The sequence below is a fragment of the Sphingobium sp. L-44 genome (assembly GCF_056859495.1).
The window spans coordinates 1-115,343 of the sequence record NZ_JBSXOQ010000089.1 but is presented as its reverse complement, the minus strand read 5'-3'; the positions used below and the strand labels follow the sequence as shown (position 1 = coordinate 115,343).

Sequence of the window (115,343 nt, the reverse complement as noted above, 5' to 3'; positions counted from 1 at the left end):
GACCGGATCGTGTCGGTGACCACGTCGGCGCGGTTGTAGAGCGGGATGACGACGGAGAAGAAGGGGATGTTGGTCATGCGCCATGGACCTTTCGATATTCTTCATAATGGATGCCGGTGAGGCCGGCGATCTTGCCCGCGGCGCGATAGAGCTTGCCGAGGCGCTCCACCCGCTTGCCGCGGTCCAATGTGGTGAGGGGGCCGACCGCGCCGACCAGGAAGCCGACCGCTATGCGGGGGCTTTCGCTGAGCGCCGCACGAAGGGCGCCGCCATGGGTGCGGGCGACGATCATGTCGGTCATGCCGACACGATAACCGCGCATCAGCAGCCATTTGGCGGTAACCCGGCTGGCCGGGATGAGTTCGGTGACCAGCGCTTCCTCCGACCAGGCGAAGCGGAAACCGGCGCGCTGCATCCGGGTGAAGAGCTGCTTGTCCGACCCGCCGGTGAGCGCCATGCGCTCGTCAAACGGACGGGCGCCGATGCGGCGCAATGCGTTGGCGGACATCAGCACATTGGCGGTGCTGTCGACCAGCGAGACCGGGCCGGACTTGTCGCGCCGCTTGGGCTGGAGCAGCGGATGACGCGAGGCCCAGGCGGGCAGCGGGCTGTCCATCTCGCGCAGCACCGCGCCGCCGACGACATCGGCGTCCCAGCGATCGGCGGCCGTCACCAGCGCGTCGATCCAGCCGGGGCATGCCGCCTCGTCATCGTCCATCATCGCCACATGGGTGACGCCGGGCCGGGCGAGAGCCGCCTCGACCAGCGCATTACGGACCAGGGGAATACCGCGCTCCCGCACCAGCAGCGCCTCGATCGGCCAGCGATAGCCCGATGTCGCTAGCGCCTCCACCACGGCCAGCCCCTGTTGCTCCCTGGCGTCATTGTCGGCGACCAGCACATCGATCCGGTGGCGGGTTTCGAGTGCCGCGAGCGAGGCAAGCGTGCGCCGCAGCCCCTGGGGGCGATTGCAGGTCGCGATGCAGATGACGATATTAGCCATGGGAAGCCTCCGGGCGGGCGAGAAAGCGTCGGCGCCACTGCGGAAGCGGGCGCGCCTTGTAGGTGGCGTGGGCGGCGGCGATGGCCGCCAGGAAGATCACCCAGACCTGCCGATCCTTGTCGAAGAACGAGGTTTCCAGCAGATTCTGGTAAAGGACGAAGACCCAGATCGCGAAGCAGGGCACCATGATCGGCCGGTTCTGCGGCGTCGCCCCGGTCAGGAACCAGATGGCGGGCAGCGCCAGGAAGGTCAGCAGCAGCATGATGAGGCCCAGCGGTCCGGTGGTCACCAGGATTTCCAGATAGCCATTGTGCGAATGGGCGGTCAGCGTCTGGAATGCCTGGTTGAGATAATCGAGCGAGGGGCTGCGATCGCCGACCTGCCAGAAGCCGCCGAAACCCGCGCCCAGGAACGGATGGTCCTTGAGATAGGCGAGGTCGACTTCCCAGATCGACACGCGGCCGGTGAAGGAGGTGGGATCGGCGAAGATCCGCTCCACCACGGGCTGGAAAGCGACATAGAGCCACAGCACCCCGACCATGCCGAGCGCGACCATGATCAGCAGCACTGCCCGTTTCTGGGTGGAATCGCTCAGTGCCCGATAGACGGCGCAGACGCCCAGGATGGCGAAGGATAAGGCGAGCGAGGTCTTGCTCTTGGTCCCGATCACGAAGACGAAGGCCATCACCGAGAAGAGGGCATAATACCATTTCTTGGTATCGACCCAGGCATTGGCCGCAACCATGAAGGTGAGCGCCATGACCGCGCCGGCAATATTCTTGTGGAAGAAGAAGCCGCGCCAGGCGCCGATCAGTGCCTTGTCGCTCTCGGTTGGCGGATGGACCGCCGCCGAGGTCAAGGGCAGCGAGACCCAGCAGATGACGAGGGACAGGATCAGGGCGTAGCGCAGTGCCTGGAGCAGCCTTTCGGGGCCGATCAGGCTGAGCGCGCTGAAAGTGATGTAGATCACGATCAGCTGCTGCATCGCCCGCTTGAACGATACGAACGGATCGACGCCCCAACTGCAGGTGATGAAGAACCAGGCAAGCATGATGGCCAACGGCCAGAGCGTGAAGCGATAGCGTGGCGGATAGCGGCGGATCAGCTGCACACCTGTCAGTAGCATCGCAAAGCCGATGAACAGCGCCTGCTTGAACAGGTCCGACCCGTTATTTTCCTGCGCCATGGCCACCAGTTCATCCTGAGTGCGCGAGGCGAAAGGCTGCTGGCCGATGAAGACCAGCATCAGGAAGGTGAAATAGAAGATCTGGGCGACCAGGATCAGCCGTGCGCTTTCGGTCTTCTTGATGGCGGCGACGCCCGGCCGGGTCAGGACCGGCGCGGGAACGTCACGATGCCAGGGCGTGCTTGCCATCGCTCAACCCTCCGCCTGGTTGCGGCGCCAGCTGCGGTCGAGCTGCCAGATGCCGAGCATCATGACGAGCTGAGACAGCACGACGCCGGCGATCGAGAAGACGGGCGCGACCAGCAGGGTCAGCAGCGTAACGGCGGCAATGCCGACGCCGCAGCTGCGCAGGCTCTGGGCGGCGAGCGGACGGAACGCCTTGCGGGCCTGGGTCATGACGCTCATCGGCGTCTGCACGCACTGGACCAGCGAGAGCAGCGCGCAGAGCGCCACGGCAGTGATCACCAGCTGATGGTCGAGCGTGGGCTTCAAGATCAGGCTGGGGAAGAAATAGAGCGCGCCGGCCGCGACGACGCAGGTGCCGAGCCACAGGAAGACAAGGGCGCCCATGAAGATGCGTTCCGACTGGATCGCCGCCTGGTGATCGCCGCGCGCGACGGCACGGGTCATGCGCGGGCGTTCCAGCTGGGTGAGGGCGGTGATGCAGACATTGACCGGGCGGAAGAACAGCATGCCGACGGCGATCGGCGCGAAGGCGGTCGGCCCCGCGAGCAGGGTCACGGCATAGCTGTGGGCGTTCGACGTCGCCTCGGTCGACAGCACGCCGACCAGCGTCCAGGCCGACTGTTCCTTCCACACCGGGCGATAGGCGCGCAGGGCGGCCAGCGGCGACATGGCGACATGGCGGCGCAGATAGGGACTGCCGAAGGGCAGCAGGCCAGCGAGGCTGGCGGCGACCAGCATGGTGCCGATGCCGGTCAGGTCCGCGCCGGTGCGCATCGCGACCAGCAGGCCGATGAGGATGGTCGCGGCATAGGCGATGTCGGATCGGGCCGCCTGCATCGGCGCATGATGGGCATAGGCGTTGGAACGGCCGAACCAGCGGACCAGCGACAATGTGCCCGCCAGGCCGAAGACCAGCGCGGCCTGTGGCGAGGCGGTGGTCCAGGCGATGGCGGCGCAGATCATCCCCTGGCTGAGTGACAGCAGCAGGTTGACCGGGAAGAAGAAGCCATGCGCCGCGCGATCGACATCCTCGCCCTGATTGACGGCGATCGTATAGGGCGTCGACACCAGCGCGTTGGACAGGCTGTAGCCGAACTGGATGATGACCAGCAGGAAGGCGAGCACGCCGATGCCGGTGGTTGCAAGGTGATGGATCGAGAAAAGCTGGACCAGCAGATGGCTGACCGAGACGATCGCCGAGGAGAAGCTGGCGAGGCCGAAGCGGCCGAAGATGGTGCCCAGGCGCTGGGTACGGCCGGAAGCCGCCTGCGCCTCAGCCATGGCGGTGCTTCCAGATCAGCCACAAGGCATGGGGATTGGTGGTGATATAGCGCCAGGCCAGTTCCTTGGGCCGGGTGCCCATGCGGTGCAGCCATTCCAGGCCATTGCGCTGCATCCACATCGGCGCGCGTGGATAGTCGCCGGTGATATAGTTGAACAGGCCGCCGCAGGTGACGATCCAGCCGGCCTTGATCCGATCGCGATTGCGCACGCAAAAGGCCTGCTCGCGCGGCTTGCCGGTGCCGACCCACAGGACGTCGGGCGCGGCCGCGTTGATCGCGTCGATCACCGCATCCTCTTCCTCCGGCTTCCAGAAGCCGTTGCGGCGCCCCGCGACGGTGAGGCCCGGTGCCATTTCGACGATCCGATCGGCGCAGGCGGCGTTCACCTTTTCCTCGCCGCCGAGCAGATAGTAGCTGACCCCCGCCTTGGCTGCGGGCACCAGGCTGTCGATGAACATGTCGGTGGTGCTGGATCGATCGGCGATCGGCGGCTGGCCGACCCAGCGCGAGGCGGCGACGACGATCTGGCCATCGGCATGGATCAGGTCCGCCTGGGCCAGATTGTCGCGAAACCCCTTGTCGGTGGCGTTCATAGACAGGCCCTGGCCGTTGCAGTCGAAGATCAGCAGCGGGCGCTGGTCGAGCGCGCGGCGCAGCGGCGCCTCGCCCAGCATCCGGTCGATCAGCGCGTCGAGTGACAGGGTCGACACCGGAATGCCGCCGACCAGGGCGATTTCCTCCGGCGTGGATACCGGCTGTTGCAGCGGCTGACGGGGAATAGCCTGCTCCAGGCTCATGCGATCACGCTCCCTGCGATGCTGATATTATGACGGTCCAGATCGTCGATCACGCGGCGCATGTCGGCGATCGCGGTCTCGCCACGCCGGGCGACGATGGTGACGGCATCAAAGCCCGCGAGGATGGAGCCGAATGGTGTCTGCTCGCCGCGCCGCTGGGCGAGGTAGAAGAGCATCGACGTGTCGTGCAGGCCCCAGCCGGCGGCGGTGTCCGCCAGCGGCCCCTTGGTCACCAGGCTGGATGCGCTGCCCGATGCCCGGCCGGCGGTCATCAGCCACAGGCCATCGACCGCCGTGCGTGCGGCAGGCAGCAGCGCGGCGCTGCCCAGCAATTGTTCGGCCAGACCCGCCTTGTTGGCGACGCGGAACAGCCGGTCGAGCGAGGGACGGTCGATATCGACATCGACCAGCATCGTCTGCCCGTCCATCTGCGCCATCACGACGGCGAGATTGGCGGCAAGGATCGCGGCCTCGTCGCCCGCGTCGATCGACAGGATGGCAAGGCGCAGGGCTGCGCCGTCGCTGTCCTTTGCCGCCGCGCGCATCTTAGCGCGGATGGTGCGGACCTTGGCGGCATAGGCATCCGCGGGGTCGAAGGCGCTGACCACCAGCGGATCGACCCGCTGGTCGCCGGCCGCCAGCAGCGGGAAGCCGCCCTGCATTGCCAGAATGATGCCCGCCGTTTCAGGATCGAGCAGGCCAAGGTCGATCGCCGCCTGCTGGAAGGGCTGGCCGGCGGCATGACCATGGGCTTCGATCCGGCCGATGTCGGTTTCGGCAAGGAAGCCATGTTCGACCGCGAGTTGCGCGAAATCCTTGGTATCGCGGGCGCGGGGCTTGAGGCCGGTCGTGGCGCCGGCGGTCAGATGGGGATGGGCACTAGCCGTGGAACGCAGTCTCATGCGGCCTCCTGTCGCTTGGGGAGCCAGCCGCCCCGCGCGGGGGCAGGCAGCAATTCGGTGATGACTTCGACTTCGGTCGCGCGGGCCACGCCGGCGGCGGAGCGGACGCGGGGCTGGGCGATTTCGATCAGGACGACCGCCGCAATGCCGCCGACCAGGCCAAGGGCGATGCCGCCCACCAGCCAGAGCAGCAGGTTGGGCTTGGCGGGCAGCAGCGGCACGGTCGCCTCGTCGAGCAGGCTGGCATTGGGCTGCGAGATCTGGCTCTTGAGCGCCGCTTCGTTGAAGCGCTGGCGGACCGTGTCATAGGTCTGGCGCGCCGCATCGACGTCGCGCTGCATGACCATCAGCTGGTCCTGCACGTCGGACATGCGGATCATGCGGTCTTCCTGCGAGGCCATGTTCGACTTGAGATCGCCCTCGCGGCGGCTGGCGGCGACGCTGTTGGCGCTGACCGCACCGGCCTGGCTGGCGCGGGCGGCGCCAAGCTTGGTCTGGAGTTCGGACAATTGCGCCGAAGCGGCCGCCATGGTCGGATGGTTCGGACCAAGCGTCTTGCCCAGTTCCTGCACCTTGGCCGACTGGGCCGCGACCTGTTCCTGCAAATTCTGGACGATCAGCGATCCTTCGATGTCGGACACCGAACCGGCGCCGGCCTTGCCGCGCGCGGCGGCGGCTTCGGCCTGGGCCTGGGTGAGCTGATAGGACATGTTCTTCAGCTTCTCGGCCTCAAGATCCATGCGGTTGATGCCGATGATGTCATGGGCGCGCTGGAAGTCGGACAGGCGCTTCTGCGCATCCTCATAGCGGCGGCGCACGTCGGCGGTCTGTTCGTTGAACCATTTGGCCGAGGTGCGCGCCGGCGAGGCGCGCAGTTCCACCTGCTCGCGCATGTAGATCTGCGCGGCGAGGTTGGCGACGCGGGCGGCGACCTGCGGATCGGGATCGAGATACTGGATCTGCAGCACATTGCTCTGGCGGCCGGTGGTCACCAGCAGCCCGGCGCGCACGCGCGCGGCGGCCTGTTGCAGGCGGGCATCGGCCGGCATGTCCGCGGGCAGCGCGTCGATGAAGCCCGCTTCCTTGGCGACCGCATTGATCACCTTGGCACTGCGGATGATGTCGGTCTGGGTGCCCAGGATCGAGTCCACCTCGACCCGGCCCTGATTCTGGGTCGTGTCGGTCGGATCGGTCTGCGACAGGTCCAGCATCAGCGAGGTCGTCGCCATATATTGGCGCGACTGCATGAAGGCCGCGACGGCGATCAGCAGGAACAGGGCGCCGCCGATCATCGCGGCGACCCGCCAGCGCGCCTTGACGGCGGCGGCAAGGTCCAGGGGGTTCATCGTCATAGTCCGTCCACTCCTCGGAGCATGGCGCGCATTTCCTCGGCCGGCGTCGGCGCGACGGTGCGCGGCGCAGGCTGCTTGGCCATCAGCAGCAGGAATTGCGGCGCCAGCGTATCTTCAAACATCCACAATTCGCCGCCCGGCGTGGGCGTTAGCGCAGGCTCCAACCGGGCCAGCGCATCGCTGGCATCGGCTTCCATGCCCGGATATTCGCCCAATATGTCGCTGCCGACGCGCAGCAGCCGCTCCAGCGAAATTGCCGACATCTGCGATGCGACGATGCCGGCCAGCGCGATCATCCGGCGCCCGGATGCGCTGTCACGCAGGGCGCGGGTGAACAGGCCATGGCTGGCGCTGCTCATTTCCGCCCAGTCGTCCAGCGCGCTGGCCAGCCCCTGTTCGACATCGCTGGCGGTCACCTGCTCACGGCCGCCGGCCTCGGTCACAAGCGCCGCCTGCATGCCGAACAGCCGGGCATGATAAGGCGACCCCATTGCCGCGCCGGCCAGCGCCTCCACGGCTTCGGGCGTGATCGACAGCCCGGCCTTCTCGCCGCAGCTTGCCAGCAGCAACTCCAGCTCGGGGCGGGCGATCGGGCTGACCCGCTGGGGCGCGATATGGCGGCGAAGCGAGGGATGGGCGGCGATCAGGCCATCGACATCCCCGGCTATGCCGACCAGCACGACCTGCACCGGCGAATGGATATCCGTCAGCAGCTTGAGCAGCGTCGCCACATCCTGCTTGGCGGTGTCGGAGCGGACCCGGTCATATTCGTCGAGGATCAGGATGGAGCGCTGGCGCACCTCCTCGACCAGCAGGGTCGCAAGGCCATTCACGTCCAGCGGACCGGTGGCGAGCTTGCGGGCCCGTTCCTGGCCCGCGCCGCTCATCGGCAGTTCCGTCAGGAAGGGACGGAACAGCGAGTCGAAATCGGCCTCGCCGCTCGCGGACCCGTAAAGGGCGACGCAACCGGCCTCGTCCGCCAGATCGCCGAAGACCCGCGCAAGCGACGTCTTGCCCGATCCGCGCGTGCCGAAGATGATCGCATGCTTGCGCTGGACCACGATCGCTTCGACCAGCTTTTCCAACTCGTTGTTGCGGCCGGCCAGGCCATGGCGGTCGGTCACCGGCATGGCGGTGTTGAAGGCGCTGTAGATCGAATCCCGGCGCAGGCTGATGGGCTTGAGCGGCGTTGCCATCGCGCCCATCGAAAGCGGTCGTGGAGTGTCGTCGGGCGCCGGTTCGGGCTCGGCCGTCCGGTGGAAGCTCGGTGCGACCGGTTCCTCCAGCAGCAACGGGGCCTGATCGGGGATGACACGGGCGGAGGGGCTGGAGCTACCGGCCAGTCGGCGCGGCAGGGACCAGAGCCAGTCGAGCGTGCCCGCCGAGCGGGCGCCGAAATCATGTTCCATCGCGGTCAAAACAGCTTCTCCCGGATGATGAGGACGTCTTCGGGCTTGACCGGGTCATCCAGCTTGGCCTGGACCTCCTGGCCGCCGCGCTTCACCTTGATGCTGCGGGTCGAACCGGCGAGGGTTGGGCCGCCGGCCAGGGCAAGCGCCTGGCGGAAGGTCTGGCCTGCGACATAGGAGAAGGCGCCGGGCTGCTGGACCTGGCCATAGACATAGACCTTCTCGGCCGGCGGCACGAACAGGATGTCGCCGGCCTGGAGCGGTCGGCCGGCGCCCGCGCTCATGTCGGTGAGCGAGATGCGCACCGCGCCGCTGCCATCGGCAGGGGTCAGGATGACGGCATTGGCGCCGGCCGTGGTCGCGCCGCCGGCCTTGGCCAGCATCGACGCCACGGTATAGTTGCGGTCGAGCGGATAATTGCCGGCCTGGGGCACATTGCCCAGCACCGTGACCGAGCGGCTGACATAGTCGCTCACCTCGACGCTGACCGAGGGTTTGGTCAGATAGCCGCCACCGGCATAGCTCGCCGCGATGTCGGACGCGAGCTGGGACGTGGTCTTGCCCTTCGCGTCCACCGGCCCGACCAGCGCGAGCAGCACCGTGCCATCGGCCTTGATCCGGGTTTCGGTCGACAGGTCTGGCTGGCCGAAGATCGAGATCTTCAGCTGATCGTCCGGACCGAGCAGATAGCCGGCGGGGGCAGACGCCGCCGGCCGCGCGGGCGTGGCGGCAACCGCCGCGGCTGCGGCGGCACCGGCAGGCGCCTGTGCCGTTTGGGTTTGGGCCGACAATGCGGTCGGCACCGCCAGCAGGGGGAGGGCGGCAAGGATATGGAAGCGTGTCGCTATTCTCATGGGTCAGGCTCCCTTCGGGTCAAAAGCGCAGCAGGGCTGAGAGCGTCACCTGCGTGCCGCTATAGTTGGAGACATCGGTGTCGGTCCGACGGCGGTAATGCTGGGCGTCGAGGCTGAGGTCGAAGCGATCGGTCAGTTTGCGCTTGAGCGTCGCGCCGAACTGGCGATTGCGGTCCGCCTCGATCGAGAAGGGGCGCAGCGCCGCATCCTGGCGGAACTTGCGCCTCTGCCAGTCGGCATAGAGGCCGGCCGAGGTCAGCTCGCTGATCGCGAACTCCCCCTCGATCCGATAGCTGGACCGGATCGCGAAGCCGCTGGCGATCAGGCTGTCGTTCATGATGTCGCGGGCGGTGGAGGCGGTCAGCTTGACGCGCGGGATGATGCTGGTCGACAGCCGCACATCCCAGCCCATGCCATTATAGTTGCCGACGGCGGCGGAATCGCTGCTGACATCCAGCCATTGCAGGTCAGCATCGATCTGGGTGATCGGCGTTACCGACCGCTGGAAGCGCAGGCCATAGGCGTTGATGCGGTTCTTGATGCCCAGCGTGCGCCGGTCGCTGACCGTCCGCTCATAATAAGTGGTGAGCGTGCCGAAACTGGGCTTGTTATAGCCCAGGCCGACCTTGAAGCTGTCGCTGTCCTGGTCGGCATAGTCGAAATCATCGGCGTTGCGGGTCGTGTCATGCTGGTAGCCGGCGACGGGAAAGAAGCCCGGCCGTTCGCACGACAGGTCGGCCCCCAGCGTCGAGAAGCGCTGGAGATTTTCGGTTGCGGCGTTGATGTCGCCATAATCGGCCCGCTGCTGACGATAGCTGGCGTGTGGCGTGATGCCGCAGGTCGCTCCGAATCGAATCGTCGCCCTGGCCTCCGCATCGAGTCGCAGCTTGCTGCGCTGGGTCTCCGACACGAACTGGTCATAGCCGGCCTTGGCCCGGATCTGGATGTCGTGCCGCCCGATCGGATGGGCATAGGTCGCCTCGATCGAGGGTGTAACGATCAGGTCGCCGGTGGGGTCTTCGACCCGGTCGTCGACGCGATAGACATTGTCATCATAGAGAAGATCGAGCCCGGCCGTCAGGTGCAGGCCGAGCGTATCTATGCGCTTGTCATCATCCTGGGCCTGCGCCGTGGAGGGCAGGCCGGCGAACAGCATTGCGCCGCCAAGAGCGGCCATGGCGGCCGCATGCGGCCATGCAAAATCATTTGCTGCGGGCGCACAGGCGCGCGCCCGCAAACACGGGTTATGGGCATTATCCAAACGCATGAATCCTTATTGCATTGCAGCAACAAGGGGCATGCTAATCGTATTTTTACGTAATGCACACGGGTCCGGACGCGACTTGTCGCGCCAAAACAACGGCTCGTTTCATCGACGAAAGGAGCCGTTAACAGCCGATCCCGGCTGTTAATCTGAGGGCAAGGAAACTGGCCCCGATCAGAAGATCAGATAAGCGATCGCGCCGATTGCCGCGCAGAAGGCGAGGATGCCCGCCCAGCGCGAAACAAACTGAATCGGTCCTTCGGCGCGGTCGGCGATCGACAGCGCATGGCCGTTATCGGGGAGATCGCGGACGGCGATGCCCGCATCGGAAAAGGAGGTTTTCGTTGCGGCAACTGCCGCCAATTCATCAGCCACGACCGTCATCCTGGGAACTTTATGAACGGTCGTTAATATAGGATTTTAGGGTTCACAAATAGTTTACATCGGCATGAAAGCCGGCTCAGCTCATCGCAAAAGCCGGCTTCTGATGCGGAAAATCCTCAATCCTGGTCAAAGCCCCTGTAAACATTGGGGCTTCACCAGCAGGCGGGATCAATAGGCGTTGCGGTGAACCAACACGCGGGCCGTGCCGACCAGGATGCCGATGTCGCGCATCAGGCTCCAGCCGTGCAGATATTCCAGATCCGCCTCGACCCGGTTCAGAATGTCGCGCCGGGTTTCGGTCGCGCCGCGGAAGCCGCGGATCTGGGCCAGGCCGGTGATGCCGGGCTTGAGCGCATGGCGATGCCAATATTGACGGTCGACCTGCCAGAACAGCTGGTCTTCGGCGGTCGAGCCCAGCGCATGGGGGCGCGGGCCGACCAGGCTCATCTCGCCAAGCAGCACGTTGAGCAGCTGGGGCAGCTCGTCGATGCTGGTGCTGCGGATGAAGCGGCCGACGCGGGTGATGCGGTTATCGTCGCGCTGGGTCGAGGTGGCGCCGGCGGTGTCGCACTGTTCCACCCGCATGCTGCGGAACTTGAGGATGTGGAACAGGCGGTTGCCGCGGCCGATCCGTTCCTGGCGGAAGAAGACCGGGCCCGGCGAGTCCAGCCGGATGGCGACGGCCACCGCGATCATCAGCGGCGCCAGCGCGATCAGCACCGGCACGGTCAGGATGATGTCGAGCAGCCGCTTCTTGGCGCGATTGGCAAGGTTGAGCGGACCGCGGGCGACCACCAGCGTCGACACGCCGCGATGGCTCTGCACCGCGAGCGGCGCCATCGGGTCGAGTTCCGGCACGATGATCTCGCCCAGAATATTGCCACCCTTGAGCATCTGCGCCCAGTCGGCCTTGCGCTCCAGCGGGCAGGAAATGACCACCCGATCGAAATCGCGCAGCAGCATGCCAAGGCGATGCAGCATATAGGGATCGTCGAGATCGGCGCGCAGACCGAGCGTCGGTGCGTCCACGATCGTCATGCCGTTGACATCGTCGGGGATCAGGCCGTCGTCGATGATCAGCAACTGGGCGAACAGTCCTTCGGCGAAATGGCGACGAACGGCGCGGACGACCAGCACCCGCTGCATCACGATCAGCGCGCCGCTGAAGAACAGGCCGGTGCTGATGCCCAGGCGCGAGAAATTGTCCGTGACCTTCAGTGAGAAGACGACCAGCAGGAAGATCAGCAGGGTTCCGGCGAAGGCCATTACTGCACTGCGGCATGAAGCCGTCATGCTGGTCAGGCAACGCGGGTTATAGGCCTGGTTGTGAAAGGCGATGGTGCCGTAGACCAATATCCCGCCGGCAAGTGGTTGCCAGACCTCCATCGACAGGATCGGAATACCCGCCACGCGCAGGCCGATGACGAACCCTGCGGCCAGGGCCATCATGTCTGCAAGCAGCAAAACCAGGCTCAGCCACAGGCGCGCGTTCCGCTGGAAAGCGGCGGTGGCGGGCTGGCGACTGGGGGTTCCTGCAATCGCCAGATCTATTTTGGACATCGGCAACCCTTTAAATGCGTCGTGACGTCATGGTCCGCCCGCCCGTCGTCAGACGGTGGCGATCTTTCCCCAGGACATCCGCTGCCTTTGATTTATGTTGCGTAGCAGCAGGACATAGTTGCTCGGTTGTTACAATTGGGGGAGGGATATTCGGACGCACATTTCCGACGATCCGTTGAGCGCGCATTTTTCATCCTGCCGCCCCTTCGTTCTGTCGCAGGGAAAATCGATCAGGCGCGGTGAGAGGCCTTGCCGGCCTGATGGAAACGACGTCGAATCAAATCGCTCAGCGAAACAGCCACCAGCCGATCAGAAACAGCGCGCCGACGAGGGCCACGGGGCCGGCCCAGCGTGACAGGAACTGCACGCCGGATTCGGCCAGATGGTGGGGGAAAGGCCAGATTTCGGGGCGATCCGCATCCTCGCCATGCTGCGGGACGGGATCATGCCGTGGCGCCGACCGGGCGCTGTCATGTCCGGCGTTGCGATCCTGTGGTGGCGGAAACAGATCGACCATCATCATTCCCGATGCGATGCGAGAATAGCGACCGCAGATCACGATAACCTGCGGCCGGGCAAAGATAAACCATTATCCCCACCCGGCCACGTTCGGTTCAATAGCGGAAACGCGCCGATGCATAGACGGTGCGTCCCGGTTCGGGAAAACCATCCGTCAGCGTGTAATAGTCATCGAACAGATTGCGCCCACCAATGCTGAGGTCGATCTGGTCGGTCAGCGCCAGATCAACGCGCAGGCTGGCATTCACATAGGCGCCGGTGCGGTAATAGCGGGCGGGCTGTGAGGCCGGGGTTGCGGTGAACAATGTCCAGCGGTTCGACGCCAGATCGACGCTGGGGACGATGTGCAGCCGTTCGACCGGCGCCCAGTCGAGATAGGCAAAGCCCTTGTGCGTGGGAACGCCGGTGGGACGGAAGCGCGCGTTTGACGGGTCGGTCAGGTCGCGCTTGATGCCGGTATAGTTGATGCCCGCGTCCAGCCCCGGCAGCAGGGTCGCCGACGCCGACAGTTCGATGCCATAATATTCACCCTTGCCGACATTGCGGCTCTGGCTGAGGTTGGTGAGGGCGCAGCCCGTGGTCGGCACGGCGGGCGGTGTGGTCGATGCGGTGCAGGGATAGGCCGGCGTCGGTACGCTGAAGATCGCGTCCCGCACCCAACTGTAGAAGAGCGCGCCTTCCAGGCGGATGGATCCCTGGCTCCAGCTTCCGCCGATTTCCGCATTGGTCGCCCGTTCCGCCTTCAGGTCGGGGTTGGGAATGGCGGTGTTGAAGCGCTGGCTGAACCGTTCAAAGATGGTCGGGAAGCGGGCACGCGATGACAGGCTGGCGTGGAGCGACAGCGCATCGCTGGCCTGCCAGTCGAACCGGCCTTGCGCATTCCAGGTGTCGGCGTCCCTGCGCGGATAATTGTAGATGACCGATGGCGTGCCCGACGTGCCGAGCGGGGCGCCATATTCCTCGGCCCGTTCCAGGTTGCGCCAGTCATAGCTGCCACCCAGGGTGAAACGGAGCGTGGGGCTCAGCGCCAGCTCATTTTCCAGCGCGATGGAATAGGTGGCCTCGCTCTGGGTCTGTTTCGGCTCCGTGGTGGCGACGCCGGCCGTCGAAAAGCTGGTCTGGAACTCGACATGCTCATCATGGCGATAATGGAAGGCGAGGCGGAGTGTGTCCGCATCGGTCGCGGTGAAATCGAGCTGGGCCGATCCGCCCCACGCCTTGTCCTCATAGGGGCTGTCAAAGGCGTAGGGGCGACTCTGCGTGGTCTGCGTCCGGTCGTTGAAGGAACGGAGCATCGAATCGAACTGGTTATAATAGGCGCGGGTCTTGAGCGTCGCGCGGTCGCCCAGCGCCGTGGTCGACAGGAAATAGACGCTGGTGATGTCCCAGGACGGCCAGTCCCAGAAACGGGCCGTGGTGACCGTGTCGCTGATATGCAGCGGCGCGCCCTTCGATCCTTCCTGATGGGTATAGCTCAGCGCATATTCGTCGGTGGCATTGGGAGTGAAGCCGACCTTAGCATTGACCCGCCAGTCCTCCGCCCGCGAAAAGTCCCGCGCGCCGCCATCTTCCAGCGTGGGCACGCGCGGCGTGAAACCATTGGGCAGATCCCAATGATCGGTAAAGCTGCGGGCATAGCTGGCCTGTGCATACCAGAGGTCGTGCCGGGTGCCGACCTTGGCCGATGTGGTATAGCCGGCATAGTCCATGTCATTGTCGAAGCTGACCTGCCCGCGCAGGTCGATGTCGAGCGCCTTGGTCGGCTTGCTGGTCACCAGGTTGATCGCGCCGCCCATGGCGCCGGGTCCGTCCAGCACGGAGGCATAGCCCTTGGCCACCTGGACCTCGGCAATGTCGGTGGTCAGGAAGCGGCCATAATCGAGCCGGTTGTCGGCGGGCAGATAGACACGGATGCCATCGATCGAGAGTGGCACCTGGAACCGGTCGAAGCCACGCACGAAAACCAGTCGCTCGTTGCGGGTGCCGCCGCTGTTCCCGGCGGACACGCCGGGCATGAGGTTGACCGCATCGTCGAGCGAGGTGCGGTTGAAGCTGTAGATGGCGTCGGAGGACAGGGTGCTGCCGTCAATCTCGATCCCGCTGGTGCGGGGGGCGGTGACGATGATCTGGCCGAGCGAGAAGCGATCGCTGTCGCCGGTCGCGTCGGGCGCGCCCTGCGCCGCTGCCGTCGCGGTCCAGCAGCAGGCGCTGGCCAGCAAAATGCGCATCATGGTCTGTCGCATGAAAATCCCCCTATTCTTGGTCGTTCGACTCGCTATATCCCGCGGTATATAGTTTTGCCTTCGGGAGGGAAGCCCGTGCGTCAGCCCCTGTTCCTGCTGTTTCCGGCCCTGTGCGCGGCTTTGGTGCCGGCATCGGCCTTCGCGCAAATGTCGGGCATGCCGGCCTGCGCTGCCCCGGCCGATCCGCCGGCGGAGATGGCATCGTGGCGCGCGCCGCAGCCGATGCAGGCGGCGGCGGATGCCAAGGGAGCCAGCAAGGTCAAGCTGAAAGCCGGGCAGGCCGTGGCGCTGACCCTGCTGCCGACGTCCAGGATCAGCTATCCGCTTCGCCCGGCCAAGCCGGGCGGCAGTGTCAGCTTCGGTGGCATCGTCCATTTCACCGTCGATCAGCCCGGCACCTGGCGAGTGGCGCTGAGCAGTGGCGCCTGGGTCGATGTGGTGAAGGACGGCACCGCCGCGACCTCGACCGCGCATGGCCATGGCCCCGATTGCACCGGCATCCGCAAGATGGTCGATTACAGCCTGGAACCAGGCGACTATATCCTGCAACTCGCGGCCAATGGCGATCCGCAGATGACGGTGCTGGTGACCCGCCTGCCGTGAAGCCGGCGCGCTGGTTGCTATTGCTCGCGACGCTGCTGCTGATCGGGGCAGGGCGGCCATGGCATTGGAACTTGCCCTTGGGCGAAGCACCGCCCCCAAGCCCGGTCGGTAACGCAATGAGTGCGGCGAAGGTCGAGCTTGGCCGCCGTCTTTTCTATGACGCCGACCTGTCGGCCAATGGCACGTTGAGCTGTGCCGGGTGCCATGAACAGCATCGCGGCTTTGCCGACGGCAATCGCACGCGGCCTGGCGTCCATGGCGATCCGGGGCTGCGCAATGTGCCGGGCCTGGCCAATGTCGCCTGGTTGCCGCGCCTCACCATGGCCGATCCGGCGATCACCAGCCTGGAGGCGCAGGTCGCCGTGCCGCTACTTGGCGAGCATCCCGTCGAAATGGGGATGAAGGGGCTGGAGGCGGAACTCCCGCGTCGGCTGGGCGCCGATGCCTGCTATCGCCGGATGTTCGCGCGCGCTTTCCCGGACCGTCGCGGCCGGATAGACATCGCGACGGTGTCGGCGGCGCTGGCGGCGTTCGAACGCACGCTGATTTCGCGTGACAGCCCTTATGATCGCGATCGACGGGGGCAGGCTGATGCCCTGTCGATGTCGGCCCGGCAGGGCGCACATCTGTTCGCGGACAAGGGCTGCGCGTCATGCCATGCGGGGCGGGATTTCAGTGACGGCGCCTATCATCGGCTGGAACCGGCGACGGCCACCGATCCGGGGCTGGCCGAAAAGACGGGGCTGACCAGTGATGCCGGGCGTTTTCGCACGCCCCCGCTCCGCAATGTCGCGGTGACCGGCCCCTGGTGGCATGATGGGTCCGCGCAAACGCTGGATGCGGCGATCCTGCGCCATGGCCAGCAACTGACCGACGCCGAACGGATAGCGATCACGGCTTTCCTCGACAGCCTGACCGATCAGGCGCTCCTCACCGATCCACGCTTCGCCATGCCGGACGAAGCCTGCGGCAAGAAATTATGAAAGAGGGACGGGCAGGGGGATCGACCGCAGCAGGGCGTCAAGCTGGCCCGGCGCCTGTCCGCCGGTCGCGGTGAGCGCTGCCTGCTCCAGCGCACGATAGGCGGCGAGCACGGCCTGCCCTGCCTCCGTCACCCGCGCGCCGCGGTCACGGCCGCCGCCAGCGACCGTCTCGACCAGCCGGTCGTTCCAGCAGCGGTTCATCGTGTCGACCAGCAGCCAGCTGCGCCGATAGCTCATGCCCAGCGCCCGCCCGGCCGCCGATATCGAGCCGTGCAGCGCGATCGCATCGAGCAGATCGGCCTTGCCCGGTCCCATGGCGATCTCGTCCCCGCAAAGGATCTGGATCTTGAGCTTAAGCGTTCCGGTCTGCATGGCCCTGCCTGATTGCGTGCGATTTTCCCCTCTTAGCCCGTTGTCGCAGGTTCAGCGAGGGGGTGGCATGGCCCGCATTTGCTGCCGCCTTGGAATCGCCGAATTCCTGTGGGACAGGCGCAATGGTCGCCGAAAAACATAGATAGCCGGATAGAGAGACATGCCCCAGCCTTCCGCCCCGATCCAGATCGCGCGCCTGCGCCAGCCGATCGGCCTGTTGATCGGAACGGCATTGGGGGCTGCATTGCTGACGCCGGGCCTTGCGGCCGAGCCTGCGCCGTTCGAGCTGACCGGGCCGGACCTAAAGGTCAGCGTGACCCGCGGCACGACCAGCTTGCCGATCAGCCAAGTGCCGAGCCTGCGGGCCGGCGACAAGCTGCTGATCGAGCCGAACTTGCCCAAGGAACAGGGCGCCAATTTCGTGCTGATGTCGGCCTTTCTGCGGGGCGCGACCAATCCGCCGCCCAAGGACTGGATCGACAGCGCGGAGACATGGAAGAAGAAGGACAAGGATCGCCGCCTCGCCTTGACAGTACCGGACGGCGCGCGTCAGATGGTGCTGTTCCTGGTGCCCGAGACCGGCGGTGGGGAGGGCACGGTCAGCGATGCGGTGCGGGGAAAACCCGGCGAGTTCGTGCGGGCTACGCAGGAACTCAACCAGGCGTCGCTGGATCGCTCGCGACTGGATGCCTTCATGACGGCGATCCGGACACAGGAAAACAGCCATCCCGAATTCCTGCGCAGCGTCGCGCCGGCGCTGGCCCGCAGCCTGTCGATGAAGCTCAATGAGGATTGCCTGTCCAAGGTGATCGAGCTTCAGGCGGCCTGCCTGCTGGAGAATAAGGATCAGCTGGTCCTCGCCGATGTTCACAGCAGTTCGATTGCCGAGACGCTGAGCGGCACGCCGACCGACCTGGCCCTGCAACTCGCCTCCACGCGTGAGGCGGGCTATGGCTATTACAGCCCCTATATCGGCGTGGTGCGCGATCTGGCCCGGATGTTCGGGGCCTTCAGCAGTCCGAGCTTCGAATATCTGCCGACCGTCAGCCTGCGCCGCGACGACAATATCGGGCTGATGCTGAACAAGGCGCCGTCCTTCGCCAAGCCCAAATCGGTGATGGTGGTCGGCATGCCCTCGATCGAGGCGGACAGCCCGCCGCGCCTGCGCAGCGGTGCGCAGGCACCGATCTGCGCGGCATTGCCCGGCACGGTGCTGCCGGTCGAGGGGGCGCCGCTCATCTATTCGACCAGCTATGCGCGCGGCATGACGGTGCAGTTGAAGGCGGCGTCGGGCCAGACGATCGAATATCCGCTGGAAGCGCGGGCCGATCGGGGCGGCTATGTTATCCGCGCTGATGGTCCCTGGCCGGCCGACTTCAGGGGATCGATCGAGGCTCATGTCTATGGTCAATGGGGCTTCGACCGGTTCGAAGGGCCCGATTACATCCTGCAGCGGCCCGATGATGCGGCCTGGCAGGTGAAGGGCGAGGCGCCGACACTGGTCGTCGGCCGCGACAATGGCCTGACGCTGACGGGCGGTGCGCCTTCTTGCGTCGAAAGTGTCACCCTGCGCCAGGGCAATGCAGCGCCCCAGGCGATCGGCTGGAAGGTGCAGGGCCGCGATGCGCTGGACCTGACCCTGCCGCTTGCTGATCGGCGCGCCGGATCTGTCACTGTCGATGTCAAATATCAGGGCGTCGCCAAGCCATTCTCCATGGCGCTGCGCGCCTATGCCCCGGCGAGCAAGCTGGACTGGCTGACCGTGCATCAGGGCGATGCCTGGGGTGAAATGACGGGGCAACGGCTCGATCAGGTGGCGAGCGTCGACCTTGGCGGGCGTAGCTGGAAACCCGATGGCCTGACCCGCGACGGTTCGGTCGATCGGCTCCGTCTGACGGCCGCGGGCGATGGGACTGTGCCCGCCGAAGGCGCCAGCGCCCGCGTGCAGCTGGAGGATGGGCGCATCGTATCCGTGCCGGTCACGATTGCCCCCGCGCGTCCCCGTGTGACCCTGCTCAACAAGAGCGTCACGCCCGCTGCGACAACAGGGCTGCCGGTGACGCTGGGCGGATCGGACGTGCTGCCCAATAACGGCCGCCTGGTCTTTTCCGTGCAGGCGCAGGACGGCACCAAATTGGCCATGGCCGATGCGATCGAGGTGGCGACGCAGGATGGCGGGGCCAGCGTCCGGCTGACGGCCGGTTCCGGCCTGCAACTGCAAAGTCCGCAGGTGATGGTGGCGACCCTGGATCCCGCGGCGCTCGGCCCCGCCTTTGGTCCGCTGCAATTCCGCATCGTGCGGGGCCGCGAACAGGGGGATTGGCAGCCGCTGATGCCGCTTGCCCGCCTGCCGCGGATCGAGGCGGTGGATTGCGCGGGCAAGGAGCAGAAGGATCAGGGCTGCACCATCAAGGGACGCGACCTGTTCCTGGTCGATGCCGTCGCCGGCAATCCCGCTTTCGATCAGCCCGCCCCGGTGGCGCAGGGCTTCACCGGATCGACCCTGACGGTCCCGGCGCCGACCGACGGCAAGCTCTATGTCCGCCTGCGCGACGCGCAGGGCGCGATGCTGGTGGTGCAGGCGCCATCGCCCGCCGCCTGATCGCCTTCCCGATCAAGGCTGGCCGCGCTAGGCTGGCCGAATAGAATGATTTCGAGGCCCGAATGACCGTCATTGCCGCCTATCTCTATCGCAACGGCCAGCGCGTGCGCGAAGTGTCGATCAATGAACGGATCGATTGCGCCGAGGACAAGTCGGAATTCGTCTGGATCGGCGTCGCCAGCCCGACGGCCGAGGAAATGCGGACGCTGCAGCAGAATTACAATCTCCACCCGCTGGCGGTGGAGGATGCGATCAAGGCGGACCAGCTGCCCAAGGTCGACATCTATGGCGAGCAACTGTTCGTCGTCGCCCGCACCGCCCATGTCGAGGAGAAGACGATCGCCTATGGCGAGACAGCGATCTTCGTCGGCCACAGCCATATCATCAGTGTCCGCCATGGTTCGGCGCGCGGGCATATCGAGCTGCGTCATGCGCTGGAGGCGGTGCCGGACCGACTGGCCCATGGCGTCGATTATGTGCTGCACGCCATCCTCGATTTCATCGTCGACGGCTATCTGCCGATCGTCGAGGGGATCGAGGAGGAAGTGCTGACCATGGAGCAGCACACGGTCGACAATTTCCTCGGTCGCGATGAGATTACCCGGATCTTCAACCTGCGGCGCCAGCTTATCCGTTTCCAGCGCATATTGGGGCCGATGCAGGAGGTCGCGACCAAGTTCGTCAAGATCGACCTGCCCTGCATCGACCCGGAAACCCGACCTTATTTCAGCGATGTGCGCGACCATGTGCGGCGGGTGCAGACGATGGTCGACGATCTGCGCGAGGTGCTCAATTCCGTCTTCGAGTTCAGCAACCTGCTGGAGCAGCAGCGCACCGGCACGATCACCCGTCAGCTTGCCGCCTGGGCCGCGATCCTGGCGGTGCCGACCGCAATCGCCGGCATCTACGGCATGAATTTCGAGCATATGCCCGAGCTCAAGACCCGTTACGGCTATTTCGTCGTGTTGGCGGTGATCCTGCTGATCTGTTCCATCCTCTACCGGCGTTTCCGCAAGCTCAACTGGCTTTGACGGCATCGCCCCGCCGAAATGGAGCGGCGGTCGCTTGACCTATTCGGACAGGCGGTGCCAGCCTGTCCGAATGGGAGGTCCGGCGATGGATGAGCAGCGCGACGCGTTCGAGGCGATCAATGCGCATATGCTGCGGTTCCTGCCGGAGCTGGTGGCGGAACTGGGCGGGGAGGCGCCGGACAGCGGCGATGCGTCGCCCAGCTATCGCCAGGCCATCGCGCTGATCGAGGATGCGGCGCATCGGCTCGCCTGCCCGGATTTCGGCATGCGTCTTGCCCTGCGCCAGCGCGGCGTCGACCTGTTCGGGCCACTGGGCGACGCGATGCGCAACGCGCCGACCTTCGGCGCGGCGATCGATTATGTGTGCAGCCATAATTATGCGCACAGCCTGGCGGCATCGGTCTGGCTCCGCCGCTTTCCCTCGGTCCGCCATGTTTTCGTCGGGCATGACATATTACTCGACGGCGTGCCCAACCGGGCGCAGGCGATGGAGCATATTCTGCTGGTCGGCCATCTTTTCGCGATGGAACTGACCGGTGGGCGGGCACGGGCGCGGCGGGTGCATTTCCGCCACCAGCCGATCTCGCCGGCGCGCATCTATCGACGCTATTTCGGATGCCCGGTGCATTTCGGCCAGAATGAGGACGGGATCAGCTTTTCCGAGCGCGACATGGCAAGCCCGGTGATCGACCGGGATGCTGCGGTCTTTACCGCCGTCACCGCTTATATCGAGCGCGAATTTCCCCATCGCCATCCGCCGCTGCATGCGCAGGTGCGCGGCATCGTCATGCAATGGCTGTGGACCGCCCATTGCTCGAATGACCGGGTCGCGGCCGAACTGGGGCTGCACCCGCGCGCCCTGCACCGCCGGCTGGCGACGGAGGGCACGAGCTTCCAGAAGATCAAGGATGAGGTGCGGCGCGACATATTGCGCTACTATCTGGAGCAGACCGACATCGACTTCGCCCATGTGTCGGAGAAATTGGGATTTTCCGAACAGTCGGTGATGACGCGAAGCTGCAACCACTGGTTCGGCGCGTCGCCGACGCGGTTGCGGGCGCGGTTGCACGCGCCCGCCTGATCCTTCAGCCCGCAATCGAGGTGCGGTGCATCATCCGCCCGGAATCACGAGCATAGGGAACCACCCGGTGCAGCGCGCCGGTGTTGCTCCAGATCACGAAGTCGCCCGCCTGCCACTGATGCTGATAGACGAAATCGGGCTGGGTCGCCCATTCGTTGAGCCGTGCGATATAGGCGCGGCCATAGGCCAGCTCCATGCCGACGATCCGGTCGGCGGTCGACCCAACGATCAGGCTCTTGCGGCCATTCTTGTGGGTCTGGACCAGCGGTCGTTCCTTCTCGACGCCGATCGCCAGCTTGCCCTTTTCCGCCTCGGGAATGGCGTCGGCGATCGAGCGCAGACTGGCGGCGACACTATGGATGATGCGCAGATCCTCGATCTCGGCACGCTGCGCTTCGGGCATCTGCTCATAGGCGGCGAAGGTGTTGGCGAATTCTGTCTGGCCGCCCTTGGGCGCCAGGCGCCGGGCCGACAGCAGCGTCGCGAGCGGCGGCGGCATTTCCATCGGCATGCCGTCCATGTGCCAGAAGAAGGTGCCCAGCACATATTCGGGCGCGCGGTTGATCTTGCGATCGAGCGTCACCTGATAGACGTCCTCGTCCTTGTTGGTCGTCGCCTCGCTGGTGAGGTTGAGCCGCCCGCCGAGCAGGTCGGTGAAGGCCAGTTGCTCCTCATTGGTGAAATGAACCTGCGGCATGACCAGCACGGTCCGTTCCTCCAGCATGTCGCGGCACTGGGCGACCACTTCGGGATCGAACAGCGCCGCCCGATCGGCCTCGACCACCGCGCCGATCAGCGGCTTGACCGGGCGGAAGGTGACGCGGCTCTTGTGAATGACGTTCATGATCCTGCTCCTTCGATCTCAACCTTGTTCGGCGGCCATGCCGGAAAAGCCGATGCAATAGCCGCCATCGACCGGCAGCAAGGTGCCGGTGATGTAGGACGCCTCGTCACTGGCTAGGAATAGCGCCGCATTGGCGATCTCGCTGGCGAGGCCCCACCGGTCCATCGGGATGCCGGGCACGCGGAAGATACCGGGCGGCGGCTCGGGATGGTCCTTGGCCATCGGCACCAGCCCGGTCCAGATCGATCCGGGCAGCACGGCGTTCACGCGGATATTGTGCGCGGCATAATCGAGCGCGGCGCATTTGGTCATCTGGCTGACCCCGCCCTTGGCGGCGGCATAGACGCCATGCCCCTTCCATCCGACCATGCCGGTGGCCGATCCGATATTGACGATCGCGCCGCCGCCGCTTTCCAGCATGGCGATCACACCATATTTCATGCCCAGGAAAACGCCCTTCAGATTGACGGCATGGACCCGGTCCCAATTGTCGCTGCTCTGTTCGTGCAGCGGCATGATGCCGCCGCCGAAACCGGCATTGTTGACGAGGATGTCGACCCGGCCAAAGGTGTCGCCGGCGGCGGCGATCATTGCCCGCACATCCGCTTCCTCGGCCACGTCGACATGCAGGCCGATCGCGCCATTGCCGATGGCGGCGGCGACCTCATCCTGCGCGCCGCTGATGTCGGCGCACAGCACCCGCGCGCCTTCCTGCGCGAAGCGCTGCGCCATCGCCTTGCCCATGCCCGATCCCGCGCCGGTGATGACCGCGCTCTTGCCCGCCAGCCTCATGGCATCGGCTCCGTGTCGACGGTCGGCTGGATCAGGATGCGGCTGACATTGGCGCGGCGCGGCAGGCTGACCGCGAGCAGGATGCCGGCCACGATATCGTCCGGCGCCATCGCCCCGTCCTTGTGGGTGTGCTGCTGGATCATGTCGCGCCATTGCGGGTCGGAAATGGAGCTGGCGATCTCGGTCGCGGTGGCGCCCGGTTCGATGATCGACACGCGGATGCCGGCCTGGCCGCCCTCCTGTCGCAGGCTTTCGGTAAAGCCGGTCAGGCCGAACTTGCTGGTCGAATAGGCAGCGAAGCGCCAGCCCGATCGGCGGCCGGCGGTCGAGGAGATATTGACGATGTCGCCGCTGCCCTGCGCCTTCATCACCGGGAAGGCGGCGCGGCAGGCATGGATGGTGCCCATCAGGTTGATGTCGATCACCCGCTGCCACTGGGCGCTGGTCAGGCTTTCGATGCCGCCCGCCTCGTTGACGCCGGCGGAGTTGACGAGGATGTCGAGCCGGCCGAACCGGGCCACCGTATCGGCGACGGCGGCTGCCGCATCCGCCTCGACCGAGACGTCGCCGGGCAGGGCGAGCGCCGTGCCGCCTGCCGCTTCGATCCGGGCGACCAGCGCGTCGAGCCGGTCGCGGCGCCGTCCGTTGACAGCGATATTGACACCCTCAAGCGCCAGCGCGAGTGCCGCCGCCTCGCCAATGCCCGAGGATGCACCGGTGACCAGCGCGACCTTGTTTTCCAGTGCTGTCATGACCTCTCCTTGCCCCGCTGTCCTGTGCCGGACCGCGATGCTGAACAGTTCATTAGCAGGGGTGGGCGGGGTGATGCGATGGCAGGATCGGCAATAGCGCCGGGGCGATCATTTGGCTTCGAGCTGGTCCAGCATCGCCTCGATCATGGCCAGGGCCTGGTCATGGCCCTCGGTCAGGCCGAGCGCGTTCTCGCTGACCAGCATGCGGGCGAGCGAGGCGGCGATCATTACCAGGCCGCCGGCCTGACCTGCCTGATCGGACGGGAGCAGCGCCGCGACGGCCTGCGCCTGATGCGCGCGGAACGCCTGGGCGGCGGTGACGATCTCGGCCCGCACGGCCTCGCGATGATGGGCGATGGCGCTGAGTTCTGCGGCGAGGGCAGCGGTCGAGGGATCGCGCATCATGTCCCACATGGCGCGCAGGGGGCTAGGCGCGGCGAGGGCCTCGGCGAAGCGGGTCATGCGCCGCTCGTTGATCCGCTGCACCACGGCGCGGAGCAGATCGTCCATGGTGCGGAAATAATAATAGAGAAGCTGGGTCTTCAAGCCCGCCTGCTGCGCCACCTGTCGCGCGGAAATGCCATGTTCGCCGACCTTGGTCAGGATCGTTTCGGCCGCGTCGATGAAGCGGGCGCGGTTCTGCGATCCTTCGGCGCCAAGTCTGCGAGCGGTAGCCATATCGTCCTTTCCGTCCTTCTCCCGATCCGCTTCTGGGCAATTTTGCGAGGCGCGGCAATGGCCGGACGCCTGTCCATTTTGGTCAAGTCGCTGCGCCGGGGCGTCGTTAGCCTTGGCGTCAAACAAGGCATTTACGGAGAGACGATCCATGACCAGCCCGACGCTCGATTGTTCGGATATCGACAATTATCTGGGCAAGCCGATCCAGCCCGCGCGGATGGTCGAGCCGATCAACAATGGCGATATCCGTCGCTGGGTGCAGGCGATGCATTATCCCAACCGGCTCCACTATGACGCGAACTATGCCGCGCAGAGCCGCTGGGGCGGCATGGTCGCGCCACAGAGCTTTGCCGTGACGATGGACTGCGCCCATGGCTCCGCGCCGTCCTGCATCGGCCGCGTGCCCAATTCGCACATGCTGTTCGGCGGCGATGAATGGTGGTTCTATGGCCCGCGCATGGTGGCGGGCGACCGTATCCTTAACGAGCGTATCCCGTTCGACTATACCGTCAAGGACACCAAGTTCGCCGGTCCGACCTGCTTCCAGCGCGGCGACAATTTCTATTATAGCCAGCAGGGTGAACTGATCGCCAAGCAGCGCTCCACCTCGATCCGCTACAGCCAGGAAGCGGGCAAGGACAATGTGCCGACCGAAGGTTTTGACGATCCGGTCTGGAGCGACGACCAACTGGAGGAACTGGAAGCGCGCAAGATGCAGTGGATCCAGATGCTCCACGATCTGGGCCATGACCGGCGCTGGTGGGATGATGCGACGGTCGGCGCGGCGCTGCCCGAGCGGGTGGTCGGGCCGCATTCGATCGTCTCCTTCGCGACCGAATGGCGATCCTATATCTTCACCCAATGGGGCGGCACCCACCGGCGCACGGATCTCGACATGGAGGCGCTGGGTTTCGTCAAGGAAATGGCGGGGCATGAGAATGACCCGGTGATGGAGGCGATCAATCCGGAATTCACCGACGGCGCCTATGTCGGCCCGTCGCGCGGCCATCTCTTCCCGCGCTGGGCCCGCTTCATCGGCATGCCGCGCGGCTATGGCTATGGCGCGTCGATGGGGGCGTGGATCACCGATTATTTCGCTGGTTGGGCGGGGGAATGGGGGATGATCCGCCATTCCGCCTGCAATTATCGCAGCCCGGCGCTGACCGGCGACATCACCATCACCGCCGGTACCATCCTCGACAAGTTCGTCGATGAGGACGGCCGGCACATGGTGCAGGTCGATTGCCGCATGGCCAATCAGGCCGGTGCCGTGCTGGCTACGGCCAAGGCAGAGATCGAACTGCCCAAACGGCCGGCCTGATCCATCTGGTCAAGCGCGCCGCGCTGTGGAATAGCGCGGCGATGGATTTAGACGATCAATTTCGCCATTATTTCGGCACCGACGACCTGGCCAGCGTACCGCCCGAGGGTATGGCGGCCGGGATCGAGCGGATGCAGGTGGCCTTCGGGCTGGAGACCGACCGTCCCCGGCGCTTCGCCCTGTGGACGTTGCTCTACATGCTGGGCGCGGCGCCTGATCTGGATGTCGCCTTCGAGGATGAAGCCGATCGCAATGCCGCGCGCGACGTGATGGACATGCTGGACGAATAGGCCGCAGGGGCGATGGAGAAAGGCATAACCCGCGCCGGCAGGAAGGAACGCGCATCGGCGCGCGGCGCGATATTGGCCGCGACCGAGAGGCTGATGGTCGAGGAGGGCTATGCCGCCGTCACCACCCGGCGCGTGGCGAAGATCGTCGGCGTAACGCCGGCGCTGGTCCATTATCATTTTGCTACGACCGACGACCTGCTGCTGGCGCTGTTCCGCAGCCTGTCGGCCCGGTTCAAGGAAGAATTGGCGAGCCGGCTGGATACGCCCGATCCGCTGCGCGCGCTGTGGCGGCTCAATTCCGATCCGGACGGCAGCGCGATCGTGCTGGAGTTCATGGCGCTGTCCAACCATCGCAAGGCGATCCGGCAGGAAATCGCCGCCTTTGTCGAGGAATTGCGCGATATCCAGACGCGGGCGATCGGCGCGGCCGATGGCGCGGGGCTGTCGCCGGTCGGGCTTTCCGTGCTGGCGGCGGGCATGGCCCGGTCGATCGTGATGGAGCAGAGCCTGGGCGTGACGCTGGGCCATGAAGAGGCGCTGGCCATGGTGGAGGCGCTGATGCGCCACGCCACCGGCAAGGATGCCGATGGGCGAGGCAGCTAACAGGTTAGCCGGCGCGACTATGCGCGCCGGGCAAGTCCTTATTTCTTGGCCGGAATTTTGTTAAGATCTGCCTGCACCTTTGCAAGCGCGGCGTCGGTCAGCGTGTCGGCCGCATATTGCTGCACGCCCTTCAGCGTCATCGAACGCGCCATGTCGATCTGCGGATTGGCGGTGAAGCCGGGCAGATTCTTGTCGAGAACGGCCTTGGTCGCGGGATTGTCGAGCAATGTGCCGATGTCGGTGGTCTCGACGCTATAGGCCGGAGCGGGCGCGGCGGCAGGGGCCTGCGCCATGGCGATGTGCGGCGTGGTCGCAGCGAAGATCAGGCTGGTGGCGATCAGGACAGTTTTCATCGGCATCCTCTCAAGACAACAGGTCTTGTCCCGACGTCCGGTGGCCGTGAGACGATCTGTATCATAAGCGGGGCCGAGCAGGCAGGGAACCGGGGCGCGATCCAACCGCCCCGGCGATGTTTGGCTCAGTAGCTGCCGCCGATCCAGCTGCGCACGACGGCGCCCTGGGCATCCAGTTGCAGCAGGTCGGCGCGCAGGCCGGGCGCGATGCGACCGGTTTCTGCGGCAAGGCCCAGGAAGGCGGCCGGGGCCGCCGATGCCATGGCGATGGCGCGCTCGATCGGGACGTCCAGCATGGCGACGCTGTTGTGGACGGCGGTGATCATGTCGAGATTGGAGCCCGCGAGCGTGCCGGCATCATCGGTGCAGGCGCCGTTGCGGACCAGGATATGGCGACCCTGGAGCATGAACTCGTCCGCGTCGGAGCCGACCGAGGGCATGGCGTCGGTGACCAGCATCAGCTTGTCGCATGGCTTGCAGCGCAGCGCGATCTTGAGCGCGGTGGCGCTGACATGATGGCCATCGACGATGATGCCGCAGGTCACGCTGTCCTGCTCCAGCGCGGCGCCGACGATGCCGGGCTTGCGCGAGCCTAGTGGCGACATGGCATTGTAGAGATGGGTGACGCCGGACAGCCCAGCCTCGACCGCGCCGATCATGTCCTCATAGCGGCCATTGCTGTGGCCTGCCGCGACGATCACGCCGCGCTCCACAAGCTGGCGCACCATGTCGGGCGAGGTCCGTTCGGGCGCCAGCGTGACCAGGGTGCGGCCGCGTTTGAGCGAAGACAGCACTTCCAGCCCCTCGGCATCGAGCGGGCGGATCTTGTCGCCGTTATGAATGCCCTTCCGCTCGATATTGAGATAGGGCCCTTCGATATGGATGCCGAGCACGCCCGGCACCCCGGCCTCGATCGCGGCGTCGACGGCGGCGACTGCCTGGCGGATGACGGCCAGATCGTCGCTGATGAGCGTCGGCAGGAAGCCGGTCGTGCCGAAACGCCGATGGGCGGCGCCGATCGCGGCGATGCCTTCGACCGTCGGGGCATCATTGAACAGCACGCCGCCGCCGCCATTGACCTGCGTATCGATGAAGCCGGGCACCAGCCGGTCGCCGCCCAGGTCGCGCTGCGGGACATCGGCCGGGACATCGGCGTCGGGCAGGATCGCGGCAATGCGATTGCCCTCGATCAGCAGCGCCTTGCCGGCATGGAAGTGGCCGTCGATCAGGATCGACCCGTTGACCAGAGCGTGACGCATCAGAGGGTCTCCGTCACCTTGGCAAGGTGCGGGGGCTGATCCGGGTTGAAGCCGCGCCGGACCGACAGCGCGTTGACCGCGCGGTAGAAGGCCTGGACCTGCAGCATCGGTTCGATCGCCGGATGGGCGGTGGGCACCGGCAGGTGGATGGCGCCATCCACCGGCTCCCCGGCGATCAACACCTGGCCGCCGCGCGCAACGACCTCGCGCACCAGTTCATCGACGCTTTCGGCGGTCTCGTCCGCCTGGCGGAACACCAGCAGCGGAAAATCGGGGCCGACCAGCGCCATCGGGCCATGCTTGACCTCGGCCGCGCTGAACGCTTCGGCGTGGAGACCACTGGTTTCCTTGAATTTGAGCGCGGCTTCCTGCGCGATGCCAAAGCCGATGCCGCGGCCGATGACGTAGAGGCCGCGCGCGGTGGCGAGCTGTTCGACGAGCGGCGTCCAGTCGCAGGCCCAGGCCTGGGCGAGCAGGGCAGGGGCAGTCTCCAGCGCCGCCAGCAATTCCGCATCCTCGCTCCAATGGGCGGCAAGGTTCAGCAGGCTGGCGATCGAGGCGATGTAGGATTTGGTGGCGGCGACGCTGCGTTCCGGCCCGGCATGGAGCGGCAGCAGCGTATCGACCTGGCCGGCAAGCGGTGAGTCGGCGACATTGACCATCGCGACGGTCCTTGCGCCCGCGCTTTTGGCGGCGTCGACCGTGGCCAGGATGTCGGGGCTCTTGCCCGACTGCGAGATGGCGATGGCCAGCATGTCGGCGAGCGCCGGGGCGGTGCCATAGACCGAGGCGATCGAGGGGGCGGCCGACGTGGTCAGCAGGCCCAGGCGGGTTTCGAACAGATATTTGGCGAAGGTCGCCGCATGATCGGAACTGCCGCGGGCACAGGTGACGATGCCGCGCGGCGGATTGGCGCGCAGGCTGGCGGCCAGCGCCTTGACCGTTTCGGCGTTGGCGGCGAACTGGCGGGCGATGACGGCGCCGGCCTCTGCGGCCTCGGCGAACATCAGGGTATCTTGCGGATTGAGCATCGTGTCAGGCATCTTTTCGGTCAGGCGCGCATGTCGAGTTCGGCAACAAAGTCATAGGCATCGCCCCTGTACCAGCTTTGCGTCGCTTCGATGACGCGGCCATCGTCCAAGAAGCCGCGCCGTTCGATATAGAGGCCGGGCGCCCCCGCCTCGATCCCCAGAAGCTTGGCCTGTTCGGCGTTGAACAGCACGGCGCGCAGGCGCTGGAGGGCACGGACCGGGCGGTTGCCGGCAGCTTCCAGGGCGGCATAGAGTGAGGCGCCGACGACATCGACACCGTCGAGGCCGAAGCCGGGAATGGTCGAATATTCGAGCGCCATCGCGACATCGTCGGCATAGCGGATGCGGTTGAAGCGGTAGACGGCCGCGCCGGGGCTGAGGCCCAGCGTCAGCGCGTCGTCGGGCGTGACCGCGCCGACGCTGCGGCCGAGCCACTCGCTGCGCACGGTGCGGCCGCGTGCCGCCATATCCTCGGAAAAGGAGGAGAGCTTGGCGAACTGCTTTTCGACCCGGTTGGCGACGAAGGTGCCGGCGCCCTGCTTGCGGACCAGCAGTCCTTCCTCGACCAGGGAATCCAGCGCCTTGCGCAGGGTGATGCGGGACACCGAGAGTTCCGATGCCAGGTCGCGTTCGGGCGGCAGCGCCTCATTGGGTTTCAGTCGCTGGGTGCGCAGCGCTTCGCGCAGCGCGTCTTCGAGTCGGCGATAGAGCGGGCCGCCGCCCAGCGCGTCGAGCGGTCCAATCTGTTCGGCAAGCAGCGGCATCTCGTCTCCACCAGCATCTGTGTTGTTTGCACACTAAGACCAATTAAATACCATATGCCAGTGAAAAATTTCAAACGCCGTCACAATTTTGAAAATATCCCTCTTGACGGCGATATGACTTCGGCGGATGGTCTGCTTATTGGTATGCAGTTGGTCCGCCCAATTGGTGCCATGCATCAAATATAAATAAGGGGTGAGATATGGGGATTCGGACTTTTCTGGTCGGTACCGCCAGCGCCATTGCGCTGTTTTCGGGTGCCGCGCATGCGCAGGGAAGCGATGCTTCCGCGCCGGACGCCGATGCAAATGCCAGAAATATCGTCGTCACCGGTTATCGCGCCTCGCTCGCCAAGGCGATCGACGTCAAGCGTAACGCCGACGCGATCGTCGACAGCATTTCCGCGGAAGATGTCGGCAAATTCCCCAATACCAATGTCGCCGAAGCGCTGACGCTGGTGCCGGGCGTCACCGTCGACCGCCAGTTCGGCCAGGGCGAAAAGGTATCGATCCTGGGCACCGATCCGGCGCTCAACCGCACCCTGCTGGACGGCCAGACCGTGGCGTCGGCCGACTGGTTCATCCTCGACTCGCCGGGCCGCACCTTCAACTATGCGCTGCTCGCGCCGCAACTGGTCGGCCGGGTCGATGTCTACAAGTCGCCCGAACCCCGCATCGACGAAGGTTCGATCGGCGGCACGGTCAATGTCGTGACCCGCAAGCCGCTGGAGCTGAAGCCCTTCACCATGGCGGGCCAGCTTGGCTATCTCTACAATGATCGCTCGAAGAAGGGCGATATCCAGGGATCGGCGCTGGTCAGCTGGCATAATGAGGAAGGCACGTTCGGCATCCTCGCCTCGTTCCAGCGCGCCAAGGACCGGCTGCGCCGCGACGGCGTCGAAACCTATGGCACGATGAAGGTCGACCAGTGGGCCGGCGGCAATGCCGACAATCCGGTGGACTCGCGCGACAATGGCTGCGTCGGCGAATGTGCCACCACGCTGAGCAACAATCTGGACGCGATCAGCCCCAACGCCTTTGGCACATCCTATTTCGAACAGGGCCGCGAGCGCCTGACCTATTCGGCCACCGCCCAGTGGAAGCCGGTCGACGAGCTGACGCTGGAAGCGAGCTGGCTCAAGATCGACGCCACCTACAACAACCTCAACCAGTCCATGTATGCTTTCCAGGGCAATACCTGGAACAGTCTGGGCGCGCTGACCGGGCTGGAGGTCAATAACGGCATCGTCACCAGCGCGAGCTTCAAGAATGCGCTGTCGGTGCTGGACGTCCAGTATCGCGAGGCGGAGATGAAATCCGACACCTATCGCGGCAAGGCGCGCTGGGACGGCGACACCTGGGATCTGACGGTCGAAGGCGGCCTGTCCGACGCGGACGGCGGCACCAAGCGTCAGGTCTTCCTCGAATTCCTCAACTGGGCGGATTATACCGTGAATATTGGCGGTGCGCCCAAGTCGCCGGGTTCGCTGAGCTATGCCACCGACGTTCAGGGTAACCCCAATGCCTTCGTGACCGATCCGGGCTGGAGCGGCAACACCGTCACCAAGCCGACCAGCGACAAGGAGCGTTACGGCCAGGCTGACCTCGGCTTCGATTTCGACGGTGCTTTGAAGCGCATCCAGATCGGTTATAAATATCGCCATCACGAGACCGGCCAGCAATATGCGGGCATCGCGCTCAATGGTCTGGGCGTAGCCGCGGCGCAGTTCGATCCCAAGACGGTCGCGGGCAATTATCTGCGCGGCTTCAGCGGCGTGAACGACCAGATGACCGACCGCTTCATCATCAGCGGCCCGTCGATGGTCGACTATCTGGAAGGGCAGACGCTGCCGACGCCGTCGATCTTCGCGGCGGCCGAATTTACCGCCGGCAACTGGAACATCCAGGAAGATATCAACGCGGTCTATGCTCAGGCCAATTTCGACACCGGCACGCTGCGCGGCAATTTCGGCGTGCGCTATGTGAATACCAAGACCGACAGCGCCGGCTATGTCTGCAACGCTGGCGCGCCCTGCAACAGCGCAGCCGACTGGACCTGGCAGACGACCAAGCGCAGCTATGACAACTGGCTGCCCAGCGCAAATATTGCATGGACCGCGCAGCAGGATCTGATCCTGCGCTTCTCCGCCGCCAAGGTGATGTCGCGTCCCAACTATGCCGACATGACCAATTATTTCTGGCTGTCGGACACGGTGCTGACCGGCGGTGGCGGCAACCCGAACCTGAAGCCCTATACGTCGGGCAATCTCAACGCCTCGGTCGAATGGTATTTCAAGCAGGGATCGATCCTGTCGGCGGAAGTCTTCTACAAGGATATCAGCAACTATATCCTGCAGAAGACGGCGCCCGAGAGCTATTTCAACCAGTCGCAGGGCCGGGTGACGACCTATCAGATCAGCCGTCCCTATAATGCCGGTTCGGCCGAGGTGAAGGGTTTTGCCGTCGCCTATCAGCAGAACCTGCCCTATGGCTTCGGCATATTGGCCAACTACACCTATTCCGACGGTTCGGGTGAAGGCGGCCAGGCGCTGCCCTATAATTCCAAGCATCAGGCCAGCGTCAGCCCCTTCTTCGAAAGCGGCCCGGTCGCGCTGCGCGCCACTTACACCTGGCGGTCGAAATATTTCACCGGCATCGACCGTGGCGACAATATGTTCGTGCGGGACTCCGACAATCTGGACGTGTCGGCGACCTATAATGTCACGCCGCAGATCGGCATCACCCTGTCGGGCATGAACCTGACCGACGCGGAATATTATGCCTATGCCAACACCACGGCGCTGCCGCGCGGCGTCTATCGCTCGGGCCGCAAGTTCCTGGCGACGGTGAACTTCAACTATTGATTGCCTCGCCTGTCAGAAGGCGCATGACTTGAAGACGGCGGGACGGAACGCAACAGCGTCCGCCCGCCGCACGTCCCTTGTCGCGTCCGCGCGGCGCGGCAGGGGCACGCTATTTTCGGGAGCCTGTTTCGTGATCCGTGCCCGCCGCCTGACGCTGCTTGCGTCGCTGATGCTGTCCGGCATCGCCATCGCCCCGGCCATGGCCGAACTGCCCCGCCTGTTGCCGGTGCCCGCGCAGATGCGCGAAGGGCAGGGCAGTTTCCAGATTACATCCGCCACCCCGATCCGGGTGCCTGTCGATGATGCTGCGGCCCGTAACGCGGCCGAGCGGTTCGCCGATCTGGTCGCGCGCAGCCGGGGTTTTCGTCCCCGGATCGAGACGGGCGCTGACGCCAACAATGCCATATCCTTCCGCCGGGCAACGACCGGCGCGGCAGAATCCTACACTCTCGACGTGACCGGCAAGGGCGCCACGATCGCCGCTGGCGACGATGCTGGCCTGCTCTATGGCGCGGTGACGCTGTGGCAGGCGATGACGCAGGATCAAGCCGCTGGCCCGGTATCGGTCGCGGCGATGCAGATTGCCGACGCGCCGCGCTTCCAGTGGCGCGGGCTGATGCTCGACAGTGCCCGCCATTTCCAGTCGCCCGCCTATGTGCGCCAGTTGATCGAATGGATGGCGGTCAACAAGCTCAACCGGCTACACTGGCATCTGGTCGATGATCAGGGCTGGCGTATCGAGATCCCCAAATATCCGCGCCTCACGGAAGTTTCCGCCTGGCGCGTGCCCGCTGGCGCACCCGGCGCGCCGCCGCTGCCCAAGGTCGGCGGCTTCTACACCCAGGCCGAAATCCGCGAGATCGTCGCCTATGCCGCTGCGCGCGGCGTCATGATCGTGCCGGAGATCGAGATGCCGGGCCATGCGCTGGCGGCGATCCGCGCCTATCCCAAGCTCGGCATGGGCGTGGCGATCCCGCCGGGCACCGAGTCCGACTGGGGCGTTTTCCCCTGGCTCTACAATGCCGATGACGCGACCTTCGGCTTTCTGGAGGACGTGCTGACCGATGTGATGGCGCTGTTCCCGTCGCCCTATATCCATATCGGCGGCGACGAGGCGGTGAAGGACCAGTGGAAATCCTCGCCAGCGATGCAGGCGAAGATGAAGGCGCTGGGCATCGGCAGTGAGGACGCGATGCAGGGCTGGTTCATGCACCGCATCGACGATTTCCTGACGCAACATGGCCGCAAGCCGATTGGCTGGGACGAGATATTGGAAGGCGGCGCCTCGCCCCATGCCACCATCACCTCCTGGCGCGGGATCGAGGGTGCGGTGACGGCCGCCAAGTCGGGCCATGACGCGATATTGAGCCCGGCCCCGATCCTCTATTTCGACAATCGCCAGGGATTTGGGCCGCTGGAACCGCCGGGGCGTGGCCATCTGTCCGACCTGCACAGCGTCTATGACTTCAATCCCGAGCCCGAAGGACTGAGCGCCGCCGAGCAGCAGCATATTTTGGGGCTGCAGGGCAATCTCTTCACCGAACATGTCCGCACCGAGGAACGCGCCCAGTGGCAGCAATTCCCGCGCGGCAGTGCCGTCGCCGAAATCGGCTGGTCGCCGGTCGCTAGCCATGATTTTGCCAGCTTCATGGACCGGCTGGTGCCGCAGATGGCACGCATGGGGACGCTGGGCCTCAAGCCCGCGATCAGCGCGCTGACGGTGACGGCAAAGGCCGACTATGCGCCGGGTGACAAGAACACGCGGGTGACGCTGGAAAGCCAGTCGGGCTTCCCGATCCATTATACGCTGGACGGCAGCGCGGTGACGCCGCGCGCACCGGTTTACAAGGACGGCCTTAGCCTGCCGGTCGGCGCCCGGCTGCGCGCCGGCACCGCCTGGCACGGCGGGATGATGCCGGGCGCGATCGATATCGGCCTCGACGCGCCCTTCCTGCGCCGCCGCACCGACGAGCAACTGGCAAGCTGCGCCAACAAGGTGGTGTTGTCGCTGGAGGATGATGCCCCGGCGCAGGGCGAGCGGGCGCATTTCCTGACGGATATCCTGCAGCCCTGCTGGTTCTATGCCGACGCCCCGGTCGGCGGCGCGTCGAAGATTGCGATCGATGTCGGCCAGCTGCCGTTCAATTTCCAGATCGGCAAGGATCGCGACGCCATCCATTTCCGCCCCCCGGCGACCCCGGCGGGCGAAGTGGAAGTGCGGGCCGGCAGTTGCGAGGGCGAGCGCATCGCCGTGCTGCCGCTGGCGCCGGCGGTTGGGAACCCGGAAGTGACCCGCCTGGTCGCGCCGATTGCGCCGCGCAGCGGCAAGGAGAATTTGTGCATCACCTATACGGCGAAGGATGTTGAGCCCCTATGGGCGATCAAGCAGGTGGAACTGATCCCATGAGCGGGATGATGGCCAGCGTGACGTTGCGCGCGCCCCTGGCGGGCTGGCTGGCGCCGATCGAAAGCGTGCCCGATCCGGTCTTTGCCGAGCGGATGATGGGTGAGGGCTTTGCCATCGACCCGATCGAAGGCGAAGTCCGCGCGCCGGCCGACGCGATCGTGCTGACGGTGGCGCCGACCGGCCATTCGGTCTCGCTGCGTCTTGCCAATGGCGCGGAACTGCTGATCCATGTCGGGCTGGAGACGGTGACGCTTGGCGGCAAGGGTTTCGCGCCGCAGGTGAAGCCGGGCGATGCCGTTGCGGCCGGCGACCTGCTGATCGGTTTCGATCTCGATGCGGTAGCCGAAGGGGCCAAGGCGCTGATCACGCCGGTGGTGTTGGCGGGCGAGGGCTATGCCCTGTCGCTGGAGCCGCTCGATCGGCTGGTCGGCTGGAATGATGGCGTCGCACGGATCACGGCGCTGGCACCTGCAGCGGCCAAGGGTGACAGCGAAGGTGACAGTCATGAGCGGGTCGTGCGCGTCGACGCCCCCCATGGCATTCATGCCCGCCCGGCCGCGCGGATCGCGGCGCTGCTGCGCACCTTCGTCGCGCCCGTGTCGATCGTGCGAAACGGGAAGAGCGTCAATGCGCGCAGCACCGTTGGGCTGCTTGGTCTGGGCGTGCGCTGCGGCGATGAGATCATCATCTGGGGCGAAGGTAGCGATGCCCGTGCGGCGGTCGAGGCGCTGGTGGCGCTGATCGAAGCGGGGCTGGGCGAGGAGGCGAAGGCCGATCATCCTGCGCCGGCGCCGGTCGTGCCGCAGCATGGCCCGGTGACGGCTGCGCCGGGGCTGGCGATCGGACAGGTGGTGCAGCTGCGCGTCGCCGATGTCGATGTGCCGCGCGACGGGCAGGGCGGCGCGGCCGAACATGCCGCGCTCGCGCGGGCGATGGCGACAGTCGATGCCGAATTGTCGGCGGGCCATGGTCTGGCGGCCGAGATTGCGGCGGCGCATCGAGCGCTGCTGGCCGACCCGGAACTGGCCGAGGCGGCCGGGCATCAGATCGATGCCGGGCGCAGCGCAGCCTTTGCCTGGCGGCATGCGACCGCGCAGGCGGCCGAGGCGATCCGCGCGACCGGCGACCCGCTGCTGATGGAACGTGTTGCCGACCTGATCGATATCGAGCGACAACTGATCGCCGCCCTGCTCGGCAGCGAGGCCAGCGCGGCGCCGGCGCTGCCCCCGCAAAGCATATTGATCGCCGAGGATCTGCTCCCCTCGCAGTTCCTGGCGCTCGATAGGGACCGTCTGGCCGGAATCTGCACGGCGGCCGGCGGTCCCACTTCCCATGTCGCCATCCTAGCGGCGTCGGCCGGCATCCCGATGCTGGTCGCCGCCGGCCGGGATGTGCTGGCCATCGCCGACGGGCGCACGGTCATTCTTGACGCGGACGGCGCGCGACTGGACGCCGATCCGGGCGTGAACACATTGTCGGAGGTCAGCGAACGGATTGCCGCCGCGCGGGAGCAGCGCAGCCGTGATCGCGCGCAGGCCCATGCCGATTGCCGCATGGTCGACGGCACCCGGATCGAGATTTTCGCCAATCTGGGATCGCAGGCCGATGCCGCCGCCGCCGTGGCGGCCGGGGCGGAGGGGTGCGGCCTGCTGCGCACCGAATTCCTGTTCCTGGACCGGGAGGAGGCGCCGGACGAGGCCGAGCAAAGAGAAATCTATTCCGGTATCGCAACGACATTGGGCGATCGACCGCTGATCGTCCGCACGCTCGACATTGGCGGCGACAAGCCCGTGCCCTATCTGCCGATGGCGGCCGAGGAAAATCCGGCGCTGGGCCTGCGCGGCGTGCGCCTGAGCCTCGCCCGGCCGGACCTGATGCAGGTGCAGTTGCGCGCGATCCTGCGCGCCGTGCCGGCGGACCAGTGCCGCATCATGCTGCCGATGATCGCCGACCTGTCCGACTATCGCGCGGTCAGGGCGATGCTGGACGCGGAAAAGGCGGCTCTGGGCATCGATGCGCCGGTGCCGCTCGGGGTGATGATCGAAACGCCGGCGGCGGCGATGCTGGCCGACATGCTGGCGGTCGAGGCCGATTTCCTGTCGGTCGGCACCAATGACCTGACCCAATATACGCTCGCAGTCGATCGCGGCAATGCGGCGGTGTCGCACCGGATCGATGCGCTGCATCCCGCCGTGCTGCGCCTGATCCGCGAAGTCGGCCGCGGCGCACAGCGTCATGGCCGCTGGGCCGGCGTCTGTGGCGGCCTTGCCTCCGACCCGCTCGCCGCACCGATCCTGATCGGCCTTGGCATCACCGAATTGTCGGCCACGCCCGCCGCGATCGCCCGGTTGAAGGCAGTGGTGCGCACGCTCGACATGGCCCGCTGCATCGACCTGGCGGAGCGCGCCTGCGCCGCCGAAAGCGCCGCTGCCGTGCGCGACATGGCCCAAGGAGTCCTGGCATGAGCTTCCGTCCCGCCACCCTGCTGGCGCGGCTGCAACCGCTCGGCCGGGCGCTGATGCTGCCGATCGCGGTGTTGCCGATCGCCGCGCTGCTGCTGCGCCTGGGTCAGCCCGACATGCTCGCCATTCCTTTCGTCGCGGCGGCGGGCGACGCGATCTTCTCCAATCTTGGCCTGCTCTTTGCCGCCGGTGTCGCGGTCGGCCTGGCGCGTGAAAATCATGGCGCGGCGAGCCTGGCCGGCGTGATCGCCTATCTGGTGACGACCGAGGGGGCGAAGGTGCTGCTGGTCCTGCCGCCCGACGTGGCGGAGGCGGCGCAGGCGGCCTGGCGCGCCAAGGAAATCGCCAAGGTCTCGGTACCCGCCGGCATCCTGTCGGGCATCGTCGCGGGCCTGCTCTACAACCGTTTTTCCGACATCAAGCTGCCCGACTATCTGGCCTTCTTCGCCGGGCGCCGGTTCGTGCCGATCGTCGCGGGGCTGGCCGGCCTGTTCGGCGCGCTGATGTTCGGCCTTGGCTTCCCCTGGATAGAGGCGGGGATCGATCGCCTGAGCCAATGGGTGGTGGCCGCCGGGCCGCTCGGCCTGTTCGTCTATGGCCTGCTCAACCGGCTGCTGCTGATTACCGGGCTGCACCATATCATCAACAATGTCGCCTGGTTCCTGCTCGGCGACTTCCATGGCGCGACCGGCGATATCAAGCGCTTCTTCGCGGGCGATCCGACCGCCGGTGGTTTCATGTCGGGCTTCTTCCCGGTGATGATGTTCGGCCTGCCGGCCGCCTGCCTTGCCATGTATCGCACCGCTTTGCCGGATCGGCGCAAGCGCGTCGGTGGCCTGCTGCTCAGCCTTGCGCTCACCTCCTTCCTCACCGGCGTGACCGAACCGATCGAGTTCAGCTTCATCTTCCTGGCGCCGATCCTCTATGTCGTTCATGCAGTGCTGACCGGCCTGTCGATGGTCGTCATGGACGCGCTGGGCGTGAAGCTGGGCTTCGGCTTTTCCGCCGGCCTGTTCGACTATCTGATGAACTACGGCCTTGCGACCAAGCCGCTGATGCTGATCCCGGTCGGGCTTGTCTATTTCGCTGTCTATTATGCCACCTTCAGCTGGTGCATCCGCCGCTTCAACCTGAAGACGCCGGGGCGCGAGGATGAGCCCGCCGCTGCGGCCGAGATGCCAAGCGTGGCCGGTGCGCGCGGGCCAGCGATGGTCGCGGCGCTGGGCGGCAAAGCCAATGTCCGCTCGGTCGATGCCTGCACCACCCGGCTGCGGCTGGTGTTGGGCGACAGCGCGACCGTTGACGAGGCGCGGCTGCGGGCGTTGGGCGCGCGGGGCATCGTCCGCTTGCGCGACGGCGGCTTCCAGGTGGTGCTGGGGCCGATCGCCGATCAGGTCGCGGCGGAGATCCGCAGCGCGCTGGCCGGGCATGATCCGGCGCCAATCGCTGGCACGTCCGATCTGGTGGCGCTGCTCAAGAGCGCGCGTGTGCGCGCGGTCGAGACGCGCGGCACGCGTTTGCTGGTGCGCGTCGATCGGCCCGCTGCCGTGGATGCGGCCGCGTTGCAGGGCGCCGGGGTCAAGGCCTGGGTGCTTCCGGTATCGGCCGATGGCTGGCTGCACCTGATCCTGGGCGATCAGGCGGAGCCACTGGCGGATGCGTTGCGGGCTGCCTAGCCGAGTGCGATCCGGCGCGTGATGCCGATCGCGTCGAGGAAGCGCTCGTCATGGCTGACGACCAGCAGGGCGCCGTCATAGCCGCGCAGCCCAGCCTCCACCGCCTCGATTGCTTCGAGGTCGAGATGGTTGGTCGGCTCGTCCAGGATCAGCAGCGGCGGCGGCGCGCTGCCCAGCACACAGGCCAGGCCCGCGCGCAGCATTTGCCCGCCGCTGAGGCTTCCGACGCGCTGTAGCGCGGCATCACCCCGAAAACGGAAATGAGCGAGCAGGGCGCGACGGCCATTTTCGTCCAGTTCGGGATGCAGCCGGGCGAGATTTTCCGCGATCGACAGCGCGGGATCGAGCAGCGCGGCGGTCTGGTCGAGCACGGCATGGCGCACTGGCCGGTCGATCCGTCCGGCCAGCGGGGGCAGCGTGCCGGCCATGGTCGCTAGCAGGCTGGTCTTGCCCGATCCATTGGGGCCGGTGATGGCGATCCGTTCCGGCCCTTCGACGAGCAGGTCGACATGCGCCAGCAAGGGCGTGGCGGGATCATGGCCGACGCTGACATCGGTGAGGCGCAGGACGATCCGATCCGGCGCCAAGCCGGTCGAGGGCAGGGTGATGCGGATCGGCTCCAATATCTCGACCCGGCTGCGTGCGGCCTGCGCCTGATCCTCCGCCTCGGTGCGCAGCCGCTCCGCGACATTACGGCCGGCGGCGGAGGAGGCTTCCGCCTGGTTCTTGCGGGCGCCGATCAGGATGCGAGGCATGTCGCCGCGCGCGCCCTTGCGGGCACCGGCGGCGTCGCGGCGCTGCTGGCGCTCGGTCGCGACCTGGGCCTTGCGCGCGGCCTGCTTCACCTGTCGTTCCGCGATGTCGAGATCATGCTCGGCAGCGGAAAGTTCGACCGCCTTGCGCTCGCGATACTGGGACCAGTTGCCGCCATAGCGCTGGGCGCCAAGGCCGGTGAGTTCGACGATCACGTCGACTCGCTCGAGCAGCTCGCGATCATGGCTGACGAGGATCAGCCCGGCGCGCCAGCCATCGACCAGTTCGGCAACGGCCGTGCGCCCGGCCCGGTCGAGATTGTTGGTCGGTTCGTCGAGCAACAGGAAGTCGGGGGCTTCCAGGATCGCGCTAGCGAGCGCGGCGCGGGTGCGCTGGCCGCCCGACAGGGTGCAGAGCCGGGTATCCGGCCCGGCATCGAGCCCGACCCGCTCCAGCGCGGCGTCGATCCGGCTTTCCAGCGTCCAGTCGGCATCGGCCAGTTGCTCGGCCGTGGCATCGCCACTTTCCGCCAGGCGCAACAGGGCGATGGCATCGGCGACGCCCCACAGATCGGCGATCCGCTCATCCGCGCCGAACTGCACGGCCTGGCGCAGGCGGGCCAGCCGGCCCTGCACGGCGATGCTGCCGCTGCTGGGGGTGAGATCGCCGGCGATCAGGCGCAACAGGGTCGTCTTGCCGACGCCGTTGCGGCCGACAAGGGCAGTACGTTCGCTCTGGAAACGAAGGTCTAGGCCGGAAAGGACGGACTGGCCGTCAGGCGTGGTCCAGCCGAGATTGGAACAGGATATGGCGGGCATGAGCATGAATTTCCCTGGCAGCGTTGCGGATCGGCATTGCGGTCAGGTTGAAATCCACGGCACGGTCTCTTTTCTTGTTAATTGAGGCATCAATCTAGCTGCGATCGATGTCCTGTTCAAGCTCCAGGCCGCACAGGACAAACATCGGCATCGCGATAAACGGCGAAAAAACCGCGCTTTTCTGCGGCCTGGCGGGATGTTCCCGCTTGTCGGTGCGCATACTGTCGTCGGCCATGGACTTGTGCCGTTGGGCGCTGCTCCGCCATGGCAGGGCGGAACAAAGATTTCCTCGGAGGGGAACCATGAGCATAGCCGTCTTCGACTGTTCGGACATCGACCAATATCTCGGCAAACCGATGCAGCCTGCGCGGATGCGCGAGCCGATCCACAATAATGACATTCGCCGTTGGGCGCAGGCGATGCATTATCCCAATCTGCTGCATTATGATGCCGATTATGCCGCCGAAGGGCGCTGGGGGCGGCTGGTCGCGCCGCAGAGCTTTGCCGTGACGATGGATGACGGCCATGGCGCCGGGCCGGCCTGCGTCGGTTCGATTCCCAATTCGCACCTGCTGTTCGGCGGCGACGAATGGTGGTTCTATGGTCCGCGCATCCAGGGCGGTGACCTGGTCCATAATGAGCGCATTCCGTTCGACTATACGGTCAAGGATACCAAGTTCGCCGGGCCGACCTGTTTCCAGCGTGGCGACAATAATTATTACAATCAGAATGGCGAACTGATCGCCAAGCAGCGCTCCACCTCGATCCGCTATCTGGCCGAGGCGGGGCGCGAGAAGACGACCGATGTGGTCGAGGGCACCGAAGATCCGGTGTGGAGCGACGAGGAACTGGCGCAGATCCAGGATCGCAAGTTCGACTGGGTGCAGATGCTGCACGAACTGGGCCATGGCAAACGTTATTGGGACGATATCCAGATCGGCACGGCTCTGCCCGAGCGCGTCATCGGCCCGCACAGCATCGCCAGCTTCACCACCGAATGGCGCGCCTATCTCTTCACCATCTGGGGCGGCACGCACCGGCGCACCGACCTCGACATGGAGGCGCTGGGATTCGTCAAGGAAATGGCGGGGCATGAAAATGACCCGGTGATGGAGCGGATCAATCCGGAACTGACCGATGGCGCCTATTTCGGCCCATCGCGCGGCCATCTCTTCCCCCGCTGGGCCCGCTTCATCGGCATGCCGCGGGCCTATGGCTATGGCGCGTCGATGGGCGCCTGGATCGTCGACTATCTGGCGGGCTGGGCCGGCGAATGGGGCATGGTGACCCATTCGGTCGCTTCCTATCGCGGGCCGGCCTTCACCGGCGACATCACGATCATGACCGGCACGGTGGTCGACAAGTTCGTCGACGATGACGGTCGCGACGTGGTGCAGATCGACTGCCGCATGGTCAATCAACTGGGCACGACCCTGGCGACCGCCAAGGCGGAAGTTGCATTGCCGCGCAAATAAGCGCGGCAATGGCCGCGGCGCGTTTTTGCGGCTCGCGGCGCCAAGATGTTGAAGCAAAAAGGGGATTTTCCTGCGTGCGACGAACGGTGCGTCGCACGCAGCGCCCGCAATGCCGCAACTTCTTCGAATTTCTAAAGATTTTGTTAACCATTTTACTCTAGGTTTTCCTTGGATATCAGGGAGAACAGGGCCATGCGCTCCGACGCAGAAAGCCTTCTGGCCCGGCTGGGGCGCCGGGATTTTCGCTATCGCGAGTTCGCGGACAGTTTCGCGGACATGGAATTGTGGCCGATCTTCGAGGCCCTGCTGACCGACCCGCGCGTGGTCGGACGCCCCCTGTCCAAACTGGAAGCGCGCGAGGCGGAAGCCGTGCTGGCGATCCGCCGCGCGGAGCCGGAACAGCCTGCGCCCGCACCCCGCGCCAATGTGACCAGCATGTTCGACGCCTATCAGGACGCGCCGCCATCCGCTGCGCCGCGCGGCAATCTGCGCGATTTCCTGGGCCATCTGTCGAACGACCCCGACAAGCGAGATTATTGATGCCGCTGATCCTCTGTCATTCGCCCAAGGGCGGCGTCGGCACCAGCTTCATCGCGGCCCAACTGGCGATCCATCTGGCGCAGCGTGGGCATGATGTCAGCGCGCTCGACTTCACCTATCAGGATTCTCTCAAGCTCTATTTCGGCCTGACCCCGGCCCAGGGCCTGCCGGAACTGAACGACGGCAGCGCCGACCAGATCGCGGTGTCGGGCGTCGCGCTCTTTTCCGCCTATGGCCTGCGCCGTGACGCGACCTTCCAGGATCTGCTGGGCAAGCCGGATCATTCGCCGTTCGCCGGCAAGAAGATCTTCATTGCCGATGTGGCGGCGGGGGACCGCGAGACCAAGGACATGCTGCTGCCGCATGCCGCCCTGCATGTCTGCCCCCTGCATCCGCGTCCCGGATCGCTGGCGGCCCTGCCCAAGGTCGAGCCGGGCACGGCGACGATCGATCTTGCCAAGACCGGGTTCGTGCTCAACCATCTGGACGATACCCATCGCCTGTCGCGCCACACCCATATCTTCCTGCGCGAACTGTTCGGTAGCAAGCTGCTCGGGACGATCCGCCGCGACGAGGCGGTGAACGAGGCAAGCGCGATGTTCGAACCGCTGGCCCGCTTCGCGCCCGCCAGCGTGGCGCTTAACGACCTGCGCCGGCTGGTGACGACCGTGGAACAGGCGGCCGGGCTGGTAGAGGCGGCCGAGGAGGCGGCTTCGTGAAGGGCCGGCAGGCGATCCTGAGCAACGGACTGCTGGTGCTGGCCGGGCTGTTCGCCCTGCTGGCGATCACCGTGCCGCTCGATCTGGATGCGCAGTGGATCTTTGCCGGCATCACCATCGTGGGCGCGACCATATTGGGCCGGTTGCGCAGTCGCCGCGCACTGCTGGTGCTGGCGATCCTGTCGATGATCGTATCGACCCGCTACATGTTCTGGCGCACCACCGAGACGCTCGAATTCGGCACATTGGCAGAATTTCTGCTGGGGTCGGGCCTGTATCTGGCGGAAGTCTATGCCTGGCTGATCCTGGTGCTGGGCTTCCTGCAGACTGGCTGGCCGCTCGATCGTGAAGTTGTCGAGATCGAGGGGGAGCCCGATCAGTGGCCCAGCGTCGACGTCTATGTCCCGACCTATAATGAAAGCCTGGAGATCGTCCGCAACACCGTGTTCGCGGCGATGGACATGGATTATCCCGCCGATCGCTTCCGCGTCTTCATCCTGGATGACGGCCGCCGGCCCGAGTTTCAGGCCTTCGCGCGCCAGGCTGGCTGCGGCTATCTGACACGCGGCGACAATCTTCATGCCAAGGCCGGCAACCTCAATGCCGCGATGAAGAAGACCAATGGCGAACTGATCGCCATCTTCGACTGCGACCATGTGCCGACCCGCGCCTTCCTGCAGATGACCGTCGGCTGGTTCCAGCAGGATCCCAAGCTGGCGCTGATGCAGACGCCGCATCATTTCTATTCGCCCGATCCGGCCCAGCGCAACCTGGGCACGGTGCGCGACCTGCCGGGTGAGGGCGACCTGTTCTATGGTGCGGTCCAGTCCGGCAACGACTTGTGGAACGCGACCTTCTTCTGCGGTTCCTGCGCCGTCATCCGCCGCGATGCGCTGGCCCAGACCAACGGCTTTGCCGGCGAGACGGTGACCGAGGACGCGCATACCGCGTTGAAGTTGCAGCGCATGGGCTGGAACACCGCCTATATCGGTGCGCGCCTGTCGGCTGGCCTTGCGACCGAGCGGCTGGTGCTGCACATCGGCCAGCGCATCCGCTGGGCGCGCGGCATGACCCAGATCTTGCGCATCGACAATCCGCTGTTCGGGCGCGGCCTCAATTGGCAGCAGCGGCTTTGTTACCTGAATGCGATGCTGCATTTCCAGTTTCCGCTGCCGCGCATCGTCTTCCTGACCAGCCCGCTTGCCTATCTGATCTTTGGCCAGAACATCATCCATGCCTCGGCCTCGCTGATCTTTGCCTATGCGCTGCCGCATCTGGTCTGTTCGATGACCTCGTCGGCGAATACGCAGGGCGGGGATCGCCGGCCGTTCTGGGGCGAAATCTACGAGACGATCCTGGCCTTTCACCTGGCGCGCCCGACGGTCATGACCTTCTTCCAGCCGCGCAAGGGCAAGTTCAACGTGACGGACAAGGGCAGCCTGCTCGACCGGACCTATTTCGACCTGTCGACGGTGCGCCCGCACCTGATCTGCATCGGCCTCATCATCTTCGGCATCGGTCTGGCGATCGTGAAGCGGGTCTTCTTCCCGCATCTGTTCAACATTCAGACCGATACGCTGGTGCTGAACGTCGTTTGGGCCGTGTTCAGTCTGATCATCCTGATCGCCGCCGTTTCGGTCGCGCGCGAGACGCGGCAGGCGCGCGAATATATCCGCATCGTCACCGAATTGCCGGTCACCCTCTACATGGCCGATGGCTATGTGATCGACGCGACGACGATCGACATTTCGATGGGCGGTGCCGCGATCGCCGTGCCGCCCGACTTCCCGCTGCGCGACCGGCGCGTCGCCTATATGTCGCTGCCGATGGGTGACGAGAAGCTGACGATTCCGGTCGAAATGGTCCGGTTCGATCGGGGCGAGGTCAATCTGCGCTTCCAGGAACTGGACATGATCTCTTCGCGTCACCTTGTCCGCGCGGTGATGGGCCGTGCCGATGCCTGGCAGCCCGCTGCCCCCCGCAAGCCGGTTTCGGCCCTGCACTCTCTCTGGGATATCATCGTGGTCGACTATATGACCCTCAAGCGCCTGTTCCGCCTCAACCGCACGGAGCGCCGCAAGCAGAAGAAGGCCGTTCGCCTGGCCGCCGCGGCGAAAGCCGCCAAGCAGGCCGCGGCCGCATTGCTGGGCCTGGCCGCGATCGGGACGCTGCTGCTCGCAGGCAGCGGGCACGCCTTCGCGCAGGCACCTGCGGCGACGCTGGCACCCGCTACCGCAGCGGGCGTGCAGAAGCAGCGGCTCAGCTTCCGCGACCTGCAGGTCAAGATGCCGATCCGCCTGGCCGGCACGCGCGGCGAAATCGGCATTCCCTTCGGCATGCGCCGCAACGAGGTGGTGACCGACAGCAGCCTGACGCTGAACTTCGCCTGGTCGCCGGCCATGCTCGGCGATCTCAGCCAGCTGGTCGTGTTGTTGAACGGCGAAGTGGTGCGCACCATTCGCCTGACCCCGGCGGAATCCGGTGGTCAGAACATCACCATTCCGGTCAATCCGGCGCTGTTCCTGCCTGGCGACAACCAGCTGAACCTGCGCCTGGTCGGCCATTATGCGCGCGATTGCGAGGATCCGTTCCACAGTTCGCTCTGGGCCAATATCAGCAATGTCCGGTCCTGGTTCGACCTCAGCGTCCAGACGCTGCCGATGGCGCCGGATCTGGGCCGTCTGCCCGGTCCCTTCTTCGACCGGCACGACAATCTGCCGCTGCGCCTGCCCTTCGTCTTCGCCGGCACGCCGCGCGCAGGTGAACTGGAGGCGGCCGCCAGCCTGGCCTCCTGGCTGGGTGCGCAAGCCAGCTATCGCGGCTTTTCGTTCAAGCCGGTCTACAATCAGATCCCGACCGGCAATGCGATCCTGTTCGCGACGCCCGACCGGCCGATCGCCGGGCTGAACCTGTCGATCACCGGGCCGAGCGCGACGGTGATCCGCAATCCGCGCGACACGTTCGGCGAATTGCTGGTGGTGATGGGCCGCAACGCCAGCGAGTTGAAGCTGGCCGCTGCGGCGATCGCCAGCGGCCGCGGTGTGCTGAGCGGCGCGCGGATGAATTTCGATGGGGTCCGCATCCCGACCTATGCGCGCTATGCCGCGCCGCGCTGGCTGCGCACCGACCGCCCGGTTCAGCTGGGCGAGATCATGGATGCCAATGCGCTGCAGGGCATGGGCCTGCCGCCCGGACCGCTGTCGGCGCGCTTCCGGGTCGCGCCCGATCTCTTCTTCTGGCCGCGCCAGGGCGGTCGCCTCGACCTGCGCTATCGCTATCCGGCGGCCAAATGGCTCGATCGTCGCGCCTCGCGCCTCGATGTCTCGATCAACAATCAGTATCTGCGCACGCTGCCGCTCGCCGGGGCTGGCTGGTGGGACAGTCTGTTCGGGGCGCAGGGCGCATCGTCCAACGATTCCAGCGCCTCGATCGTGCTGCCGCGCTACAATCTTTTCGGCCAGAACGAGCTGATCTTCGACTATAATCTGATCATTGCCGACAAGAAGAAATGCGAAGGGACGCTGCCGGAGAATGTCCGGGTCAGCGTGCGTCCGAGCAGCAGCATCGACCTCAGCCGCGCCTATCATGCGCTGCACATGCCCGATCTCGCGACCTTTGCCGGCGCTGGCTATCCCTTCACCATTCGTCCCGACCTGTCGGAAACCACGGTGCTGATGGGCGGTCAGCCATCGGCCGGGGCGGTCGAGGCATTCCTGGTGCTGATGGGCCGCATGGGCGATTCCACCGGTGCGCCAGTGACCGGGGTCGTCGTCGCCAACGCGGTCGATGGCGAGCGGCTGCAGGGCAGGGACATCATCGTTATCGGCGGCAGCAGTGTCGCGGGTTCCGACCAGCTCTTTGCCGGCGCGCCGGTCCGCTATGAAAATGGCAGGCTGCAGGTGACGGAGATGAGCCCGATCCAGCGCATTTTCGCCTTCTTCTCGCCGTTCGATCGATCGGGGGATGGCGAAGCGGACGCGTTCGTCACCTCGTCCAGCGGCTTTGCCGGCATTGTCGGCTTCGAATCCCCGTTCGAGGGTGGTCGCAGCGTCGTGGCCCTGCTGGCGGACGATCCGCGCGCATTGCCCGATCTGGTCGGCGGCATGGCCGATGCCAAGATCAACGCCCAGATCCAGGGCGACCTGGCGGTCACCAGCGGCGACGGGATGAGCAGCTTTGCCGTCGGGCCTGGCTACTGGGTCGGCTATCTGCCCTTCTGGATGAAGGCGGCCTTCTGGCTGAGCCAGCGTCCTTTGCTGATGGCCGCCTGCGGCCTGCTCGCGGCGCTCATCCTCGCCGGACCGCTCTATCTCTATCTCAGCCGGCAGCAGCGCCGTCGCCTGAGCAAGGAGGATGAGGCATGAGCCCCACCCTCCGTCTGCGTATCACCTGCGCCGCCCTGGCGCTGGCCTGCATGGCGCCGATGCCCACGCTGGCCGATGTGCCGGGCGTCGCGCCGCTGATCCAGCAGGGCCGCTATTGGCAGTCCAAGGGGCGACAGGATCTGGCAAACCAGGCCTATCGCCGGGCGCTGGCGCTCGATCCCAATAATGCCGAAGCGCGCAAGGGACTGGCCGGCCCGTCGCCCAAGGCACAGCCGGCACCGAAACCCACGCCCGCGCCAACGCCGGCACGGCGCGCCGAAGCGACGCCACGTCCTACGCCCACGCCGGCTGCAGCTCCCTCGGCGGCAAATCGGACGCAGACCGCGCGTCCGAGCGGCAATGCTGGCGGTGGCGCGTCGCGCGCGAGCGGTTTCAAGGCGCTCGACGCCAATGATCTGGATGGCGCGGAGCGCGCGTTCGAGCGCGCCGTGGCGGCCAATCGCAATGATGCCGACGCGCTGGGCGGCCTTGGACTGGTGCGCCTGCGCCAGGGGCGCTTTGGCGAAGCGCGTGACCTGCTCGATCAGGCGTCGCAGCGCGGTGCGGCGGCCCAATGGGCGCAGGCGCTGGCCTCCGCCCGCTTCTTTGGCGGGCTGGCCGATGCCCGCGCGGCGCTGACGCAGGGCCGGCTTGGCGAAGCGCAGGCAGATGCCGAGGCGCTGGTCCGTTCCGGCTATCCGCAGCGCGGCCCGGCGCTCGAATTGCTGGCCGATATCTATGAGCGGCAGGGGCGCTATGCCGATGCGGCAGATCTCTACCGGCAGGCAAATGAAGGGGCCAAGCAGTCCGATGGTCGGCTGGCGAGCCGGGCCGCGCGCGATCGCGCCCGTGCCGCGGCTGCGCGCGGCGATGATGTCACCGCCGAACAGGAATTTCATTCCGGCCTGTTGCTGGACCAGCAGGATCCGTGGATCCGCTATGAGTTTGCCCGTTATCTGATCCAGCGCCAGCGCCTGCCCGAAGCGGTATCGCTGATCAACTCGCTGGGATCGTCAAGCGACCCGGACTGGCTCTATGCGGCAGCGCTGCTCAACGCCGATCGTGGCCGGGCGTCGGCCGCCGATACGCTGATGGCGCGGATTCCCGAAATGCAGCGCACGGAACAGATGCGCAATTTCGCCGTCGGCCTGAAGGTCGATGGTGCGATCGAGCGGGCCAAGGCGATGGCCGCGCAGGGCCGGCAGGCCGATGCGCTGATGGCGCTGCGCCAACTGGCCGCGACGCCCGGCATCGACCCGACCAAGCAGGCGGCTGTGGCCGATGCGATGTTCGAACTGGGTGACCGGGAAGGGGCGGCGCAACTGGCGCAGCAGGCGCTGACCGCCGGCACTATCACCGACCCGGCCGGTTATGAGCCGATCGTGCGCGTGCTTGCCAAGACCGGGCGCGATGCCTTTGCCACCAGCGCCGTGCAACGCGCCGCGCAACTGGCGGGCAATACGCCCGACGGCCAGCGTGTCGTCGCGCGGATGAACGGCATCATGGCGGCGTCGCAGGCGGATCGGCTGCGGCTGGCAGGCCAGAACGCCCAGGCCTTCGACCTGCTGCAGGGCGCGTGGAACGCTGCGCCGGGCAATCAGGAAGTGCTGGCCGCGCTGGCCCGGCTTTATCAGTCGGGTGGCATGCCGGCCCAGGCGGCGCAGACCTATCAACTGGTCCTGGCCCAGTCTCCCAATGATAAGGGCGCGCTGATGGGCCTGATCGAGACGGCGGGCGCAGCGGGCGACAAGGATCTGGCACGCGCCACGATCGAGCGCGCCTTGCAGCAGTCGCCCAATGATTATCAGATTTACATGGCGGCGGCGCGGATGGAGCAGGCGCGGGGCGACGAGGGCGCCGCATTGCGCTACCTGAAGCGCGCGAAGGAAGTCTATGCCGCGCAGAGCGGCGCAGGCAATGTCACCGCCAGCAATCCCTTCGCCGCGACGATGCAGGGCAACAACCCGTTCCGCAACCAGTCGGCTGCGGCCGCCCCGACGGCGGTCAATCCGTTCGCACTGGGATCGGGCGCGCGGCTGGCCGGACAGGCGCCGTCACCGGCAGGCATGGCGTTCGCGCCGATGCCGCAGGTTGGTGAAACGGGTGGCTTCCCGCCCGCTGTCGTGGCCCAGTCCGCGCCGATGCCGGGCGGCTATCCGGCGGTCGGCGTGCCGGCGTCTGCGCCGGGCGGATCGATGATGACAAGCGGCGATCCGGTGATGGACCGCATCCAGACCGAGATCCGAACCCTTACCCGCGACAGTGGCCCGCGCGCCGAACTGCGCACCGGCTATCGCGAGCGATCGGGTGAAGCGGGCCTGAGCGAACTCAAGGAACTGACCGGATCGGCCGAAGTCTCCACCAGCCTTGGCAACGGCCGGATCAAGGCGAGGGCGGAAGCCGTGGTGCTGGATGCCGGTCGTCCCAGCCGGTCGGGGCTTGCCCGCTTCGGTCGCAATGCGACGCCCGAAGCGCAGGGGATCGTCGATCAGGAGGAGTCCGCACTGGTGGACGCCGATACCCAGCATGCGTCGGGCGTGGCGCTGTCGGCCGGCTACGAGACGCCATTGTTGAAACTGGAGGTCGGCGTCACGCCGCTCGGTTTCGAGGATAGCGACGTCACCTGGCATGCAGCGATCAGCCCGCGCTTCTCGCCCTATGCGACGGCCCGCGCCTGGTTCGAGCGCAAGCCGGTGACCGACAGCGTCCTGTCCTATGCTGGCACACGCGATCCCGTGACCGGGGCGATGTGGGGCCAGGTGATGCGGACCGGCGGCGGCGCATCCTTCTCCTATGATCAGGATGGGGCGGGGGTCTATGGCGACCTGTCCTATTATAAATATGCCGGGCATGATGTCCGCAAGAACCATGGTTTCCAGGCCAATGTCGGTGGCTATCTGCCCTTCTATCGCGGCGATCGCTCGTCGGTCACCGGCGGCGTCAATGTGAACTATCAGGATTTCGACAATAATCAGAACTACTTCACCTACGGCTTTGGCGGCTATTTCAGCCCACAGAGCTTCTTCAGCATCAGCCTGCCGGTGCGTTATGCCTATGCGTCGGAACTGCTGGAGGTGAAGGCCGGCGTGGCGCCTGGTTATCAGAGCTACAGCCAGGATCAGGTCAATGTCTATCCGACCGATCCGGCGGCACAGGCGGTGCTGGATGGCCTCAAGGCCCAGAACAGCGACGTGCGGTCTTATTATGACAGCCTGAGCAAGACCGGCTTTGCCCTTTCGGCGGACGGCTCGATCTATTATCGTGTCAGTCCCAGCACGCGGGTCGGCGGTGAGATGAGCATCAACACCTTCGGCAGCTATGACGAGTTCAAGTCGCTGATTGGGATCAAACAGTCTCTGGGAGGCAATTGATGATCCGGGAAGCCGTGGAATATCAGCCCGCCGAAACCGATCAGTGGACGATGGACGGGCTGTCGCTGCTGACCGCGATGATCGGCAGCGAGGTGTTCGGCACCGCGACCCGTGGTCAGGCCGATGCCTTTTTCGGCGCGGTCGGTCGGCGCATCGCGTCCCTGCTTCAGGTCGCCGACATTTCGGACGGCGATGCGCTGATGGCGCGGATCAACCGGCTGTGGCGGACGTTGGGCTGGGGTGAGGCGCAATTGCGGATGACGGACGATGCAATCATGATCCAGCATGTCGGTGTGCCCGAAACGCTCCAGGGCGATGTCGATGGCCGCTGGGCGGACATGGCGCCGCCGCTGCTGCGTGGCGCCTATGACGCCTGGTTTCGGGCGCTGGGCGGCGGCGCGGACCTGCATACATCCGTGCTGCAATGGCGCGACGGCATCATGGAAATACGCCATGGGCGTTGACCGGCGTGCGTTGCTGGTGGGGATGGGACTGGTTTTCACGGCAGCCTGCGCCAAGGCGCGTCAGCCGCGGGGCAGCAGCGTGACCAATGGCGACTGGGCCCGGTTCAAGGCCGCCTTTCTCGATCCGTCGGGCCGCATCATCGACAATGGCAATGGCGGTGTCAGCCATAGCGAGGGGCAGGGCTATGGCCTGGGCCTGGCATTGTGGAACGATGACCGGGAAGCGTTCGACGCGATCCTGCGCTGGACCGATAGCAATCTGGTCCGGCCCGACATGGCGCTTTACGCCTGGCGCTATGACCCGCGGCAGCCCGATCCGGTGGCCGACACCAATAATGCAACCGATGGCGATCTGTTCATTGCCTGGGCGCTGGCCGAAGCCGCGAAAAGCTGGGGCGAGGGGCACTATGCCAGTCGTTCGGCCGATATCCGTGCTGCCATCCGCCAGCATCTGGTGCTGGAACGCCATGGGCGCAAATTGCTGCTGCCCGGCCTGCAGGGATTCGTCACGCCGGAGGCGGTGACGCTCAACCCTTCCTATTTCGTCTGGCCCGCGCTCGACGCCTTTCGTCGCCTGGATGGCGAGGCTGCCTGGGGACGGATCATCAGCGACAGCGAAGCGCTGATGGCGGCGGCGCAATTCGGTCCGCTCAAGCTGCCGACCGATTGGGTCGATGTGACGGGACATGACATGGTGGTGCCGGCCATGGGCAAGCCCGCCCGTTTCGGCTTCGACGCGATCCGCGTGCCGCTCTATGCCCAGGCCGGGCGCCGGGCTGCGCTGCTGAAGCCGATCCGGGATTATTGGCAGGGCTATGTGACCCGGCAACAGCCGATCCCGGCCTGGGTCGATGTCCAGTCCGGGGAGGTCGCCCCCTATGCGCTGTCGGCGGGCGGCATGGCGATTGCCGGCAAGATCATGGGCCTGCCGCAACCGGCAGGCCTGTCGACCGACTATTATGCGGCCTCGCTGCAGATGCTGGCCGGCAAGCTCGCCTGATCGGGGCTGAGCTGGTGGCTCAGCCCAATATCCCCGGCAGGTCGAGGCCCTTGTCACGGGCACAGTCGCGCGCGATTTCGTATCCCGCATCGGCATGGCGCATCACGCCGGTTGCCGGGTCGTTCCACAGCACCCGTTCCAGCCGCGCGGCCGCTTCCGCCGTGCCATCGGCGACGATCACCATGCCGCTATGCTGGCTATAGCCCATGCCGACGCCGCCGCCATGATGCAGCGACACCCAGGTCGCACCCGATGCGGTGTTGAGCAGTGCATTGAGCAACGGCCAGTCGCTGACCGCGTCCGATCCATCCATCATCGCTTCGGTCTCGCGATTGGGGGAGGCGACAGAGCCGCTGTCGAGATGGTCGCGGCCGATGACGACGGGGGCCTTGAGTTCGCCCTTCGCCACCATCTCGTTGAAGGCGAGGCCGAGGCGATGGCGATCGCCCAGCCCGACCCAGCAGATCCGCGCGGGCAAGCCCTGGAAGTGGATCTTCTCCCGCGCCATGTCGAGCCAGTTATGGAGATGGGCGTTGTCGGGCAGCAGTTCCTTCACCTTGGCGTCGGTCTTGTAGATATCCTCCGGATCGCCTGACAGCGCCGCCCAGCGGAACGGGCCGATGCCCCGGCAGAAGAGCGGGCGGATATAAGCGGGCACGAAGCCTGGGAAGTCGAAGGCATTCTCCACGCCCTCATCCTTCGCCATCTGGCGGATATTATTGCCATAGTCGGTCGTGGGGACGCCGGCGGCCTGGAAATCCAGCATGGCGCGGACATGAACCGCCATGCTGGCCTTGGCGGCCTTTGCCACCGCTTCGGGCTCGCGCTCGCGCCGCTCGATCCATTCGGCAACAGTCCAGCCGGCGGGCAGATAGCCGTTGACCGGATCATGGGCGCTGGTCTGGTCGGTCAGCAGGTCTGGGCGGATGCCGCGCGCGAACATTTCCGGCAGGATTTCGGCCGCGTTGCCGAGCAGGCCGACCGAGACGGGCTTCTTCTCGGCACAGCTTTTCTCGATGATCGCCATGGCTTCCTCGATCGTCGCGGCCGCGACATCCAGATAGCCGGTGCGCAGGCGCATCTCGATGCGGCTGGGCTGGCATTCGATGGCGAGGCAGGATGCGCCGGCCATGACGGCGGCGAGCGGCTGGGCGCCGCCCATGCCGCCCAGGCCCGCCGTCAGCAGCCATTTGCCGCTGAGGCTGCCGCCATGATGCTGGCGCCCCATCTCGACGAACGTCTCATAGGTGCCCTGCACGATGCCCTGGGTGCCGATATAGATCCAGCTACCCGCGGTCATCTGGCCGTACATGGCCAGGCCCCGCTTATCGAGTTCGTTGAAATGCTCCCAATTGGCCCAGTGCGGTACCAGATTGGAGTTGGCGATCAGTACGCGCGGCGCATCGCGATGGGTGCGGAACACGCCGACCGGCTTGCCCGACTGGACCAGCAAGGTCTGGTCGTCGTCCAGCCGCTTCAGCGTTTCGACGATCCGGTCATAGCTTTCCCAGTCGCGCGCGGCGCGGCCGATCCCGCCATAGACGACCAGTTCCTCCGGCCGCTCCGCGACGTCGGGATGGAGATTGTTCATCAGCATGCGCAGCGGCGCTTCGGTCAGCCAGCTCTTGGCGCTGAGAACGGTGCCGGTGGCGGGCTTGATGATGCGGCTATTGTCGATGCGGGTCATGAAGGTCGGCCTTCCTGGCGGGTGAAGGCGAGGCAGGCCTTCAAGATGGCGGTGAGGGTGGCGGTCAGCGGCGCGGCATGGGCCGGGTCGAGCGGCGGCGGCCAATTGGCCTCGGTCCGCTTGGCCGGCTCGTGGAGATAGCCGCGCATGGCGAGTTCCATCTGGATCGCATGGACGCCCTGTTCGGGCCGGCCATAATGGCGCGTGGTCCAGCCGCCGCGGAAGCGGCCGTCGACCACATGGCTCATGCCGCTTGCCGCGCAGAGCCGGGCGACCTCGGCGGTCAGTTCCGGTGAACAGGTCGTGCCGTAATTGGTGCCGATGTTGAACTGCGGCAATGCGCCGTCGAACAGGCGCGGCACATGGCTGCGGATCGAATGGGCGTCATAGATGACGACCTGGTCATGCCGGGCGCGCAGCCGGTCGATCTCCGCCTGCAGCGCGGCATGATAGGGCATGAACCAGTTGGCCCGCCGCCGGTCGATTTCGGCCGCATCGGGGACGGTGCCGGCATAGAGCGGTTTGCCGTCGAAATCGGTCGTCGGGCAAAGTTCGGTTGTGGCCTGCCCCGGATAGAGCGAGGCGCCGGAGGGATCGCGATTGACGTCGATCACGCTGCGCGAAATGGCTGTGCGGATCGTCGTTGCGCCCAGATCGCAAGCGAAGGCGTAAAGCTGATCCACCCACCAGTCGGCATCCGCGCGCGCGATCCAGGGCGAGCGGAACGCGCCGCCGACATCGGCGAGATCGGTGCCGGTGTGGGGAAAGGCGACGATCAACGCCGCCTCGCCCCGCCGGATGTCGAGCCAGTCGTTCATCCCAGCACCGGCAGGGCATGACCAGCGGCCGCCACCAGCGCGCCCGACCGGACGATGCAGTTGGCTGCCTCCATATCCGGGTGGAAATGACGGTCATCGGTCAGGTGCGGCACCTGATCCCGCACGCAGGCGCGGGCCGCTTCCAACGCGGCGCTGGAGGTGAGCGGGGCGTGGAAGTCCATGCCCTGCACCGCCGCCAGCAATTCGATGCCGATCACTGCAGTGGCATTTTCTGCCATGTCGAGCAGGCGGCGGGCACCATGGGCTGCCATGGAGACATGATCCTCCTGATTGGCGCTGGTCGGGATCGAATCCACGCTGGCGGGATAGGCGCGCTGCTTGTTTTCCGAGACCAAAGCGGCGGCCGTCACCTGCGGGATCATGAAGCCCGAATTGAGGCCGGGTTTCGGCGTCAGGAAGGCAGGCAGGCCGCTCAGCGCCGGATCGACCAGCATGGCGATGCGGCGCTCGGCGATCGATCCGATCTCGCAGATGGCAAGAGCGATCATGTCGGCAGCGAAGGCGACCGGCTCGGCATGGAAATTGCCGCCCGACAGCGCCTCGTCGCTTTCCGGGAAGATCAGCGGATTGTCGGACACGCCATTGGCCTCGATGGCGAGCGTGGTTGCCGCCTGGCGCAGCAGGTCGAGCGCGGCGCCCATCACCTGCGGCTGGCAGCGCAGGCAATAGGGATCCTGCACGCGTTCATCGCCCTTCAGATGGCTCGCGCGGATGGCGCTGCCTGCCATCAGGCCGCGCAGCGCATCGGCCGTCTCGATCTGCCCCGCATGGCGGCGCAGCGCGTGGATGCGCGGGTCGAAGGGGGTGTCGGAGCCCTTGGCCGCTTCGGTCGAGAGCGCGCCGGTGACGAGCGCGGACTGGAACAGCGTCTCCGCCTCGAACAGGCCCGCGAGCGCATTGGCGGTCGAGAATTGTGTGCCGTTGAGCAGCGCCAGCCCTTCCTTGGGGCCAAGCTCCAGGGGGGCGAGGCCGGCACGGGCCAGCGCCTCGGCGGCGGGCAGGCGCTCTTCGTCCAGCATGATCTCTCCGACGCCGATCATCGCGGCGGCCATGTGCGACAAGGGCGCCAGGTCGCCACTGGCGCCGACCGATCCCTGGGCCGGCACCACCGGGGTCAGACCCTGGACCAGCATCGCCTCCAGCAGGGCGACGGTCTGCGGCTGTACGCCCGATGCGCCCTGGCCCAGGCTTGCCAGCTTCAGCGCCATCATCAGGCGGATGACCGGCGCGGGGGAGGGGGCGCCGGTGCCGGCAGCGTGGCTCAGCACGATATTGCGCTGGAGCGTGGCCAGATCCTCGTCACCAATGCGGACGCTGGCCAGCTTGCCGAAGCCGGTGTTGATGCCATAGACCGGCTCGCCTTTCGCCAGGATGCGCGCCACGGCCGCTGCGCTCTCGGCAATGCGCGGCGCCGATCTCGCATCGAGCCGCGCCGTCGCGCCGCGATAGATGGCGCGCCAGTCGGCCAGCGAAGCTTCGCCGGGGACGAGTATGATAGCGTTCATTGACCACTCCAGATGCGGGCATGGAGCGGGTTATACCCCATGCGATAAACCAGTTCGGCAGGGCGCTCTATGTCCCAGATGGCAAGGTCGCAGCTCTTGCCGACCTCCAGCGTGCCGATGTCCTTGTCGAGACCGAGCGCGCGGGCCGCGTTGCGGGTCACGCCCGCCAGGCATTCGTCGATGGTCAGGCGAAACAGGGTCGCGCCCATGTTCATGACCAGCAGCAGCGAGGTGAGCGGCGAGGTGCCGGGGTTGCAGTCGGTCGCCAGCGCGATCGGTACGCCGGCGCGGCGCAGCCCGTCGATCGGCGGCAGCTTCGTCTCGCGCACGAAATAATAAGCGCCGGGCAGCAAGGTTGCGACCGTGCCGGTGCGGGCCATGGCGGCGATGCCGTCTTCGTCCAGATATTCCAGATGATCGGCCGACAGCGCGCCATGGCTGGCGGCGAGCGCCGCGCCATGGAGGTTGGAAAGCTGTTCGGCATGAAGCTTGACCGGCAGGCCGAGTGCGCGCGCGGCGGTGAACAGCCGGTCGGTCTGTGCCAGCGAAAAGCCGATCCCCTCGCAAAAGGCATCGACCGCATCCGCCAGCTCTTCGGCGGCGACGGCGGGCAGCAATTCGTCGCACAGCATCGCGATATAGGTATCGGCATCGCCGGCATATTCGGGCGGCAGGGCGTGGGCGCCCAGGAAGGTCGTGATGATCCGCACGGGCCGTTCGCGGCCCAGCTGGCGCGCGGCGCGCAGCATCCGCAGTTCGGAGACGGGATCAAGGCCATAGCCGGACTTCACCTCGACCGTGGTTGCGCCCTCGGCGATCAGCGCGCCGAGCCGGGGCAGGGCGCTGGCGACCAGTTCCGCCTCGCTCGCTGCGCGGGTGGCGCGCATGGTCGAAACGATGCCGCCGCCGGCACGCGCAATCTCTTCATAGGAGGCGCCGGCCAGGCGCAGCTCGAACTCGGCGGCGCGATCGCCGCCATGGACCAAATGGGTGTGGCAGTCGACCAGACCCGGCGTGATCCAGCGGCCGGCACAGTCGATCGTTTCGGTGGGGGCGAAGGCAGGGGCATCGGAGCGAGCGCCAACATAGGTGATGCGGCCATCGCGCGCAGCGATCACGCCATCCTCGACCGCGCCAATCCCGTCGCCCGCCATCGTCGCCAGCCGGGCATTGGTCCATAGCCGGTCGCATATCATCGTCATCGCCAGCCTCCCTTCACGGCCTTGCGCCCAGATTGCATGATTCGATATTTAATGTATAGACATTATATCGGTCCGGGAGATTTGCAGTCCATGACGTCCCTGTTTTTTGACCATGTGTTGCTGCCGGAGGGCTGGGCGCAGGACATCCGGATGGTGCTGCATGACGGCGCGATCGCGTCGATCGAGCGGGACGCCGCGCCGCAGGCCGAGGATATCCGACACCCTGTCGCGCTGCCGGGCCTGCCCAATCTGCACAGCCATGCCTTCCAGCGGGCGATGGCGGGGCTGACCGAGGTGCGCGGCCCGGCGGGCGACAGTTTCTGGACCTGGCGCGACCTCATGTATCGCTTCGTCGGTCGCATGGACCCGGATGACATCGCGGCGATCGCCGCCCAGGCCTATGTCGAGATGCTGGAAAGCGGCTTCACCCGCGTCGGCGAATTTCACTATCTGCATCACGCCCCGGACGGCGCGCCCTATGCAAACCCGGCCGAAACCAGCCTGGCGATCATGGCGGCGGCGGCGGAAAGCGGCATCGGCCTGACCCTGCTGCCGGTCTTCTACGCCTGGTCGGGTTTCGGTGCGCAGCCGCCGAGCGCGGGCCAGCGGCGCTTCATCCATGATCTGGACGGCTTCGCCCGGTTGCGTGAAGCGGCGATCACGGGCGCGCGGAGCCTGCCCGATGCCGTCGTTGGCGTGGCGCCGCACAGCCTGCGTGCGGTCGCACCCGACGAACTGGCGCTGCTCGCCCGGATCGCGGGTCATAATCCGGTTCATATCCACATCGCCGAGCAGCAGAAGGAAGTGATCGACTGCATCGCCTGGAGCGGCCAGCGGCCGGTCGAATGGCTGCTCGACCATGCGCCGGTCAGCAACCGCTGGTGCCTGGTCCATGCGACGCACATGACCGAGGATGAGGCGCGATCGATGGCGGCCAGCGGCGCGGTGGCGGGGTTGTGTCCGATTACCGAGGCCAATCTGGGCGACGGCCTCTTCCCGGCCGAACCCTTCCTGGACGCCGGCGGCGTCTATGGCGTCGGCAGCGATTCTAATGTCCGCATCGATGCGACCGAGGAATTGCGGCTGTTGGAATATGGCCAGCGCCTTGGCCTGCAGCGGCGCAATGTGCTGGCGCGCGAAGCGGGCATGTCGACCGGCGATCGCCTTTATCGTGCGGCAGTGGCCGGCGGCGCGCAGGCGCTGGGCGCCGCGGCCGGATTGCGGGTCGGCGCATCGGCCGATTTCGTCACGCTGGACCTCGATCATCCTTCGTTTGCCCATCGTCCCGTCGAGCGCCTGCTGGATGGGCTGATCTTCGGCGCCGGGCGCGAGGCGATCGATACGGTCTGGCGCCGGGGCGTGCAGATGGTAAGCGGCGGGCGGCATCGCGCCCGCGACGCCATCGTCACCCGCTATCGCCGGACGCTGGAGAAACTGACCGCGTGAAACAGCCGCTGCACGAGAAGATCCGCGCCGATTTCGAGGCGCGCATCCTGGCCGGCACGCTGGCGCCGGGCGACCGGCTGCCGACCGAGCAGGAACTGATGCAGGCGCATGGCTGTTCGCGCATGACCGTGAACAAGGCGCTGTCGGCGCTGCAATCGGCTGGCCTGGTCGAGCGGCGAAAGAAGGCGGGCAGCTTCGTCGCCCGACCGCGCGTCCATTCGATGGTGCTCGATATCCCGGATCTTGCCGTCCAGATCGGCGAGCGCGGCCAGCGCCACAGCTATCGCCTGACCCGGCGGCAGGTGCGTGGCCCGATTGCGGGGCGTGACGAGGAAGCGGCGCTGGCCAATGGCGCGCAACTGCTGGAACTGGATGGCATTCATTGTGCCGATGATCGGCCGCTCGCGGTGGAGCATCGCCTGATCGCGACCCGCGCCGTGCCCGCGATCGTCGATGGCGATTTCAACAGCATCTCGCCGGGCACCTGGCTGCTGCAGCATGTGCCCTGGACCGAGGCGGAAAACCGGATTTCGGCCGTGGGCGCAACGCGGGAGGAGGCGAGCCTGCTCGGCATCGCGCCCGGTGCGCCCTGCCTGTGCGTCGAGCGCCATACCTGGCGCGGCGGCGACCCGATCACCTATGTCCGCCAGGTCTTCCTGGCTGACGCCTATGACATGGTGGCCCGCTTCGGTCCGGCGGGCGGTTGACGGGCCAAAGGCAAATCGGCGCTCTTCCCCGCTGCCGACAAGGGCTGTCGGCAACAGGAAAGAGCGCCCGTCGACAGGCTCCGGTCAGACCTCAAAGGCCGCCTTCTGCCTGTCGCTGCGAAGACCTCATGGTAGCGTAGAGGCCTCCGCATTCTCGATCGTCATGATGCCCGGTGGTATGCCGCGCTCGGCCTTCTGCCGGGCGACCATGGCGCGGACTTCAGCGCGCAACGCCTTTGCATCATAGATGATGCCGTCCTTGATCGTGTAATCGACGCCGCCGACCCGATCGACCTTGCCGGTCGCATCATTGAGCCTGATCTCTATAGCTGTTGTAAGTGGCGGGCCGGAGCGCCACGGCTCCGGCCCGCCCATCTAACGGGTCAGAACTTCATTCGTGCGCCCACGAAGTAGCGGCGACCCAGCGTGTCATAGAGCGACACGTCGGTATTGGCGTCGCCGACCAGCGTCGTGCCCAGGATCGGCGGCTGCCGGTCGAGCAGGTTGTTGACGCCGCCGAAGAAGGAGAAGGTCTCCGTCGCGTCGATCGAGAAGCTGGTGTCGAGATACCAGACCGGGTCCACAGACTTCACTACATTGGTCGCGGTCGGATAGAGCTTCAGGTCGCCGATCATCCGGCCCTGCAGGCGGAAGCTCAGCGGGCCGCTGGCATAGGTGGCGCCCAGGTTCAGCTTGAAGTCCGGGGTGATGAAGCCGCCAGTGCCGACCGAACAGCCCGCGCCATAATAGCCGGCGCAATCCTGCGGGGCGGAGGTGGCGAGCACCTGCGTCGTGCGCTCGAACAGCCAGCTGGCGATCGCCTGCAACGACAGGCTGGCATCGTCACCCAGCGACAGCGCACCGGGCAGCGGCACGCGATAATCGACCTGCGCGTCGATGCCGTTGACCTTGAGCGAGCCGATATTGTTGCTCGACACGCTGACATAGTCGAGCTGGCCATTGCCCAGGCGCGTGATCGCCCGGCAGGTGGCGCTGCCCGCATCCATCATCGTGTAGCAGTCGTTCATCGTCTGCTGCGCGTTGACGGTCATGATCGCGTCGTCGACCTTCACGTTGAAATAGTCGACCGTGATGTTGAGGCGCGGGATGAAGGGCGGCGAGATGACGGCACCGATCGTGTAGGTCTTCGACTTTTCCTCGCGCAGGTTCGGATTGCCGCCGCTGTCCTGGTTGAGGCCCAGCGTCGCCTGGGTGAAGTTGGCGATCTCGCCCGCCGGCACGCCGGTGGCGACGCAGAAATTCTTGAGCGCGTCGCTGCGATTGTCGCCGCCCGAGGTCGGGATGGCGCAGGGATCGGTGCCGCTGGAATAGCCGCGGGTCACCGCCGTATAGAGTTCGGCGATATTGGGCGCGCGGATCGCGCTATTATAGGCGCCGCGGATGCGGATCCAGCTGACCGGGGCATATTCGCCGCCCAGCTTCCAGGTGAAGACCTTGCCGACCGAGCTGTAATCCGAATAGCGGGCCGCGCCTTCGATCGCGAGCGTATCGAAGAAGGGCATGTCCGCCAGGATCGGGATGCGCAGTTCGCCGAACAGTTCCTTGACGTCATAGGCACCGGCCAGCGCCTTTTGCGACACCGCGCCATATTCATTGGCCAGGTCGAGCGGGCTGGGGCTGAACGTATATTTGTCCTTGCGATATTCGGCACCCAGCGCGACCGAGACCGGGCCGGCCGGCAGTTCGAACAGGGTGCCGGCGATGCTGGCGCCCGCGACCTGGCGGGTGAAGATGTCATGGCTTTCACGCACCGGGGTCAGGAAGGCGCCGGCTTCCGGGCTGATCGAATTGAGACCCAGGATCGACACGGGGACGCAGCCCAGCGACTGGTTGCGGCAGACGACATTGCCCGAGGAATCGATGACCGCGTCCAGGCCCATCGACAGGCGTGTCTGCGAAATCAGGCCCTCGTTCCGGGTGTCGGTGCGGTTGCGCATATATTGGTAGAAGGCGTCCCACTTCCAGTCGCTGCCCAGCAGCGACACATCACCGCGCAGGCCGGTGGTGATCTGGTAGGATTGCCGTTCATAGCGATAATTACGCGTGCCCAGTTCGTCCGCGCGGCGACCGCCGCCGACGATTTCCGCCGTGCCGTCGCCATTGGTGTCGAAGATGGCGGCATTGTTGGTGAAGAACTGGCGCAGGCTTTCGGGCAGCACCGGATTGCTGGCATAGTTGGGGATCAGCAATGTCGAGGAGGCGGCGCCGGGCGTTAGCGGGGTGAAGCTGTCGGGCGCCAGGATCATGTCATTCTTGGCGTTGACGAAATAGGCCTCGGCATAGGCGGTGATCTTGTCGGCCACCTCATAATGGGCGTTGGCGGCGACGTTGAAGCGATCGAGCGGACGCTGCAGCAGATTATAGGGCGCGTAGTTGTAGGTATCTTCCGGCTGGCAATAGGGCAGGACGGTGCCATTCTCGCCAAAACGAATGCCGGTGACCGATGTGCAGCTGCCACCGGGTGTCAGGTTGACGCCGGTCAGGGCGGCGCGCTGCGCGGCGCTCAGCGGGACGCGCGTGCCGGGGATGCTGCCCGACCCCGAATAGACCAGCTGGCCATTGACTTCGCCCAGCGGCGTGCGGCTGAAACCACGATCATTCTGGGTGATTGACGACTGGCGCGTCCAGCTGCCCGACAGGGTGATATTGCCCCGGCCATCGGCTGTGCTGGTGCCAAAGGTCAGGTCGAGCTTCTTCGATTCGGCGTCGCCGCGATCAGAAATGCCATATTGGGCGCTGGCTTCCACACCTTCGAACTTGTCGTCGAGGATGAAGTTGACCGCGCCGGCGATCGCATCGGACCCATAGACGGCCGACGCGCCGCCGGTGATGATCTCGACCCGCTTGATCAGGGCGTCGGGAATGGAGGCAAGGTCGACATTGCCGTTGGAATCGGCGGGGATGAAGCGGCGGCCATTGACCAGCACCAGCGTGCGGGTGTTGCCCAGGCCGCGCAGATTGGCGGTCAGCACGCCCGATCCGCCGCCATTATTGACCGTGGAGGTGGTGCCCGACGCCAGCTGCGGCATCTCGTTCAGGGTCTTTTCCAGCGTGACGTTGCCGGACAGCTTCACATCCTCGCTGCCCATGACCGAAATCGGGCTGGGCGCGGTCAGATCGGTGCGGACCAGGCGCGACCCGGTGACGACGATGTCGGTGGAGGGCTGGGCCGCCTCCTGGGCCTGGGCGGTGGAACCCAAGCCGCCGCCGGCCAGGATGGTCGACAGCAACAGAAAGGCATTGCGGCGGCCGTACAGGCCCGCCGGTCGGATCGTCATCATTGGTCTATCCCCTTGTAATCGCTAGGATTCAATTCATTCGACACAGATTATGATTTTGCATGCGCAGCAATGTGGGATGCTGCGCCGATGTCGGCTCCTGCGTACCGGACCGCCTGACGGTCCCCCGGACGGGTGTTCAGCTCCTCTCTCTGTCTTTGCAGCTCTTTGACCGCTTCAATGTATATGGAATATCGTATACTTTAATCATGCTAAGGCTGCATGATCCTGTCAAGATTGCAGTTAAATGTCAGTCCGCAGTCGCCGGCTAAAAGCGTCGAATGGGGAGTTAGTGTAATGAAAATAAATAGAAAAATTGTTCGTTCCCTGCTGCTGTCTGGAGCGGCTCTGGGGCTGTTCCGGCCCGAGATTGTTGCAGCTGATACAATATGGATACGCGACGTAACCGTCATCGACGGCACTGGCGCCACCGCCAGGACCGGGCAGGACGTGCTCATCGCTGATGGAAAGGTCGCAGCGGTCGGCACAAAGCTGAAGGCGCCGGCCTCGGCGCGGCAGGTCGACGGCCGCGGGCGCTATCTGCTGCCCGGCTTCATCGACTCCAATGTTCATGCGACCGTCTATGGCAATCCGGCGCGCCGCGACACCTCATCGCGTTATGCCGACCAGAACGAGGAACTGGCGCTCGAATTTGCCCAGCGCCAGTTGCGCGCGGGCGTCACCACCATGCGCGACAGCTATGGCGTGCTGCCGCCGCTGCTGGCGGTGCGCGACCGGATCGCCAGCGGCCAGGCGATCGGCGCGCGCATGCTGGTGGCGGGCAATATATTGGGCTGGGGTGGGCCATTTTCGCTGACCTATTCGCTGACCGGCGATCGCGACCTGACCCTGTTTCAGGAACAGTGGAACGACCTGCTGGCCCAGGGCATGGGCGAGGAACTGATGGACATGACGCCGGAACAATTGCGGGCCGCCGTCAGCGCCTATCTCGATCGGGGCGTCGATTTCCTCAAATATGGCGGCACCAGCCATTTCATGATGCCCTCGCTGATCGGCTTTTCGCCGCGCCAGCAGGCGGTGATCGTGGCGGAGGCGCACAAGCGCGGCAAGATGGCGGAAACCCATGCCACCAGTTCGGAAGGGCTGCGCCTGGCGGTCGAGGCGGGGATCGACCTGATCCAGCATCCCGAGATATTGAGCCGCGACTATCCCGACGATCTGATCGCGCTGATCCTGTCAAAGGGGACGTTGTGCGCGATGCGGTCCAACATGGTCACCGGCGCGGTGCGACAGAAGCAGATCGCCAGGCGCGCCAGGGCGGTGGCGGACATTGCGCAGATGCCGCCGGCGCTGACCAGCACCGAATTGCGTCGCCGGGCGGCGATGCGCGGCGACGATGCTGAGATCGAGCGGCGCAATGCCGAGCGGCTGGTCGCGGCCGGATGCCCGGTCACGATCGCGACCGACAATTATCTGGGTGATGCGCCCGAATTTCGCCGCGGCCCCAAATCGCCGGAGCAGGAGCCAGGCGAGGGGAGCCTGCTGGCGATCGAAGGGCTGGTGGAACTGGGCATGACGCCGATGCAGGCGATTGTCGCGGCAACCCGCAACGGCGCGCGGGCCGCCGGGCGACTACAGGATCTGGGCACGGTGGAGGCGGGCAAGATCGCCGACCTGCTGCTGCTGGACGCCGATCCGCTGGCCGACATCCATAATATCCGCCGCCTCGGCCGGCTGTTCGTCGCCGGTAAGGAGGTCGATCTTCAGGCCCTGCCGCAGACGCACCTGTTCATGGTCGCGGACAAGCGCTGAGCATAATCGGCGCCGCATCCTCATGGACGCGGCGCCCATAGATCACATGGCGCTGTCGTAGAAGGCCAGCAGGTCGCGGCGCAGGCCCTTCATGGACTCCGGGTGGATGTAGATCATGTGCCCGGATTCATAATAGCGATAGCTGATATTGGCCTGCAGCGCCTTGTCGAGCTGCATATGCTTCAGGTCATATTCGGCGCCGGCAAAGGGCGTCGCCATGTCATAATAGCCGTTGAGCGACAGTACCTTGAGATGGCTGTTGGTGCGCATCGCGCGGGCCAGGTCCAGCGCGGTGTCCGCCGCCGGCATCGGCCGGCCGCCGCCGCCCGGTGCGCGGTGGCGCTGGTCCCAGGCCGGGCTGATCTCCTTGTAGAAATTCGGGCGGTAGCTGAGCGGCGTCTTGTAGCCGAGCGTGCCGAACAGATAGGAATTGAGCGCCGCGATATAGGCGCCGCTGATCGAGGTGTCGGCCGCGTCAAATTCGGGGTCGGCGGCGCTGTCGTCGACATCGATGCCGACGAAGCGGGAATCCAGCCGGCCGACGGTGCGGCTGCTGTCGCGCATCAGCTCCTTGCGGAACCGGCCGAGGTCGATGCGCAGCTTGTTCTGCAGGATGAACCCCTTGGACAGACCGGTATAGGCGGCGAGTTGGGTGGCGATCGCATCGCGCTCACCATCGGGCAGGTCGTCGCCCTTGGCCAGTGCGGACAGATAGGGCCCCAGGGCAAAGGCGCGCACTTCGCTCAGGAACGGCTCCAGCGTCGCCGGCCGGTTGGGCAGGCGGTTATGATACCAGGCGGTGGCGGCATAGCTGGGCAGATAGGTGACGTTGATCTGGTCATAGCCCGGATTGCGGATGCCATAGTTCAGGATCGACGACAGCAGCACCACGCCGTTCATCTGCACGCCGCGTTCCTGCAGCGTGTTGACCAGGCCCGCCGCGCGCAGCGTGCCATAGCTTTCGCCGAGCAGGAATTTGGGTGCATTCCAGCGATTGTTGATCGTCAGATAGCGCTGGATGGCGCTGGCAAAGGCGTCGATGTCCGGATCGACGCCCCAGAAATCCTTGCCCTGCGCCTTGCCGAGCGGGCGCGACAGGCCGGTGCTGATCGCGTCGATGAAGACCAGGTCGCTGCGGTCGATCAGGCTGTCGGGATTGGGGCCGATGGAGAAGGGGGCGGGGCGAGCCGTGTCGGGCGTCGGCGTATCCACCCGGACGGGGCCAAAGGAGCCGACGTGCAGCCACATGGTCGACGAACCCGGACCGCCGTTGAACAGGAAGGTGACGGGGCGTTCCTTCGCGCCCTTGGCCCGATCGGCGACATAGGCGGTGTAGAACATGCTCGCGATCGGCTCGCCGGCATCGTTGCGGATCGTCAGCGTGCCGGGCGTGGCCGTATAGTGGATCAGCTTGCCGGCGACCGTCACCGACCCGCGGCTGGGCATCGCCTGTTCCTCGACCGGGGCGATGGCGCTATCGTCCTTCTTGGCCTCTTCCTTCTCCGCCGGGGCAGGCTTGTCGGCGGCGATCGACGGCGCAGCCAGTGCCGTCAGCAGCAGGGGAAGGGCGGAATATGCGATGTTTTTCGGGATCATGACTCTGCCTGTTGCCTAAATTCGCGGCGAACCGTACATCGTATACCAAATCTGTCAAATGCGCATATGCGTCATCTTTGTAAAGTTCCAAGGGAGGACCATATATATGAAAACCCGTTGGCCCCGGCTCGCCGCCGCTGCCGCATTGCTGCTCGCCGCGCCGGCATTGGCGCAGGGCTTCGATGCCGGGCAGGTCAAGCAGGGCGACCATGTCATCCGCGATTTCGCCTTTCGCTCCGGTGAGAAGCTGCCCGAACTGCGGATGCATTATCGCACCATCGGCACGCCGCATCGCGACGCCAAGGGGCGGATCGACAATGCGGTGATGATCCTGCACGGCACCGGCGGATCCGGCGCGCAATTCCTGCAGCCGCAATTTGCCGACGAGCTGTATGGCCCCGGCCAGCCGCTCGACGTGCGCCGCTATTTCATCATCCTGCCCGACAATATCGGCCATGGTGATTCCTCCAAGCCCAGCGACGGTCTGCGCATGGCCTTTCCCCATTATGATTATGACGACATGGTCGAGGCGCAGCGCCGCATGCTGGTTGATGGGCTGAAGGTCAATCATCTGCGGCTGACCTTCGGCACCTCCATGGGCTGCATGCACATCTTCGCCTGGGGCGAAAAGCATCCCGGCTTTGCCAGTGCGCTGATGCCGATGGCGTGCCAGGCAGCGCCGATCGCCGGGCGCAACCGGATGTGGCGCAAGGCGGCGATGGACGGCATCCGCGCCGATCCCGCCTGGCAGGACGGTAATTACAAGGCGCAGCCGCTGCTCGGCCTGCGCACGGCATCCAGCCTGTCGCAGATTGCCGGTGCCGCTGCCTGGTACATGCAGGTGCAATTCCCCACGCGCGACGCGGTCGACGCCTATTGGAAGGAACGGTTCGATCGCGACATCGCCAGCCGCGACGCCAATGATTATCTCTACCAGCTCGATTCCTCGCGCGATTATGATCCGTCCGCCGATCTGGAGAAGATCAGCGCGCCGATGACCTGGATCAATTCCTCCGACGACTTCATCAATCCGCCGGAAATGGGCATGGCCGAAACGGCAGCCAAGCGGCTGAAGACCACCCGTTACAGGCTGATCCCCTATTCGCCCGAGACGCGGGGGCACAGCACCCACACCTGGGCGAAATTCTGGAAGGATGAACTGGTCGCGCTGCTGGCGCGGAGTAACTGACCTCTTATCGGCCGCCTTGTTGCATGAGGCGGCCGATACGCGGCGATACGATCAGGATGATGAGGCCGATCAGCATGGCAAGGCCGCCGATCCGGCCATAGGCGGCGAGCACCGTGCTGGCCTGGTCTGCCCCCGCCGATGCGCCGATGGCGGCGGCGATCACGCCCGACATGAAATTGCCGCCCGCCGTCGCCAGGAACCAGGTGCCCATCATCAGCCCCAGCATATGGGGGGGCGACAGGCGCGACATCGCTGCCAGTCCGACCGGCGACAGGCACAGTTCGCCCATGGTGTGGAGCAGGTAGAGCAGCAGGATGAAGAGCATCGGCATCTTCGCCCCCGGCAGCATCATGCCCGCGCCGACCAGCAGCAGGAAACCGGCGCCGACCTGGATGATGGCCAGGCCGAACTTGGCGGGGGCGGACGGCTCCAGCCCGCGCCGGCCGAGCTTCAGCCATAGCCAGGCGAAGAAGGGCGCGAGCAGGAAGATGGAGAAGGGACCGACCGCCTGGAACAGCGAGGCCGGCACGGTGATGCCCAGCAGCGTGCGGTCGACATGCCGATCGATGAACAGGTTGAGCGAGGAGCCGGTCTGTTCGAACAGCCCCCAGAAGACCGGCTGCACCACCAGCAGGAAGATCGCCACCAGCAACCGCCCGCGCGCTGCGGGATCGAGCTTCAGGCAGGCATAGGCGACCAGGCCGATGTCCATGGCAAAGCCGCTGGCGCTCAGCAGATAGCCGACCGTCGCGGGGCTGGCGAGCAGGGCGAGCATCGCCGCCGTGAAGGGCAGGGCGCTGGCGTAAAGCCAATATTCGCGCCGGATGCCGAACAGCGGGCTCGCCAGCCAGTCCGGATCGGGCGCCTCGCCCTGGCCCTGCAACAATGGCCTGCCCATGACGAAGACGATGATGCCTAGGATCATGCCTAGCGCCGCCGCGCCAAAGCCCCAGGACCAGCCGATCGTTTCGCCCAGCAGGCCGCAGACGAGCGGGCCGAGTGCGCCGCCAAGGTTAATACCCATGTAGAATATGGTGTAGGCCGGATCGCGATGCATGTCGTCGCGGGGGTAGAGCTGGCCGACCAGCACCGAGACATTGGCCTTGAGGAAGCCGGTGCCGACCACGATGACCGCCATGCCGGCGAGGAAGATGCGGGTTGCGCTCTCACGGTCGCCGCCCAACCCATCGAGGCCGAGCAGGATATGGCCGCAGGCGATGACGATGCCGCCGAACAGCACTGCCTTGCGCGCGCCGAGGTAGCGATCGGCCAGCCAGCCGCCGATCAGCGGGCTGACGAACACCAGCGCGATATAGGCGCCATAGAGCATGCCCGCGCGCTCGTCGGAGAAGAGGAACTGCTTGGTCAGGTAGAAGATCAGCAGCGCCCGCATGCCGTAGAAGGAGAAACGCTCCCACAATTCGGTGAAGAAGAGGATGAACAGGCCGCGCGGATGGCCGAGGAAGGTGGCAGTGGCGTGATGATCGGCGGGGGGCATGGCGCTCATTGGCAATAGGCGGGGTGGGGCGAGTCCGGCTCGAACGCGGACACATGGTTGAGGGCGATCACCCAGCGGCCCTCGACCTTGCGCATCAGCCGCGTGTTGATGCCAGACTGGCCGGGTTTGGCGGCAAGGTGGAAACGGCTGATCAGTTGGGCCGCATCGGGCGCCAGCATCTCGATCCTGATGTCGCAGAAATGGAGGGTGCCGCGCGTCTCGGGCGAGGCGCCATAGTCGCGGACATAATGGTCGAGCGTCCCCTGCCAGTCGCGCTGGAACTGGCCGCGCGACACGAAGGTGACGCCGGGGTTGAGGAAGCCCGCCATATAGCCGCGAAAATCACCCTGGTTCCAGGCGAGCTCCATGTCAGCGATCACCTGGCGGATCGCCGCCTTCTCCGTCTCCGCCGAAGGGGGGATCGGCGCGGCGCCCATGCAGAGCGCCGCGCCGATCAGGGGGAGGAGAATGCGCTTATTGCGCCGCACCGGAAGCCCCGGCTGCGGCCTTGGCCTTTTCCGCCTGGATGAAGCGGTCAAGCTCCGCCTCCATCACCGGCAGCGGCACCGACCCCATGGTGAGCAGCGTGTCGTGGAACGGGCGCTGATCGAACTTGTCGCCCAGTTCCGCCTCGGCCTTGGCGCGCATCTTGCGGATCGACAATTCGCCCAGCTTGTAGGCCAGCGCCTGCGCCGGCCAGGCGATGTAGCGATCGACCTCATTGGTGATGTCGAGCTTCGCGAGCGCGGTGTGGCTGGCCATATAGTCGATCGCCTGCTGGCGGGTCCAACCCATGGAGTGCATGCCGGTGTCGATCACCAGCCGCACCGCGCGCCACATCTCGAATGTCTCGCGGCCGAATTCCTCATAGGGCGTTTCATACATGCCGAGCTTGGTGCCCAGCCATTCGGTATAGAGGCCCCAGCCTTCGCCATAGCCCGAGAAGTAGGTCTGGCCACGGAAGGCCGGGCGATTGGGGGCCTCCAGCGCATAGGTGGCCTGGAAGCTGTGGCCCGGATTGCATTCGTGCAAGGTCAGCGCGGTCAGATTGTAGAGCGGGCGCGAGGGCAGGTCATAGGTGTTCATCAGGCAGGATTCGAGCCCGCCCCGACCAGAGGTATAGATGGGCGCGATCTCGTCCGGCACCGGCAGGATGGTGAAGCGATAGCGCGGCAGATGGTTGAACGTGTCCTTCAACCGGCCGTCCATCTTCTTGGTGACATAGGCGGAATAGGACAGCAGCTCGCGCGGCGTCTTGGCATAGAATTGCGGGTCGGTGCGCATGAACTCCAGAAACTCGGCAAAGCTGCCCTGGAATTTCGCATCCGCCATCGTCTTCTTCATGTCCGCATCGATGCGCGCGACTTCCTTGAGGCCGATCTCGTGGATCTGCTGCGGCGTCAGGTCCAGCGTCGTATATTCGCGGATCTGATCCTGATAGAAGGCCTTGCCGTCAGGCAGCGAATAGGCGTCGATCGTCTTGCGCGCCTTGGGCATATATTCGCCGCGCATGAAGGTCAGCAGCTTCTGATAGCTGGGCGCGATGGCGTCGCGGATCAGTGCCTGGGCCTGCGCCTGCATCGCCTGGCGCTGGTCGGCCGGGATGGTGTCCGGCATCGCGGCGAATGCCTTGTAGAAGGGATTGACGGTGCCGGCGGCCAGGAACGGCTCGATCGTCTTGTCACGCCCCTCGATCGACACGCGCGGCACGGTATAGCCGCGCTTCAGGCCCGCCTGCATGTTCGCGATCTGCTCGTCGAAATAGCGCGGGATGTCCTTCATCCGGCCGAGATAGCGGCGATAATTGTCTGCGCTGGAGAAGGGCGTGCGCGGGTTGAGGCCGGTCCAGAAGAAGGTGTCGCTGTTGAACGGCGCCTCATAGGTCTTGTACTTGATCTTGGTCGCATTCTCCCAGACCGAGGTCTTGAACACCGCCTTGTTTATATACTCCTCATGCGACAGCTGCGCGTCGGGGATCTGATCGAGCTGTTTGAGGATATCGCTCCAATAGGCATAGCGGCGCTGCTGGGTGGCGGCCGTCACGCTGGGCAGATGATCGTCGGCGCCGCCTTCGGTCCGGCCGCTGCCGGGCAGCCGGGCAAATTCCTTCTGGCGCCAAGTCCATTCGGCGTCATACAGTGCCTTAAGCTTCAGGTCGGCGGCGGTTGGTTGTGCGGCCGGTGCGTTGGCGGCCGGCGCCGTCTGGGCGAGGACAACCGGGGCCGTGCCGGCGAGCCAGGCGATGGCGAGCAAGGATGCGGCATGGGGCATTTTCATGAATGTCTCTCTTCCCTGTTCGGCGAAGCGATCCGGCGCCCCGCTCCTATCAATAATGTATACGATATACCTTGATTAAGGCGGGTCAAGTGCGTGTTTCGCCCGCGGGCGTGAAAATGCGCGCGCCGAACATCGGCCCGGCCCGCGTCATGCCGGGGGCCGGCTGGACGCGGATGACCACCGTGCTCTTGCCGCGCGTCAGTGCTTCGGGAATGGCGTAGGTGACGTCGAAAAATTCGCCCGGCCGGTCGGCATCCAGCTTCTGCGTCGCGATTTTCTGGCCATCGACCAATATGTCGAACAGCCGGTTACGCTCCTCGCCCCAATAGGTGGCCTGCAGAATAAGCGGGCCGGGCTTCACCTTCATGCGGAACTGGAAATGGCCGTCGGTGCGCGCGTCGCGCCCATGCCGTCCGCGATAGGTGGTGGTGTAGGAGAGTTTGGCTTCCAGCCCATGATCACGCTCGGGTTGCATCTCGCCCAGGTGCATGACGTCGACCGAGCGCCGCTCCAGATCACGGAGCCGGGCCTGCTCGATGGCAAAGGCCTGCTGCTCGACGCCCCATTCCTGCTGGGTGAAGCGCTTGAAATAGACGGCGGTGCGGCGATCGCGCTGCTGGAAGAAGGGCGCGAAGCTGAGGTCGGCGGGCTTGCCGATGTCGGCGGTGCGATAGGCGGGGACGGCGCCGGGGGTGGCGGCAAAGCCCTGCGTCACATCGGCGGCGACCAGCGCCGGGGATGGACCGTCAAAGGGCTGGTCGGCCGCGCCCAGATCGGCCGCCAGCACGACCGGGCCGTGCAGCAGCGCGATGGTGCGGGCATCATCCGGCGTTGCTTCGACCCGCAATGCCATAGGCAGGTCCAGTGTCACCTGATCGCCGGCCTTCCACTTGCGATCGATCAGGGCATAGCCGTCGGCGATGCGCGGGGCGGGCAGGGGCGTGCCGTTGACGGCGATACGCTCGCCCTGGCACCAGCCGGGGATACGCAGCGCCAGGGTGAAGCGGCCAGCCCGCGCCAGTTTCGGGATCGACAGGGCGATGTGGCCGTCGAACGGATAGCCGCTCTCGATCCGCAGCTTCGCGCCCCGCGCGGCCCAGTCGGCTTCGCTGGGGATATAGAGGTTGGCGATTAGCATGTCGGCCGGCCGGTCGGCATCTTCCCACCAGATGGATTCGCCATGCTTGGCATGGCTTTCCATGCCGCTGCCCACGCAGCACCAGAAATCGTCGAACGGTTCCGACCAGACGCGATGCGACCCCGACATCAGCGGCACCATATAGGCGAACATGCCGGTGGCCGGGTTCTGGTGCGCCAGGATATGGTTGATATGGGCGCGCTCATAATAGTCGAACAGGCGCGCCTCGGGCTTCCAGGCATAGAGATGCCGGGTCAGCTTCAGCATGTTGTAGCTGTTGCAGCTTTCGCAGGTCTGTTCGGTGATATGCTTGGAAATGGTGCCGGGATCGGGGAAATATTCCCGGTCGGCATTGCCGCCGATGACATAGCTATATTGCCCGACCACCGTCTCCCAGAAGAAGTTGGCGGCGATCGCATCGGCGGCATTGCCGGTGATCTCGTGCAGGCGCGCAAGGCCGATCAGCTTGGGGATCTGGGTATTGGCGTGGATCCAGGGCAGGCTGTTCTGCCGCTGCGCCAGCGGATCGAGCACCTTGCGATGGCGCAGGCGCGTGGCCAGCGCCAGCCAGCGCGGATCGCCGGTGCGGGCGTGCAACTCGGCGAAGCTCTCGTTGATGCCGCCATGCTCGCAGTCCAGCACCTGCTGCACCTGCGCATCGTCCAGTTTCGCGAACACGCCGTCGATATAGGCGGCCAGGGCCAGCGCGACGCCGCGCGCCTGGCTGTTGCCCAGATGGGTTTCGGCGTCGAACAGGCCGGCGAACAGCTTGTGCCAATTATAGAAGGGCACCCAGCAGCCGTTGAGGTCAAAGCCGGCCGATCGGATGTCGCCGCGCATGATCTCCGGAAAGATCAGCCTGCCATCCTCGATCACATCGTCGCGACGGCGGGTGAAGCCCGCGACATAGCCATCGCCGGCCGCCGCCTGGCACTCGGCCAGTTCGGCGATGATATAGGCGGCGCGGCGGGCGCATTCGGCGTCGCCGGTCTGGGCGTGCATCAGCGCGAGCGCGGTCAGATAATGGCCCAGCGTATGGCCGGCGATGGTATCATTTTCCCAGCCGCCATAGATGGCGCCCTTGGGCGTCAGGCCGGCATGTTTGCGGAAATTGTGCAGCAGCCGATCCGGCTCCAGCCGCAGCAGATAGCGGCGATTGCCCTCGACCGCGTCGGCAAAGGGGGAGGGGAGAAGCCGGGTCGCATTTAGCGGCAAGGCGCGCGCCGATTCGGGCAGCGCACTGCCGGTCGCGGCATGGGCGACGCTGCTCCATCCCTGCCAGGCGGGGGCCGTCGCGACGGCGGTGGCGGCCAGCAACATGGCCCTGCGGCTGAGGGGCGTGTGACGGTGGGACATGGCGGCTCCGGCTTGTCTGTGATCGTTATACCGTATACGATATTGCGATTGTGGTTCGGGATCAAGACGGAGGATGCATGTCTATCTTCAACGCTGCGGCAGGGGCAATAAAGGCATGAGCGCGGATGAAAGCGTCACGCTGACGCTGCAGCAGGTCGCGGATCTGGCCCATGCCGTGCTGCGCCGCCATGGTCTGGCGGAGGCGCATGTCGGCCCCGTCGCCGCGACGATCATCGCCGGCGAGCGCGACGAATGCGCGTCGCATGGCGTCTATCGCCTGCTCAACTGCGTCCACACGCTGCGCAGCGGCAAGGTCGTGCCGGACGCCGTGCCGGTGGTCGACCCTGTCTCGCCCGCACTGCTGCGCGTGGATGCGGCCGGCGGCTTTGCCCAACTGGCTTTCGCCAACGGCCTGCCGCTGCTGGTGGAAAAGGCGCGGACGATGGGCATCGCCGCCATGGGCATCAATCGCTGCGTCCATTTCGCCGCGCTCTGGCCGGAGATCGAGGCGCTGACCGATCAGGGTCTGGTCGCCTTCGCCTGTACCCCCAGCCATGCCTGGGTCGCGCCGGCCGGCGGCACCTCGCCGCTGTTCGGTACCAACCCGATCGCCTTTGGCTGGCCGCGTCCCGGCGGCGATCCCTTTGTCTTCGATTTCGCCACCAGCGCGGTCGCGCGCGGCGAGATCGAACTGCATCGCCGTGCCGGCAAGCCGATCCCGGAAGGCTGGACGATCGATGCCCAGGGCCATCCGACCACCGACGCGGAAGCGGGCCTGGCCGGAGCGCTGCTGACCTTTGGCGGGCACAAGGGATCGGCCCTGTCGGCGATGGTCGAACTGATTGCCGGGCCGCTGATCGGCGATATGACCAGTGCGGAATCGCTGGCGCATGACGATGGCGCCAAGGCATCGCCCTATGGCGGCGAACTCATCATCGCCATCGATCCCGCCGGCTTCCTGGGCGCGGCGGCCGCCGAGCATATGCAGCGGGCCGAGGCGCTGTTCGACGGCATTACCGGCCAAGGCGCGCGCCTGCCATCGCAGCGGCGCTTCGCGGCGCGTCGTCGCACCCCCGATCAGGGCTGTCGCATTCCCCGCGCGCTCTATGAGGAACTGGCGGCGCTCAGCTGAGCGCCGCCAGCGATTTCAGGCAAAAGGCTGGTCGATCGCGACCGAGGGCGGGGTGAACCAGGCCGCCCCGGTATCGGTCACGTAAAAATGATCCTCCAGTCGCACGCCGAAGCGATCCGGCACGACGATCATCGGCTCGTTGGAGAAGCACATGCCCGGCTCCAGCGGGGTCATGTCGCCGCGCACCAGATAGGGTGCCTCATGGATCGACAGGCCGATGCCATGGCCGGTGCGATGCGGCAGACCCGGCAGGCGATAGTCCGGGCCAAGGTCCGCTGCCTCCAGCACGCGCCGCGCCGCCGCGTCGATCGCGCCGCAGGGGACGCCCGGCTTGACCGCGTCGAACGCGGCCTGCTGCGCTTCCTTTTCCAGTGCCCAGATGCGGCGCTGCTCGGCATCCGCCTCGCCATAGACATAGGATCGGGTGATGTCGCTATGATAGCCGCCGATGGTGCAGCCGGTATCGATCAGCACCATCTCGCCTTCGGCCAGCACGCTCTCGCCCGGCAGGCCGTGGGGATAGGCGGTCGATCGGCCGAACTGAACGATGCAGAAGCTGCTGCCCGATGCGCCGAGCGCCCGGTGCGCGGCTTCGATGAAGCGCCGCACCTCGGTCGCGGTGATGCCGGGGCGCAGGATGCGTGCGGCGCGGCGATGCACCTCCAGCGTCATCGACTTGGCCTGCTGCATCAGCGCCAGTTCGGCGGCCGACTTTCGGCTGCGACAACCGTCGATCACGGCCGAGGCGGCAACCAGCGTCACGTCCGGCGCGGCAGCGCGAATGCGCTCGACGAACAGGAAGGCCATGGCCGGATCGATCCCCAGCCGGGCGACGCCCAGCGTCTTGAGCGCATCGGCGACCAGGGCGGACGGACTTTCATCCTCTTCCCACAGGCGCAGGTCGCCAGCGTCGATCTTGAGGTCGGCTTCCAGTGATCCGCGCTCGAAGCGTGGGCAGATCAGGATTGGATCGCCGGTGAGCGGCAGCAGCAGCGCCACCAGTCGCTCGCTTGCACCCCAGGGCACGCCAGCGAAATAGGCAAGGCTGGTCCCGGCATCGATCAACAGCGCGTCCAGCCCTTCCTGCGCTATCAGGGTACGGGCCCTGGCAATGCGCGCCTGATATTCGGCGGCGGCGATGGCCGGCGCACGATCGGACCAGGGGGCAAGCCCGGCCAGTTCGGTGGCGGCGTCGGAGCCGCCGATCTGCTGTGTCATACTCTATCCTTCAAAGCGGCGGAGCGAAAAGGGCGTGGCATCGACCGGTGGCGGTGCGCCGGTGGCCAGCGCGGCGATGATTTCCCCGGTCAGCGGTCCCAATGTCAGCCCCAGATGCTGGTGGCCGAACGCATAGAGCAGGTTATCCGCCCGGTCACTCCGGCCGATCGCCGGAAGATAATCGGGCAGGGTCGGGCGGGCGCCGATCCACCGCTTTGCATTTGCTTCGATGGGCAGGCCCAGCGCGGCGGCATGGGCGCGCAGCCTTTGCCATTTGCGCGGGTCGGGCGGGGAAGAGAGGCTGGAAAATTCGACGAAGCTCGCCGCGCGCAGGCCGCTCTCGAACCGGGTGACGATCATCGATCTATCCTCGAACACCACCGGTGGCATGTCCATCGGCCAGCCTTCGGGCGCGTTCGGCGTCTGCAGATGATAGCCCCGTTCGGCGATGATCGGCACCTTGTGGCCCAGCGGGCGCAGCAGCGCGTCCGATGCGGCGCCGGTCGCGACGATGATATGGTCCGCGTCCAGCGTCTGGCCGTCGGCCAGCTGCACCTGCGCCTGTCCATCACGGGTGGTAAGCGCGCTAACCTCCGCCTGCTCGATCCGCCCGCCTGCCGCCAGCAGCGTATTCTTCAGATCCTGCGCCAGCCGGGTCGGGTCGGCGATGCGGCCACTTCCTTCGCAGCGAATCGCGCCGATGATCGGATGGGGGAACAGGGCTTCGAGCAGGGCCATCTCGCGCGCCGTCGCATCGCGGAAACGCGCCGTGCCGCAATCGGCGGCCATCCAGGCGCGGCGCCCGGCCAGCGCGCTCGCCTCGCTTTCCCAGACGATGAAATGCCCATCCTCGATCAGGCGGCTCGGCCCGGCGCATAGCGCGTCGATCCGCTGCCAGGCCGGCATCGCCTGACCCAGCAGCGCCTTTAACGCCGCGCGTCCTGCCGCAAAGCGCGACGGGCGCGCGGCATTCAACAGGCGCAGTGAAAAGGGCAGCCAGCGACCGATGTCGCGCCAGGGCAGGCCGAGCGCGCCGCCGCGCCAGAACAGCCGTCGGGGGAAGCTCTTCAATGTTGCCATCGACGCGAGCGGGTCGATCTGCTCCACCGCGACATGGCCCGCATTGCCCCAGGATGCGCCGCGCAGCGGGCTTTCCCGTTCGATCAGCAGTGTTGAAATTCCCTTTTCCTGCAATCGGATAGCGCAGGATGTTCCGACGATGCCGCCGCCGATGATGATTGCGTGTTGGGTCAATTGACTTCTTTTCACTTGGCGTTGACAATTAGATACCGTATACGATCCTCAGTTTCAACGGAGGCTTATGTGAATTCCTCAAAATTGACGTGGCGTGGTGTCTACCCTGCCGCCACCACCCAGTTCACCCCCGATCTGGACGTTGATATCCCCGCAACCCAGGCTGTCCTGGATGCGCTGGTGAAGGATGGCGTCGACGGCCTCATCATCGCCGGCACCTGCGGGGAGAACAACTCGCTGGAAGCCGAAGAAAAGCGCGCTGTCGTCAAGGCGGCGGTCGAGGTCGTGGATGGCCGCGTGCCGATCCTGGTCGGCGTGTCCGAATTCACCACTCGCCGCGCCGTCACCTTCGCGCAGGACGCGGAAAAGCTGGGTGTCGATGGGCTGATGCTGCTGCCCGCCATGGTCTATGTGCCGACCGTGGGCGAGCTTTGCACCCATTTCGAGACGGTGGCCAAGGCGACGTCGCTGCCGATCATGCTCTACAACAACCCGCCGGCCTATCGCGTGAATATCGGCATCGACGCGCTCACCCGCCTCGCCGACACGCCTAACATCGTCGCGGTCAAGGAAAGCGCGCCCGATCCGCGCCGCTTCACCGACCTGATCAACGCCTTTGGCGACCGCTATATCCTGATGGCGGGCCTGGACGATGTCGCGTTCGAGGGGCTGTTGCTGGGCGCCCATGGCTGGATTTCCGGCCTCACCAGCGCGTTCCCGAGCGAATCCGTGGCGCTGGTCGCGGCGATCAACCGGGGCGATCTGGAAGAAGCCCTGCGCATCTATCGCTGGTTCATGCCGCTGCTGCATCTCGATGCCGATCATGATCTGGTCCAGTCGATCAAGCTGGCCGAAAGCATCATGGGACGCGGCACCGAGCATGTTCGCCTGCCGCGTATGCCGCTGGAAGGCCAGCGTCGCGCCGACGTCATCCGCTGGGTCGAGCAGTGCGCTGCCACCCAGCCCAGCCTGACGGCGGCCTGATGTCCGCGGTGCGCCACACATTCTTCTGCATAGACGGCCATACGGCGGGCAATCCCGTCCGTCTGGTCGCGGGCGGCGCGCCGCTGCTCAAGGGAAAGTCCATGGCGGAACGCCGCCTGGACTTTCTCGACCGCTTCGACTGGATCCGCACCAGTCTCTGCTTCGAGCCGCGCGGCCATGACATGATGTCGGGTGGCTTCCTCTATCCGCCGACGCGAGAGGGTACCGATATCGGCATTCTCTTCATCGAAACCAGCGGATGCCTGCCGATGTGCGGCCATGGCACGATCGGCATGGTGACGTTCGGCCTGGAAAATGGCCTGATCCAGCCGGCGACGCCGGGCAGGCTGCGGGTCGAAGTGCCAGCCGGCATCATCGACATCGATTATACGAGCGACGGCAAGCGCGTGACTTCGGTCAAGATCCGCAACGTCCCCGCCTATCTGGCGGCGGAGGGGATCGCAATCGATGTGCCGGGTTTCGGGCCGCTTAGCGTCGATGTCTCCTATGGCGGCAATTACTACGCGATCGTCGAACCGCAGGGCGCTTATACCGGCCTCGACGACCTCGGCGCATCGCGCATCGTGGAACTGAGCCGCACCATTCGCGAACTGGTGCGCGAACAATATCAGCCGGTCCATCCGCTCGAACCCAGCATCAAGGGGGTCAGCCATGTCCTGTGGGCCGACAAGCCCAAGGGCGAGGGCGCCGATGGCCGCAATGCCGTCTTTTACGGCGAGCGGGCGATTGACCGCAGCCCCTGCGGCACCGGCACGTCGGCGCGGCTGGCGCATCTGGCAGCCAAGGGCAAGCTGAAGGTCGGCGACCGGTTCGTGCATGAAAGCTATATCTGCAGCCGCTTCATCGGCCGGGTCGAGACCGAGACGATGATTGGCGACCAGAAGGCGATCATCCCCTCGATCGAGGGATCGGCGATCGCCACCGGCTTCAACACCATCTGGGTCGACCGCGAAGACCCGTTCTGGGCCGGCTTCACGGTCGTATGAGGCAGGCATTGCAGAGCGGGCGGGCGGGATCGTCCATCATATACGAAGTTGTATTCCGCCGTCCGCTCTGTGCTATGTTCGCCGCATGAGCCTAGTCATCCGAAACCTGTCCGACCAGCTGGTCGACCTTGTCCGCGAGCGCATATTGTCCGGCCGGGTGCCGCCCGACGGGCCGATCCGCCAGGACGCGCTGGCCGCCGAACTGGGGATCAGCAAGATTCCGCTGCGCGAGGCACTGGCCCGACTGGAGCAGGAAGGGTTGCTCAAGTCGCAGGCCAATCGCGGCTTCTTCGTGCGCAGCCTCAACCGGGTGGAGGCGGACGAAGTCTATGCGCTGCGCCTAAAGCTGGAACCCGATGTGATGGCGTTGGCCGCCGAACGGGCGGACGAGGCGGAGCATCAGGCGGCGATCAACACGCTGGCCACCCTCTATCAGGTCACCGACGAAGGTGGCGACGGGGTGGGCGCGTTCAACCGTGCCTTCCACATGGCGCTGCTGCGTCCCAGCAACCAGCCGCTGTCGGTCAATATTCTCGAACGGCTCCATATTCTGTCGGAACGCTATGTCCGCAAGCATCTGGAGCCGCTTGGCCGCGACGAACGCGCCAATGACGAACATCGCGAGATGCTCGATGCCTGGCTTGCCCGCGACGGCCAACTGATCCGCGAACTCACGGTCGCACATATCCGCAAAACCATGGACGATCTCATGGTTCAGCTCGACGCCGACGACTGAACCATAACCGAGCAACCGGAACGTCCATAAGAACAGGGAAGGAAATTTCGGTTGAGCACTGGATTTTGGGGACCGACCAAGCCGATCGGCGCCGGTCATCACGCGCAGCATCAGCAGTTGCGCAAGACATTGTCCTGGCCGCATCTGATCGCGCTGGGGGTCGGGGCGATCGTCGGCACCGGCATCTACACGCTGACCGGCGTGGGCGCCGACCGAGCAGGGCCGGCGGTGATCCTGGCCTTCGCCATTGCGGGGGCCGTATGCGCCTGCGCGGCGCTGGCCTATGCCGAACTGGCCACGCTGATCCCGACCGCAGGCAGCGCCTATACCTACACCTATTCGGTGCTGGGGGAGACGCTGGCCTGGGTCGTGGGGTGGAGCCTGATCCTGGAATATTCGCTGGCGTGCAGCACCGTGGCGGTCGGCTGGTCGGGCTATCTGGTCGGCTGGATCCAGCAGGCGGGGATCAGTTTGCCGCCGATGCTGCTCGCCGGGCCACATGGCGGTGGCATCGTCAACCTGCCCGCCGTGCTTGTGGCACTGGCGATCGCCGGCATGCTGATCGCGGGCACGCGGGAAAGCGCGACGCTCAACATCGTCCTGGTGGTCATCAAGCTGACCGCGCTGGCCGCCTTCGTCGCGCTGGCGCTGCCCGCCTTCCAGTCCGACCATCTCCAGCCCTTCATGCCTTATGGCTTCGTCAGCCATGTGGAAGGTGGCATGACGCGCGGCGTGATGGCGGCGGCGGCGATCGTCTTCTTCGCCTTCTACGGTTTCGATGCGGTGGCGACCTCGGCAGAGGAAGCGCGCAATCCTGGCCGTGACCTCACCATCGGCATCGTCGGATCGATGGCGGTCTGCACCCTCATCTATATGGCGGTCGCTGTCGCGGCGATCGGCGCGCTCGACTACCGGGCGCTGGCCGGTTCGTCCGAACCGCTGGCACTGGTGTTGCGCACGCTGGAGCATCCGGTCGCCGCCTGGCTGGTGGCAGGCGCCGCGCTGGTCGCGCTGCCCTCCGTCATCCTGGTCATGATGTATGGCCAGAGCCGCATCTTCTTCGTCATGGCGCGCGACGGGCTGCTGCCGCGATCGCTCAGCAAGGTGTCGGAAAAGACCGGCTCGCCTGCCCGCATCACCGCGATCACCGGCGTCTTCGTCGCGGCCGTCGCCGGCTTCTTCCGCCTCGACGAGATTGCCGAACTGGCCAATGCCGGCACGCTGATCGCCTTCATCGCGGTCGCCGGCTGCATGATGGCGCTGCGCCGCAAGGCGCCGGAGATGAAGCGCGTGTTTCGCTGCCCGCAGCCCTATCTGGTCGGCACGCTGGCGATTATCGGCTGCATCTATCTGCTGATCAGCCTGCCGGAAAAGACGCTGCTGCGTTTCGGCCTGTGGAACCTCGTCGGCCTGGCACTCTATTTCGCCTATAGCCGCGGCCGCAGCCTGCTGCGCACGACCGGTTATGCGGCTAGCGAGGAAGGCTTGCCGGAATAGTGCAGCCTTGACCCGAGCCGGTCAGCCGCGTCACCGCGACTGGCCCGCTTGCTCAATAGCCCACAGCATAGCCCATGCGGCGGGGATCGGCACCGGCCATGCGGGCGCCCGACGCATCGGCCAATATGCCCTGCACGCTGCCGATCGCATAGGGGCCGACCAGTTCGATGTTGTGCCCCATCGCGGTCAGGCGCTGGATCGTGGCGTCCGGGAAGCGCCGTTCTGCCTGAACGGTGATCGCCGCGCCGGGCCTGTAGAAATTGGGATCGGCGTCGAGCGCGAAGCGTGGCGCCTCGATCGCGGCCTGGATCGGCAGGCCGCGATCGACGATATTGACCAGGAACTGGAACTGGGTCTGGCCGATCGTCTCGCCGCCGGGTGAGCCGAAGACCAGTTTCAGCCGGCCCTTGTCGAGGACGATGGTCGGGCCATTGCCGAGCAGGGCGACCTTCCCCGGTGCGACCTTGTTGGGATGGCCGGCATAGGGGGCGGACGACCCCAGGCGCAGGCCGTTGTTGAACAATATGCCGGTATTGCCCATCACCAGGAAGGTGCCGAAGCCGCCGCCGACCGTCGTCGTGACCGCGATGGCATTGCCGTCGGCGTCGACCGCCGACAGGCTGGTGGTATCGCCGCCGCGCGTGTGATCATCACCCTGATGCGCGAAATCCTGCCGTGCCCGCTCCAGCGCGGCCCGCTCGAAGGCGGCGGCATTGCCGCCTTCGGGATAAAGGCCCGCACGGGCCGCATCGATCAGCTTGCGTCGCTCGGCGGCGAAGCGCTTGGACAGCAGTCCCTCGACCGGCGTCTGCGCGAATTTGGGATCGGCGGCATATTTATAGACATCGGCCTTTGCGACCTTGATCGCCTCGATCAGATAATGGGTGAAGAGGGGATCGTCGGCCGGCAGCGCGGCGAGGTCGAACCCCTCGACCAGATTGAGCTGTTCGCACAATTCCAGCCCCGTGCGCGAGGTGAGCGGGCTGCAATAGACGTCCAGCCCGCGATAATTGGTCGTGACCGGATCGTCCCAGCGCGGCTGATAGGCCTTGAGGTCATCGAGCCGCAGCCAGCCGCCGGTCTGTGTCGAGAAGCGGGCAAATTCCTGCGCGATCGGGCCGGTGTAGAAATAGTCATGCGCCGCCTGCAGCGCGCGATCCCGATCGGCGCCGCCCTTGAGCGCCTGGCTCTCCGCATCGGCAAGCGCCTGAAAGCTGCGGGCCAGATCGGGATTGCGGAAGATGGATCGCGGGGCGGGCGGCTGGCCACCGGGCAGGAAGTTCGCCGCGCTGGTCGGATAAAGTGCCAGCGTCTTCTGCGCCCGCGTGATGAACATGGCGATGGAGGCATCGAGCGGGTGGCCGTCGCGGGCATAGCCTATCGCCGGTTCGAGCAGGGTCGAGAGCGGCAATTTGCCGAACCGGCGGGCCAGCGCGATCCAGCCGCCAAAGGCGCCCGGCACGGTCAATGCCTTGGGGCCATGGTCCAGCGCCTTGGGATCGCCATCGGGATCGAGCAGGCGCGGCGCGCCGCCGGTGAAGGCCAGTGACTGGACCTTGCCGGTCTTGCGATCGAGGCAGGTGGCAAAGCCGTTGCCGCCTGCGCTGGATGCCCAGGGTTCGACCACGTTCATGACCGCCATCGCCGCGACCACGGCGTCGGCTGCGGTGCCGCCCTGCATCAGCATGCGGGTGCCGGCCATGGCGGCCAGTGGATGGCCGGCGGTCACGCCGCCATGCGGCATGGGCACTTCGACCCGGTGCGCGGCGACGCTGGCGCTGCCGGTGCGGGGTGCGTCGGGCGCGCGTGCGCCCGATTGGGCCAAAGCGCGGCCGGGCAGGGCGGTGAGCGCCATGCCGGCAAGGCCGGCGGCCAGCATTTCGCGGCGATCCAGGAAGGATGGGGGCGTATCGGACATGGCGGAGCGACCTTGCAGGGGAAAGGAAAAGGAGAAAATGGGCACGGCAGCATCGCGCCGTGCCCATGTCTTGCAAGCCTTTAGAAGACCTTCTTCAGGCTGGTGTACCAGTAGCGCGCCTGCGGCTGGTAGAGGTTCGACAGATAGCCGCCCGATGCCAGCGGCGGATCCTTGTCGAAGATGTTGCGCGCGCCGATCTGAACGGTGGTGCCGTTCAATGGGCCGTCATTCTTGAACGTATATTGGCCATAGAGATTGACCGTCGTCTGGCCCTTCACCGTCCAGGGATTGGCGGACGCATCGCGCACGCCATTTTCATAGACGCTGTCGATATACTGCGTGAAGGCGCCGATCTTCCACGGGCCGAGCGACCAGTCGAAGGTTGCCGAAAGCCGCCAGCGCGGCTGGCCATCGCGACCGATCACGTCGCCGCCGCCCTGGATCGGCACGCCGGCATTGATCTCGCCAGCGGCCTGTCCCGCGATCACCTGCTGCACGCCCGCCGGGGCGTCGACATAATAGCTGATCAGGCGCGAGGCATTCACGTTGAGCGAGAAGGTGCCGACCGACGTCGTGGGCAGGAAATAGTCCAGATTGAAGTCGATGCCCTGAACGGTGACCGGCAGCAGATTCTGGAAATTGGCGACGACGTAGAGCAGTTCGCCGACTGGCGCGAGGCCGGTGCCGGCGACGCGGGCGATATCGTCCGCCGTGGGATCGCGGCGGATGACGTTGGGATTGCTGCTGCCCTGGGTGCGCAGCAGATAGTCGAGGTTGAGTGCATTCTGATAGTCGAGCAGGCCCACGACATTCTTCTGCTGGATCTTCCAGCGGTCGACGGTGAAGGTGACCTTGCCCAGGCCATCGCCCAGTTTCGGCGACAGCACAGCGCCGAAGCTCCAACTGGTCGATTCCTCGGGCTTCAGGTTCGGGTTGCCGCCGCTACGACGCAGCACCGACACGTTGCAGACCGCGCTGGAGAAGTTGGTCGCGCGCCCGGAGCGGACATCGGCGTCGCACAGCACATAGTCGAAGCCGCCATTGACGCGGTCGAGCGTGGAGGTGTTGATGACCTCCAGGTTCGGCGCACGGAAGCCCTGTGACCAGGAGCCGCGCAGCATCATGCCCTCCAGCAATTCCCACGATCCCGCGATCTTGGGCTTCGCCACAGACCCGACGTCGCTATAATCCTCGTAACGGCCCGCGACCTGGAAGTTCAGGCGACGGAACATGGGGATTTCCATTTCCGGGCTGAAGATCGGGATAGCGAGTTCGGCATAGGCGGACTTCACGTTGCGCTTGCCGCGCACGTCCGGGCTGGGGCTGGCGCCGCCAAGGTCGGAGCCATAGAAGACGCCGGTCACCGCGTCGGTATAGGTGGTGTCGACCCCGGCAATGCCGCCCTGATAGGTGGAGCGATTGTCATGATAGGTCTCGCGCCGCCATTCGATGCCGGCCGCGACGCCGATGCTGTTGTCGGCCCACAGGCCCAGCAGATTGGCGTTCGACACCTTGAAGTCCCACAGGGCCAGCGAGGTGCGGGTCTTGCGGGTCGCCTCGATCATGAAGCTGTCGATCGTGGACTGGCTGTTGGGCGTGCAGTCGCCGATCGAGGGCGTGTCGACGCAGCCGCCGTTGAACGGATTATAGGCGTCGGGCGTGGTCTTGTTGATCGCCTGTTGCAGCAGCGTGTTGGAGAAATTCTCCTGCGTGTCCTTGGCCGTGGCCCAGGTGTAGAGGCCGGCCGATTCCCAGTCGAAATCGCCGATGCTGCCGCGCAGGCCGCCCAGGAAACGATATTGGTAATTGGTCACGTCGACCTTGCGCGATCCCACGTCGACATAGCTGAGCGAGGTGATCTGCACCGGCAGGCCCTCGGCCGGGACCACCGAAAGATCGAGGCCGGGCAGGCGGTTGGGTGATCCGACCGGGCCGAGCGGGTTCCAATAGGCATTGGCCGCCACCGTGATCGGGATGTTGGCAAGCGAGCCGGGCGCGCCGATCGTCGAACTGGTCTTGCCGCGATAGAAGCCGACCTCGCCGAAGAAGGAGAGGGCGTCCGACAGTTCATAGTTGATGTAGGAGAAGATGTTGATGCGCTTGACCGAGGGCTGGGCGGTCAGGTCGTCGAAGGTCGCCGGCGAATTGAAGCGCAGGTTGGAATCCGCGCCCGACATTTCCGTGGCGCCATTGCCGTCATCATAGCAGGTGTCGGGCGTGCCCGAAGCGATCCGGCAACCGGCATTGGCGCTGGGCTGGATGTGGAACTGGCCCGAGCTGTTGGTGAAGGCAGTGCCGTTGCTGGTGAGTGTCTGGTTGAGGAAATTGGCGCCGCCGCCGGGACGGACGACGCGGAACGTGCCCCAGGGCGTGCTGGTGCTGGTGCCGTTCCAGGCCGCGACATTGGCGAAGGAGGTGCCGGCGACATAGCCGCGCCGGTCGACGCTGGCGGTATAGTCCTGGTCGCTGAGATAGAGTTTCGATTTCTGGGCATAGCCGCCGAAGATCGAGATATTGCCGCGGCCTTCGTTGAAGTCGAAGCCGACCAGGCCATTGGCGGCAAATTCGCGCAGATTGGTGCCTTCCGCGCCGCCATATTGGACGTCGAACTTGGCGCCCTTGTAATCGGACTGGAGCACATTGTTGACGACGCCGGCGACCGCGTCAGAGCCATAGAGCGCCGCCGCGCCATCGCGCAGCACTTCGACGCGCTCGATATTGCCGACGGGAATGGTGTTGGCGTTGTAGCCGAAGGTCGGGACGCCGGAATCGACGACGCCGGTGATCGCCTGCGATGTCGGATGCAACACGGTGCGACGGCCGTTGATCAGCAGCAGCGTGTTGCCCTGGCCCAGGCCGCGCAGCGAAACGGTCGATACGTCGCCGCGCGCGGCATTGGCGTTGCCGCCGCCCAGCACCTGTTCGTTGAAGGTGACGCCGCCCAGTTGCGGGATGGAGCGGTAGAGGTCAGCGCCCGAAACGGCGGCTACGGCCTCGATTTGCTCTTCGCCGACCAGGCTGACCGGCAGCGCGCCGGCGGTATTGGCGCCCTTGATCTGGGAACCGATGACGACGATTTCCGCAGCGGCCGGTTCACCGGCCTGCGGGGCGGCTTCTGTGCTGGACTGGGCCTGGGCCATGCCGGCCGTCAACGCCCAGAGACTGGCACTGGTTAGGGCGGTGGTTAAGGCGAAAAGCGTCTTTCCTCTTTCTCTCGTCATTATTGTTCCCCTGTGATGAAGCCTTGAGCTTCGCGCCGTTGGGCAAAGGTGCCTTTCCGGTTCAGAGTTTGGGGAGGTCGGCAAATGTCGGCGCCGCACGACGCGTGCAGCGACCCATGTTTATTGATGACCGTTCAGATAGTGCATTTGCAGGCCCTCCCGAAAAACTGGAGTTCCGGCATCATCCCTTGCGTGGGAAATCGTTGCTGCTGTCGCCCTCACGACGGCAAGGCTTTTTCCGGGCACAACACCCACCATTGTGCGCGTTCATTGCGCTAGAACTGATGGGCGTGAAATTTCCACCATATGTTTCGAAATATTTTTGAAATAAAATCGGATTTACCGGCATATAGCGGAAAAATCGGGTTGGCTCGTTGTTGCGCGTATCGGCCGGCAAACGCCTTCCCTCGGGTGATGCCGGACAGGCCGAAAACAGGGGATTCCATCGATGAGCGATAACGCAAAGCAGGGGGTGACCCGGCGGGAGTTCGCGGCGTCGGCCATGGCCGGTGCGGCCTTGGTCGCGGGTGCCGGGCCGGCTTCCGCCCAGGCGGGCAATGAACCGGCAAAGCCCGGCAAGGCGGCGATCGAACCAACCAGATTGGTTAGCGCAGGCGAAACGTTGCGGCCGGAAATCGTCGGCCAGTTCGGCATCGTCGCGGCAGGACGTCATTATGCCGTTGCGGCGGGGACGCGCATCCTGCTGGCCGGTGGCAATGCTACCGATGCGGGCGTCGCGGCGGTCTTCGCCGCGGCCGTGACCGAGATTTCGCATTTCGGCTTTGGCGGTGAAGCGCCGACCATCATCTATGACGGCAAGACGAAGAAGGTGTCGCTGATCAGCGGCCAGGGCGTCGCGCCGGGGCTGGCCACGCCCGACAAGTTCGCCGATGCCGGCGTCATTCCGGGCAATGGCCCCAATGGCGGCACCGTGCCGGCGATGGTCGATGCGATGGCGCTCGCGCTCCAGCTCAACGGCACGATGGGACTGCATGAAGTGATGCAGCCCGCTATCGAGCTGGCCGACGGCTTCGTCATGTATAATTTCCTGGCCGAAGTGTTCGTCAGCCAGCAGAAGGCGACGTCCAAATATAAGGACGCCTACGACGCCTATTATCCCGGTGGCCAATTGCCCAGGACCGGGGAAATTTTCCGCCAGCCCAACCTCGCCCGCACGATGCGGATCATCGCTGACGCGGACGCGGCGGCGTTCAAGAAGACCAAGGATCGCAAGGCCGCGATCCAGGCCGGGCGCGATGCCTTCTACAAGGGCGACATCGCCCGCCGGATCGGCGCCGCGATGGAGCGGGACGGCGGTCTGATGCGCTACGAGGATCTCGCCAAGTACAAGGGCAAGGTCGAGGCGCCGGCGATGACCAGCGTCTTTGGCTATCAGGTCTGTAAGGCGGGTTTCTGGAGCCAGGGGCCGGCCATGCTGATGGCGCTCAACATTGCCGAGGCGGCCGGGATCGCGACGATGGAGCCGGGCTCGGCGCCCTATCTCCACACCGTTGCCGAGGCGATCAAGCTCGCCTTTGACGATCGCAACATGTATTTTGGCGATCCCGATTTCGCGACGGTGCCGATGAAGGGGCTGTTGTCGAAGGACTATGCGGCGCAGCGGGCCAGGCAGATCGGTCCCCGTGCCTCACTGGAGCATCGCTTCGGTAATCCCTGGGCGTTCGAGGGCAGGGCGCGGACCACGCCCCAATTCACGCCGCATATGCTGAAAGCCCCGCCCAAGCCGACCGCCGACACGACCGCGATCGAGGTGGTGGACAAGGACGGTAATCTCTTTTCCTGCACGCCCAGTTCCGGCTGGATGCTGGGCGGTGCCTATATTGCGGGCGATACCGGCGTGCCGATGAGCAACCGCCTGACCGTGTTCGATCTTGATCCCGAGAGCCCCAATGTCTTGGTGCCGGGCAAGCGGCCGCGCACGACCCTGTCGCCGTCCATGGTGCTCAAGGACGGCCAGCCCTATCTGGCGATCGGAACGCCGGGCGGCGACAATCAGGATCAGCAGATCATGAATGTGCTGCTGCGGGTACTGGCCTTTAACCAGCCGCTCCAGGCCGCGATCGAGGCGCCGCGGATCAATTCCAATCATTTCCATGGCTCCTTCGGCATCAAGAAGGATGAGCCGGGCGTGCTGGAAATCGAGGATCGCGTGCCAGAGGCGGTGCGCGACGATCTGACCGCGCGCGGTCACAAGCTGGACGTGTTGGGGCCGTTCGCGGTCTCGACCGGCATCGTCGCGACTGGCGTGGTGCCGGGCAGCGGCACGCTGCGGGGCGGCGCGGATGTGCGCCGCGAACGCTATATATTTGGTTGGTAAGGGGATCGATCCGATGAAATCTGCCTTCAAGCTTCTGTCGCTGGCCCTGTTGTCGGCCGGCGCCGTTCAGGCCTATGCCCAGCCCGCCAATCTCCCCCCGCCCGGCGGCGAGACCCCGGTCGCGTTCGATGTGCATGAAGGCACGTCGATGGCGGTGTCGGTATCGCCCGACGGCAAATGGCTGGCGGTCGACCTGCAGGGCAGCCTGTGGATCATCCCGACCAGCGGCGGCAAGGCGAAGCGGATCACCGACTATTTCAACGATGCCCGCCAGCCGGTCTGGTCGCCCGACGGTTCGCGCCTCGCCTATTTTTCCTATCGCGACGGCAATTATGATCTCTGGACGATCAAGCCGGACGGCAGCGACATGCGCAAGCTGACCGAGGGCGCCTATGATGATCGCGAGCCGGTCTGGTCGCCCGACGGCCGGACGATCGCCTTCTCGTCCGACCGCAGCGGCAATTACGACATCTGGACGCTGGACATCGCCAGCGGCGCGATGAAGCAGGTCAGCAGCAACGGGCGCGAGGATCGCATGCCCAGCTGGTCGCCCGACGGCGCGCGCATCGCCTATTCCGGCACGGACGGCGCCAAGACCGCCCTCTATGTCACGGCCCTTGCCGATGGGCAGGAAAGCCTGTTGAAGCAGGTGCAGGGCAAGATCGATGCGCCCTCCTTCGGCCCCGGCGGCGAGCTTGCCTATGTGGTGCAGGATGCCCAGGGCAGCCGTCTGGAGGTCGATGGCAAGGCCGTCAGTGGCGCCGAGAATGTCTTCCCCTTCCGCGTGTCCTGGGGGAAGGGCGGCTATTATTATGTGTCCGACGGCAAGATCCGCAGCCGCAAGGGCGCCAGCCTGTCGACCGTCAACTTCGCTGCCACGCTGGAGGTGGTGAAGCCCAGCTACACCCGCGCCAAGCGCGACTGGGATTCGACTGCGCCGCGCAAGGCACTGGGCATCGTCCATCCGACCCTGTCGCCCGACGGCAGCCGCATCGCATTTGCCGCGCTCGGCGACCTCTATGTCATGTCGTCCAAGGGCGGGGTGCCGGAGAATCTGACCAAGGATGGCGCGCTCGACACCGATCCGGCCTGGTCGCCCGATGGCCAGAGCCTGGTCTATACCTCCGACAAGGGCGGCGGCCTGCCACAGCTGTGGATCCGCGACATGAAGACCGGCAAGGATCGCCGGCTGACCGACATCGACACCCAGCCGCTGGGTGCCGCCTGGTCGCATGACGGCACGCGGATCGCCTATATCGATGTCGACGGGCGCTGGGGCGTTGCCGGCCTGTGCGTGGTGGATGTCGCGACCGGCAAGATCACCCGCCTTCAGGGATCGCTCGGCCAGCCCGGCAGCCCCAGTTGGTCGCCCGACGGAAAATATGTCGCCATCCCGTTATCCTACAAATATTCCAACAGCTTCCGAGAGGGAACCAACCAGGTCTACATGGTGCCGACCGATGGCGTGGGCAAACCCTTCTGGCAACTGCCCGAACCCAATATGTCGATGGATACCCGCGCCGGTGGTGGCCCTGCCTGGTCGCCCGACGGGACGAAGATGGCCGCCATCTATGAGGGGCTGCTGAAGATCTGGCCGGTGGCCGCCGACGGCAAGCCGCTGGGGCCGCCGCGCTCCTACACCTCCGACATCTCCTATTTCCCGAGCTGGGCCGGCGACAACAAGACGATCCTGTTCCAGTCGGCCGACAAGCTGAAGTCGCTCGACACCGAAACCGGTGCGATCACCGACATTCCGCTGGACCTGACATATCGCATCGCCAACCCGACCGGGCGCACGGTCATCCATGTCAGCAATCTGGTCGACTCCGTCCATGACGTGACCCAGCATGACAAGGATATCATCGTCGACGGCCACCGCATCGCCGAAATCCGCGACCATGATCCCGCGCTGCATCAGGCGGAGCATTTTGTCGACGGTACGGGCCTCACCGCCATTCCCGGCCTGATCGAGCATCATTCCCATGCCCAGAAGGATTTCGGCTCCAATCTGGAACGGGCCTGGCTTGCCTATGGCATCACCACGGTGCGCGATCCGGGCACGCAAATCTATGATGCAGTGGAGGATCGAGAGGCGGCGGAATCCGGCGTGCGCCTGTCGCCGCGCCTCTATGTCGCGGGACCGCTGCTCGAATGGCAGCGCGTCTATTACAAGATGGGCGTGGCGGTCTCCAGCCCGGCCCATCTGGAGCGGGAATTCACCCGCATGCGCGCGCTCCATTATGACATGATCAAGAGCTATGTGCGCATGCCCGACCTGTTCCAGCGGCAGATCGTGCGCGCCGCCCATGAGATGGGCATCCCAGTGAGTGGCCATGAAATCTTCCCGGCGGCCTTTTCCGGCGTGGATGGCACCGAGCATATGGGCGCGACCAGCCGGCGCGGCTATTCGCCCAAGCAGGGGCCGCAGGGCATGGCCTATGAAGATGTGATCCAGCTTTTCGGCCGCAGCGGCCGGACGCTGACGCCGACCCATTTCGGCGCGATGACGCCTTATCTCGCCAAGCATCCCGGCTACAAGGACGACCCGCGCCTCAATCTCTATCCGGTCTGGGCACGGGAAACGATCACCGAAGCCGATCCGATGGCCAGCATGCTGCGCCCGTTGCTGGAGGGGCAATATAAGAGCCTGAAGAAGATGTATGATGCCGGTACGCTGGTGACGGCGGGCACCGACACGATGATCGCCAACAATCTCCATGCGGAGATCTCCTCCTATGTAGACGCGGGGCTGACGCCGTTCCAGGCACTCCAGACCGCGACCGTCAATTCGGCGAAGGATCTGAACCTGGATGCTGGCACGCTGGAGGCCGGGAAGCTGGCCGACATCGTGCTGGTCGACGGCGATCCGCGCGCCGACATCGCCAACACCTTCAAGGTGAAAAAGGTGATGATGAACGGCGTCATCCATGATGTGGATGACATTGTCGCCGGCGGCATGCGGAAATGATCCGGCGATTGCCGTTCGCTTTCGATTGACCTGAGCCGTCGGACTGCTGCTATGGGCGTATCCAAAGGGGCGCCATGCGAATTGTCATCATCGACGACAGCGGATTGAGAGCGACGGTCCTGGAAGAAGGGCTGCGTGAGGCGGGCTATGACGATATTCATATCGTCCCGCCGCGTGGCGCCTTCGTTGCCCGGCTGGAGCGGATGGCGCCCGATGTGGTGCTGATGGATCTTGGCAGCCCCAGCCGCGACACGCTGGAGGAGATGCTGACGGTGAGCCGCGCGCTCGCCCGGCCGATCGCGATGTTCGTCGATCAGTCCGATGATGCGATGATCGGCGCGGCGATCGATGCTGGCGTGTCGGCCTATGTCGTCGACGGCCTGCGCAAGGAGCGAGTGAAGCCGGTGCTGGAACTGGCGGTGCGGCGCTTCAACGCCTTTGCCCGGATGCAGACGGAACTGGACGAGGCGCGCACGGCGCTCGCCGACCGCAAGGTCATCGACCGGGCGAAATCGATCCTGATGAACCAGCGCAGCCTGTCCGAGCAGGATGCCTATGCGCTGCTGCGGTCGAGCGCGATGAACCAGGGCAAGAAGATCGTGGACGTGGCACAGGCGCTGATTACCGCCAGCGACCTGTTGGGAGGGGGCATATGAGCGAGTTGCTGCGGATAGCCTTTCTGCCGTTGACGGACGTGGCCGTGCTGGCGGTCGCGCGCGAACGGGGCTTTGCCGAGGAAGAGGGGATCGCGCTCGATCTGGTGCGCACCACCAGCTGGGCGACGCTGCGCGACCGGCTGGTCTATGGCCAGGTGCAGGGCGCGCAGATGCTGGCGCCGCTGGCCGTGGCGGTGACGCTTGGCCTCAGCCAGCAGCCCGCCGCACTGGCCGCGCCCTACAAGCTCAACGTCAACGGCAATATGCTGGTGATGGCACCGGACTTCGCCAAGGCACTGGAACCGGACATCGCCCGGCGGCTCGCTGATCCGCTGGGCACAGCCCATGATTTTGCCGCCGCGATCGGGCTATGGCGGCGCAAGCCGGTGATCGGTGTCGTCCACCGCTTTTCCAGCCATGCGATCATGTTGCGCTATTGGCTGGCGAGCGCGGGCATCGATCCCGATCGGGATGTCGTGCTGCGCGTGCTGCCGCCCTCGCTGACGGTGGAAGCGATGCGGGCGGGCGAAATTGACGGCTTCATCGCCGGTGAACCCTGGGGCAGCGCGGCGATCGAGGCCGGGCTCGCCGAAACCGTCGCGATCGGCGAACGCATCTGGCAGCGCGGCGTGGAGAAGGTTCTGGCCTTTCGGCAGGACTGGCTGGAGGCGAACCCGGAAACGGTCGATCGCTTGCTGCGCGCGCTCGCCCGGTCGGCCGCCTGGTGCGACGATCCTGCGCATCATGAGGCGCTCGCCGATCTCCTGTCCGACCCGCGCTATGTCGACCAGCCGGCCGAGTTGATCTTGCGTGCCTTGTCCGGGCAGATCGGCGCACGGCTAGGTGAAGCACCGGTAATCAATCCCGACTTCATGCTGTTCGCGCGCGAAGCGACCGCCTTCCCCTGGCGCAGCCAGGCGCTGTGGATCTATTCGCAGCTGGTGCGCTGGGGCATGGTTGCCCATGATGCGGACACTGCGGCACGCGCCGCCGCCGTTTTCCGGCCGGACATCTTCCGCCGGGCGCTGGTCGATAGCGGCTTGCCGATGCCCGGCGCCAGCATGAAGCTGGAAGGCGCGGTCAGTGTCCCAATGCCGGTCGGTGCCCATCGCGGCGACCTGACGCTTGGCCCGGATCGCTTTTTCGACGGGCGAATCTTCGACCCCGAACGGATCGAGGATTTCCTACGGGATTCTGCGCCGTAGCGTTGAATTATGGGGCGAATTTGTGCCTTGCAACATAATGCATTCTACGGGATAAGATAAAGGATCGCGCGACGAGGCGCGTCCAGACGAATGCGCCGTCCCAAGGGTGGGATCGCCATTCCATCCATTTTTCGCAGCAAAGCCGCTGACCGGACCACGCCATGAGTGCGCGCGTCCGGCCTGCGGCTTTTTTCGTTTCCAATTCCATTGGTTGGGGGACGCATCATGGCTACTGCTTATTGGGACCGCGAAGGGGAGGCCACATCGGCCACCGCCACGACAAGCTTCTGGAAGGCCGGCCACGCGCCGACCCTGATTGCCGCCTTTCTCTATTTCGACCTCGCCTTCATGGTCTGGGTTTTGCTGGGACCGCTGGCGCCGATGATCGCCAAGACGCTGGCGCTGACGCCGGCGGAAAAGGGGCTGATGGTGGCAACACCGACGCTCGCCGGCGCGCTGCTTCGCGTCGTCAACGGCCTGCTGGTCGATCGCATCGGCCCCAAGCGGTCGGGCGCGATCAGCCAGATCATCGTCATCGCCGGCCTGTTCCTGGCCTGGCTGATGGGCGTCAACAGTTTCGGCGGCACATTGGTGCTGGGTGTGATCCTGGGCTTTGCCGGCGCCAGCTTCGCGATCGCGCTGCCGCTCGCCAGCCGCTGGTATCCGCCCGAGCATCAGGGCAAGGCGATGGGCCTTGCCGGCATGGGCAATTCGGGCACGGTGCTGGCCTCGCTGTTCGCGCCGATGCTGGCCAAGGCATTTGGCTGGAACGCGGTGCTGGGCCTGGCCTGCATCCCGCTGTCGATCGTCTTCGTCGCCTATATGATCATGGCCAAGGATGCGCCCAATGCGCCGCCGGCCAAGCGGCTGGTCGATTATTTCGAACCGCTCAAGACGGCGGACGCCTGGTGGCTGATGGCCTTCTACGCCGTGACCTTCGGCGGTTTCGTCGGGCTGGCGGCGTCGCTGCCCATCTATTTCACCGACCAGTTCGGGCTGACCCCGATCATCGCGGGCTATTGCACCGCTGCCTGCGTCTTCGCCGGGTCGCTGGTGCGGCCGATGGGCGGCGCGCTGGCGGATCGGATCGGCGGCGTGAAGGCGCTGATGATCGTCTATGTCGTGGCGGCGCTGGCGCTGGCCGGCGTGTCGCAGGCGACGACATTGGCCAGCGCGTTGGCGCTGTTCGTCCTCGCCATGCTGGCGCTGGGCACCGGCAACGGCTCGGTCTTCCAACTGGTGCCGCAGCGTTTCCAGGCGGAAATCGGCGTGATGACCGGCCTTGTCGGCATGGCGGGCGGCATTGGCGGCTTCTACCTCGCCAGTTCGCTCGGGCTGGCCAAGCAACTGACCGGCAGCTTCGCACCCGGCTTCCTGATCTTCGCCGGTCTTGCGGTGCTGGCCCTGCTGGGCGTGGGGCTGGTCAAGGCGAAGTGGCGCGCCAACTGGACCAGCGGCGCCCGCATCTGAGTTGGAGAGGAGGGCGGCGGCCTCCTTCTGAGGACTGCCGCCCCGAACCACGCTCTTTCCGTCCGAGGGGGGACGATCATCCATGAAATATCTTCTCGCAACGACGGCCGCGCTGGCCGTCGCCGGGCCTGCTTGTGCCCAGCAGATCGAGCTGAAACCCGTCGCCGAGGCGCGGCTGCGCTACGAACATGTCGACCAGGATGGCCTGGCGGAGCAGGCCGATGCGCTCACCGTCCGGGCCCGCGCCGGCCTGACGGCCAGCAGCGGCGCGCTGTCGGCGACATTGGTGGGGCAGGGGACATTGGCGGTCATCGACCGTTATTTCGACGGTTTCGACAATGCAGCGACCAAGCCGCTGGTGGCCGATCCGCAGAATGTCGCCCTTTATATCGCCCAGTTGCAATATCGGACCAAGGCGCTGACCCTGACCGGCGGACGGCAGAAGATCGTGCTGGATGACGAGCGCTTCGTTGGCAATGTCGCCTTCCGCGACAATGGCCAGACCTTCGACGCGGTGCGGGCCGAACTGACCCCGGCCAAGGGGCTGAAACTGGATGTCTCCTATGCCTGGAGCGTACGCACCATCTGGGGCTTGCAGGGCAAGGGCGCGCGCCAGCAGGCGGTCAGCGGCGACAATATTCTCGCCAATCTCTCCTATGCCACGCCGCTGGGTACGGTCAGCGGCTTTGCCTATCTGGTCGATCAGGACGAGGCGGCGGTGCAGGCCTATCGCCTGTCGAGCCAGACCTATGGCGTGCGCCTGGCGGGCAACCAGCCGCTCTCCAAGTCTGCCAAGGTCGCCTATCAGCTCAGCTATGCCCGCCAGTCGGACTATCATCGCAATCCCAATGACTATGCCGCTGATTACTGGCTGGCGGATGCGACCCTCGACCTGCATGGCTGGAAGCTCAATGCCGGCTATGAGGTGCTGGGCGCCAGTCACGGCACGGCGCTCACCAGCTTCCAGACGCCGCTTGGCACCAATTTCAAGTTCCAGGGCTGGGCCGACAAGTTCCTGACCACGCCCGCCAACGGCATGCGCGACCTCTATGTCGGCACCGGCTATGGCTGGAAGCAGATAGGGCCGCTGTCGGGCGTCGCACTGGCCGCGACCTGGCACCGGTTCGAGAGCGATCGGCTCGACCAGCATTATGGTAATGAGTGGGATCTGATCGCATCTGCGAAGCTGCGCAGGACCGCCCTGTCGGTGCGCTACGCCCATTATGATGCGCGGGCGATGGCGACCGATACCGACAAATTGTGGCTTCAGGCCGACTGGAGCATCTGATTGAAAAGCCATGAGAGGAATCGCTTGAGCGTTCGGGCGATTCCCCATATGCTGCACTGCAAGGGACAAGGATGTCCCGCTTCACATCGCTGCGACGGTTCAGGGTAGGACCGGCAAGGCACTAGATGATGGCAAAGCCGCCATCCAGACTCTCGGGTTTCAATCCCCGAGGGTCTGGATGGCGGCTTTTTTCTTTTCTGGAGTAACGGGGATGGACTTTCAGGACGGGATCGACCCGGTCACGCAGGATGAGGACAATGTCCTGCGGCTCTCGGCGGAAGCGCGCGAGCATCTGGTCGTCATCGGCAACGGCATGGCCGGCTGCCGCGCGGTCGAGGAATTGCTGGCGCGGGATGCGGGACGCTATCGCGTCACCATCTTCGGTGCGGAACCCTATGTGAACTATAACCGCATCATGCTCTCGCCGGTGCTGGCAGGTGAAAAGACGTTCGAGCAGATCGTCATCAACGACGCCGCCTGGTATGCCGACAATGGCATCGAACTGATCGCCGGCGATCCGGTAAAGGCCATCGACCGGGCCGCAAAGACCGTTTCCAGCCAGTCGGGCCGCACCATCGGCTATGACAAGCTGCTGATCGCGACCGGCTCCGATCCGTTCATTATTCCCGTGCCCGGCAAGGATCTGCCCGGCGTCATCAGCTTCCGCGACATGAAGGATGTCGACACCATGCTCGCCGCCGCTGCCGATGGCGGCAGCGCGGTGGTCATCGGCGGCGGCCTGCTCGGCCTCGAAGCCGCCCATGGCCTGACCCTGCGCGGCATGAAGGTGACCGTCATCCATCTGATGGACACGCTGATGGAGCGGCAGCTGGACGAGGCGGCCGGCTGGCTGCTCAAGACCGCACTCGAAGGACGTGGCCAGACCATCCTGACCGGCGCCAATACCGAAGCCATTTATGGCGATGGCAAGGTTGAGGGCGTAAGGCTGAAGGACGGTCGCGAAATCCCGGCCAGTCTGGTGGTGATGGCGGTCGGCATCCGCCCCGCGACCGCGCTGGCCCGCGACGCCGGCCTGGCCGTCAATCGCGGCATCCAGGTCGACGATCATATGGTCACCAGCGATGCCGATGTGCTGGCGGTCGGCGAATGCGTCGAACATGACGGCAATGTCTATGGCCTGGTCGCGCCGCTGTGGGACATGTGCCGCAGCCTCGCCGATGGCCTGACCGACCAGCATAGTGGCTACAAGGGCTCGGTCACTTCGACCAAGCTCAAGGTCGCGGGGCTGGACGTCTTCTCCGCCGGGGACTTTTCCGGCGGTGAGGGGTGCGAGGATATCGTCCTGCGCGACGCCTCGCGTGGCGTTTACAAGCGGGTCATCGTCAAGGACGATAAGCTGATCGGCGCGGTGCTCTATGGCGATACCGTTGATGGCGGCTGGTATTTCGATCTCCTCAAGCGCGAGGAAAATGTCGCCGACATCCGCGACATGCTGATCTTCGGCCAGGCCTTCGCCTCGGGAGGGGGCGCGCTGGACCCTAAGGCGGCCGTTGCGGCGCTCTCGGACGAAGCCGAGATTTGCGGCTGCAACGGCGTCAGCAAGGGCCAGGTCGTCTCCTGCATCGCCAAGGGTGCGCACAGCTTGGATGCGGTCCGCGCCACCTGCAAGGCGTCGGCCAGCTGCGGCAGTTGCACCGGCCTCGTTGAAACCCTGCTGGCGCTAACGCTGGGCGACGATGTCCAGTCGGGGCCGAAGACCATGTGCAAATGCACCAGCTTCACCCATGACGATGTCCGTCGCGAGATCGTGGCGCAGGACATGCGCTCGATCCCCGAAGTCATGCAGAAATTGAACTGGTCGACGCCGGAGGGCTGTTCCTCCTGCCGCCCCGCGCTCAACTATTATCTGCTCTGCGCGCTGCCGGGTGAGTATCAGGACGACCAGCGCAGCCGGTTCGTCAACGAACGGATGCACGCCAACATCCAGAAGGACGGCACCTATTCGGTCGTGCCGCGCATGTGGGGCGGGCTCACCAACCCCAAGGAACTGCGCGCGATCGCCGACGTGGTCGAAAAATATAATGCCCCGATGGTGAAGGTGACCGGCGGCCAGCGGCTCGACATTTTCGGCATCAGGAAGGAAGATCTGCCCGCCGTCTGGGCCGATCTCAATGCCGCCGGCATGGTGTCGGGCCATGCCTATGGCAAATCGCTGCGCACGGTGAAGACCTGCGTGGGGTCGGAATGGTGCCGCTTCGGCACCCAGGATTCGACCGGCCTTGGCGTCAAGATCGAGCATATGACCTGGGGCTCGTGGATGCCCCACAAGTTCAAGATCGCGGCGTCGGGCTGCCCCCGCAACTGCGCGGAGGCGACGATCAAGGATTTCGGTGTGGTCTGCGTCGACAGCGGCTACGAGCTGCATGTCGGCGGCAATGGCGGCATCCATGTCCGGGCCACCGACCTGCTGTGCAAGGTCGCGACCGAGCAGGAGGCGCTCGATTATTGCGCCGCCTTCATCCAGCTTTATCGTGAGGAAGCCCGCTATCTGGAGCGCACCGCGCCCTGGATCGAGCGCGTCGGCGTCGATTATGTGAAGGGCCGCATCGTCGCGGATGATGTCGGCCGCGAAGCGCTGCGCGCCCGTTTCCTCTTCTCGCAGCAGTTCATGCAGGATGATCCCTGGGCGCGTCGCGCCGCCGGCGAGGATGCCGAACTGCACCAGCATCTGGCCGAAGTCCGCCCCATGGAGACGCTCGCATGATCCCGAACACCCAAGTCGGCACCTGGCTGGACATCGGTCCCGTCGATCAGATCTCGCCCGGCAATGCCCGCACCCTGCCGGTGCGCGGCGGCGAGGAAATCGCCATCTTTCACACGCAGGACAATCAGTTCTACGCGCTGGTCAATAAATGCCCGCACAAGCAGGGGCCGCTGAGCCAGGGCATTGTCCATGGATCGGTCGTTGCCTGTCCGCTGCACAATTGGAACATCTCGCTCAAGACCGGCAAGGCGCTGGGCAGCGATGAGGGCTGTGTGCCCACCATCCCGCTCAAGGTGGAGGCGGGCCGCATCTTCCTGCTGCGCGAGGCAGTCATTCCCGTGCCCAGTGCGGCAAAGGCGGCCTGATGGCACAGGCGATCCGCACCACCTGCGCCTATTGCGGCGTCGGCTGCGGCATCGCCGCCACGCCGACCGGGCCGCGCTCGGTGATCATCAAGGGGGACGAGGCACATCCGGCCAACGGCGGGCGCCTCTGTTCCAAGGGCACCCATCTGGGCGAGACGGTGGCGCTGACCGGCCGGCTGCTGCACCCGATGATCGGCAAGCGCCGCGCCAGTTGGGACAAGGCGCTGGATCTGGTCGCGAAGAAATTTCGCGAGACGATCGAGCGTCATGGCCCGGACAGCGTGGCCTTCTATGTCTCGGGCCAGTTGCTGACCGAGGATTATTATGTCGCCAACAAGCTGATGAAGGGCTTCATCGGCTCGGCGAACATCGACACCAACAGCCGCCTGTGCATGTCGAGCGCGGTCGCCGGCCACAACCGCGCCTTTGGCGAGGACGTGGTGCCGGCCAGCTATGACGATCTGGAGCAGGCCGACCTCATCATCCTTGTCGGCTCCAACACCGCCTGGTGTCACCCGATCGTCTATCAGCGTATCCAGGCCGCCCGCGCCGCGCGCGGCACGAAGCTGGTCGTGATCGATCCGCGCCGCACCGAAACCTGTGAGGGCGCTGACCTTCATCTGCCGATCCGGCCCGGCAGCGACGTCGCGCTGATGACCGGGCTGCTCGCCTGGTGCGATGCACAGGGCGTGACCGATCCGGCCTATCTGACCGATCATGTGAACGCGCCCGACGGATTCTGGGATCATGTCCGCACCGGCCATGACCTGTGGACGACGGCCCAGACCTGCGACATCGACCCGGCGCTGTTGAAGGCCTTTTTCGAACTGTTCGCGGCGACCTCACGCACCGTCACCCTGTTCAGCCAGGGCATCAACCAGTCGATCCGCGGCACAGATCAGGTCAATGCGATCATCAATGTCCACCTCGCCACGGGGCGCATCGGAAAGGCGGGCGCGGCGCCCTTCTCCATCACCGGCCAGCCCAACGCCATGGGCGGGCGTGAGGTTGGCGGCCTCGCCTCGACGCTCGCCGCGCATATGGACTTCGCGCCGGAGAATGTCGCTCGTGTCGGCCGCTTCTGGGCTGCGCCACAGATGGCGACCAAGCCGGGACTGAAGGCCGTCGACCTGTTCCGCGCCATCGATGAAGACCGGATCAAGGCCCTCTGGATCATGGCGACAAATCCCGCCGTCTCGCTGCCCGATGCCGGCCGGGTGCGTGACGCGCTGGAGGCGATCCCCTTCCTCGTCGTATCGGACATCATCGCCGACACCGACAGCAGCGCCCATGCCCATGTCCGGCTGCCGGCCGCCGGCTGGGGCGAAAAGGACGGCACGGTCACCAATTCGGACCGCACCATCAGCCGCCAGCGCCCGTTCATGGCATTGCCCGGCGAGGCCCGGCCCGACTGGTGGATAATCACCCAGGTCGCCCGTCGCATGGGCTGGAAAAACGCCTTCGCCTATGATCGGCCGGCTGACATCTGGCGCGAACATGCGCGCATGACCGCCTATCAGAATGAGGGGCAGCGGTTGCTCAACCTGCGGGCGCAGGCGGCAATCGGCAACGACGCCTATGACGCGATGGACAGTTTCCGCTGGGGCGGGAGGCCCTTTGCCGATGGGCATTTCCCCACTCCGGACGGTAAAGCGCGGTTGGTGCTGACGAGGCAGATGGATTTGCAGGGGCCGCTGCGCGACTGGCCGCTGACGCTCAACACCGGTCGCTATCGCGATCAATGGCATACGATGACCCGCACGGGTCTGGCGCCCAAGCTGGCCCGCCATCGCGAGGAACCGCTGGTCGAAATCCACCCGCAGGATGCCGATGCGCTGGGCCTGGCCGATCGCGACCTGGCGAGGGTGTCGACCGCGCAGGGCAACAGCCTCTTCCGCGTCAGCATCAGCGACGGCCAGCGGCCGGGCGAAATCTTCACCCCGATCCACTGGACCGATCAGATATCGAGCGGCGGGCGTACCGGCCTGTTGCCGCGTCCGCTGGTCGATCCGCATTCGGGCCAGCCCGGCTTCAAGTCGACCCCGGCCGCGGTCGAGAAGGTCTCGACCCAATGGCGGGGCTTCCTGATCCTGCGCGGGCAGGAGCCCGTCAAGCTGCCCTGCCTCTGGGCAACGCGGGTCGCGGTGCCGGGCGGGGCGCTCTATGAACTGGCCGGCAATGGCGATGCCGCCCGGCTGGAAGCCTGCCTGCCCAGGGGCGAGCGGGTCGAGGCGATCGATCATGTGCGCGGCAGTCGCCGGGTCGCGATCATCCAGGACGGCCGGCTGGCCGGCGTGCTGTTCGTCACCCGCACGGGGCTGTTGCCCTCGCGCGACTGGCTGATCGGCCAGTTGGCGGCCGACGATGTAGGCGCCACCGTGCTGGCCGCCCGCGGGCCGGGCAGCCAGCCGGATAAGGGCGCCACCATCTGCGTCTGTTTCGACATCGGCCTCAACCAGATCGTCGCGGCGATCCGCGACCAGAAACTGGTCGACGTGCCTGCCATCGGCAAGGCGCTGGGCGCCGGCACCAATTGCGGTTCCTGCCGCCCCGCCATCGCCAATATCCTGGCCCAGACCTCGCAGGAGACATTGCATGCAGCCGAATGACCTCATCGCGCCGGGCGACGTCTGGCTGGTCGGTGCCGGTCCGGGCGATCCCGACCTGCTGACGCGCAAGGCCGAAAGGCTGATCTGCGCGGCGGACATCATCTTCTACGACGCGCTGGTGGGGTCGGAGATATTGGACCTCATTCCCGATCATGCCGAACGGGTCAGCGTCGGCAAGCGGTCGGGCCGCCATTCGAAGGACCAGCAGACGATCGACGAGATGCTGGTGGAGGCGGCGCTGGCGGGCAAGCGGGTGGTTCGGCTGAAGGGCGGCGACCCGGCGATGTTCGCCCGTTCGACCGAGGAAATGACGGCGCTGCGCGCGGTCGGCGTGCGCGTTCGGATCTGCCCTGGCATCACGGCGGCCAGCGCCGTGGCGGCGTCGGCGGGTATTTCCCTGTCGCTGCGCGGGATTGCGCGCCGGGTCCAGTTCGTGACGGCGCACAGTCGCCGGGGCCAGGCGCTGGATCTGGATTGGGATGCTCTGGCCGATCCGGCCTGCACCCTGGCCGTCTATATGGGACGCGAGGCCGCTCCGGAACTCAGCCGCGCGCTGATCGCTGCCGGTTTGCCGGGCGCGACCCCGGCGCTCATCACCTGCGATGCTTCGCTGCCGCAGGAACAGCAGTTGCGCACGCGCCTCGATCTCCTGCCGTTGGTGACGCAGGCTTTTGCCGATGATCGCCCGACCCTGATCCTGATCGGCGAGGCGGTGGCTCAGGCCGACATGGCCATGGCTGGCGGAACGGACGATGTCCGCCGATCGATGGCGTCGCGCTGAAGTAGTAACAACGGCGCCGTATATCCGGCTGATAATATTGGAAAGTGGTCGGGGAGACAGGATTCGAACCTGCGACATCCTGCTCCCAAAGCAGGCGCGCTACCAGACTGCGCTACTCCCCGATGCAGGCGCGCCTTAGCGGTCGAGCGCCGCCGGCGTCAATGCCTGAAAATCATGTCGGGCCACATATATTGCGCGGACAAATAAAAAGGGCGGACCATATAGGCCCGCCCTTCGAAATCTCGCCGTGGCAGAGATTAGTGCGCGTTCGCAACGTTCTCAGCAACGTTAGCGGCGTTAGCAGCTTCGTTGGCGGCGTTGGCGGCGTTGTCAGCAGCGTTGGCGGCGTTTTCGACAACGTTCTCGACGACGGCGTTCGAAGCGTTCGCGGTTTCGTTGGCCGGCTTCTCACCGCAAGCGGCGAGGGCCATCAGGCTGGCCGAAGCGAAAACAACAGCGATCTTCTTCATTGTGTACGGCTCCCATAGCATTATGCCGCGTCTGGCACGTTACAAATGTGACCCTACGCGAGCGACCCGCATTAACGTGTGCGCTGCACAAATCAATGCTTTTCTGACGTCGGTGAAGCGGCAGAATCACGCGACGGGGCGTTCTCTACTATAAAAGTTCAGTTAATGCCCAATGTTTCTGTCGCATTCGCAGCAATGTTGAGCGTGACCGCCCAGGCGGCGACATTCTGGCGCAGCTGCGCCGGATCGATCTTGTCCAACGTGTCGTCCGGCGTGTGGTGAATGTCGAAATAGCGCGTGCCATCCTGCTGCAGGTCGATCACCGGAATGCCCGCTTCCACCAGCGGTTCGATGTCCGATCCGCCATGCGCCTTGTCACGGCTCGGCACGATGCCCAGCGGCGCCACCCCCTGTGCGATCCGGGCCGAAAGCGCTTCATGGCCGGCGGGCAGGGTGAAGTCGACCTTCCACACCTTGTCCGCGCCAAAGTCCGATTCCAACACCAGCGCATGCGGCTCCTTGCCATGGGCAGCATAATAAGCGCGGCCGCCATTGCCGCCCACTTCCTCGGCGCCGGCGAACAATATGCGGATCGTGCGGCGCGGCGTGCCGGCCTTGGCGACCTGCAACGCAGCAGCGGCCACGATGCCGCAGCCCGAAGCGTCGTCGATCGCGCCGGTGCCCTGATCCCAGCTGTCGAGGTGACAGGCGGCGACGATGACGCCGGCCTTGGGATCGTTGCCTGGGATTTCGGCGATGACATTGCCCGACGGCTGGTCCTTGGCAGTCTTCGATACGGCGGCCAGGTGGACGCGGACCGGCTGGCCGCGCGACACCACGCGCGCCATCTGCTCGGCATCGGGTACGCTGACGGCCACGGCCGGGATCGGCGTCACGCCATCGGCCCACATCTGCACGCCGGTATGGGCGATGCGGTGATGATCGGTGCCGATCGACTTCACCAGGATCGCGATCGCGCCCTTCCTGGCGGCGATGCTGGGCCCCTGGCGGCGGGCGGCACCATAATAGCCATAGCCCGACCCGTCCTGGGCGGCGACCATGTCATGGCTGACGAACACGATCTTGCCCTTCACCGCGCTGTCCGGCGCGGCCTGTAGGTCGGCGATGGTCGGGAAATAGGCGATTTCGCCCTCGATGCCCTGAGCCGGGGTCGATCCGCTGTTGCCCAGCGCCGCGACGACCAGCTTCTGCGGGAAGGGCGCGATGATCGCTGCTTCGTCATGGACGCGTTCCCACAGCGGCATCTTATAAGGCTCGATGCGGACGTTGGCGAAGCCCAATGCCTTGAGCTTGGCGGCGGCCCATTCGCGCCCGCGCGCTTCGAGCGGCGTGGCGGCCGGGCGCGGACCGACTTCGGTCGTCAGCCCTTCGGTAATGTCCCAGGCGACATCATCCTTCAGGGCGGCTTCGCGAATCGCGGCGTCGCTGGCCGGGGCGGCCTGGACCAGAGCGGGGGTGAAGATGCTGCCAAGGAGCAGGGCGGCGAGCGGGCCCGATCGGATTTTCTGCATGGCTGAAGGCTTACTCAGACATACCCCATTTGCCAATGGCTTCCGCCTTCGCTAATTCGGCGCAAATTTTCCTGTCCATACCCTTTGGAGCTGCGCGAACCCATGTCCGCCTCATCGCAATATGCCTATGTCATGAAGAACATGACAAAGACCTTCCCCGGCGCGCCCAAGCCGGTGTTGAACAACATCAATCTGCAATTCTATCGCGGGTCCAAGATCGGCATCGTCGGCCCGAACGGCGCGGGCAAGTCGACCCTGATCAAGATCATGGCCGGGATCGACACCGACATCAGCGGCGAAGCCTGGCCGGGTGAGAATGTCACCGTCGGCTATCTGCCGCAGGAGCCCCAGCTCGACCCGACCAAGAATGTGCTGGAAAACGTCAAGGACGGCGCCCGCGAGATGGCGGACAAGCTGGACCGCTTCAACGAGATCAGCATGATGATGGCCGATCCGCCGGAAGACGTCGATTTCGACGCGCTGATGGAGGAAATGGGCACGCTGCAGGAGCAGATCGACGCCGCTGATGGCTGGACGCTCGACAATCAGCTCGAAATCGCGATGGAAGCGCTGCGTTGCCCGCCGTCGGACTGGTCGGTGGAAAGCCTGTCGGGCGGTGAAAAGCGCCGCATCGCGCTCACCCGCCTGCTGATCCAGAAGCCGGACATCCTGCTGCTCGACGAACCGACCAACCATCTTGACGCCGAAAGCGTCACCTGGCTGGAAAATCACCTCAAGGAATATGCCGGGTCGGTGCTGATGATCACCCACGACCGCTATTTCCTCGACAATGTCGTCGGCTGGATTCTGGAGCTCGATCGCGGAAAATATTTCCCGTACGAAGGCAACTACTCCACCTATCTGGAGAAGAAGGCCAAGCGTCTGGAGCAGGAAGACCGCGAGGCGACCGGCCGCCAGAAGGCGATCAATGACGAGCTGGAGTGGATCCGTCAGGGGCCCAAGGGCCGCCAGACCAAGTCCAAAGCGCGTATCGCCAAGTTCGAGCAGCTGGTCGCGTCCCAGGAAAATCGTGCGCCCGGCAAGGCGCAGATCGTCATTCAGGTGCCCGAGCGTCTGGGCGGCAAGGTGATCGAGGCCAAGGGCATTTCCAAGGCCTATGGCGACAAGCTGCTGTTCGAGGATCTGTCCTTCATGCTGCCGCCGGGCGGCATCGTCGGCGTGATCGGCCCGAACGGCGCGGGCAAGTCGACCCTGTTCCGCCTCATCACCGGCCAGGAAACGCCCGATTCGGGCGAGATCGACATCGGTTCGACCGTGCGCCTGGGCTATGTCGACCAGAGCCGCGACCATCTCGATGCGTCGAAGAATGTCTGGGAAGAAGTCTCGGACGGTCTCGATTACGTCAAGGTCAACGGCCATGACATGTCGACCCGTGCCTATGTCGGCGCCTTCAACTTCAAGGGCCAGGACCAGCAGAAGAATGTCGGCAAGCTGTCGGGTGGTGAGCGCAACCGCGTCCACATCGCCAAGATGCTGAAGCGCGGCGGCAATGTGCTGCTGCTCGACGAACCGACCAACGACCTTGACGTCGAAACGCTGGCGGCACTGGAAGAGGCGATCGAGAATTTCGCCGGTTGCGCCGTGGTCATCAGCCATGACCGCTTCTTCCTCGACCGTCTGGCGACCCATATCCTCGCCTTCGAAGGCGACAGCCATGTCGAATGGTTCGAAGGCAATTTCGAGGCCTATGAGGAAGACAAGCGCCGTCGCCTGGGCGATGCCGCCGATCGTCCGACGCGCCTCGCCTATAAGAAGCTGACGCGCTGATCTGATCGGGAGGCTGGAAACGGCCTCTCGCTAAATGGCATCAGAACAATGACTTGAAACGCCCGGTGTCCCTCAGGGATGCCGGGCGTTTTGCTGTTCCATCGCCCTGGCGGTAATGAAGTTGCAATATCTGCAACGCTGGTTCCGCCCTTCGCAATTGCGAAAGAACGCGCTGCGCTGCACATAGGACGGGCCTTTCAGGCATCCTCTCCTAAAACTTATCAAGGCCGGCCTTTCGGGGCTGGCCCTTTTTTTGTCCTTCGAACGCGGTTTTTTAGGCGGGCACAGCTCACGCGGGGATGGGGCAGGACGCGGCCGGCCGGGCCAGTGCGGCATTCTTCAGGAAATCATGGTCCGTCAGCGCGTCGAGAAAGGCGAGCAGGGCAGGCATGTCGACATCGACCAGCATCGGCGCGGCGTGGCGGCGGATCGCCGATTCGATCGTCGGCGACTGGCCATCGTGCAGCCAGGGGCCAGTGACGGCGACATTGCGCAACGACGGCGTACGGAACTGCTCGGGCGGCGGCTCGATGCCCGGCGGCATGGGCTTGCCGCCATAGGCGGCCGCATCGACCTCCTGCGGCACAGCCGTGCCGACATAATGGGTCTTGCTGTCGGTGAAGTCCGGCCCGGAATGGCAGCTGCCACAGCCCGCTGCGACGAATTGCCTGGCCCCACGCTGCGCCAGTGGCGACAATGTGCCGTGATCATGGGCGCTGCCGAAGGAGATCATCGTCCGCTGAAACGCCGCAAGAGCCGCGGTTACCCTTGCGAAGCCCAGGTCATTGGGCGCGTCGGGAAAGGCGGCCGCGAACATCCGGCGATAGCAGGGATTGGCACCGATCCGCCGGGCCAGCCCGACATCATCCTGCGCCAGTCCCATCTCGACCGGCTTGGTCCCGGTCATCGGCACCATTGCCTGCTGCTCCAGCGTCGAAAGGCCGGCCTCGGTCCAGGTGAGGCCGCTGCGCCAGGCGACATTGGCGAGGCCGGGCACATTGCGCACGCCCATCTCGCCCATCACGCCTTGATGGGTGGCCAGGCCATCGGCAAAGCCCTTCTCCTGCTGGTGGCAATCGGCGCAGGCCATGCTGCCATCGGCCGACAGGGCGCGATCATAAAAGAGCCGGCGGCCAAGCGCGACCTTGGCAGCGGTCATGCCGTTGTCGGACGGGATGGCGGGCGCTGCAACGCCAGCGGGCAGGGTGGGCCAGCGCCAGGCAGGACGCGCAGCCCCCAGTCCCGTCGCCAGCAACGCCGCCCCGATGATCGCCGCTCCACCCACTCGCATCCGCTGTCCCCTTCGCCGCGCATGACGAACCAAGGCTGACCGATCCGCAGGCCGAGGTAAAGGGGGAGGGGGCGAGCGTACTCGATGGGAGTGGAGGATGATGGTCGTCGCCAGATGCTATTACTTCGGGCGACGTCGGAGGCTCTCTGTCGACCGAACGGCTGCTTAGGGTGGATAGCGGAATGTCGGCGATTGGGTATGTGGCAGCGCCTTGCTGACATGTCGCTATGAGCCAAGATCGTGTAACGCGAGAGCCAAAGATGGTGCCTTGATGATGGCGAAAGTCGCCACGCCGCTGCGCCAGAGGCGTTTTGGATACCCGGCCGGCGAAGGTGAGAAAGCCTCGAACCCGGCGACCTCGCAAAGGTGATTTTTCGGATCAGCGTCGATGACGGCGATGAGAATGTCGCCGTGGAGCGGATGTGGGTTCTCGTCAGTGAGCATATAGATGGCGGGTATATGGGTATGCTCGACAATGAACCCGGTGCCATCGCAGAGAACGATGAATTTTGGCTCGGAAAAGAGCTTCCATTTCCCGCGAGGCGTGTCATCGATATCGAAGGAAAAGACGAGAAAGCTGTTGCACTTGCACGTCAGGAACCGCTTCGGCGTTGGTCGCCACAATAATTATATCCGATCTGCGAGAGCAAGGGCCGTGACTGACGTGGCGAATTGGTTGTCAGCCGTCAAAGCCCGACATCGTCATTGCTCGCTAGCCACTGCTGGATATCAGCGGCACTGCGGCCAGCCGGTCGGCCGATGTCAGGAACAATGTCTTGCCGCCCTCGCCGATGCAGCAATTGGCGATCGCCTTGCCGGTGCGGATCTTGCCGAGTAGCCTACCGTCAGGGGCGCAGACATGGACGCCGCCGGGGCCGGTGGCAAAGACGGTGCCGTCCGGGGCAGTCTTGATGCCGTCGGGCAGGCCCGGCTCGCCGGCCGCCAGTTCCTTGCCCATGTCACGGAACAGGCGCTGCCCCGTGGGCAGGCCGTCCGCGCCCAGGCTGTAGGCCAGAACCTGCGGCCGCTTCTCGTCCGACAGCGCCAGATACAGCGTGCGGCCGTCGGGCGAGAGGGTGACGCCATTGGGCCGGCGATGGCTGCCGTCGATCAGCGTCACCGCGCCGTCAGGCGTCAGCCGATAGAGGCCGTTGAAGCCGATCTCGCGCAGCGAGGACGTGTCGCCATCGGTCAGGCCATAGGGCGGGTCGCTAAAATAGATGCTGCCATCGGCCGCGATGGTCAGGTCGTTGGGGCTGTTGAAGCGCTTGCCCTGATAGCGGTCGGCGAGGATGGTCCGCGCCTTTGTCTTGAGGTCCACCCGCACGATCGCGCGCGTGCCGCTGTCGGCGCCGACCAGATGGCCGTCCCTGTCGATCGCGATGCCGTTGAGGCCGGCTTCGCGTATCTCCTTGGGGATCGCGGTCTGCAGGCCCGAGGGCGAGAGGAAGGGCGACACGCCATCCTTGCGGGTCCAGCGATAGACGATGTTGGACGGCGGATCGCCGAACAGCAGCGCGTCGATCGGCGCGGCCCAGGTCGGCCCCTCGGCCCAGCGATAGCCCTGCGCCAATATCTCCACCTGCGCGCCGGGGGCGATGATGCGGTCCAGCGCCGGGTCGATCCGGTCGATCCGCGCGGCCGGCAGGTCGGCAGCATGTGCGAAGGCGTGGGTCAGCGGCAGGGCGGCCATCCCGGCCAGCAGGGTGCGACGATCGATCATGCGGGCAGGCTAACCGAACGATGCTCCGCAGCCGAGCGATAGATCGCCTCGATCACGCGCAGGTCGGCCAGCCCCTCCTCACCCGCGACGATCGGCGCCGTGCCGTTCGCGATACATTCGGGCAGATGGTCGAGCTGGGCGGCAAACTGGTTCTTCGCCGGCGCCGGCAGGCTGCGCGGCGCGGTTACGCCATCCTTGCGGATCATCATCGTCTGGCCGCTATATTGGGTCGCAGGTTCCATATCGATCCAGCCCTGGGTGCCGATCACCCGATAGCCATTATGGGCCGAGCTGTAGCTCGATACGCAATTGGCGATGATGCCCGACGGGAAGCGCAGCATGAAGTTTATCCGGTCCTCGACGGTGGCAAAGCGCGGATCGCTGCGGTCGGTGCTGGCGATGGCGCTCACCTCCACCGGCTCCTCGCCGGTCAGGTAGCGCGCGGCGTTGAGGCTGTAGATGCCGATGTCCATCATCGATCCGCCGCCCGACAGGGGCTTGTCGAGCCGCCATTGGCCGGCCTTGATCGGGAAGCCATGTTCGGCGGTGACGATGCGCGTCGGCCCGATATGGCCGCCCCGCGCCAGCTCGATCGCCAGCTTGTTATAGGGCTCGAAGCGCGAGCGATAGCCGATCATCAGCTTGCGCCCGGCCTTGGCGCAGGCGGCGATCATCGCCTGGCATTCGGCCACCGACACCGCCATCGGCTTCTCGCACATCACATGCTTGCCCGCCTGCGCGGCGCGGATGCTATATTCGGCATGCAGGCTGTTGGGCAGGACGATATAGACGATGTCGATATCGGGATTGTCGCGGATGCGGTCGAACTCGGCATAGCTGTAGCGATGCGTTTTCGGGATGCCGTACTGGTTGCCATATTGCGCCAGCTTGGCCGGCGTGCCGCTGACCAGCGCGACCAGCTTCGCATGCTCGCAACCGGCGAAATTGGGCATGATCTGCTGCGTGGCATAATAGCCCAGGCCCACAATGGCATAGCCCAGCTTGCGCTGTGGCGCGGCGCAGGCGGCGGTGCTGCCCATGCCGGCCAGCACCAGTCCGGCGCCGATGCCCCCCATCAACTCCCGTCGCGATCGATCCATGCGGCGTCTCCCGCCAAGAGGGTGGTGTTCAGTCCGCGGCGCGGCTCAGCGCCGGACGCATCCAGCCGAAATGGCTGGCGGCGATGGCGACCTGGGTGCGGTTGCGGACGTTGAGCTTGCGCATCAGCGCGGTCATATGGACCTTCACCGTCGCCTCGGCCATGCCCAGCTCATAGGCGATCTGCTTGTTGAGCAGGCCCGAATGGACGCAGCGCATCACCTTCATCTGGGTCGGCGTGAGATGTGGGGCTTCGGGGACCATCTGGTCCTGGCGATCGAGAATATGCAGATCCTGCATCCTGCCTCTCCCTCTGATTGATCCGCGTTGGGGCCTTGTTCGGCCCAAGGATTCGTTAGCGCTAACGATACTGGAATCAGTCAGACAGGTTCAAGCGAAAATTTGCAATATTCGGGAAATAACCTAGCGCATGGCCGAAATGCGGCTATAACCTGTCTAACAGATTTTCGGGATTCGCCCTGCGAATGACCGGCTACGCATAGGAAAGAGAGGGTGGGGATGGCGTTACCATATCGTCGATCGGTGCCATGTGACCGGGCGTTCAGCCGGGCCGGGAAACAGGGAGGCATCGGCCGATGACCCCCGCCGATTATCGCCTGCTGATCGCCGCCGTCATCGGCATCGCCCTTTCCATCGCCCTCATCATCCGGGGCCGGCTCCATCCCTTTGTCGGCCTGCTCTGCGGTGCCTTCACCGTCGGCCTGATCGCCGGCCTGCCGATGGACGAAACCGCCAAGGCGGTCGAAAAGGGCGCGGGCACCATATTGGGCGGCACCGGCCTGGTCGTGGCGCTGGGCCTGGGCCTCGGTGCGATGCTGCAATTGTCGGACGGCGCCGGCGGCCTTGCCCGCTCGGCGTTGCGCATCTCCGGCGTGAAGGGCGCGCCCTGGGCCAGCCTGTTCACCGCCATCGTCATCGGCCTGCCGCTCTTCTTCGAGACTGGCCTCGTCCTGCTGCTGCCGATCGTCGCGTCGGCCGCCGCCGCGCTGCCCGCCGGGCAGAATGGCGATACCGCCAAGCTCAAGCTGATGCTGCCCGCGCTGTCGGGCCTGTCGGTCGTCCATGCGCTGGTGCCGCCGCATCCGGGGCCGCTGCTCGCGGTCAATGCGCTCGGCGCCAATCTTGGCCTCACCCTTCTCTACGGCCTGATCGTCGGCATCCCGACCGCGATCATCGCCGGCCCCGTGCTGGCCCGCTTCACCGCCCCCGGCGTGAAATTGAACCCGCCGCTGCTCGATCCGGTCAAGGTCGATGTCGCCACCCCCTCGGTCGGCCGGGCGCTCGCCGCCGTGCTGCTGCCGGTGGTGCTGATCGCCGCGGGACAGGCGGTGGCGCTGCTGCCGGCGTCGGTCGCGCCGCATTTCCACTGGCTTGGCTGGGTCAGCGATCCGGTCGTCGCGCTGCTGATTGCGGTGCTGGTGGCGCTGCCTTTGCTGTTCGGCCGCCGCATCACCGATGCCAAGATCCAGAACGCGATCTGGACCGAAGCGATGATCCCGGCCGGCGGCATCATCCTGGCGATCGGCGCGGGCGGCGCACTCAAGCAGGTGCTGGTGACGGCCGGGCTTTCCGACCTGCTGGTCCGCTTTGCCGCCGGCGGCGCCATTTCGCCGATCCTGCTCGCCTGGGGCGTGTCGGTCTGCATCCGCCTCGCCACCGGCTCCGCCACCGTAGCCACCATCACCACCGCCGGCGTGATGCAGGGCCTCGTCGCGGCATCGGGCGTGGAGCCCGAATGGATGGTGCTGGCGATCGGCGCGGGCTCGCTCTTCTTCTCCCACGTCAATGATCCCGGCTTCTGGCTGGTCAAATCCTATCTCGGCACCGACATGCCGGGCACGTTCAAGACCTGGTCGATCATGGAAACCGTGGTCGCGGTGGTCGGCCTGCTGCTGGTGCTGGTCGCGAGCAGCATCTTCTGACCAGAGTGCTGCTGACGCTTGTCGTCGGCAGCCTCTCATGACTAGGAGGCACAGGATGTTGCCCAGCGATCCACAGGTGCGCCGATGAACCAGGCCCGATTGTCCGACCATGCCTATGCCGGCATTGTCGAGATCATCAACGACCAGGATCTGGCGGTCGGCGATCGCCTGCCGTCGGAAGCGGCGCTGGCGGAGCGGTTCGGCGTCTCCCGCGCGATCGTGCGCGAGGCGCTGGTCCGCCTCGCCTCGGACGGCATTACCGAGGCGCGGCGGGGTGCCGGATCCTTCGTGAAAAGCCGCCCGTCGCAGCGGCTCGCCGCCTTCATGCCGGCGACCGAACTGCCCGCGACGCTCGGCAGCTATGAGGTCCGCTTCGTGCTGGAGGCGGAGGCCGCGCGCCTTGCCGCCACCCGCCGCAGCCCGATCGAGATGGCGCATGTCGAGGAAGGGATGGAGATGCTGCGCACCGCCCTGCTGTCGAGCGAGCCGGCCCATGCCGAGGATATGGAACTGCACCGCCGGATTGCCGAGGCGACCGGCAATCCGGCCTTCCTGATCGCCTTCGACGCGCTCCATGCCGATGTCGACAAGGTGATGCGCGCCGGCGTCGACATCAGCCGATCGCGCCCACCCGAAGTGATCGCGACCATGCTGCGCGAACATGAACAGATCGTCGCCGCCATCCGCGCCCAGGATGCCGAAGGCGCGGCGCTGGCGATGCGCTGGCATTTGTGGGAGGGGCGGCGACGGCTGATGCCGTGAGGCGGGCGGATAGATAGCGGGCCTCTGCCCTCGCCTGCCCGGAGGAAGAGAGATTGCGGCCTTTGCTGAGGTGGCGGCATGGGGTGGGTAGCGAAAGGACGGCGTTGGAGTTAAACAGCGGGGTTAACGCTCATTGCGGTAATCGTCTGCTCCGATAAGCTGTAGTTATGGAGATAGACAAGCTACGCGGACGCTTGGCAGCGATCTTGGCTGTTGAAGAGCGAGAACTACTGATTGGGGTGAAGTAGAGCGGCTGGCTAGCGAGCTTCAGCGGGAACTGCCAATTGACGCCACGCCAGAAGCTGTTCATCGCTACCTTGATGACGCGGATATTTGCTTCCGTAAGAGCTCATACGCAGCACATCAGAGGCAGGAGGTGTGTCGATACGTCGATTTCGGAGAGTATGATGACGCCATCCCCGTTCCTTGGTGGGGATGCGCTCTATACCTTCTGGCTGGCGCAGCCATTGTTCAATGGCTGTTGCTGTAGTGACGCGAATGTCCGCAATCCACGGTGGGTTCAACGGGTGGCGGCAATACATGCTTGGAAACGCTCTGCGGGCGTTTGATATTCGAGCGTTTTCCTTGGCCGTTCGTTGAGTTGCCGTGCAACGGCACTCAGCTTGGCCTGGCTGTATAGC

General features: G+C 65.5%; 88 protein-coding genes, 1 tRNA gene and 1 pseudogene (1 of these 90 running past the window's edge). 41 read left to right on the top strand and 49 right to left on the bottom strand.

The window, feature by feature from the left end; genetic code table 11:
* The 14 genes from AC13EK_RS12405 to AC13EK_RS12340 form a co-directional block, all read right to left on the bottom strand.
* Window positions 1–77 carry the 5' end (the start) of a glycosyltransferase family 2 protein gene (locus AC13EK_RS12405; protein WP_069338377.1) on the bottom strand. Its footprint begins 865 nt before the window's first position, so 77 of the gene's 942 nt are visible here — the first part of the coding sequence; it begins with the start codon at window positions 75–77; its stop codon lies beyond the left edge, outside the window.
* Window positions 74–1,003: a glycosyltransferase family 2 protein gene (locus tag AC13EK_RS12400; protein WP_069338378.1), complete on the bottom strand. Its 930-nt coding sequence runs from the start codon at window positions 1,001–1,003 to the stop codon at window positions 74–76. Before AC13EK_RS12400 ends, AC13EK_RS12405 begins: the two co-directional genes overlap by 4 nt.
* A complete protein-coding gene (locus tag AC13EK_RS12395; RefSeq protein WP_069338379.1) occupies window positions 996–2,378 on the bottom strand; it encodes an O-antigen ligase family protein in 1,383 nt (460 codons plus the stop codon). Before AC13EK_RS12395 ends, AC13EK_RS12400 begins: the two co-directional genes overlap by 8 nt.
* A 3-nt stretch (window positions 2,379–2,381) precedes the next feature.
* Window positions 2,382–3,656: a polysaccharide biosynthesis protein gene (locus AC13EK_RS12390; protein WP_069338380.1), complete on the bottom strand. Its 1,275-nt coding sequence runs from the start codon at window positions 3,654–3,656 to the stop codon at window positions 2,382–2,384.
* Window positions 3,649–4,455: a WecB/TagA/CpsF family glycosyltransferase gene (locus tag AC13EK_RS12385; RefSeq protein WP_037506998.1), complete on the bottom strand. Its 807-nt coding sequence runs from the start codon at window positions 4,453–4,455 to the stop codon at window positions 3,649–3,651. The genes AC13EK_RS12390 and AC13EK_RS12385 overlap by 8 nt, the downstream gene beginning before the upstream one ends.
* Entirely contained in the window at window positions 4,452–5,357 is a 906-nt protein-coding gene (locus AC13EK_RS12380; RefSeq protein ID WP_004212423.1) for a P-loop NTPase family protein, read from the bottom strand. Before AC13EK_RS12380 ends, AC13EK_RS12385 begins: the two co-directional genes overlap by 4 nt.
* Window positions 5,354–6,709, bottom strand: a complete 1,356-nt coding sequence (locus tag AC13EK_RS12375) for a GNVR domain-containing protein (RefSeq protein WP_017499212.1) — start codon at window positions 6,707–6,709, stop codon at window positions 5,354–5,356. Before AC13EK_RS12375 ends, AC13EK_RS12380 begins: the two co-directional genes overlap by 4 nt.
* Complete coding sequence (locus tag AC13EK_RS12370; protein WP_069338389.1) at window positions 6,706–8,118, bottom strand: AAA family ATPase; 1,413 nt, start codon at window positions 8,116–8,118, stop codon at window positions 6,706–6,708. Before AC13EK_RS12370 ends, AC13EK_RS12375 begins: the two co-directional genes overlap by 4 nt.
* A gap of 5 nt (window positions 8,119–8,123) precedes the next feature.
* Window positions 8,124–8,972: a polysaccharide biosynthesis/export family protein gene (locus AC13EK_RS12365; protein WP_069338382.1), complete on the bottom strand. Its 849-nt coding sequence runs from the start codon at window positions 8,970–8,972 to the stop codon at window positions 8,124–8,126.
* A 19-nt stretch (window positions 8,973–8,991) separates the two neighbouring features.
* Complete coding sequence (locus AC13EK_RS12360; RefSeq protein WP_139150098.1) at window positions 8,992–10,149, bottom strand: hypothetical protein; 1,158 nt, start codon at window positions 10,147–10,149, stop codon at window positions 8,992–8,994.
* A gap of 261 nt (window positions 10,150–10,410) precedes the next feature.
* Window positions 10,411–10,620: a hypothetical protein gene (locus tag AC13EK_RS12355; RefSeq protein ID WP_069338383.1), complete on the bottom strand. Its 210-nt coding sequence runs from the start codon at window positions 10,618–10,620 to the stop codon at window positions 10,411–10,413.
* Between the two features lie 168 nt (window positions 10,621–10,788).
* The gene (locus AC13EK_RS12350; protein WP_004212431.1) at window positions 10,789–12,180 is read right to left on the bottom strand and encodes a sugar transferase; all 1,392 of its coding nucleotides are present in this window, start codon (window positions 12,178–12,180) and stop codon (window positions 10,789–10,791) included.
* 286 nt (window positions 12,181–12,466) lie between these two features.
* The gene (locus AC13EK_RS12345) at window positions 12,467–12,703 is read right to left on the bottom strand and encodes a hypothetical protein (RefSeq protein ID WP_234792475.1); all 237 of its coding nucleotides are present in this window, start codon (window positions 12,701–12,703) and stop codon (window positions 12,467–12,469) included.
* 91 nt (window positions 12,704–12,794) lie between these two features.
* On the bottom strand, window positions 12,795–14,942 hold the full coding sequence (locus tag AC13EK_RS12340) for a TonB-dependent receptor plug domain-containing protein (RefSeq protein WP_069338384.1): 2,148 nt from the start codon (window positions 14,940–14,942) through the stop codon (window positions 12,795–12,797).
* Between the two features lie 75 nt (window positions 14,943–15,017).
* Here AC13EK_RS12340 and AC13EK_RS12335 point away from each other — a divergent pair, with 75 nt between their 5' ends.
* Together AC13EK_RS12335 and AC13EK_RS12330 are read left to right on the top strand one after the other, a co-directional pair.
* Window positions 15,018–15,545, top strand: a complete 528-nt coding sequence (locus tag AC13EK_RS12335) for a hypothetical protein (protein ID WP_069338385.1) — start codon at window positions 15,018–15,020, stop codon at window positions 15,543–15,545.
* Window positions 15,542–16,528, top strand: a complete 987-nt coding sequence (locus AC13EK_RS12330) for a cytochrome-c peroxidase (protein WP_069338386.1) — start codon at window positions 15,542–15,544, stop codon at window positions 16,526–16,528. Before AC13EK_RS12335 ends, AC13EK_RS12330 begins: the two co-directional genes overlap by 4 nt.
* Here AC13EK_RS12330 and AC13EK_RS12325 read toward each other — a convergent pair.
* Window positions 16,523–16,900: a winged helix-turn-helix domain-containing protein gene (locus AC13EK_RS12325; RefSeq protein ID WP_069338387.1), complete on the bottom strand. Its 378-nt coding sequence runs from the start codon at window positions 16,898–16,900 to the stop codon at window positions 16,523–16,525. The two genes, AC13EK_RS12330 and AC13EK_RS12325, sit on opposite strands and share 6 nt — an antisense overlap.
* A gap of 160 nt (window positions 16,901–17,060) precedes the next feature.
* Here AC13EK_RS12325 and AC13EK_RS12320 point away from each other — a divergent pair, with 160 nt between their 5' ends.
* From AC13EK_RS12320 to AC13EK_RS12310, 3 genes are all read left to right on the top strand, one after another.
* Window positions 17,061–19,502: a hypothetical protein gene (locus AC13EK_RS12320; RefSeq protein ID WP_069338388.1), complete on the top strand. Its 2,442-nt coding sequence runs from the start codon at window positions 17,061–17,063 to the stop codon at window positions 19,500–19,502.
* 62 nt (window positions 19,503–19,564) lie between these two features.
* Entirely contained in the window at window positions 19,565–20,533 is a 969-nt protein-coding gene (locus AC13EK_RS12315) for a magnesium and cobalt transport protein CorA (RefSeq protein WP_037521522.1), read from the top strand.
* 85 nt (window positions 20,534–20,618) lie between these two features.
* Window positions 20,619–21,614, top strand: a complete 996-nt coding sequence (locus tag AC13EK_RS12310; RefSeq protein ID WP_277788314.1) for an AraC family transcriptional regulator — start codon at window positions 20,619–20,621, stop codon at window positions 21,612–21,614.
* A 4-nt stretch (window positions 21,615–21,618) separates the two neighbouring features.
* Here the strand turns inward: AC13EK_RS12310 and AC13EK_RS12305 are convergent, their stop codons facing one another.
* The 4 genes from AC13EK_RS12305 to AC13EK_RS12290 form a co-directional block, all read right to left on the bottom strand.
* Window positions 21,619–22,458: a TauD/TfdA dioxygenase family protein gene (locus tag AC13EK_RS12305; protein WP_069338392.1), complete on the bottom strand. Its 840-nt coding sequence runs from the start codon at window positions 22,456–22,458 to the stop codon at window positions 21,619–21,621.
* An 18-nt stretch (window positions 22,459–22,476) separates the two neighbouring features.
* Window positions 22,477–23,250, bottom strand: a complete 774-nt coding sequence (locus AC13EK_RS12300) for an SDR family NAD(P)-dependent oxidoreductase (protein ID WP_069338393.1) — start codon at window positions 23,248–23,250, stop codon at window positions 22,477–22,479.
* Window positions 23,247–24,002, bottom strand: a complete 756-nt coding sequence (locus AC13EK_RS12295; protein ID WP_069338394.1) for an SDR family oxidoreductase — start codon at window positions 24,000–24,002, stop codon at window positions 23,247–23,249. Before AC13EK_RS12295 ends, AC13EK_RS12300 begins: the two co-directional genes overlap by 4 nt.
* Before the next feature lie 108 nt (window positions 24,003–24,110).
* A complete protein-coding gene (locus AC13EK_RS12290; RefSeq protein ID WP_069338395.1) occupies window positions 24,111–24,680 on the bottom strand; it encodes a TetR/AcrR family transcriptional regulator in 570 nt (189 codons plus the stop codon).
* A gap of 148 nt (window positions 24,681–24,828) precedes the next feature.
* On the opposite strand from AC13EK_RS12290, the gene AC13EK_RS12285 reads away from it, so the two are divergent.
* Genes AC13EK_RS12285 through AC13EK_RS12275 form a run of 3 tightly spaced genes read left to right on the top strand, consistent with a single transcriptional unit; the run spans window position 24,829 to window position 26,894 of the window.
* Complete coding sequence (locus tag AC13EK_RS12285; protein ID WP_069338396.1) at window positions 24,829–26,001, top strand: FAS1-like dehydratase domain-containing protein; 1,173 nt, start codon at window positions 24,829–24,831, stop codon at window positions 25,999–26,001.
* A gap of 41 nt (window positions 26,002–26,042) precedes the next feature.
* Window positions 26,043–26,291, top strand: a complete 249-nt coding sequence (locus AC13EK_RS12280; protein ID WP_004212448.1) for a hypothetical protein — start codon at window positions 26,043–26,045, stop codon at window positions 26,289–26,291.
* A gap of 12 nt (window positions 26,292–26,303) precedes the next feature.
* Complete coding sequence (locus AC13EK_RS12275) at window positions 26,304–26,894, top strand: TetR/AcrR family transcriptional regulator (protein WP_069338397.1); 591 nt, start codon at window positions 26,304–26,306, stop codon at window positions 26,892–26,894.
* Between the two features lie 38 nt (window positions 26,895–26,932).
* Here AC13EK_RS12275 and AC13EK_RS12270 read toward each other — a convergent pair whose 3' ends face one another.
* From AC13EK_RS12270 to AC13EK_RS12255, 4 genes are all read right to left on the bottom strand, one after another.
* On the bottom strand, window positions 26,933–27,247 hold the full coding sequence (locus tag AC13EK_RS12270; RefSeq protein ID WP_069338398.1) for a hypothetical protein: 315 nt from the start codon (window positions 27,245–27,247) through the stop codon (window positions 26,933–26,935).
* Window positions 27,248–27,372: 125 nt separating this feature from the next.
* Window positions 27,373–28,506, bottom strand: coding sequence for an N-acetylglucosamine-6-phosphate deacetylase (gene nagA, locus AC13EK_RS12265; protein ID WP_069338399.1), 1,134 nt, complete (start codon window positions 28,504–28,506; stop codon window positions 27,373–27,375).
* Window positions 28,506–29,549 (bottom strand): SIS domain-containing protein, encoded by a 1,044-nt coding sequence (locus tag AC13EK_RS12260; RefSeq protein WP_170828757.1) that lies wholly within the window; start codon window positions 29,547–29,549, stop codon window positions 28,506–28,508. Before AC13EK_RS12260 ends, nagA begins: the two co-directional genes overlap by 1 nt.
* 8 nt (window positions 29,550–29,557) lie before the next feature.
* On the bottom strand, window positions 29,558–30,301 hold the full coding sequence (locus AC13EK_RS12255) for a GntR family transcriptional regulator (RefSeq protein WP_010339098.1): 744 nt from the start codon (window positions 30,299–30,301) through the stop codon (window positions 29,558–29,560).
* A gap of 200 nt (window positions 30,302–30,501) precedes the next feature.
* Between AC13EK_RS12255 and AC13EK_RS12250 the strand changes: the two genes are divergently transcribed.
* The 4 genes from AC13EK_RS12250 (at window position 30,502) to nagE (ending at window position 39,707) form a co-directional block, all read left to right on the top strand.
* Window positions 30,502–33,162: a TonB-dependent receptor gene (locus AC13EK_RS12250; RefSeq protein WP_069338400.1), complete on the top strand. Its 2,661-nt coding sequence runs from the start codon at window positions 30,502–30,504 to the stop codon at window positions 33,160–33,162.
* A 130-nt stretch (window positions 33,163–33,292) separates the two neighbouring features.
* The gene (locus AC13EK_RS12245; RefSeq protein WP_069338401.1) at window positions 33,293–35,569 is read left to right on the top strand and encodes a beta-N-acetylhexosaminidase; all 2,277 of its coding nucleotides are present in this window, start codon (window positions 33,293–33,295) and stop codon (window positions 35,567–35,569) included.
* Window positions 35,566–38,034 carry a phosphoenolpyruvate--protein phosphotransferase gene (ptsP, locus tag AC13EK_RS12240; RefSeq protein ID WP_069338402.1) on the top strand — a complete coding sequence of 823 codons (2,469 nt, stop codon included), beginning with the start codon at window positions 35,566–35,568 and terminating at the stop codon, window positions 38,032–38,034. The genes AC13EK_RS12245 and ptsP overlap by 4 nt, the downstream gene beginning before the upstream one ends.
* Window positions 38,031–39,707 (top strand): N-acetylglucosamine-specific PTS transporter subunit IIBC, encoded by a 1,677-nt coding sequence (gene nagE, locus AC13EK_RS12235; protein WP_069338403.1) that lies wholly within the window; start codon window positions 38,031–38,033, stop codon window positions 39,705–39,707. Before ptsP ends, nagE begins: the two co-directional genes overlap by 4 nt.
* Here the strand turns inward: nagE and AC13EK_RS12230 are convergent.
* Together AC13EK_RS12230 and AC13EK_RS12225 are read right to left on the bottom strand one after the other, a co-directional pair.
* Entirely contained in the window at window positions 39,704–41,284 is a 1,581-nt protein-coding gene (locus AC13EK_RS12230) for an ABC-F family ATP-binding cassette domain-containing protein (protein WP_069338404.1), read from the bottom strand. The two genes, nagE and AC13EK_RS12230, sit on opposite strands and share 4 nt — an antisense overlap.
* An 88-nt stretch (window positions 41,285–41,372) precedes the next feature.
* Window positions 41,373–41,513 carry a hypothetical protein gene (locus AC13EK_RS12225; protein ID WP_170828758.1) on the bottom strand — a complete coding sequence of 47 codons (141 nt, stop codon included), beginning with the start codon at window positions 41,511–41,513 and terminating at the stop codon, window positions 41,373–41,375.
* A 67-nt stretch (window positions 41,514–41,580) separates the two neighbouring features.
* Between AC13EK_RS12225 and AC13EK_RS12220 the strand changes: the two genes are divergently transcribed.
* The 7 genes from AC13EK_RS12220 (at window position 41,581) to AC13EK_RS12190 (ending at window position 53,211) form a co-directional block, all read left to right on the top strand.
* A complete protein-coding gene (locus AC13EK_RS12220) occupies window positions 41,581–42,753 on the top strand; it encodes an FAS1-like dehydratase domain-containing protein (protein ID WP_069338405.1) in 1,173 nt (390 codons plus the stop codon).
* 192 nt (window positions 42,754–42,945) lie between these two features.
* Window positions 42,946–43,293 carry a hypothetical protein gene (locus AC13EK_RS12215; RefSeq protein WP_004212463.1) on the top strand — a complete coding sequence of 116 codons (348 nt, stop codon included), beginning with the start codon at window positions 42,946–42,948 and terminating at the stop codon, window positions 43,291–43,293.
* Entirely contained in the window at window positions 43,293–44,012 is a 720-nt protein-coding gene (locus AC13EK_RS12210; RefSeq protein ID WP_017499185.1) for a ParA family protein, read from the top strand. The genes AC13EK_RS12215 and AC13EK_RS12210 overlap by 1 nt, the downstream gene beginning before the upstream one ends.
* Window positions 44,009–48,376, top strand: a complete 4,368-nt coding sequence (gene bcsA / locus AC13EK_RS12205; RefSeq protein WP_069338406.1) for a UDP-forming cellulose synthase catalytic subunit — start codon at window positions 44,009–44,011, stop codon at window positions 48,374–48,376. Before AC13EK_RS12210 ends, bcsA begins: the two co-directional genes overlap by 4 nt.
* The gene (locus tag AC13EK_RS12200) at window positions 48,373–51,747 is read left to right on the top strand and encodes a cellulose synthase subunit BcsC-related outer membrane protein (protein WP_483022211.1); all 3,375 of its coding nucleotides are present in this window, start codon (window positions 48,373–48,375) and stop codon (window positions 51,745–51,747) included. Before bcsA ends, AC13EK_RS12200 begins: the two co-directional genes overlap by 4 nt.
* Window positions 51,747–52,211, top strand: a complete 465-nt coding sequence (gene bcsD, locus AC13EK_RS12195) for a cellulose biosynthesis protein BcsD (protein WP_069338408.1) — start codon at window positions 51,747–51,749, stop codon at window positions 52,209–52,211. The genes AC13EK_RS12200 and bcsD overlap by 1 nt, the downstream gene beginning before the upstream one ends.
* The gene (locus AC13EK_RS12190) at window positions 52,201–53,211 is read left to right on the top strand and encodes a family 8 glycosyl hydrolase (RefSeq protein WP_277788313.1); all 1,011 of its coding nucleotides are present in this window, start codon (window positions 52,201–52,203) and stop codon (window positions 53,209–53,211) included. The genes bcsD and AC13EK_RS12190 overlap by 11 nt, the downstream gene beginning before the upstream one ends.
* 19 nt (window positions 53,212–53,230) lie before the next feature.
* Here AC13EK_RS12190 and hutU read toward each other — a convergent pair whose 3' ends face one another.
* The 4 genes from hutU to hutI are packed head-to-tail and all read right to left on the bottom strand — an operon-like array spanning window position 53,231 to window position 58,438.
* On the bottom strand, window positions 53,231–54,898 hold the full coding sequence (hutU, locus tag AC13EK_RS12185) for a urocanate hydratase (RefSeq protein ID WP_277788312.1): 1,668 nt from the start codon (window positions 54,896–54,898) through the stop codon (window positions 53,231–53,233).
* Entirely contained in the window at window positions 54,895–55,716 is an 822-nt protein-coding gene (gene hutG / locus AC13EK_RS12180; RefSeq protein ID WP_069338412.1) for an N-formylglutamate deformylase, read from the bottom strand. Before hutG ends, hutU begins: the two co-directional genes overlap by 4 nt.
* Entirely contained in the window at window positions 55,713–57,242 is a 1,530-nt protein-coding gene (gene hutH, locus AC13EK_RS12175) for a histidine ammonia-lyase (RefSeq protein WP_069338413.1), read from the bottom strand. Before hutH ends, hutG begins: the two co-directional genes overlap by 4 nt.
* Window positions 57,239–58,438 carry an imidazolonepropionase gene (hutI, locus tag AC13EK_RS12170; RefSeq protein ID WP_483022213.1) on the bottom strand — a complete coding sequence of 400 codons (1,200 nt, stop codon included), beginning with the start codon at window positions 58,436–58,438 and terminating at the stop codon, window positions 57,239–57,241. The genes hutH and hutI overlap by 4 nt, the downstream gene beginning before the upstream one ends.
* Window positions 58,439–58,534: 96 nt before the next feature.
* Here hutI and AC13EK_RS12165 point away from each other — a divergent pair, with 96 nt between their 5' ends.
* Together AC13EK_RS12165 and hutC are read left to right on the top strand one after the other, a co-directional pair.
* Window positions 58,535–59,890, top strand: a complete 1,356-nt coding sequence (locus tag AC13EK_RS12165; protein ID WP_277788311.1) for a formimidoylglutamate deiminase — start codon at window positions 58,535–58,537, stop codon at window positions 59,888–59,890.
* A complete protein-coding gene (hutC, locus tag AC13EK_RS12160) occupies window positions 59,887–60,597 on the top strand; it encodes a histidine utilization repressor (RefSeq protein WP_069338416.1) in 711 nt (236 codons plus the stop codon). The genes AC13EK_RS12165 and hutC overlap by 4 nt, the downstream gene beginning before the upstream one ends.
* Window positions 60,598–60,723: 126 nt before the next feature.
* Here the strand turns inward: hutC and AC13EK_RS12155 are convergent, their stop codons facing one another.
* Complete coding sequence (locus AC13EK_RS12155; RefSeq protein ID WP_069338417.1) at window positions 60,724–60,972, bottom strand: hypothetical protein; 249 nt, start codon at window positions 60,970–60,972, stop codon at window positions 60,724–60,726.
* Window positions 60,973–60,980: 8 nt separating this feature from the next.
* A complete protein-coding gene (locus AC13EK_RS12150; protein WP_069338418.1) occupies window positions 60,981–63,899 on the bottom strand; it encodes a TonB-dependent receptor domain-containing protein in 2,919 nt (972 codons plus the stop codon).
* Window positions 63,900–64,346: 447 nt separating this feature from the next.
* Between AC13EK_RS12150 and AC13EK_RS12145 the strand changes: the two genes are divergently transcribed.
* On the top strand, window positions 64,347–65,669 hold the full coding sequence (locus AC13EK_RS12145) for an amidohydrolase family protein (protein WP_069338419.1): 1,323 nt from the start codon (window positions 64,347–64,349) through the stop codon (window positions 65,667–65,669).
* Between the two features lie 42 nt (window positions 65,670–65,711).
* Here AC13EK_RS12145 and AC13EK_RS12140 read toward each other — a convergent pair whose 3' ends face one another.
* On the bottom strand, window positions 65,712–67,265 hold the full coding sequence (locus AC13EK_RS12140) for a S10 family peptidase (RefSeq protein WP_069338420.1): 1,554 nt from the start codon (window positions 67,263–67,265) through the stop codon (window positions 65,712–65,714).
* Between the two features lie 106 nt (window positions 67,266–67,371).
* Between AC13EK_RS12140 and AC13EK_RS12135 the strand changes: the two genes are divergently transcribed.
* Complete coding sequence (locus AC13EK_RS12135) at window positions 67,372–68,454, top strand: alpha/beta fold hydrolase (protein ID WP_069338421.1); 1,083 nt, start codon at window positions 67,372–67,374, stop codon at window positions 68,452–68,454.
* A 4-nt stretch (window positions 68,455–68,458) separates the two neighbouring features.
* Here the strand turns inward: AC13EK_RS12135 and AC13EK_RS12130 are convergent, their stop codons facing one another.
* The 4 genes from AC13EK_RS12130 to AC13EK_RS12115 all read right to left on the bottom strand — a co-directional run bounded on the left by AC13EK_RS12130 (window position 68,459) and on the right by AC13EK_RS12115 (window position 74,723).
* The gene (locus AC13EK_RS12130) at window positions 68,459–69,961 is read right to left on the bottom strand and encodes a peptide MFS transporter (RefSeq protein WP_069338422.1); all 1,503 of its coding nucleotides are present in this window, start codon (window positions 69,959–69,961) and stop codon (window positions 68,459–68,461) included.
* Entirely contained in the window at window positions 69,958–70,389 is a 432-nt protein-coding gene (locus AC13EK_RS12125) for a YybH family protein (protein WP_069338444.1), read from the bottom strand. Before AC13EK_RS12125 ends, AC13EK_RS12130 begins: the two co-directional genes overlap by 4 nt.
* A 37-nt stretch (window positions 70,390–70,426) precedes the next feature.
* Window positions 70,427–72,229: a DUF885 domain-containing protein gene (locus AC13EK_RS12120; RefSeq protein ID WP_069338423.1), complete on the bottom strand. Its 1,803-nt coding sequence runs from the start codon at window positions 72,227–72,229 to the stop codon at window positions 70,427–70,429.
* 85 nt (window positions 72,230–72,314) lie between these two features.
* Window positions 72,315–74,723, bottom strand: coding sequence for a glycoside hydrolase family 127 protein (locus AC13EK_RS12115; RefSeq protein WP_234792477.1), 2,409 nt, complete (start codon window positions 74,721–74,723; stop codon window positions 72,315–72,317).
* 115 nt (window positions 74,724–74,838) lie between these two features.
* On the opposite strand from AC13EK_RS12115, the gene AC13EK_RS12110 reads away from it, so the two are divergent.
* Window positions 74,839–75,855 (top strand): Ldh family oxidoreductase, encoded by a 1,017-nt coding sequence (locus AC13EK_RS12110; RefSeq protein WP_170828760.1) that lies wholly within the window; start codon window positions 74,839–74,841, stop codon window positions 75,853–75,855.
* A gap of 15 nt (window positions 75,856–75,870) precedes the next feature.
* On the opposite strand, the gene AC13EK_RS12105 is transcribed toward AC13EK_RS12110, so the two are convergent.
* Both AC13EK_RS12105 and AC13EK_RS12100 read right to left on the bottom strand, forming a co-directional pair.
* Window positions 75,871–77,073 (bottom strand): M24 family metallopeptidase, encoded by a 1,203-nt coding sequence (locus tag AC13EK_RS12105; protein WP_069338426.1) that lies wholly within the window; start codon window positions 77,071–77,073, stop codon window positions 75,871–75,873.
* A gap of 3 nt (window positions 77,074–77,076) precedes the next feature.
* Window positions 77,077–78,327 carry an NAD(P)/FAD-dependent oxidoreductase gene (locus AC13EK_RS12100; RefSeq protein ID WP_010339129.1) on the bottom strand — a complete coding sequence of 417 codons (1,251 nt, stop codon included), beginning with the start codon at window positions 78,325–78,327 and terminating at the stop codon, window positions 77,077–77,079.
* Window positions 78,328–78,411: 84 nt separating this feature from the next.
* Between AC13EK_RS12100 and AC13EK_RS12095 the strand changes: the two genes are divergently transcribed.
* The 4 genes from AC13EK_RS12095 (at window position 78,412) to AC13EK_RS12080 (ending at window position 82,551) form a co-directional block, all read left to right on the top strand.
* Entirely contained in the window at window positions 78,412–79,311 is a 900-nt protein-coding gene (locus AC13EK_RS12095; RefSeq protein WP_010339130.1) for a dihydrodipicolinate synthase family protein, read from the top strand.
* The gene (locus tag AC13EK_RS12090) at window positions 79,311–80,318 is read left to right on the top strand and encodes a 4-hydroxyproline epimerase (RefSeq protein ID WP_069338427.1); all 1,008 of its coding nucleotides are present in this window, start codon (window positions 79,311–79,313) and stop codon (window positions 80,316–80,318) included. Before AC13EK_RS12095 ends, AC13EK_RS12090 begins: the two co-directional genes overlap by 1 nt.
* 85 nt (window positions 80,319–80,403) lie before the next feature.
* On the top strand, window positions 80,404–81,054 hold the full coding sequence (locus tag AC13EK_RS12085; protein ID WP_004212495.1) for a GntR family transcriptional regulator: 651 nt from the start codon (window positions 80,404–80,406) through the stop codon (window positions 81,052–81,054).
* A 51-nt stretch (window positions 81,055–81,105) separates the two neighbouring features.
* A complete protein-coding gene (locus tag AC13EK_RS12080) occupies window positions 81,106–82,551 on the top strand; it encodes an amino acid permease (RefSeq protein ID WP_483022210.1) in 1,446 nt (481 codons plus the stop codon).
* A 52-nt stretch (window positions 82,552–82,603) separates the two neighbouring features.
* Here the strand turns inward: AC13EK_RS12080 and AC13EK_RS12075 are convergent, their stop codons facing one another.
* On the bottom strand, window positions 82,604–84,469 hold the full coding sequence (locus AC13EK_RS12075) for a gamma-glutamyltransferase (RefSeq protein ID WP_069338445.1): 1,866 nt from the start codon (window positions 84,467–84,469) through the stop codon (window positions 82,604–82,606).
* 80 nt (window positions 84,470–84,549) lie between these two features.
* A complete protein-coding gene (locus AC13EK_RS12070; protein WP_234792478.1) occupies window positions 84,550–87,609 on the bottom strand; it encodes a TonB-dependent receptor domain-containing protein in 3,060 nt (1,019 codons plus the stop codon).
* A 529-nt stretch (window positions 87,610–88,138) separates the two neighbouring features.
* Between AC13EK_RS12070 and AC13EK_RS12065 the strand changes: the two genes are divergently transcribed.
* The 10 genes from AC13EK_RS12065 to cobA all read left to right on the top strand — a co-directional run bounded on the left by AC13EK_RS12065 (window position 88,139) and on the right by cobA (window position 104,095).
* Window positions 88,139–90,028, top strand: a complete 1,890-nt coding sequence (locus AC13EK_RS12065; RefSeq protein WP_069338429.1) for a gamma-glutamyltransferase family protein — start codon at window positions 88,139–88,141, stop codon at window positions 90,026–90,028.
* A gap of 13 nt (window positions 90,029–90,041) precedes the next feature.
* Entirely contained in the window at window positions 90,042–92,996 is a 2,955-nt protein-coding gene (locus AC13EK_RS12060; protein ID WP_277788543.1) for an amidohydrolase family protein, read from the top strand.
* A 74-nt stretch (window positions 92,997–93,070) separates the two neighbouring features.
* A complete protein-coding gene (locus AC13EK_RS12055; protein WP_069338431.1) occupies window positions 93,071–93,652 on the top strand; it encodes an ANTAR domain-containing response regulator in 582 nt (193 codons plus the stop codon).
* Window positions 93,649–94,857, top strand: coding sequence for a CmpA/NrtA family ABC transporter substrate-binding protein (locus AC13EK_RS12050; RefSeq protein ID WP_069338432.1), 1,209 nt, complete (start codon window positions 93,649–93,651; stop codon window positions 94,855–94,857). Before AC13EK_RS12055 ends, AC13EK_RS12050 begins: the two co-directional genes overlap by 4 nt.
* A gap of 225 nt (window positions 94,858–95,082) precedes the next feature.
* The gene (locus AC13EK_RS12045) at window positions 95,083–96,327 is read left to right on the top strand and encodes a nitrate/nitrite transporter (RefSeq protein WP_069338433.1); all 1,245 of its coding nucleotides are present in this window, start codon (window positions 95,083–95,085) and stop codon (window positions 96,325–96,327) included.
* Window positions 96,328–96,409: 82 nt separating this feature from the next.
* Window positions 96,410–97,615: a hypothetical protein gene (locus AC13EK_RS12040; protein WP_069338434.1), complete on the top strand. Its 1,206-nt coding sequence runs from the start codon at window positions 96,410–96,412 to the stop codon at window positions 97,613–97,615.
* A 211-nt stretch (window positions 97,616–97,826) separates the two neighbouring features.
* Window positions 97,827–100,340: a nitrite reductase large subunit NirB gene (gene nirB, locus AC13EK_RS12035; protein WP_069338435.1), complete on the top strand. Its 2,514-nt coding sequence runs from the start codon at window positions 97,827–97,829 to the stop codon at window positions 100,338–100,340.
* Window positions 100,337–100,705: a nitrite reductase small subunit NirD gene (gene nirD / locus AC13EK_RS12030; protein ID WP_004212514.1), complete on the top strand. Its 369-nt coding sequence runs from the start codon at window positions 100,337–100,339 to the stop codon at window positions 100,703–100,705. The genes nirB and nirD overlap by 4 nt, the downstream gene beginning before the upstream one ends.
* Entirely contained in the window at window positions 100,705–103,314 is a 2,610-nt protein-coding gene (locus AC13EK_RS12025; RefSeq protein WP_069338436.1) for a nitrate reductase, read from the top strand. Before nirD ends, AC13EK_RS12025 begins: the two co-directional genes overlap by 1 nt.
* Entirely contained in the window at window positions 103,301–104,095 is a 795-nt protein-coding gene (cobA, locus tag AC13EK_RS12020; protein WP_069338437.1) for a uroporphyrinogen-III C-methyltransferase, read from the top strand. The genes AC13EK_RS12025 and cobA overlap by 14 nt, the downstream gene beginning before the upstream one ends.
* Before the next feature lie 45 nt (window positions 104,096–104,140).
* Here the strand turns inward: cobA and AC13EK_RS12015 are convergent.
* The 3 genes from AC13EK_RS12015 to AC13EK_RS12005 form a co-directional block, all read right to left on the bottom strand.
* Window positions 104,141–104,217 (bottom strand) — tRNA-Pro (locus tag AC13EK_RS12015).
* A gap of 135 nt (window positions 104,218–104,352) precedes the next feature.
* Window positions 104,353–104,565 (bottom strand): hypothetical protein, encoded by a 213-nt coding sequence (locus tag AC13EK_RS12010; RefSeq protein WP_004212530.1) that lies wholly within the window; start codon window positions 104,563–104,565, stop codon window positions 104,353–104,355.
* A 158-nt stretch (window positions 104,566–104,723) separates the two neighbouring features.
* Window positions 104,724–106,097, bottom strand: coding sequence for a M20/M25/M40 family metallo-hydrolase (locus tag AC13EK_RS12005; RefSeq protein ID WP_069338438.1), 1,374 nt, complete (start codon window positions 106,095–106,097; stop codon window positions 104,724–104,726).
* A gap of 102 nt (window positions 106,098–106,199) precedes the next feature.
* On the opposite strand from AC13EK_RS12005, the gene ettA reads away from it, so the two are divergent.
* On the top strand, window positions 106,200–107,885 hold the full coding sequence (ettA, locus tag AC13EK_RS12000) for an energy-dependent translational throttle protein EttA (protein WP_069338446.1): 1,686 nt from the start codon (window positions 106,200–106,202) through the stop codon (window positions 107,883–107,885).
* A gap of 289 nt (window positions 107,886–108,174) precedes the next feature.
* Here ettA and AC13EK_RS11995 read toward each other — a convergent pair whose 3' ends face one another.
* The 5 genes from AC13EK_RS11995 to AC13EK_RS11975 all read right to left on the bottom strand — a co-directional run bounded on the left by AC13EK_RS11995 (window position 108,175) and on the right by AC13EK_RS11975 (window position 112,297).
* Window positions 108,175–109,176, bottom strand: coding sequence for a cytochrome-c peroxidase (locus tag AC13EK_RS11995; RefSeq protein WP_069338439.1), 1,002 nt, complete (start codon window positions 109,174–109,176; stop codon window positions 108,175–108,177).
* 225 nt (window positions 109,177–109,401) lie between these two features.
* A complete protein-coding gene (locus AC13EK_RS11990; protein WP_069338440.1) occupies window positions 109,402–109,800 on the bottom strand; it encodes a hypothetical protein in 399 nt (132 codons plus the stop codon).
* 88 nt (window positions 109,801–109,888) lie between these two features.
* Window positions 109,889–110,899 (bottom strand): SMP-30/gluconolactonase/LRE family protein, encoded by a 1,011-nt coding sequence (locus AC13EK_RS11985; RefSeq protein ID WP_069338441.1) that lies wholly within the window; start codon window positions 110,897–110,899, stop codon window positions 109,889–109,891.
* Complete coding sequence (locus tag AC13EK_RS11980) at window positions 110,896–111,999, bottom strand: Gfo/Idh/MocA family protein (RefSeq protein WP_069338442.1); 1,104 nt, start codon at window positions 111,997–111,999, stop codon at window positions 110,896–110,898. Before AC13EK_RS11980 ends, AC13EK_RS11985 begins: the two co-directional genes overlap by 4 nt.
* 28 nt (window positions 112,000–112,027) lie before the next feature.
* Window positions 112,028–112,297, bottom strand: coding sequence for a helix-turn-helix domain-containing protein (locus AC13EK_RS11975; protein ID WP_004211034.1), 270 nt, complete (start codon window positions 112,295–112,297; stop codon window positions 112,028–112,030).
* A 296-nt stretch (window positions 112,298–112,593) separates the two neighbouring features.
* Between AC13EK_RS11975 and AC13EK_RS11970 the strand changes: the two genes are divergently transcribed.
* Together AC13EK_RS11970 and AC13EK_RS11965 are read left to right on the top strand one after the other, a co-directional pair.
* On the top strand, window positions 112,594–113,940 hold the full coding sequence (locus tag AC13EK_RS11970; RefSeq protein WP_069338443.1) for a GntT/GntP/DsdX family permease: 1,347 nt from the start codon (window positions 112,594–112,596) through the stop codon (window positions 113,938–113,940).
* An 84-nt stretch (window positions 113,941–114,024) separates the two neighbouring features.
* On the top strand, window positions 114,025–114,702 hold the full coding sequence (locus AC13EK_RS11965; RefSeq protein ID WP_017501752.1) for a FadR/GntR family transcriptional regulator: 678 nt from the start codon (window positions 114,025–114,027) through the stop codon (window positions 114,700–114,702).
* 520 nt (window positions 114,703–115,222) lie between these two features.
* Here the strand turns inward: AC13EK_RS11965 and AC13EK_RS11960 are convergent.
* Window positions 115,223–115,343, bottom strand: a pseudogene (locus tag AC13EK_RS11960) (IS30 family transposase); the annotation flags it as partial.

Coding starts and splice junctions, on each gene's coding strand:
- AC13EK_RS12400 (WP_069338378.1), bottom strand. CDS start 1,003: ATGGCTAATATCGTCATCTGCATCGCGACCTGCAATCGCCCCCAGGGG.
- AC13EK_RS12395 (WP_069338379.1), bottom strand. CDS start 2,378: ATGGCAAGCACGCCCTGGCATCGTGACGTTCCCGCGCCGGTCCTGACC.
- AC13EK_RS12390 (WP_069338380.1), bottom strand. CDS start 3,656: ATGGCTGAGGCGCAGGCGGCTTCCGGCCGTACCCAGCGCCTGGGCACC.
- AC13EK_RS12385 (WP_037506998.1), bottom strand. CDS start 4,455: ATGAGCCTGGAGCAGGCTATTCCCCGTCAGCCGCTGCAACAGCCGGTA.
- AC13EK_RS12380 (WP_004212423.1), bottom strand. CDS start 5,357: ATGAGACTGCGTTCCACGGCTAGTGCCCATCCCCATCTGACCGCCGGC.
- AC13EK_RS12375 (WP_017499212.1), bottom strand. CDS start 6,709: ATGACGATGAACCCCCTGGACCTTGCCGCCGCCGTCAAGGCGCGCTGG.
- AC13EK_RS12370 (WP_069338389.1), bottom strand. CDS start 8,118: ATGGAACATGATTTCGGCGCCCGCTCGGCGGGCACGCTCGACTGGCTC.
- AC13EK_RS12365 (WP_069338382.1), bottom strand. CDS start 8,972: ATGAGAATAGCGACACGCTTCCATATCCTTGCCGCCCTCCCCCTGCTG.
- AC13EK_RS12360 (WP_139150098.1), bottom strand. CDS start 10,149: ATGGCCGCTCTTGGCGGCGCAATGCTGTTCGCCGGCCTGCCCTCCACG.
- AC13EK_RS12355 (WP_069338383.1), bottom strand. CDS start 10,620: ATGACGGTCGTGGCTGATGAATTGGCGGCAGTTGCCGCAACGAAAACC.
- AC13EK_RS12350 (WP_004212431.1), bottom strand. CDS start 12,180: ATGTCCAAAATAGATCTGGCGATTGCAGGAACCCCCAGTCGCCAGCCC.
- AC13EK_RS12345 (WP_234792475.1), bottom strand. CDS start 12,703: ATGATGATGGTCGATCTGTTTCCGCCACCACAGGATCGCAACGCCGGA.
- AC13EK_RS12340 (WP_069338384.1), bottom strand. CDS start 14,942: ATGCGACAGACCATGATGCGCATTTTGCTGGCCAGCGCCTGCTGCTGG.
- AC13EK_RS12325 (WP_069338387.1), bottom strand. CDS start 16,900: ATGCAGACCGGAACGCTTAAGCTCAAGATCCAGATCCTTTGCGGGGAC.
- AC13EK_RS12320 (WP_069338388.1), top strand. CDS start 17,061: ATGCCCCAGCCTTCCGCCCCGATCCAGATCGCGCGCCTGCGCCAGCCG.
- AC13EK_RS12315 (WP_037521522.1), top strand. CDS start 19,565: ATGACCGTCATTGCCGCCTATCTCTATCGCAACGGCCAGCGCGTGCGC.
- AC13EK_RS12310 (WP_277788314.1), top strand. CDS start 20,619: ATGGATGAGCAGCGCGACGCGTTCGAGGCGATCAATGCGCATATGCTG.
- AC13EK_RS12305 (WP_069338392.1), bottom strand. CDS start 22,458: ATGAACGTCATTCACAAGAGCCGCGTCACCTTCCGCCCGGTCAAGCCG.
- AC13EK_RS12300 (WP_069338393.1), bottom strand. CDS start 23,250: ATGAGGCTGGCGGGCAAGAGCGCGGTCATCACCGGCGCGGGATCGGGC.
- AC13EK_RS12295 (WP_069338394.1), bottom strand. CDS start 24,002: ATGACAGCACTGGAAAACAAGGTCGCGCTGGTCACCGGTGCATCCTCG.
- AC13EK_RS12290 (WP_069338395.1), bottom strand. CDS start 24,680: ATGGCTACCGCTCGCAGACTTGGCGCCGAAGGATCGCAGAACCGCGCC.
- AC13EK_RS12285 (WP_069338396.1), top strand. CDS start 24,829: ATGACCAGCCCGACGCTCGATTGTTCGGATATCGACAATTATCTGGGC.
- AC13EK_RS12280 (WP_004212448.1), top strand. CDS start 26,043: ATGGATTTAGACGATCAATTTCGCCATTATTTCGGCACCGACGACCTG.
- AC13EK_RS12275 (WP_069338397.1), top strand. CDS start 26,304: ATGGAGAAAGGCATAACCCGCGCCGGCAGGAAGGAACGCGCATCGGCG.
- AC13EK_RS12270 (WP_069338398.1), bottom strand. CDS start 27,247: ATGAAAACTGTCCTGATCGCCACCAGCCTGATCTTCGCTGCGACCACG.
- nagA (WP_069338399.1), bottom strand. CDS start 28,506: ATGCGTCACGCTCTGGTCAACGGGTCGATCCTGATCGACGGCCACTTC.
- AC13EK_RS12260 (WP_170828757.1), bottom strand. CDS start 29,549: ATGCCTGACACGATGCTCAATCCGCAAGATACCCTGATGTTCGCCGAG.
- AC13EK_RS12255 (WP_010339098.1), bottom strand. CDS start 30,301: ATGCCGCTGCTTGCCGAACAGATTGGACCGCTCGACGCGCTGGGCGGC.
- AC13EK_RS12250 (WP_069338400.1), top strand. CDS start 30,502: ATGGGGATTCGGACTTTTCTGGTCGGTACCGCCAGCGCCATTGCGCTG.
- ptsP (WP_069338402.1), top strand. CDS start 35,566: ATGAGCGGGATGATGGCCAGCGTGACGTTGCGCGCGCCCCTGGCGGGC.
- nagE (WP_069338403.1), top strand. CDS start 38,031: ATGAGCTTCCGTCCCGCCACCCTGCTGGCGCGGCTGCAACCGCTCGGC.
- AC13EK_RS12230 (WP_069338404.1), bottom strand. CDS start 41,284: ATGCTCATGCCCGCCATATCCTGTTCCAATCTCGGCTGGACCACGCCT.
- AC13EK_RS12225 (WP_170828758.1), bottom strand. CDS start 41,513: ATGGCCGACGACAGTATGCGCACCGACAAGCGGGAACATCCCGCCAGG.
- AC13EK_RS12220 (WP_069338405.1), top strand. CDS start 41,581: ATGAGCATAGCCGTCTTCGACTGTTCGGACATCGACCAATATCTCGGC.
- AC13EK_RS12215 (WP_004212463.1), top strand. CDS start 42,946: ATGCGCTCCGACGCAGAAAGCCTTCTGGCCCGGCTGGGGCGCCGGGAT.
- AC13EK_RS12210 (WP_017499185.1), top strand. CDS start 43,293: ATGCCGCTGATCCTCTGTCATTCGCCCAAGGGCGGCGTCGGCACCAGC.
- AC13EK_RS12200 (WP_483022211.1), top strand. CDS start 48,373: ATGAGCCCCACCCTCCGTCTGCGTATCACCTGCGCCGCCCTGGCGCTG.
- bcsD (WP_069338408.1), top strand. CDS start 51,747: ATGATCCGGGAAGCCGTGGAATATCAGCCCGCCGAAACCGATCAGTGG.
- AC13EK_RS12190 (WP_277788313.1), top strand. CDS start 52,201: ATGGGCGTTGACCGGCGTGCGTTGCTGGTGGGGATGGGACTGGTTTTC.
- hutU (WP_277788312.1), bottom strand. CDS start 54,898: ATGACCCGCATCGACAATAGCCGCATCATCAAGCCCGCCACCGGCACC.
- hutG (WP_069338412.1), bottom strand. CDS start 55,716: ATGAACGACTGGCTCGACATCCGGCGGGGCGAGGCGGCGTTGATCGTC.
- hutH (WP_069338413.1), bottom strand. CDS start 57,242: ATGAACGCTATCATACTCGTCCCCGGCGAAGCTTCGCTGGCCGACTGG.
- hutI (WP_483022213.1), bottom strand. CDS start 58,438: ATGATATGCGACCGGCTATGGACCAATGCCCGGCTGGCGACGATGGCG.
- AC13EK_RS12165 (WP_277788311.1), top strand. CDS start 58,535: ATGACGTCCCTGTTTTTTGACCATGTGTTGCTGCCGGAGGGCTGGGCG.
- AC13EK_RS12155 (WP_069338417.1), bottom strand. CDS start 60,972: ATGGGCGGGCCGGAGCCGTGGCGCTCCGGCCCGCCACTTACAACAGCT.
- AC13EK_RS12150 (WP_069338418.1), bottom strand. CDS start 63,899: ATGATGACGATCCGACCGGCGGGCCTGTACGGCCGCCGCAATGCCTTT.
- AC13EK_RS12140 (WP_069338420.1), bottom strand. CDS start 67,265: ATGATCCCGAAAAACATCGCATATTCCGCCCTTCCCCTGCTGCTGACG.
- AC13EK_RS12135 (WP_069338421.1), top strand. CDS start 67,372: ATGAAAACCCGTTGGCCCCGGCTCGCCGCCGCTGCCGCATTGCTGCTC.
- AC13EK_RS12130 (WP_069338422.1), bottom strand. CDS start 69,961: ATGAGCGCCATGCCCCCCGCCGATCATCACGCCACTGCCACCTTCCTC.
- AC13EK_RS12125 (WP_069338444.1), bottom strand. CDS start 70,389: ATGGGCGCCGCGCCGATCCCCCCTTCGGCGGAGACGGAGAAGGCGGCG.
- AC13EK_RS12120 (WP_069338423.1), bottom strand. CDS start 72,229: ATGAAAATGCCCCATGCCGCATCCTTGCTCGCCATCGCCTGGCTCGCC.
- AC13EK_RS12115 (WP_234792477.1), bottom strand. CDS start 74,723: ATGTCCCACCGTCACACGCCCCTCAGCCGCAGGGCCATGTTGCTGGCC.
- AC13EK_RS12110 (WP_170828760.1), top strand. CDS start 74,839: ATGAGCGCGGATGAAAGCGTCACGCTGACGCTGCAGCAGGTCGCGGAT.
- AC13EK_RS12105 (WP_069338426.1), bottom strand. CDS start 77,073: ATGACACAGCAGATCGGCGGCTCCGACGCCGCCACCGAACTGGCCGGG.
- AC13EK_RS12090 (WP_069338427.1), top strand. CDS start 79,311: ATGTCCGCGGTGCGCCACACATTCTTCTGCATAGACGGCCATACGGCG.
- AC13EK_RS12085 (WP_004212495.1), top strand. CDS start 80,404: ATGAGCCTAGTCATCCGAAACCTGTCCGACCAGCTGGTCGACCTTGTC.
- AC13EK_RS12075 (WP_069338445.1), bottom strand. CDS start 84,469: ATGTCCGATACGCCCCCATCCTTCCTGGATCGCCGCGAAATGCTGGCC.
- AC13EK_RS12070 (WP_234792478.1), bottom strand. CDS start 87,609: ATGGCCCAGGCCCAGTCCAGCACAGAAGCCGCCCCGCAGGCCGGTGAA.
- AC13EK_RS12065 (WP_069338429.1), top strand. CDS start 88,139: ATGAGCGATAACGCAAAGCAGGGGGTGACCCGGCGGGAGTTCGCGGCG.
- AC13EK_RS12060 (WP_277788543.1), top strand. CDS start 90,042: ATGAAATCTGCCTTCAAGCTTCTGTCGCTGGCCCTGTTGTCGGCCGGC.
- AC13EK_RS12055 (WP_069338431.1), top strand. CDS start 93,071: ATGCGAATTGTCATCATCGACGACAGCGGATTGAGAGCGACGGTCCTG.
- AC13EK_RS12050 (WP_069338432.1), top strand. CDS start 93,649: ATGAGCGAGTTGCTGCGGATAGCCTTTCTGCCGTTGACGGACGTGGCC.
- AC13EK_RS12045 (WP_069338433.1), top strand. CDS start 95,083: ATGGCTACTGCTTATTGGGACCGCGAAGGGGAGGCCACATCGGCCACC.
- AC13EK_RS12040 (WP_069338434.1), top strand. CDS start 96,410: ATGAAATATCTTCTCGCAACGACGGCCGCGCTGGCCGTCGCCGGGCCT.
- nirB (WP_069338435.1), top strand. CDS start 97,827: ATGGACTTTCAGGACGGGATCGACCCGGTCACGCAGGATGAGGACAAT.
- nirD (WP_004212514.1), top strand. CDS start 100,337: ATGATCCCGAACACCCAAGTCGGCACCTGGCTGGACATCGGTCCCGTC.
- AC13EK_RS12025 (WP_069338436.1), top strand. CDS start 100,705: ATGGCACAGGCGATCCGCACCACCTGCGCCTATTGCGGCGTCGGCTGC.
- cobA (WP_069338437.1), top strand. CDS start 103,301: ATGCAGCCGAATGACCTCATCGCGCCGGGCGACGTCTGGCTGGTCGGT.
- AC13EK_RS12010 (WP_004212530.1), bottom strand. CDS start 104,565: ATGAAGAAGATCGCTGTTGTTTTCGCTTCGGCCAGCCTGATGGCCCTC.
- AC13EK_RS12005 (WP_069338438.1), bottom strand. CDS start 106,097: ATGCAGAAAATCCGATCGGGCCCGCTCGCCGCCCTGCTCCTTGGCAGC.
- ettA (WP_069338446.1), top strand. CDS start 106,200: ATGTCCGCCTCATCGCAATATGCCTATGTCATGAAGAACATGACAAAG.
- AC13EK_RS11995 (WP_069338439.1), bottom strand. CDS start 109,176: ATGCGAGTGGGTGGAGCGGCGATCATCGGGGCGGCGTTGCTGGCGACG.
- AC13EK_RS11985 (WP_069338441.1), bottom strand. CDS start 110,899: ATGATCGATCGTCGCACCCTGCTGGCCGGGATGGCCGCCCTGCCGCTG.
- AC13EK_RS11980 (WP_069338442.1), bottom strand. CDS start 111,999: ATGGATCGATCGCGACGGGAGTTGATGGGGGGCATCGGCGCCGGACTG.
- AC13EK_RS11975 (WP_004211034.1), bottom strand. CDS start 112,297: ATGCAGGATCTGCATATTCTCGATCGCCAGGACCAGATGGTCCCCGAA.
- AC13EK_RS11970 (WP_069338443.1), top strand. CDS start 112,594: ATGACCCCCGCCGATTATCGCCTGCTGATCGCCGCCGTCATCGGCATC.
- AC13EK_RS11965 (WP_017501752.1), top strand. CDS start 114,025: ATGAACCAGGCCCGATTGTCCGACCATGCCTATGCCGGCATTGTCGAG.